General features: G+C 47.1%; 62 protein-coding genes and 1 pseudogene. 32 read left to right on the forward strand and 31 right to left on the reverse strand.

The window, feature by feature from the left end; genetic code table 11:
- Positions 1 to 143 precede the first annotated feature (143 nt).
- Positions 144 to 1,823 (reverse strand): M23 family metallopeptidase, encoded by a 1,680-nt coding sequence (locus NG833_RS01060; RefSeq protein ID WP_254563480.1) that lies wholly within the window; start codon positions 1,821 to 1,823, stop codon positions 144 to 146.
- A gap of 79 nt (positions 1,824 to 1,902) precedes the next feature.
- Positions 1,903 to 2,799 carry a biotin--[acetyl-CoA-carboxylase] ligase gene (locus NG833_RS01065; RefSeq protein WP_254563481.1) on the reverse strand — a complete coding sequence of 299 codons (897 nt, stop codon included), beginning with the start codon at positions 2,797 to 2,799 and terminating at the stop codon, positions 1,903 to 1,905.
- A gap of 157 nt (positions 2,800 to 2,956) precedes the next feature.
- Between NG833_RS01065 and pgeF the strand changes: the two genes are divergently transcribed.
- From pgeF to NG833_RS01080, 3 genes are all read left to right on the forward strand, one after another.
- Positions 2,957 to 3,745 carry a peptidoglycan editing factor PgeF gene (gene pgeF, locus NG833_RS01070; protein WP_254563482.1) on the forward strand — a complete coding sequence of 263 codons (789 nt, stop codon included), beginning with the start codon at positions 2,957 to 2,959 and terminating at the stop codon, positions 3,743 to 3,745.
- 440 nt (positions 3,746 to 4,185) lie between these two features.
- Positions 4,186 to 5,532: an AAA family ATPase gene (locus NG833_RS01075; protein WP_254563483.1), complete on the forward strand. Its 1,347-nt coding sequence runs from the start codon at positions 4,186 to 4,188 to the stop codon at positions 5,530 to 5,532.
- Entirely contained in the window at positions 5,519 to 6,199 is a 681-nt protein-coding gene (locus NG833_RS01080) for a retron system putative HNH endonuclease (RefSeq protein ID WP_254563484.1), read from the forward strand. The genes NG833_RS01075 and NG833_RS01080 overlap by 14 nt, the downstream gene beginning before the upstream one ends.
- A gap of 45 nt (positions 6,200 to 6,244) precedes the next feature.
- Here NG833_RS01080 and NG833_RS01085 read toward each other — a convergent pair whose 3' ends face one another.
- Positions 6,245 to 7,000, reverse strand: coding sequence for an SDR family NAD(P)-dependent oxidoreductase (locus NG833_RS01085; protein WP_254563485.1), 756 nt, complete (start codon positions 6,998 to 7,000; stop codon positions 6,245 to 6,247).
- Positions 7,001 to 7,172: 172 nt separating this feature from the next.
- On the opposite strand from NG833_RS01085, the gene NG833_RS01090 reads away from it, so the two are divergent.
- Positions 7,173 to 7,313, forward strand: coding sequence for a hypothetical protein (locus NG833_RS01090; protein WP_254563486.1), 141 nt, complete (start codon positions 7,173 to 7,175; stop codon positions 7,311 to 7,313).
- Between the two features lie 417 nt (positions 7,314 to 7,730).
- Complete coding sequence (locus tag NG833_RS01095) at positions 7,731 to 8,339, forward strand: CPP1-like family protein (protein ID WP_254563487.1); 609 nt, start codon at positions 7,731 to 7,733, stop codon at positions 8,337 to 8,339.
- Between the two features lie 261 nt (positions 8,340 to 8,600).
- Here the strand turns inward: NG833_RS01095 and NG833_RS01100 are convergent, their stop codons facing one another.
- Positions 8,601 to 11,069: an ATP-dependent Clp protease ATP-binding subunit gene (locus NG833_RS01100; protein ID WP_254563488.1), complete on the reverse strand. Its 2,469-nt coding sequence runs from the start codon at positions 11,067 to 11,069 to the stop codon at positions 8,601 to 8,603.
- Positions 11,070 to 12,066: 997 nt separating this feature from the next.
- Here NG833_RS01100 and NG833_RS01105 point away from each other — a divergent pair.
- The 4 genes from NG833_RS01105 to NG833_RS01120 all read left to right on the forward strand — a co-directional run bounded on the left by NG833_RS01105 (position 12,067) and on the right by NG833_RS01120 (position 16,542).
- Complete coding sequence (locus tag NG833_RS01105) at positions 12,067 to 13,275, forward strand: calcium-binding protein (protein WP_254563489.1); 1,209 nt, start codon at positions 12,067 to 12,069, stop codon at positions 13,273 to 13,275.
- A 129-nt stretch (positions 13,276 to 13,404) separates the two neighbouring features.
- The gene (locus NG833_RS01110; protein WP_254563490.1) at positions 13,405 to 14,082 is read left to right on the forward strand and encodes a response regulator transcription factor; all 678 of its coding nucleotides are present in this window, start codon (positions 13,405 to 13,407) and stop codon (positions 14,080 to 14,082) included.
- A 3-nt stretch (positions 14,083 to 14,085) separates the two neighbouring features.
- Positions 14,086 to 15,564, forward strand: a complete 1,479-nt coding sequence (locus NG833_RS01115; RefSeq protein ID WP_254563491.1) for a cell wall metabolism sensor histidine kinase WalK — start codon at positions 14,086 to 14,088, stop codon at positions 15,562 to 15,564.
- A 129-nt stretch (positions 15,565 to 15,693) separates the two neighbouring features.
- Positions 15,694 to 16,542, forward strand: a complete 849-nt coding sequence (locus tag NG833_RS01120; RefSeq protein WP_254563492.1) for a hypothetical protein — start codon at positions 15,694 to 15,696, stop codon at positions 16,540 to 16,542.
- Here the strand turns inward: NG833_RS01120 and NG833_RS01125 are convergent.
- Both NG833_RS01125 and NG833_RS01130 read right to left on the reverse strand, forming a co-directional pair.
- On the reverse strand, positions 16,500 to 17,690 hold the full coding sequence (locus NG833_RS01125; protein WP_254563493.1) for a cupin domain-containing protein: 1,191 nt from the start codon (positions 17,688 to 17,690) through the stop codon (positions 16,500 to 16,502). The two genes, NG833_RS01120 and NG833_RS01125, sit on opposite strands and share 43 nt — an antisense overlap.
- Positions 17,691 to 17,822: 132 nt before the next feature.
- Positions 17,823 to 18,128 (reverse strand): hypothetical protein, encoded by a 306-nt coding sequence (locus tag NG833_RS01130; RefSeq protein WP_254563494.1) that lies wholly within the window; start codon positions 18,126 to 18,128, stop codon positions 17,823 to 17,825.
- Between the two features lie 176 nt (positions 18,129 to 18,304).
- Here NG833_RS01130 and NG833_RS01135 point away from each other — a divergent pair, with 176 nt between their 5' ends.
- Positions 18,305 to 18,682: a DNA-binding protein gene (locus NG833_RS01135; RefSeq protein ID WP_254563495.1), complete on the forward strand. Its 378-nt coding sequence runs from the start codon at positions 18,305 to 18,307 to the stop codon at positions 18,680 to 18,682.
- Between the two features lie 78 nt (positions 18,683 to 18,760).
- On the opposite strand, the gene NG833_RS01140 is transcribed toward NG833_RS01135, so the two are convergent.
- The 6 genes from NG833_RS01140 to NG833_RS01165 all read right to left on the reverse strand — a co-directional run bounded on the left by NG833_RS01140 (position 18,761) and on the right by NG833_RS01165 (position 29,039).
- Positions 18,761 to 20,497, reverse strand: a complete 1,737-nt coding sequence (locus tag NG833_RS01140; protein WP_254563496.1) for a vanadium-dependent haloperoxidase — start codon at positions 20,495 to 20,497, stop codon at positions 18,761 to 18,763.
- A gap of 273 nt (positions 20,498 to 20,770) precedes the next feature.
- On the reverse strand, positions 20,771 to 23,566 hold the full coding sequence (locus NG833_RS01145) for an SBBP repeat-containing protein (protein WP_254563497.1): 2,796 nt from the start codon (positions 23,564 to 23,566) through the stop codon (positions 20,771 to 20,773).
- A gap of 149 nt (positions 23,567 to 23,715) precedes the next feature.
- A complete protein-coding gene (locus NG833_RS01150) occupies positions 23,716 to 25,629 on the reverse strand; it encodes an HlyD family efflux transporter periplasmic adaptor subunit (protein ID WP_254563498.1) in 1,914 nt (637 codons plus the stop codon).
- A 203-nt stretch (positions 25,630 to 25,832) separates the two neighbouring features.
- On the reverse strand, positions 25,833 to 26,039 hold the full coding sequence (locus NG833_RS01155) for a mersacidin/lichenicidin family type 2 lantibiotic (protein WP_254563499.1): 207 nt from the start codon (positions 26,037 to 26,039) through the stop codon (positions 25,833 to 25,835).
- A gap of 209 nt (positions 26,040 to 26,248) precedes the next feature.
- A complete protein-coding gene (locus tag NG833_RS01160) occupies positions 26,249 to 28,393 on the reverse strand; it encodes a peptidase domain-containing ABC transporter (protein ID WP_254563500.1) in 2,145 nt (714 codons plus the stop codon).
- Positions 28,394 to 28,892: 499 nt separating this feature from the next.
- Positions 28,893 to 29,039 (reverse strand): hypothetical protein, encoded by a 147-nt coding sequence (locus NG833_RS01165; RefSeq protein ID WP_254563501.1) that lies wholly within the window; start codon positions 29,037 to 29,039, stop codon positions 28,893 to 28,895.
- 310 nt (positions 29,040 to 29,349) lie between these two features.
- Between NG833_RS01165 and NG833_RS01170 the strand changes: the two genes are divergently transcribed.
- The 3 genes from NG833_RS01170 to NG833_RS01180 all read left to right on the forward strand — a co-directional run bounded on the left by NG833_RS01170 (position 29,350) and on the right by NG833_RS01180 (position 31,382).
- A complete protein-coding gene (locus NG833_RS01170; protein ID WP_254563502.1) occupies positions 29,350 to 30,300 on the forward strand; it encodes an endonuclease domain-containing protein in 951 nt (316 codons plus the stop codon).
- A 345-nt stretch (positions 30,301 to 30,645) separates the two neighbouring features.
- On the forward strand, positions 30,646 to 31,101 hold the full coding sequence (locus NG833_RS01175) for a hypothetical protein (protein WP_254563503.1): 456 nt from the start codon (positions 30,646 to 30,648) through the stop codon (positions 31,099 to 31,101).
- Between the two features lie 113 nt (positions 31,102 to 31,214).
- Positions 31,215 to 31,382 (forward strand): hypothetical protein, encoded by a 168-nt coding sequence (locus NG833_RS01180; RefSeq protein ID WP_254563504.1) that lies wholly within the window; start codon positions 31,215 to 31,217, stop codon positions 31,380 to 31,382.
- Positions 31,383 to 31,435: 53 nt separating this feature from the next.
- Here NG833_RS01180 and NG833_RS01185 read toward each other — a convergent pair whose 3' ends face one another.
- On the reverse strand, positions 31,436 to 33,382 hold the full coding sequence (locus tag NG833_RS01185) for a type 2 lanthipeptide synthetase LanM family protein (RefSeq protein ID WP_254563505.1): 1,947 nt from the start codon (positions 33,380 to 33,382) through the stop codon (positions 31,436 to 31,438).
- A gap of 323 nt (positions 33,383 to 33,705) precedes the next feature.
- Here NG833_RS01185 and NG833_RS01190 point away from each other — a divergent pair, with 323 nt between their 5' ends.
- Complete coding sequence (locus NG833_RS01190) at positions 33,706 to 34,302, forward strand: YggT family protein (protein WP_254563506.1); 597 nt, start codon at positions 33,706 to 33,708, stop codon at positions 34,300 to 34,302.
- A gap of 107 nt (positions 34,303 to 34,409) precedes the next feature.
- On the opposite strand, the gene NG833_RS01195 is transcribed toward NG833_RS01190, so the two are convergent.
- The 5 genes from NG833_RS01195 to NG833_RS01215 form a co-directional block, all read right to left on the reverse strand.
- The gene (locus tag NG833_RS01195) at positions 34,410 to 35,984 is read right to left on the reverse strand and encodes an NAD(P)H-quinone oxidoreductase subunit N (protein ID WP_254563507.1); all 1,575 of its coding nucleotides are present in this window, start codon (positions 35,982 to 35,984) and stop codon (positions 34,410 to 34,412) included.
- A gap of 313 nt (positions 35,985 to 36,297) precedes the next feature.
- A complete protein-coding gene (locus NG833_RS01200) occupies positions 36,298 to 37,182 on the reverse strand; it encodes a PPC domain-containing protein (RefSeq protein ID WP_254563508.1) in 885 nt (294 codons plus the stop codon).
- 250 nt (positions 37,183 to 37,432) lie between these two features.
- Entirely contained in the window at positions 37,433 to 38,842 is a 1,410-nt protein-coding gene (locus tag NG833_RS01205) for a nickel/cobalt transporter (protein WP_254563509.1), read from the reverse strand.
- 9 nt (positions 38,843 to 38,851) lie between these two features.
- Positions 38,852 to 40,267, reverse strand: a complete 1,416-nt coding sequence (locus tag NG833_RS01210) for a hypothetical protein (RefSeq protein ID WP_254563510.1) — start codon at positions 40,265 to 40,267, stop codon at positions 38,852 to 38,854.
- 240 nt (positions 40,268 to 40,507) lie between these two features.
- Positions 40,508 to 41,644, reverse strand: a complete 1,137-nt coding sequence (locus NG833_RS01215) for a DUF4331 domain-containing protein (protein WP_254563511.1) — start codon at positions 41,642 to 41,644, stop codon at positions 40,508 to 40,510.
- Positions 41,645 to 42,460: 816 nt separating this feature from the next.
- Between NG833_RS01215 and NG833_RS01220 the strand changes: the two genes are divergently transcribed.
- Entirely contained in the window at positions 42,461 to 42,946 is a 486-nt protein-coding gene (locus NG833_RS01220; RefSeq protein ID WP_254563512.1) for a hypothetical protein, read from the forward strand.
- 1,269 nt (positions 42,947 to 44,215) lie between these two features.
- Here NG833_RS01220 and NG833_RS01225 read toward each other — a convergent pair.
- Entirely contained in the window at positions 44,216 to 44,392 is a 177-nt protein-coding gene (locus tag NG833_RS01225) for a hypothetical protein (RefSeq protein ID WP_254563513.1), read from the reverse strand.
- A 141-nt stretch (positions 44,393 to 44,533) separates the two neighbouring features.
- Between NG833_RS01225 and topA the strand changes: the two genes are divergently transcribed.
- The 3 genes from topA to NG833_RS01240 all read left to right on the forward strand — a co-directional run bounded on the left by topA (position 44,534) and on the right by NG833_RS01240 (position 49,004).
- Positions 44,534 to 47,206, forward strand: a complete 2,673-nt coding sequence (gene topA / locus NG833_RS01230) for a type I DNA topoisomerase (protein WP_254563514.1) — start codon at positions 44,534 to 44,536, stop codon at positions 47,204 to 47,206.
- A 247-nt stretch (positions 47,207 to 47,453) separates the two neighbouring features.
- Positions 47,454 to 48,122: a Uma2 family endonuclease gene (locus NG833_RS01235; RefSeq protein WP_254563515.1), complete on the forward strand. Its 669-nt coding sequence runs from the start codon at positions 47,454 to 47,456 to the stop codon at positions 48,120 to 48,122.
- A 267-nt stretch (positions 48,123 to 48,389) separates the two neighbouring features.
- The gene (locus NG833_RS01240) at positions 48,390 to 49,004 is read left to right on the forward strand and encodes a Uma2 family endonuclease (RefSeq protein ID WP_254563516.1); all 615 of its coding nucleotides are present in this window, start codon (positions 48,390 to 48,392) and stop codon (positions 49,002 to 49,004) included.
- A 74-nt stretch (positions 49,005 to 49,078) separates the two neighbouring features.
- Here the strand turns inward: NG833_RS01240 and NG833_RS01245 are convergent, their stop codons facing one another.
- Positions 49,079 to 54,496 carry an ATP-binding sensor histidine kinase gene (locus NG833_RS01245; RefSeq protein ID WP_254563517.1) on the reverse strand — a complete coding sequence of 1,806 codons (5,418 nt, stop codon included), beginning with the start codon at positions 54,494 to 54,496 and terminating at the stop codon, positions 49,079 to 49,081.
- A gap of 833 nt (positions 54,497 to 55,329) precedes the next feature.
- Here NG833_RS01245 and NG833_RS01250 point away from each other — a divergent pair.
- Both NG833_RS01250 and NG833_RS01255 read left to right on the forward strand, forming a co-directional pair.
- Positions 55,330 to 55,929, forward strand: coding sequence for a Uma2 family endonuclease (locus NG833_RS01250; RefSeq protein WP_254563518.1), 600 nt, complete (start codon positions 55,330 to 55,332; stop codon positions 55,927 to 55,929).
- 104 nt (positions 55,930 to 56,033) lie between these two features.
- Positions 56,034 to 57,971 (forward strand): MASE1 domain-containing protein, encoded by a 1,938-nt coding sequence (locus NG833_RS01255; protein ID WP_254563519.1) that lies wholly within the window; start codon positions 56,034 to 56,036, stop codon positions 57,969 to 57,971.
- Between the two features lie 17 nt (positions 57,972 to 57,988).
- On the opposite strand, the gene NG833_RS01260 is transcribed toward NG833_RS01255, so the two are convergent.
- Both NG833_RS01260 and ald read right to left on the reverse strand, forming a co-directional pair.
- Complete coding sequence (locus NG833_RS01260) at positions 57,989 to 58,582, reverse strand: GNAT family N-acetyltransferase (protein WP_254563520.1); 594 nt, start codon at positions 58,580 to 58,582, stop codon at positions 57,989 to 57,991.
- Between the two features lie 184 nt (positions 58,583 to 58,766).
- Positions 58,767 to 59,855: an alanine dehydrogenase gene (ald, locus tag NG833_RS01265; protein WP_254563521.1), complete on the reverse strand. Its 1,089-nt coding sequence runs from the start codon at positions 59,853 to 59,855 to the stop codon at positions 58,767 to 58,769.
- Positions 59,856 to 59,988: 133 nt separating this feature from the next.
- Between ald and NG833_RS01270 the strand changes: the two genes are divergently transcribed.
- The 5 genes from NG833_RS01270 to NG833_RS01290 all read left to right on the forward strand — a co-directional run bounded on the left by NG833_RS01270 (position 59,989) and on the right by NG833_RS01290 (position 63,975).
- Positions 59,989 to 60,168 carry a hypothetical protein gene (locus tag NG833_RS01270; RefSeq protein WP_254563522.1) on the forward strand — a complete coding sequence of 60 codons (180 nt, stop codon included), beginning with the start codon at positions 59,989 to 59,991 and terminating at the stop codon, positions 60,166 to 60,168.
- Between the two features lie 345 nt (positions 60,169 to 60,513).
- Positions 60,514 to 60,807 (forward strand): hypothetical protein, encoded by a 294-nt coding sequence (locus NG833_RS01275; protein WP_254563541.1) that lies wholly within the window; start codon positions 60,514 to 60,516, stop codon positions 60,805 to 60,807.
- Positions 60,808 to 60,846: 39 nt separating this feature from the next.
- Positions 60,847 to 61,296, forward strand: a complete 450-nt coding sequence (locus tag NG833_RS01280; protein WP_254563523.1) for a heavy metal-responsive transcriptional regulator — start codon at positions 60,847 to 60,849, stop codon at positions 61,294 to 61,296.
- A 91-nt stretch (positions 61,297 to 61,387) separates the two neighbouring features.
- Positions 61,388 to 62,572, forward strand: coding sequence for a WD40 repeat domain-containing protein (locus tag NG833_RS01285; RefSeq protein WP_254563524.1), 1,185 nt, complete (start codon positions 61,388 to 61,390; stop codon positions 62,570 to 62,572).
- 464 nt (positions 62,573 to 63,036) lie between these two features.
- Complete coding sequence (locus NG833_RS01290) at positions 63,037 to 63,975, forward strand: exopolyphosphatase (protein WP_254563525.1); 939 nt, start codon at positions 63,037 to 63,039, stop codon at positions 63,973 to 63,975.
- Between the two features lie 84 nt (positions 63,976 to 64,059).
- Here NG833_RS01290 and NG833_RS01295 read toward each other — a convergent pair whose 3' ends face one another.
- Together NG833_RS01295 and NG833_RS01300 are read right to left on the reverse strand one after the other, a co-directional pair.
- Positions 64,060 to 64,389, reverse strand: a complete 330-nt coding sequence (locus tag NG833_RS01295) for a hypothetical protein (protein WP_254563526.1) — start codon at positions 64,387 to 64,389, stop codon at positions 64,060 to 64,062.
- A 596-nt stretch (positions 64,390 to 64,985) separates the two neighbouring features.
- Positions 64,986 to 65,834 carry an SDR family oxidoreductase gene (locus tag NG833_RS01300; protein ID WP_254563527.1) on the reverse strand — a complete coding sequence of 283 codons (849 nt, stop codon included), beginning with the start codon at positions 65,832 to 65,834 and terminating at the stop codon, positions 64,986 to 64,988.
- Between the two features lie 1,083 nt (positions 65,835 to 66,917).
- Between NG833_RS01300 and NG833_RS01305 the strand changes: the two genes are divergently transcribed.
- From NG833_RS01305 to NG833_RS01320, 4 genes and pseudogenes are all read left to right on the forward strand, one after another.
- Positions 66,918 to 67,181, forward strand: a complete 264-nt coding sequence (locus NG833_RS01305) for a DUF4212 domain-containing protein (RefSeq protein ID WP_254563528.1) — start codon at positions 66,918 to 66,920, stop codon at positions 67,179 to 67,181.
- A gap of 3 nt (positions 67,182 to 67,184) precedes the next feature.
- A complete protein-coding gene (locus NG833_RS01310) occupies positions 67,185 to 68,876 on the forward strand; it encodes a sodium:solute symporter family protein (RefSeq protein WP_254563529.1) in 1,692 nt (563 codons plus the stop codon).
- A gap of 428 nt (positions 68,877 to 69,304) precedes the next feature.
- On the forward strand, positions 69,305 to 70,816 hold the full coding sequence (locus NG833_RS01315; RefSeq protein ID WP_254563530.1) for a WD40 repeat domain-containing protein: 1,512 nt from the start codon (positions 69,305 to 69,307) through the stop codon (positions 70,814 to 70,816).
- Positions 70,817 to 71,104: 288 nt separating this feature from the next.
- A pseudogene (locus tag NG833_RS01320) lies at positions 71,105 to 72,268 on the forward strand (IS4 family transposase).
- A 215-nt stretch (positions 72,269 to 72,483) separates the two neighbouring features.
- Here the strand turns inward: NG833_RS01320 and NG833_RS01325 are convergent.
- From NG833_RS01325 to NG833_RS01345, 5 genes are all read right to left on the reverse strand, one after another.
- Positions 72,484 to 73,380 carry an FkbM family methyltransferase gene (locus tag NG833_RS01325; protein ID WP_254563531.1) on the reverse strand — a complete coding sequence of 299 codons (897 nt, stop codon included), beginning with the start codon at positions 73,378 to 73,380 and terminating at the stop codon, positions 72,484 to 72,486.
- Positions 73,381 to 74,464: 1,084 nt separating this feature from the next.
- Positions 74,465 to 75,271 (reverse strand): TPM domain-containing protein, encoded by an 807-nt coding sequence (locus tag NG833_RS01330; protein WP_254563532.1) that lies wholly within the window; start codon positions 75,269 to 75,271, stop codon positions 74,465 to 74,467.
- A 334-nt stretch (positions 75,272 to 75,605) separates the two neighbouring features.
- The gene (locus tag NG833_RS01335) at positions 75,606 to 75,971 is read right to left on the reverse strand and encodes a DUF1823 family protein (protein ID WP_254563533.1); all 366 of its coding nucleotides are present in this window, start codon (positions 75,969 to 75,971) and stop codon (positions 75,606 to 75,608) included.
- Positions 75,972 to 76,057: 86 nt separating this feature from the next.
- Positions 76,058 to 81,238 (reverse strand): WD40 repeat domain-containing protein, encoded by a 5,181-nt coding sequence (locus NG833_RS01340; RefSeq protein WP_254563534.1) that lies wholly within the window; start codon positions 81,236 to 81,238, stop codon positions 76,058 to 76,060.
- Between the two features lie 1,142 nt (positions 81,239 to 82,380).
- Entirely contained in the window at positions 82,381 to 83,763 is a 1,383-nt protein-coding gene (locus tag NG833_RS01345) for an ATP-binding protein (protein ID WP_254563535.1), read from the reverse strand.
- A 948-nt stretch (positions 83,764 to 84,711) separates the two neighbouring features.
- On the opposite strand from NG833_RS01345, the gene NG833_RS01350 reads away from it, so the two are divergent.
- The 3 genes from NG833_RS01350 to thiD all read left to right on the forward strand — a co-directional run bounded on the left by NG833_RS01350 (position 84,712) and on the right by thiD (position 88,015).
- A complete protein-coding gene (locus NG833_RS01350) occupies positions 84,712 to 85,596 on the forward strand; it encodes a cell division protein FtsQ/DivIB (protein WP_254563536.1) in 885 nt (294 codons plus the stop codon).
- A 199-nt stretch (positions 85,597 to 85,795) separates the two neighbouring features.
- On the forward strand, positions 85,796 to 87,073 hold the full coding sequence (gene ftsZ, locus NG833_RS01355) for a cell division protein FtsZ (RefSeq protein ID WP_254563537.1): 1,278 nt from the start codon (positions 85,796 to 85,798) through the stop codon (positions 87,071 to 87,073).
- Between the two features lie 108 nt (positions 87,074 to 87,181).
- Positions 87,182 to 88,015: a bifunctional hydroxymethylpyrimidine kinase/phosphomethylpyrimidine kinase gene (thiD, locus tag NG833_RS01360; protein WP_254563538.1), complete on the forward strand. Its 834-nt coding sequence runs from the start codon at positions 87,182 to 87,184 to the stop codon at positions 88,013 to 88,015.
- A gap of 36 nt (positions 88,016 to 88,051) precedes the next feature.
- Here the strand turns inward: thiD and NG833_RS01365 are convergent, their stop codons facing one another.
- Positions 88,052 to 89,755: a DUF262 domain-containing protein gene (locus NG833_RS01365; RefSeq protein WP_254563539.1), complete on the reverse strand. Its 1,704-nt coding sequence runs from the start codon at positions 89,753 to 89,755 to the stop codon at positions 88,052 to 88,054.
- A 132-nt stretch (positions 89,756 to 89,887) separates the two neighbouring features.
- Complete coding sequence (locus NG833_RS01370; protein ID WP_254563540.1) at positions 89,888 to 92,326, reverse strand: VIT domain-containing protein; 2,439 nt, start codon at positions 92,324 to 92,326, stop codon at positions 89,888 to 89,890.
- Between the last annotated feature and the right edge of the window lie 257 nt (positions 92,327 to 92,583).

The following is a 92,583-nucleotide window of genomic DNA, read 5'->3' on the forward strand; positions in this document are numbered from 1 at the left end:
AAGATAACGACTGAAGTCGTTACTACGAACTGGGAAAGATAACGACTGAAGTCGTTACTACGAACTGGGAAAGATAACGACTGAAGTCGTTACTACGAACTGGGAAAGATAACGACTGAAGTCGTTACTACGAACTGGGACGATTACTCCGTTGCTGGGATGGTGATTTCTAGGGTGACTGGAACCGGAGGTAACGGGACTGGGGGTGGCGTGGGAACATCTAGTAAGGTTGTTGAAGCCGTTTCTAGATTGACGGGAGGGTTCAAGAATGCCAGGGGGGGAGGGGGTGCGGGCATATCTAAAGAGGGTAGGGTCGTCAGGGGGGAGTTACCCGAGGTGGGAGTGGCAATTTGGGGGGCTGTCTCTAGGGACCGAATGAATTGGGCTAGAGCATATTCCATTTGAGTGCCTGGATCCATTGCCATCCAGCCTTCTGGAGTTAACTCACGCAGTTCAAAGTGGAGGTGAGGTCCCGTAGAGTTGCCGGTACTGCCGACTTCTCCAATAACTTGACCCTGTTCTACGACTTCTCCGGGTTGGACAAAGATATTGGAGAGGTGAGCATAGAGGGTTTCCAGGGTGGAATTCTGGTGTTGCAGGACTACGGTTTGACCATAGCCTCCCATCCAATCGGCGATCGAGACAGTACCGCTATAGGCAGCGACAACGGGAGTTCCAGTCGGTGCACCGAAGTCCATACCGGAGTGAAAGCGGCTGTCCCCAAAAATTGGATGGGTCCGCCAGCCAAATAAGGAGGTAATTTCAGCAGGAATTGCCAGGGGGAAAATCATGCTGGTGTTGCCGTTCCCGGGACGATTGGACCGTCTCAGACGATTCCAGTCGAAGTTGCGCGCAGCGGTTTTGGTGCGATAGTGGATGCCGTCAATGTCAGCTTTTGCTGACGCTTGCGGGTAGGTAGGAGCAGTCCTAACGGGGACTTGCGGCAGTGCGGCGTAAGAGGGTTCGGGTTCTGCATAGTAAACGGGTTCAGCGGGTGCGGAGGCAGCGCCTACAGGGGCGGCGATCGCCGGGGGTTCCAGGGGTTGCAAGGCGGGACTGTAGAGATTCGCCTGTTGTGCTTGCTGAATGGATGCCGGAACCGGCAGGCGGTCCTCTGCGTAACGATGCTGTTCTATCTCCTGAGATGCTTCCTGGATGGGTGGTTCAACCCACTCCGCCTGTTCCACGACTTCCGGTGGAGGAGGTGCAGTGCCAGTTAAGGAGTCCGACTCTGCCGGTGTAGCTACGGCACTCGCTTCGGCAACGGGGGAGTCTTCGGGGGTGGGGAGACTATAATCCGTGGGATCGACGTAAAGATTGCTTTGGTGGATATTTTGGAGGGTGGGTTCGGCGCTGGCGGTTTCCGGGGTCGAGTAATCTTCCGCAGGGGCGATCGCCTCGCGGTTGTAGTCTCCAATGGGGTCCGGTTGCGCCATCAGGGTCTCAGGGGCTGAGTCCGATTCAGGATACCACGGGGTCACTCCAGCAGTATCTAAGGGGTCCGGAGAGGCATCCTCACCAACCCAAGGGTCAACCGGGGTTTCCTCACCGAATCCCGACACTGAATAATCAGCACCTTCTAAGGGTTGCAAGAGTTCGGCGCTGGTGGAGACTTCCGGTTCTGAGGGAAGCGATTCAACCGGAGGGGGGGCCATTTCAGCTTGACCAAAAGGGTCTGCTGCATCCGATGGAGTCTGCGCGTTAGCATCTGCATCTCCACCAAGCAAGCTGAGGGAGGGAATCAACGCGAGTCCCTGCAACAGGAGAGAAACCTGACAAATAATACTTAAAGGAGTGCGGGAAAGTGGATTTCGCTGGCTCATTTTAATTCGCTCTTCGCTATAGATTCCTAGAAGGATTAACGGTTTCAAAGCAGGGTTCTACACAGCAAACACCGCGCAGTTAGGCCCTGAGAATGGGATACCCCTGGTTAATTGTACCGGGCATCAACTCAATTTCTTCGGTCGTAGAAGCACTTGTGAAAGGAGAGTTTGGATCCGATGGCGACGATTCGTGCAGACGAACACGCAGTTCTCCCGTATCGCTGACGCCTAGGATAACCCCTGCCGAACCTTCGACAGCAAGGGGTTGACCGATGCCAACCATCAGGTTTTGGTAGGATGGCAGCAAAGTCCCTACTCCTTTCTGATCAAACGTTTGATATCCGGAGGCGACTGCCCAGAGGGTGAGGGCCGCCAACATTTCCAGAGATGTTATCTCAGGATGAGGGCGATCGCCTAGGAAGGTTTGGAGGTTAATCCCGGTTTCGGGGACTGGGTTGGACCAATTAATGCCCACTCCGACGACAGCTTTGGTAATTTGTCCCTGATGGATTTTGGTTTCCGTGAGGATACCCCCCAATTTGTAGCCGTCGAGAATCAAGTCGTTGGGCCATTTTAGGCTGACTGGGATATTGTAGGCGCGGAAGGTGGTTGCTAGTCCCCAGGCGCTACAGAGGGTCAGCAGTAGTGCATCCCGAGCGTTGAGGTTGGGGGTTAGGGCCAGGGAGAGATAAAGACCCCCAGGAGATGAGTCCCACTGACGTCCCCGCTGTCCTTTTCCCGCCGTTTGACGGGTGGCGATGACCACCGTTCCAGGGGGCGCACCGTCGGCCAGGAGGGTCCAGAGGGTTTGATTGGTGGAGGCGACTTGCTCGAAGAGGTGAATAGAAAAGTTGAGGGATGACGGCGACAAGGACGGGTGTGAGGAGAAACCCTTGTCGGTCGTTCCCGGGTTGACGGTGTGCTGCGATCGCAGACACAGCAGAAAATTTTCTATGCAGTCTTGATTCAGGCCCACAGGAGCGGTTCGCGTAAAGAGTCCGTGGACTAAGGTAGCATAAAATGCGAATTCACACTGAAAAATTTTGGGATTTCTTCCAGTTGGGATTGTAGTCTGAGCCTGTCGCTCCTCCCCTGAATCATTCCTTGAGTAATTATTTATCTTCAAACCAAAGATGCATACTTGGCACTGGCGGAATTGGAACGGACTGCCCTATCTGACTTGTAGTTTACTGGAACCTTGGCCTCACGGCTTTTTTACTCAGCAATTTTGGCCGCGATCGCCACAGGAGTTGGTGGAGGTGTTGCAACCCACGGCATCGGTGTATCGCGTCAAACAGGTGCATGGGAATACGGTGTTGAGTACGCAGATGTTGACTCCCCAGGTTCGGGAAGAAGATTTAAAAGAGGATGCACCCCAGAAACCGGAGGCGGATGGGTTGCTCAGTGCAGGGTCCCAGGAAGCAATCTGGGTTTGTAGTGCAGATTGTTCGCCGGTATTGATTGGGGATATGCAAACGGGACAGGTGGCGGCGTTGCATTCGGGATGGCGAGGGACTGCGGAAAATATTGTGGCGGTGGCGATCGCTCAGATGCTGAACCAAGGGAGTCAGTTGGAGCAATTACGAGTGGCGATCGGGCCCGCCATCTCCGGCCCAGTGTATCAAGTCAACACCGAAGTTGCCATCCAAACCTGTGCCAGTCTAGTTGATTTAGACAATTCGGAGGACATTTTAAAAACCGTTCAAGACTTCGATAATTCCCCCATCTTACCCGATTCCGAACCCGGAAAAGCAAGGCTAGATGTCCGACGAACCATTGAGTTACAGTTAGAGCAATTGGGGATAACTTCTAAACAAGTTGCCATTTCCCCCCATTGCACCTATCAAGACCCCGAAAACTTCTTTTCCTACCGCCGAGACGGGCAAAAAAAAGTACAATGGTCAGGAATTGTTTCCCGGTAATTCAGTTGTTTTTGACTTGTGACCTAGGATTGTACTCTACCAAAGCCTCCAAAAAACTGTCCCTGAACTGACGCTTTCTTGGGAGAGGCAACCCGAAAGGAAGGGACATCCTGGGCGAATAATACGGAATCCGCTATTCAAAGGTCTATAAAAACCCGCACCCTAAAGGGTGGGGCTACACGGACAAAGCCCGCCTGCGCGGGCTATTCTACAAAAACGACTTTTGATACCTGGATTTGGTATAATCGCCCCTCCAGAGATACAGGTCCTGCTTCAACCCTGAACCTCAATCTATGGAATAATTCTTCCTAAGAGTGTCAGCCTCTCCCTCCCGACTCGACAGAATCCACAGAATCAACAGGCTTTTACTTTTGAATTTTTGAGAAAAAATATTGTGATGTATGCTATAATTTTTATTTTCATGCAAGAATTATAAGGCGATGAGAATTGATAAATTAATTATCCATAACTTTAAAAAATTCTCAGAGTATAGTTTAGAACTTCATCCCAAATTTACCCTGCTCATCGGTGACAATGGGACGGGGAAAACCAGCCTATTAGATGCTTTGGCGATTGCGGCTGGGGTATGGCTGGTCAATCCACCGGATAGCACTCTTTCTAATAGCAAACGAAATATATTGCCGAATGAGATTCGATTAAAACCTATTAAACACGCTGGAATTACCAGGTTTTTTGAATGTAAACCTGTGATTATTCAAGCAATAGGAATGATTCACGAGGATTATTCTTATTACAATCATTGGTGTAGACAAATCAAAATAAACGGTTCTCGGACCTCGAATACAGAGGCAAAACGAGTCATTGATTCGATTAGCAATCTGTTTAAAAACGACCAATGGGGAGCAATGATTTGGTTCCCGGTGATTGCTTATTATGGAGCGGGTCGAACTTGGCTGCCTTCTAACGCCAGTCGCAAAACCGCTAAATTGGAACAAGGGATGAACCGCAGATGGGATGCTTTTTATGATTGCTTTGAGGAACGGATTCGTTTGGCGGACTTGCAAACTTGGTTCCAGAAAGAGGCGATCGCAGCTTTACAACGCAGTGGAAAAATGCGCCCAAGCTATGATGTGGTTAAATGGGCTATTTTACGCTGTATTCCGGGAGCAGATGACCTCTGGTTTGATGGCGATCGGGCTGAAATTGTTGTCTCTTTGAAACATCAACCCATTCCCTTCAGCCACCTCAGTGCAGGGCAAAAAATGATGGTTGCGCTAATTGCTGATATTGCCATTAAAGTCGTCAACCAAAATACTAAATTCTTGACCGAAGTCGTGGACCCCAATCCCGAAATTATACCCCCTATTCTGCAACAAACACCCGGGTTAGTCCTGATTGATGAGATTGATGTGCATCTCCACCCTAAATGGCAGCGGCGTATCGTCAATGACCTCAGAACCACCTTTCCTTCCATTCAATTTGTTTGCACCACCCACTCCCCCCAAGTCATTGGTCAAATTGAACCCGAATGCCTGCGGATTCTCTATGAAGATGATGCAGGTAAAATCCGTACCATTACCCCTAAGCAAGGGTTAGGGATGGATAGCTCATGGATTTTACAAAATCTGATGGGAGCCTCAGCCAGAGATATTAAAATTGAAGAGGATTTAGAGCAAATATTTGATACCATTGATGCCGAAAACTATTCCCAAGCTAGAGAACTGATTCACACCCTCACCCAAAAAGTGGGTGACTTTCCTGAACTGCAAGAAGCTACTTCATTTTTCGATAGACTTGAACTCTTACAAAACTATGAAAACGATTAGAAAAACCCATCCCCCTAGAGAATTTTTAGAGTGGCTCAAGGAAAATGAAGGGCTAGACTGTAGTTATGCGGCACTCCAAGGAAAAGAAGCACATACAGTTTTAAAAAATTATCTGTTAAGAGAACAGGGATTTCTTTGTGCCTATACAGGAGTAAGCATATCCGAGGAAGATTCTCATATTGAACATATTAAGCCTCAATCAGTTTGTAGAACAGTCCCCAATCCGGGAAAGACCTATTTAGAGGATGTTGAATATCGCAATATGGTCGCTTGTTTTCCAAAAGATGGCGGAGATATCTCTCATGGTTATGGTGCGCCAATCAAAGGAGGATGGTGGAATGAGGAGCAATTTGTTTCACCCTGCCAAGAAGATTGTGAAAGAAGATTTATCTATGGATGGCGTGGGAAGGTGTCTCCCTATCAGGAGAATGATACCGCTGCTAATACAACGATTGATATCCTACAATTAAATGCAAAAAGTTTACAAGATAGGCGATACCGGGCAATTGTGGGTTTCTTTGGCTTTAGCAGTAAACGCAAAACCAAGGAACTAAGTCAGCGAGATGCTAAAGTGCTATTAACAATGATTAGCAAGCCCAATTCAACGGGAAAACTTCAGGAATTTTGCTTTGTTTTTGAACAACTGTTGCCTCGATATATCAAATAGGAAATTAGCACTTGTGCTGTACCGTAAAATCAACAGGTTATAACTTCACCAAGGTAAACGAGTGCCATCCCAGGAGAAAAATTCACCTGTATCGGTTTCTTCTAGGTTTTCTAAAACAGTCCAGAGTTGAGAGACGGTTTTTTCTATGGGGAATAATTTTTCTGGGGGAACGTTGCGCTGGAAGGGTTTGGATAAGCGGGTGTCGGTGGTGCCGGGATGGAGGGTGACTACGATCGCCTTTGAGCCTTTGCGCGGGTATTCGATTGCAACGGTTCGCATGAGCATATTTAAAGCAGCTTTTGAGGCACGATATCCATACCAACCGCCGAGTTGATTGTCGCCGATGCTGCCGACTTTCGCGGAAATGGTGGCGAAAATACTGCGCTGATTATGTTGGAATAGGGGGAGTAAGTGTTTGGCTAATAATACGGCACCGATGCTATTGACTTGAAAATAACGCATTAAGTTTTCTGAGTTGATTTGCCGCAAACTTTTTTCTGGTTGCAGGGTGGAATCATGTAATAGTCCGACGCAGTTGATGGCGAAATGGAGGGAGTTGGTGTGCTGTTGAATTTGAGCAATCGCTGCTTGAATTTGCGCTTCGTCGGTGATGTCCATTGGTAGGCAAATCAGTTCCTGGGAATGTTGGCGACTCAGGTTTAATAATTCGGCGGCAGAGTCGGGATGGCGATAGGTTGCAAAGACGGTAGAAATACTTGGGGTTTCTAAGCATTTTTTCACAAACCCGAGTCCGATTCCTTGACTTGCACCAATAATTAAAGCATTCTGGGATTGATTCATAGTTGAGTTGACTAGATGGGTATTATCAATATTGAACCGCAACTCGTAGGATAAATTTGTTCTAGCTTGGGGACCAAATGTAGGACCTACACTGGCCCGGGGAAGGCGGATGAGAGAATATATCCGTATGTCTTGACAAAGGGTGGGGACTTGGAACTCGCTTTGAGATGGCATGACCCCTGACCTATCTGGAATTGCCGATCGCCCTCTGGGCCAGGACTTACGCATTATTTCATATAAAACCCTAACTGTAGGGTTGATTCGCGAATCAACCCTACAGCATAAGGGGTTTATGGGTAAGTCCTCTGGGTGATCCCCGGTGCAACTGGCAAAAAGGAACGGATATCTCGGGGGCATAGGTGGGCAAGATACACTAAAGAGGAATGCCCAATATCTGGGGGTTTGAGTTACAGTTGAGACACCGTTGGGCAGATTGTCTAGGGAATGTCTGCGATCGCCTCGGGACGATGGGAAAGCAGTCACGTTATTCTAGGAATTACTCCAAGGGAACACCAATTTTTGTATGAGGACTCGATTTCAAAGTGGGACTCTTGACAACTCCCCTGTTCATCCCCGATTTTGCCACGCAATCTCGGAAAAAATATAATCATGATTGAGTCTACAAGTCGTTATTTTAAGTAGCTTGACCCCGATCCGGGTGATTCAAGCAAGGGACTTGTGGATAGGTGACCGTTAATGGTAGTTTAAATAAGAGGTAGAAAAAAATCAGATGAGCGAATTAAGTTGCTACGAACAGTTAGGAGTCTCAGAAAACGCTTCGTTTGAGGAAATCCAAGAAGCCCGCACTCGCATGAGCGCACTCCATAGTGGCGATCGCAAACAAGTTGATCTCATTGAAGCGGCTTATGATCAAATTCTGATGCAGCGTCTACGGCAGCGTCAAGAGGGCAAAATTAAAGTCCCAGAACGAATTCGCTTTGCTGAACGGGAAGTCCGCACCATGCCGAGTGCACCCCCCTCTCCGACAAAAGAGGCTCCAGCGTGGTTACAAGGACTGTTAGATACACCCTCTCGGTCTGATATTATCTGGCCAGCAGGCGGTTTTTTTGCCTTGAGTCTTTTGAGTTTATTGCAACCCGCTTCTGCACCTTTAGCATTAGCGTTGGGTGTTGGCGTCGGTCTTTATTTTCTCAATCGGAAAGAAAAGAAATTCGGTCGTGCGTTGGCGATCACCGTGGTTGCCTTGCTGGGAGGATTGCTGATTGGTGCGCCCCTAGGCACTTGGTTAACCAGTGTGGGTGTGCTATTTCCCGCTGATGGTTTAGCAGCTAGTTTTACCTTTTTTGTCTTGTGGTTGGTTAGTAGCTTTTTACGTTAATTTACTCAGCTTCAATACCGAAATAAAAAAGGGTAAAGAATTCAATTCTCTACCCTTTTTTTTAAGGCTTTGAAATCGGTATAATCCCAAATCCGGTTGGTAAAAGCAGGTTTTCGCTTTTAGCCCGCGCAGGCGGGCTTCGTCCGTATAGCCCCAGGCTTCAGCCTGCGGGTTTTCATAGACCTTTGACAACCGGATTCCGTATCAGGAGCAGTCTTCTAACCCACGATGGAGGCGACTGCCACCTGATCCAGTCTTGATCTATTCCGCAGCTTGCGGCAGAAGTTCACGCTGTTCACCGGGTCGGACAACCACTTGACCTTCCTCCCCGATGTCCACGATCGCCGTCTCGCCGTCTTTCACTCGACCCGAGAGGATTTCCTCAGCTAAAACGTCTTCTAACAGACGCATAATGGCACGGCGCAGAGGACGCGCACCATAAGCCGGATTGTAACCTTCTTCAATCAACCGTTCTTTAAAGCGATCGGTGACTTGTAAGGTAATACCTTTCTCGGTTAAGCGGCTGAAGACTTCTTTCAGCATGATTTCCGAGATGAGTTTCACTTCGTCCTTGACCAACTGACGGAAGACAATAATCTCATCCAATCGGTTGAGGAATTCCGGACGGAAGTAGTTTTTGAGTTCTTCGTTGACCAAGCTGCGGATGCGGTTGTACTGTGCATCGGCTTGGTTTTCCGAGAATTCAAATCCGAGTCCACCGCCACCTTTTTCAATCACCTTCGACCCAATATTAGAGGTCATAATCAGCAAGGTATTTTTGAAGTCTACCGTGCGACCTTTGGCATCGGTGAGGCGTCCGTCTTCAAGGATTTGCAAGAGCATATTGAAGACATCGGGGTGGGCTTTTTCGATTTCATCGAAGAGGACCACGGTGTAGGGACGACGACGAACGGCTTCGGTGAGTTGTCCGCCTTCGTTATACCCGACATAACCCGGAGGTGACCCGATGAGCTTGGACACCGTGTGGCGTTCCATGTACTCGGACATATCCAAGCGAATCATGGCTTCTTCGGAACCGAAGAAGTAGGACGCAAGGGCCTTAGTCAGTTCGGTTTTACCAACGCCGGTAGGACCGGAGAAGATAAAGCTGGCGATCGGGCGGTTGGGGTTTTTCAGGCCGACCCGGGCACGACGAATGGCGCGGGAGACGGCTTTAACGGCTTCTTCTTGACCGATTAAACGTTGATGCAGGGTGTCTTCCATGTGCATCAGTTTCTCGGATTCGGATTCGGTGAGTTTGTTCACCGGAACGCCGGTCCAACTGGCGACGATTTGGGCGATGTCTTCTTCGGTGACGACGGGGGAGAGTTCGCTATCGCTGACGCCGGTTTTTTTGTTACTGGCGATCGAGCGGATTTCGGCTTTAATCTCCATTTCGCGATCGCGCAGTTCTCCAGCGCGGTCAAAGTCCTGAGAACGCACGGCATCATCTTTGTCTTTGAGCACTTGCCGGAGTTCTTTGTCCAGTTCTTTGGCAGCAGGAGGCAGTTGGGAGTTAATCAACCGCACCCGAGAACCGGCTTCATCTACCAGGTCGATCGCCTTATCCGGTAGGAAGCGATCGCTGATGTAGCGATCGGACAGTTTGGCTGCCGCATCCAGGGCTTCATCGGAGATTTTCAGTTTGTGGTGTTGCTCGTAGCGATCGCGCAAACCAAACAGAATCTCAATGGTTTCATCCACCGTCGGTTCGCCCACCATCACCGGCTGGAATCGGCGTTCTAAGGCCGCATCCCGCTCGATATGCTTGCGATACTCATCTAAGGTGGTCGCCCCGATACATTGCAATTCACCCCGGGCTAAAGCCGGTTTAAGGATGTTTGCCGCATCGATCGCCCCTTCAGCAGCACCAGCCCCAATCAGGGTATGGACTTCATCAATCACCAGGATGACGTTCCGCGCCGAGCGGATTTCATCCATAATTTTCTTCAGGCGTTCTTCAAATTCACCCCGATATTTGGTCCCGGCAACCAGTAACCCGATATCTAAGGTGACGACCCGTTTATCTTCGAGGATATCCGGCACGTCATTGTTGGCAATCCGTTGGGCCAATCCTTCGGCGATCGCGGTTTTACCGACCCCAGGTTCCCCAATCAGCACCGGGTTATTTTTGGTCCGGCGACCCAGAATCTGGATCACCCGTTCAATTTCTTTCTGACGCCCCACCACCGGATCCAGCTTCCCTTCCGCCGCCATTTGGGTCAAATTCGCCCCAAACTCATCCAGGGTGGGAGTCTTGGTCCGGGCATTGCTCGCCCCAGAGGTCACCTCAGCGGTTTCTCCAAGCATCCTAATCACTTGAGTCCGGACTTTCGAGAGGTCCACCCCGAGGTTTTCTAGGACCCTAGCTGCGACGCCTTCGCCTTCGCGAATTAATCCCAGTAGCAGGTGTTCAGTGCCGATGTAGTTATGGCCGAGTTGACGCGCTTCTTCTAGTGAAAGCTCCAGAACCCGCTTGGCTCTAGGCGTAAACGGAATTTCCACTGCCACGAAACCGGAACCGCGACCAATAATTTTTTCGACTTCAATGCGGGCATCTTTGAGATTAACCCCCATTGACTTGAGCACTTTTGCTGCAACCCCGGTACCTTCTCCGATGAGACCCAGGAGGATCTGTTCGGTACCGACGAAGTTATGTCCCAGGCGGCGTGCTTCCTCCTGGGCCAGCATAATCACTTTAATAGCTTTTTCTGTGAAGCGTTCAAACATGGCTTAATCCCTTTACCGACACATTTGGCGCGTAAGAACCTGCTTTCTACCCTAACTGAGATCAAACGACAAGCACCTCGCCCTTCAAGAGTATTCTTTTCAGTGGCTTCAGTCCCTGGTCATTTCTCCACAATTATGGTTTGAATAGCACCTTCAGAAGCATTCCACCATCTCTGAACCCTTTAATCTCTCTATCCTAGAGGATTTGCCCTAGTTACGAGTTTTGAGTTATACTGTGCGTTTGGGTATCGCAATCGTTAACTCTCAACTCCTGAGAAAAGCAGGGGATTCGGAAGGGGATCGGAAGGAGGTTTTGAAGGCCGAAGCCAGTTGGCTGGGGCTCAATTCCCGCCATCCCTTTGGTACTTTGACCTTTAGCATAGCAAAAGTCTTCGTTTTCGTGCTACCGCTTTTGGACTGGGCCAACTTTTGGTGCTCTAGGATGGGTTGGTCATGGGTCCCTGGTCATTGGTCATTGGTCATTGGTCATTGGTCCTTGGTCCTTGGTCCTTGGTCATTGGTCCTTGGTCCTTGGTCCTTGGTCCTTGGTCCTTGGTCCTTGGTCATTGGTCCTTGGTCCTTGGTCCTTGGTCCTTGGTCATTGGTCCTTGGTCCTTGGTCCCTGGTCCTTCGTCGAGTGACAAATAACAAATAACCAATGACCAATGACCAATGACCAATGACCAATGACATTTGTCCCCTTTTTCCGCAAAATTACGCAATGACGAGCGCCGTTTCATAGAAGCGACTGGATAGAATCGCTGTTGTTTCGTTCGGCAATTCTGTAATTATACGGAAAAATTAGCGGATTTGAAAAGGGGTTTTATCCCGTTAGAAACGCTCTGCATTTCCACCGGAATACGGGATAGAGTCCGGTTCCAACATAGAACGACTTGGGAGGATCGCACCCGCAGATCATCTGGTCATTTTTGGGTCATAATCGTTTGATATTGTCAAGAGGAGTAGAAAACAATATCAATCCAGAAGAACTACAAACATGGTCGTTAATATTGGTCAATTGCCGGTTCAACCCGATGTAATAGTAACCATTTCGGGGACAGTCGTCGCCGTGAGGGAAGATGAATTTTTACTGCAAGATAGTACCGGCCAAATTTGGGTAGAACCGGCGAATGGAACCCGGGTGAATGTTAATATCGGCGATCAGTTAACGATTGTGGGCGATCGCGATGATGTAGAAGACTTCGATGCCATCAGCATTACCCGGACTAATTCCCCAGAACCCATCCAAATTTTTGCCTTACCCGGTGTGACTCCTCCGGTTCCTGAACCGACTCCTCCGGTGGTGTCTACTCCATTAAACACCAGTCCCCTGCAAACTATTGGTCAATTGCCGGTTCAACCGGATGTGATAGTAACCATTGCCGGGACAGTCGCCGCCGTGAGGGAGGATGAATTTTTACTCCAAGATAGTACCGGCCAAATTTGGGTAGAACCCCAGGGGGGGAGTTGGAATGGGTTCAATTTAAACATCGGCGATCGGTTAACAATTGTAGGCGATCGCGATGATGTAGAAGACTTCGATGCCATCAGCATTATTCGCGGCAATTCCCCCGTAGTTATTCCCTTGAATTGGCAAAATACCGGGGGACAGAATCCGCTTCAGGGAACCCTGATGGATGATGTAATCGCCGGAAATCCCATCATCCCAAATTCTATCAATGGCCAGTCAGGAAATGATACCTTATTCGGGGGAGAAGTTGATGATGTTCTCTCCGGTAATGCAGGTCAAGATATGTTGTTGGGTCTGAGTGGCAATGATATTATATTTGGGGGAAAAGGGGATGATACCCTTTGGGGAAATCAGGGCCAAGATATGCTCTTGGGGAATCTGGGAAATGACTTGCTGTTTGGGGGAAAAGATTCAGATTTTCTGGATGGAGGGGAAGGCAATGATACCCTCAGTGGCGATTTAGGACAAGATTTTTTGACCGGAGGACCGGGGAATGATGTGTTTGTTTTATCCTCAGAAACTGCCGCCACCGATTTGGCAACCGCCGATCGCGTTCTGGATTTTGAAATCGGGTTCGATCGCATTCAACTGAGTCCAGGATTAACATTTGCTGACTTGAGTTTAGAAGCGATCGACTTGGGGACCGCGATTCGAGTCCCGCAGTTCAATCAAGTTCTAGGAATTATTGATAATGTCACGCCATCGATGCTCAGTGCGAATGATTTATGGGTCTAAGCTCTACTATTATAGGGCTACAGATGGATGGGTGCAATCTGGAACGGGACGATTCTCGGGACTGGGAATGTCCCCGTTCAGGATTGCTCGAAATCAAACGGATAAATCAGTTTTCAACCGAGGTTTGTGATGCGAATTTTATTAGTTGAAGATGACCCAGAACAACTCGAACCCCTGCATAATGCCTTGACTCGTTCGGGACATATTGTAGATGGGGTGGCGGAGGGAACTGATGCGCGATGGTTAATTGGGGAAAAGGACTATGATTTACTGATTTTAGATTGGATGTTACCGGGAGAAGATGGGGTTTCTATTTGTGAATTCTATCGAGAAGGGGGGAAAACTTCGCCGATTTTAATGTTAACGGCAAAAGATACGACGGCGGATAAAGTGAGGGGATTAGATGCGGGGGCCGATGATTATTTGGTTAAACCTGTAGATGTGGAGGAATTGTTAGCAAGGGTCCGCGCCTTACGCAGGCGATCGCCGCTGTGGATTGGGGATATTCTCGAAGTGGGGGATTTATCTTTAAATCTGGATACCATGCGCTTAACCCGAGGAGAACGCAGTATTAAACTTGCCAGTCGGGATTTTCAACTGTTAGAATATTTGATGCGAAATCCGGGTAAAGTAATCAGTCGCGATCGCCTAGAACAAGCCCTCTGGGAATGGGGGGAAGAACCGGAAAGTAATGCCGTCGCTTCTCGGGTGAAACGCCTGCGAAAGCGACTGCAAGAATTGGAAATAGAAACTTGGATTGAAACCGCTTATGGGGTGGGTTATCGGTTTGAACCTCAGAATAATTAATCAATGAATGGGCTTAAAATCTCTCTAACCTTCTGGAATAAACTGCCGATTCGCATTCGTGGCACTCTGATTATTGCCATTCCCGTAACTTGTTTATTTACCACCTTATCTGCATTCGCTTGGTTGAAAGTTAGCTTAATTGAAGATGAAGAATGGGTTCAACATACGCAAATTGTCCGCCTAGAAACTAAACGCCTTTTAAATGCCCTAATTGATGCCGAAACCGGAGTGCGGGGGTATGGCTTGACATTTAGGGAAGAGTTTTTAACCCCTTATAACCAAGCTATTACGATAATTCCTGGCTCTTTAGAACGCTTACAATATTTAGTCACGGACAACCCAGAACAGACCCTGCTTCTCCAAGAAATTAAGAGTATTACCCAGGAAAACCTAGAAATATTCAATCAAAAAGTTACCCTTCAATCCGACATTAAACAACTGCGAGATTCTCCGGAAATTTGGGTTCCGGCTGATGCACTGTATGAATGGTTGGAAGAAGGTAAAGCGACAATGGATGAAGCCCGCTTATTAATTGACCGCTTTGCTGAAGCTGAGGAAAAATTACTAGAAAAGCGCCAAGTTCATCAAAAATTTTATCGCCAAGTCACTTGGAATATTTTATGTATTTCTGCCGGAGTGGGTGTCTTGGGGTTTTTCTTGTCTATTCATCTATTTTACAAACTTGAGCAAGAATTAGCTACCCGAGAAGTGAACTTACAATCTAGCAATCAACGCTTAGAAATGGTTTGCGAACAACTTCAGCGGTTTACCGCAAATGCTTCTCATGAATTACGAACCCCCTTAGCGGCAGTCTTGAGTAATGCTCAGGTAGGGTTAATGGATCTCGCGGATTTGGAAGAGTTACAAGACGATGGGGAAGATTGCATCCCCTTGAAGAATCGCTTACAAAAGATTGTTGAAACCACCAAGAAAATGAGCGATTTAGTCGGTCAATTGTTATTTTTGGCTCGCCATGAAGGAGGGCTAAATTCTGAGTCTTTAAATCCCGTGGATTTAGCTCCTATTTTGAAGCAATTAGTCGCTGATTTTTTCCCAGAAGCTCAAGCCAAATCCCTGGACTTAACCTATCATTGCACCCCGACTGTTATTCCCATCAAAGCGGATATGAGTTTGCTCCCACAAGCGGTTATCAATCTCTTGAGTAACGCTTGTCGCTATACTCCAGCCGGCGGAAACATTGAGGTTTTTGTATCGACAGCAGAAAATTGGGCTATCATTGAGGTCAAAGATACGGGAGTTGGGATTCCGCCTGATGCGCTCTCTCATATTTTTGAACGGTTTTACCGGGTGGATAAAAAACGCTATGAAACCGCAAAAGGCTTTGGACTGGGATTGGCGATCGCCCAGCAAATTGTGCAAATTCATGGCGGTAACATGGAGGTATCTAGCATCCTGAATCAAGGTTCAATTTTTACCATTCGTTTACCGTTAATACGGAATTCAATTCCCAAAATTCTATAACAACCCGCACCCTAAAGGGTGGGGCTATACGGACAAAGCCCGCCTGTGCGGGCTGAAGAGAAAATCGACTTTTAACAAACGGATTTGGTATAATTCATTAACCCTTGATTCATAATCTAGTTAATATCCATGACTAAAATTCTCCCATTGGGTCACCTGTTTCCAACGGATAAAGAGGGTTTTATTCTCAATGATTGTCACCCGGATAAAATACTCCCACCCTGGACCTCTTTAGTGCAGGAACTACGCCAAAGTTGTCTACAAATTTGGCCCTCGCGCTTACAAGCACTTTATCTGCGCGGTTCGGTCCCGCGCGGTTTGGCAATTTTGAACGGCTCTGATTTAGATAGTTTTGCCCTATTATCCGGGGAAATTACCCCAGAAGATATTGAACAGTCCCGGCAACTTTGCCAAACTCTGAACAGACGGTATTTGTTTTGCAAAAAAGTAGAGTTAATCCTCTTTGAAGATAAATCAATCCAAAAAACTGATTCCATTTGGCCGGTGATTATTCAAACCCAAAGCTTGCAAATTGCTGGTGATTTTCTCCCAGAAACCCTGAACGTTAAGCCCGGTCCTGACTTGATTAGCTATAGTTATACTTGGCAAGTCGATTTAGCCACCACTTTAAAGAATTTGGAATGTTTATCTCCCCATGCTTTAGATTATTCACATCAAGTCAAAAAACAATGTGCTTGGATTGCTCGACGTCTGATTAGAGTGGGATTTGAATTGGTGATGGAACAAGACCAATGTTATACTCCGGATTTATATCAGTGTTATGAACGATTCTCCGCTTCCTTCCCTGAGCAACGGAACTCAATGAAAAAAGCGCTAGAATTGGCAATCAAACCTTCTGCAAATCGAGCCGGTTTAATCATATTTTTACGCCGGTTTGGCCGGTGGTTAGAAGGGGAAGTTCACCGAAAATTTTATTATTCAATTGAGGAGGAACTGTCTACAAATAAAATTCCCTGAGTGACTAACCGAGTCAAGAGGGGAATCACGCCGGTTTCTACATCCAAGGAGGGACACCAGTCGGCTAAATCTAAGAGAGTAAATCCTCCGGGACGAAATAGTTTTTCGACGATATCGGTAGGAATTCCTTTAATTGTCGCTTGTTTAGCACCGATAATCACTTGAGTTTGATGGTCCTCAAGGGAAATGATTTGCACGGGATGTAAGACAGAGGGAATAAATCGAGTTTCTAGTCCGAAGTCGAAAATTTGGCTACCGAGTTGATGGGGGAAGGCAAAGGGAAGTGGGGTGCGATCGCGATAGTTTAAATCATCTAAATACCGCGTTATGGTTTCGGGATTTTCCAGGAATTCAACCAGGCGATCGCGCAACTGTTCCATATAGGGTTGCACTGCGGTTCTATCTCCTGACGGAATCACCGGCAAACTCGCTCTCCATTGAGTATTTTCCTGCAATTCTTTCCCCAACCACTTCATCCAATCTAACCCGGTTTGACAATCAATTCCTAAGGTCAAATGCAGGGATGGGGAATAGTCATCGCGGGAGGGATTAGAACTGGCGATCGCATAATGCCAATGTCCCCGAGGAATATACAACAAATCTCCCGGTTGCAACCGACATTCCAAATAAGGCGGCACATCTGGCGGAATCTGGTCCTTAGAACGCATCCCGGTGACGGGAAAAGGAACAGTTTCCGGAAAAACAAACCAGTCTTTCTCCCCCTCAATTTGCAAAATTAGCACATCATGGGTATCATAATGACAATTAAATCCTTGTTGGTCACTCGGCGAACAATACAGGTTAATTTGGCTGCGATATCCGGTTTGTTGACGAACATCAGCCACCAATTTTTCCAGTTCCGGAACCCGTTCATGAACGCTATCGATAATTAAAGTGGCTCCTTGATGCAGTCGTTCCAGCCATTGATGGGATGGGGTCGCCGGTAACGATTCTCCATCCAAGGAAAACCGCAAATTCGGATACGGAATGAAGTGATAATTCAATAAATGATTCAATTGATTCCACCCAAATAAACCCGCAAATTTATCACGACTTTTACCTGGAATAAATAGAGCTATTTCAGTCCAGTTTTCCGCAAAAAACTGTGAAGTTGTATAGGGAGATAATAGAAAGTCAAAAATATCCATAAATCAGTCGGTCTGACGAATTATCAATAATTTACCTGGGTTGAAAATCAAGCTGGGAGTGTAAACCGGGAAAAACTTAATTGGATGACACTCCCAGTCCTCGGTCAATCGGCTGTTAAAGCAACCTAGAGATTATACCTGACGAATAAAGGAAGTCTGACCGGCTTGATTGCGATCGCGATTCTGATCGACATCCTGAGTTTGATCGACATCTTGATTTTGATCGACATCGGCATCGCCAAATAACCAGGCTGAGTCGGAATTGGTGGGGGAATTGTTAGTCAGGTTAACCACTTCAACTTCTACGGAAGAATTGCCTGCGAGATCGACCGGAGAACTGCTGAGTGCAGCTTGAGATGGGGCAACTAATAGTAAGCTGGCTTTGGCACTCAAAAGACAGGCCATGATTAGATTGGAAGACTTTAAATTAAATATCATACAAGATTCCTCCGTTAATGAATCGGGTTTTTCTGAACTTGAATTAACCTTACCTTAAGATTATGACCAAAATATGACCGAGAGAACCCCCCCCTCGGTTTCTGAACCCTAGATTTTGGTCATTTTCTGGTCATCTTTGTTGTTTAAAGTAGAGACAGAGTTGAGGTAAAACGAAGATGAAATCAACATTTACAGCCGTTCTGAGTGCCTTGATGTTTGTCATAGGGATTAATCCAGTCAGCGCCCAAATTCCGATTCGAGAATTACAGCGCACTTCGGGACTAACTGTTTCCGGGGAGATTAGAAGTGTAGTCGGTAACGAGTTTATACTGGATGACGGGACGGGTCAAGTCATCGTGGATGCCGGACCCTCTTGGTATCATCAACTGGATTTCCGAGAAGGGGAACGAGTGACAGTTGTGGGAGAATATGAAGGTTATGATTTGGATGCCTTCACGATTACTCGGGAGAATGGGGAAGTTTTGCAGATTCGAGACTCGGAAGGTCCCGCGCCTTGGTCCGGAGGTCGTCGGAACCGCAACCGAAATCGATGAGATCCATTTTCCAACGGATTTAAGACTGCTATATCAACCAGATTTCTAACCCCCAAAAACAGGCTAAAATAGAACAATTTATGGGATACCTTGAATCCAAAATTGGGCGCGATTCCAGACGATTTCTCCCACTTTTCGGCCCAATTCGCGCCCGTTGATATCTCCTTCGTTAAAGTGAATACCGCCATAAATTCGGGACAGACCCGACTCGTCAGCGGCGGCGGAAAAAGTGGGCCAAGATAGAGTAATTTCTGTTGTTGGGGTGACTCCGGGTTCGATAAAAGAATCCCCGACGGCAATGGTGACAGCGGCCCCAAATTCATCAGATCCGGTAAACCGTTGGAGAATTTCGGCGGCGGCGGCACTAAAGGTACTGTGTCCGGAAACATATTCGGAAAAGGGCGGAGTGGGATTGTTTAAGCGTTGATAGGGTTGCCATTGAGCACCATCAAGGGTCTGAGTTCCTTGTCCAGGACCGCCCCATCCCTGAATCATTTCTCCGGCAAATGCGTTCCGAATGGCGGTCACTGGACGGACCGAATCATAAAATGTTTTGGTCTCCCAACAGGCAATTCCTGCATCAAATAGGGCGTTACTCAAGGTGAAAAATAGTTGGATATCCCGATCTAAGCTATGAGTTTGCCGATCGCTAATCCATTGAGCAAATGTCATCCAGGTTCCCGGGGGAAAAGATGTTCCTGCTCCATCTTCCCAAAATTCAGCAATGATTTTTTGGCGATCGTTCAAATTGGCATTAATCTCTATTAATTCGGCCATTTGTTGAGCAAACTCAGGACTGTCAACTTTCAGCGGTTCTGGGGGTCGAAATTGAGCGCCAGAGTTCAAGGCAAAGGGAATTACATTTCCCCAGTGAGGGGTGAGAAAGGTTTGAATTCGACCGTTCGGGTCGTCTAGGGGTTCTCGCAAGGGTTGCCAGCGACTGCGATCGCTGAGGATATCGGGATGATTGACGGGTTGATATCCGGTGATATCCTGATAGTTATTTAAGGCATTAGACCCATCTTGTTGTCGAAATTCCAGTAAATTTTCAGCCACAAAATACCCCAAACCTGATGCCGTATTCGAGTCGGGATTCCTCGGAGAAGGATTATACCCGAGTTGCTGCATTTGGGTATTAAAAAACTCAATTTGTGAGGGAAATAACTGGCTTAATATATAATAGGCGGCATAACTCATTGCCTCACTTTTGTTCAGTTCTGTATTCTCTTCCCGAGGCCGTTGCAGGCGGTTCTCCGGTTGAGTGGCGATCGCCGTTGAGTCGTAGGCCGCCCAAGTATCAAACATCGCTGTATGCACCAGACCATAAGCACGGGAGGCGATCGTGGGACCCGGACTCGTATTGCGAACCGCCTGCTGTGCCGCTTCATCCCAAAACGGCACGATCCGCGAATAGGCGATGCGTCCTTCGCCTTCCCCATAAGTGAGATAATGATGCAGTTCGCTGCTAAATCCGGTTACCGGGTCGATCGCCTCGGCAACATCCGGATTCTGTTGTTGATAGAATTGTTCATCAAATAAAACACTCGGATTCCGTCCTTCCTGTTGTCCAAACCTCAAATAATGAGTCAGTCCTGACTCTAATAATTGCCCAGCAACCGCAGCAGCAACATCGGGATATTGTTCTAAATAATAGGCTTCATTATACCAGGCACTCGGAGTTCGGCCTTCTCCCTGACCCCATTGGAGAAAATGCTCTAATCCGGAATTAAATCCTCCCTGGGTTACGGCTAAATTTACATCGGGATTTTGTTGCAAGTAATAGCTTTCTTCAAACAAATCATCAAGCAATAACATGGTTTTCTCTCTGATTCTTTTAGTGAATCGGGTCTTTCTTGATGGCGGTGAGGATTTACGCATTCCCTTGATATCTGTAGGGGCGATTCGCGAATCGCCCCTACAAAGAACAAATCATCAAGCAATAACATGGTTTTCTCTCTGATTCTTTTAGTGAATCGGGTCTTTCTTGATGGCGGTGAGAATTTACGCATTCCCTTGATATTTGTAGGGGCGATTCGCGAATCGCCCCTACAAATAATGGTCAAAAAGTGTGGGCCTGATCAACCGGACTTAGATGCGGCGGCCTTCACGATGCCCAAAAATTAGGTAATGAGCTAATGGATTCGGGAAAATGCCTTGATTCACCGCAGCGGCAACATCGGGGTTAGTTTGTAAATAGAATCCGGGGTTAAAGGTTAAAGAAATTGGAGACCGTCCTTCTAAGAAACCAACCTGGATGAAATGAGCAAAACCACTGTCAATTCCCCCACTGGTTTTAGCTGCCGATACATCAGAATTTTGAGCTAAATAGCCCTGTTCGTCAAATAATTGACTAGGATTTCGACCTTCAAATTTTCCAAATTTGGTATAATGGACAAAGGCACTGGCTACGCTACCATTGTTAACCGCTGTTGCCACATCAGGGTTAGTTGCTAAATAGAAACCTTCATCAAAGAACAACGACTGGATATCGAGTTGGAGGTTACGGATAAACTCAATTGAGGTTTGATAGGCGGGGGAAACCGTGAGGTTTGAGTTGCTAATTTTAGCAATAAATCCATCCAGAACCTCTTCTATTTTTGCACTTTGAATCGCCCCGGTTGTGATGGGAAAATCAGGCGATCGCGTCCCACCAGTAACATAGAGATTTCCGGCATCATCGGGAACTATTCCGAGGATAAAATCTCGTTGACTGCCTCCGAAAAAGGTGGAATAAATGGCCTCAGACCCTTGGGGATTGAGTTGGGTAATGAATGCATCGGCAACCCCAGAAAATGAGGGTTGCAGAGCATTAACCGTGGGAAAGTCGGGGGAGTCAGTATTCCCGGCAATATAAGCATTTCCCAGACTATCGAGGGCGATCGGTCCACTGAAGTCCATTTCGCTTCCCCCCAAAAATGTCGAGTAAACTAACCCCGTTCCCGTGGGATTGAGTTTCGTCACAAAGGAGTCATATAATCCCCCACCAAAGCTGGGCTGAAATGCCCCGGGAATGGTGGGAAAATCTTCAGAATCCGTATATCCGGCCAGATAAGCATTTCCAGAACTATCAACAGCAATTCCCGTGATATAATCTCCATCGACTTCACCGGAACCGCCGAGGTAGGTAGAATATTCTATCGTCGATCCGCTGGGGTCGAGTTTGGTGACAAAGGCATCCAGAAAAGCACCATTAAATTGAGTCTGGAAAGCACCGGGACTGATAGGAAAATCCTCGGAAGCGGTATATCCGGCAACATAAGCACTGCCACTTTCATCAACGGCGATCGCCAAAGCGCCATCATCTTCGCTCCCACCTAAATAAGTGGAGTAAACTAACTCGGTTCCCGTGGGACTAATTTTACTGACAAATACATCTCCAAAGGAGAATGCGCCGATTCCCCCAAAGGTATTTTGAGCCGCATTCACTAAGGGAAAATCCATGGAACTGGTGACACCAGTCAGGTAAACCTGACCCTGATTATCTAGGGTCATATCCCAGTTCGTTTCTATCCCAGTACCGCCTAAATAGGTAGAGTAAATCAGTTCGGTTCCCGTATTGTTGAATTTGGCAACAAAGGTGTCTTGCTCTCCAGATAAAGAGGTTTGAATGCTTCCCGCTGTAGTAGGTAAATCCGTGGAATTGGTATTACCAGAAAGATAAATATTTCCAGCATTATCAACTTGGAGAGAAACATTAGCACCTTCGTCCGATGCTTCTGTGCCACTGCCTCCAAAGTAAGTAGAGAAGAGAGTTGTAGTTCCCGTAGGGTCGAGTTTGGTGACAAAGACATCGCTTTCCCCGGCATTATCCGATTGGATTCCTCCAACGGTGGGAAAATTAGCCGATTGGGTAATTCCAGCAATATAAATATTTCCCGCTTGATCTAACGCAACATCAAATCCCCGATCGCTCTGGCTACCCCCGAGATAACTAGAGTATTCTAGCACCGGGTCAATCACTAGGGTATAGTTGGGGTCATAATCCCCAATTTCAAACCCCACTAATCCATCCCCTAGCAAACGATATCCCCCAGATATGGCAATCCGATTGCCGTCAATCTCTTGATAAATGACAGGTGCAGTTTCGATTAATTCCCCTAATGCCGTTTGCAAAATCAAGGCCCCATCTTCCCGGATATCTAAGCCCGTAATCCCACTATAATTGAGCAGGATTTGGTCGGAATTGACCCCCGGTTCCACGATAAAGTCACGCTTTAATTGCCCTTCTATGCCATTATAAACTAGGTGAATGCCCGGATATAATTCGTTATAGCTAACTCCGCTATAAGTAGGAACATTACTCACCCATTCGCTCGAATTATTTCCCATGAAAAAGTTAGCAACACCGGGTAAGGGGTTTAATCCCGATATTTCTGGGTGAGAATTGGCCCCGATAAATTGCAATTGGACTGTGGCATTGACAGGCCCTTCGGGGGTTTGTTGGGATGAGGTTAATGACAATCCATCCTGGGCGAATTGAATTGTATGTCCAGCACCGGATACCTGGAATTGCGGGGTTCCGGGTCCGTTTTCTAGGGGGATAAAACTTAATGGCAGGTTGCCAAAGGAGGGATTAATTTCGCCTATGGGAGTGGTGAACCCGACGAGTGGATCGCCTTGAGACTGGGTGAATGCCAAGTCGGGAGTTGCCATTGCTTCGTCCACCAGGAGGCGATCGCTTCCCAAAATTCCTAAGTCTGATTCCCCGGGAATGAGAGGAGCATTTAAAGGGGTGACTGCCGGATTAAACCCAGAAATAAGCACCGACTCATCCCAACCGGAATGCTGGGAATTTTCCACCCCGGAAATTAAGCCTAAATCAAACTCCCGTCCCATGTCAATTAACCCGAGTGCGTCGGTGCTATTTGTGTCATCAATCATCATGATTTGGTTTCCTCTCTAAGTTTTTAACAAATCGGCATCCAATTTCGATAAGCCGATGATTTTATAGACCATTAATTTTAGCGATGGGGTAAAAATTGCCAGGAATTTTAAACCTTGCTAATAAATGCATTAACATTCCCAAATCTCTTCTAATTTGCCAGTTTAATTCTCGATGTACGGAGAATGAAGTTTAAAAATGTTGCAGTTTTAGAAACAATGTCTGCCCGGGCTTGCATTCCCGGTTGCAGTGAACAGTGTTGGTCGTCCCGTTCTCCAGAATTCACCGGGGAAGAGTCTGAAAAGTTAGCGCCTATCCTCGATTTTCGAGTTAAATAAAATTGCTGCAATTCTATCATTACTTCATAGGAAGAAGTGGCGACAGATGAATTCAAATCCGGTTGATTTAAACTCGAATTAACAGTCCGATTGTCTAGGGAAATCGTATCCGGTGAAATTGCCGAAACTTTCCCGGTCAGCATTCCATATTCTGGATGAGGACAAGCCGCAATTCTAAGGTAAACCTTCTGTCCTGTTTCGACCTGACTAATCTCGGAAGAGGGAACCCAAGCCTTGACGACTAGGGGGGCTTGAATCGGCGAAATTTGGGCAATTTCTTCCCCAATTCGGACGACTTGTCCTGGATTTCTCAAGTTAATCTGAAGAATTTTGCCGGATTCTGGAGCTTCAATCACTTTTTGCTGAATTTGTCGCTGGATTTGTTCGAGTTCTTGTTCCAAAAATTTCCCTTGATTCTCCTGGTCAATTTTTTGTTGAATTAAAGCGGCTCGTTGTTGAGTCAGTTCGGCAATTCTCAACAGTCCAGTCGCCTGGTCTCCTTCTATCTGTTCTCGGGCGATCGCCACTTGAGAATCATTGGGATTGAGTGCAGTTCTAGCCCGTTGTACTTTAGCTTGGGCGGCAGCAACTGCTTGCTCTTCCCGGGCGATCGCTTGTTTTTGAGTCTCTACCCTAGCCTTTTGGGCGGCTACGGCTTGTTTTTGCTGTTCAACAATCAATTGCACTTCAGCTAATTCATTTTGCAGTCTGGCTTCGGCTCCAGCAATCACCTGTTCTTGCTGTTTCATTCCCGTTTGATAAGACTCGATTCGGGCAATTTGGGCAGCTAATGCCTGAGTTTGTTGGTCAAATAAAAGCTGGAATTCTTCAAACACTTGACGAGAAATTGCTCCTGTTTCCAGTAAGGTTTGATGGCGATCGCGCTTTAACTCGGCGGCAGCTAAGGCCCTTTCAATCCCCGTTAAATCAGCCTGGGCAGACCTGAGTTCAGACTGCATTTGGGATAAATTTTCCCGTTCTTTCCTGACATTAGCTGCCGACTCTACAGGAGACTCTTGAGCAATTTGTTCAAATTGCTGTTTAGAGAGAGTTCTGAGGTCTATATTTTCATTGAATTCCATTCGATATTGAGATGCTTGAAACAATCCCGTATCCACAGAGGAAATTAACTGATATAAAGTGGCCAATTCTGCTTTCATTTCAGACTGAGCCTGAGCTAATTCTTGTTCAATAACCCGCAGATTGGCTAAGGCTTCTTCCACTTCTAAAACGGTATTGACTTGGCGGTCTTGATAGTCCCTTTGCTGACGGCTGAGTTCAGATTTACCGGAAGCCACAGTCCGGTTACTGCGCTCCGTTTCAGCCATCATCTGGCCATCGATCGCCTGAATTTGGGCATTAATTTGAGCAATTTGTTGTTGAATGTTCTGTAAGTTATTCTGAGTCTGAACTTTTTGGATTTGCAGTTGAGAATCATCCAGAATGGCGATCGCTGACCCTTGACTAATTTCCTGATTTTCCCGGACTTCAATCCGTTGGATGGTTCCTTCTACAGCAGCTTGAACGATTTTGACTTCTCCGGTGAGACGAATGGTGGCCGGGACTTTAACGGTAATCGGATATTCCGCGATCGCCGCCATCGTGACCGCTGCCGCCACTGTCCCCACCAGAAATAAGCCGCCTAGGGTATTCCAACCACTTAAGGGCGGTAAAAATTCATCGCTTTTAGCGATGGGAAGTAGATTTTGGTTCGGATCACTCAACATGATTTTTTTCAATCTCTCAACAAGGGTCAGCCTCCTGAATAGGGAGTCTAAATCACAGTTTTCTTTCGGTTCAAAAGACGGATAAACACAGGAAGAAATGCTGTGGCGCATTAGCGCCACAACAATGGGGTTCCATTTAAGTCTGGGGTGTTGAAATCCAATTTCAAGAATTGGATGTGAGGATATTTGCGGAGGATTCGCCCTTAGGCGGTCAACACAGCACTTCCACAGCAGGAGCAGGTTGTAGGTCTGACAGTGGGATGTCCACCGGCGATGGAAGACATATCTTCGTCAGAGAGTTCAATTAACCCAGCCGGGTTCTCCGGTAAGCGATCGCGCTGGTCCGGAGTTAGACTATCGCGATAGTCTGAGTCTTTCCAAGCCCTTACTACATCAATGTTTTCAAACATATCGGCTCTCCTGGAACATCTCCAGTATTGCTTGTACGGTTCCCAGATTACCATGAGAATTAGAATCATTCTCATAAAGTTTTTTAACGATTGCTGCCGAATATTGTTAAGAATTGTCAAGTTTTCTCAAGTGAGGGGGATTACCCCCTGGGTTTCGGTCACCCTGTATATTCAAGAGCTAACAGCCTACCCTAGCGGAAACTCAGCCCCTAGGGAATCAAGAAATCGCAGCGATCGCCGGATTGAGCGAGGATATCCCCAGGAGTGCCCTGGAGTTTGACTCGACCCTCCTCCAGCCAGATAATCCAGTCAGCGCGCTCAATCACCCGAGGACGATGACTAATTAAAATCGTGGTTTTTTGGTGGCGAGAGGACAACAGGCGATCAAGAACATCCGCCTCACTTACCGGGTCGAGTCCGGCGGTGGATTCATCTAAAATCAGCAGGGGAGGGTTGGTGACAATTCCCCTGGCGATCGCTAATCTTTGTCGCTGTCCCCCGGACAAATTCATGGCAAATTCCCCTAAAATCGTATGATATTTATTCGGGAGTTTACTAATAAATTCATCCGCCTGGGCAATTTGACAGGCTTTGACAATTTGCTCAAAGGATACCGGCAGCGAACCCAAGTGAAAATTATCTAAAATAGACCGACTCCAAAAGTGAGCATCTTGCGGCACTAAAACCACCTGTTGCCGCACGCAATCCCAGGATAAATCAGTCAAATTATAAGGTTCAATCCGAATAGTTCCCGATGAGGGCTGATATAAACCCGCAATCAATTTAGCTAAGGTACTTTTTCCACAACCGGACTTGCCAACAATGGCGATCGCCTTGCCTCCCGGTATGGTCAGCGAAAAGTCTTTGAGCAACTCCACCCGTCCTGGATGATGAAAGGTTAAATTCTGACAAATCACTGGCGCATCCGCCGCCAATTTTGCCGTCGGTTTGATTTCTTCATGCGGTTCTGATTGCGCTTCTATCACATCCATCAACCGTTCCGTTGCTGCCTGAGTGCGGGTGACTTGGGGAACGAAACTCACCAGACTGGTCATTAACAGAATCAGATTCAGATTCAAAGCATTAAACCCCAACAATTGACCAATACTTAATTGCTGATTAATCACCAAATGACTCCCCAGCCACAGCAAGATAGTTTCCCCGGATAGGGCCAAAAATCCTGAAAAAACCTGGATAACAATTACCGCATTCATCACCCGAAATGTTAAATGAGCTTGGCGACCATAGCGCCCTTGAAATTCGGCCCATAATTGGGGCGCGGCCTGAATGGTTTTTAGAGCCAAAGCGCCTTTAAATGTTTCAACTAAAATCCCTTGAGTTTCTGCGGCAAAAGCTAATAAAGTTAGGGTTCTTTGCTGAAGATAAGATAAAAAAACGACCATCCCTAGGGCAATAACTGCGGCGATTCCCAGGGCGATTAAAGTCAGAAACCGACTATAAATTAGCATAAATGTGGCTGAAGCCACCGCAATTAATAACTGGCTGGGTAAAATTAAACCCACCCGAGCAATCAATTGATTAACTTCCCGAATATCCAGTAACCGACTAGAGACTTCCCCACTGCGATGGGTTTCATAGTAAGTCAGGGGTAAGCTGAGAATCGCCCGCCCAAATTCTAACATTAAATCGAGTTCTAAGCGTTGGGCTAAATAAGTGACTAAATGGGATTGGGCTAAATTCAATCCGCTACTGATGATATGCATGACTAAAACGGCTTTAATAATCACACTGAGCAGTTGGGTATCCCCGCGAACTAAGACATCATCGGTGAGGACTTGCAACAAAAAGGGAGTGGTCAGGGACAGACAACCAATGGTCAGATTAAATAACAAACTCCGCCCGATCAGACTGCGGTGATGCCATAACCGCTGAAGTAAGCGTCTATAGCCGCTAACTTGGCCGCGATCATCGAGCAATTGATAAAAATCGGGACGGGTTTCCAGCAACAGCATCACATTATTCATCCGGCCTGCTGTGATTTCTTGGGAGGATAAATAGCGCAGGCCAAAAGCCGGGTCTGCGACCACATATTTTTGACCCTGCCGCCCATAGAGAACCACCCAATGATTGCCTTTCCAATGAATAATTCCCGGTAAAGGAATCTGGTTTTTATTGACCAGTTCCAGGGGGACTCGCACTCCCCGGGCATTAAATCCCAGGGTTTTGGCTCCTTGTTTCAAGTTTAATAAAGTGGTGCCGAGTTGTCCGGTTCCGGCGGCTTCTCGGGTGCGTTTAATGGAAAAATTTTTGCCATAAGCATGGGCAACCGTTGACAAACAAGCCGCTCCACAATCTTCTTCATTGTGTTGCAATACTACGGGGTATTTTTTCATTTTCCGGGGAGATAAAAGAACAATGACTGGAGAGGACTATATCATGTCAAGTTGAAGACCCCTAGTTAGGACTGAGAGGGCCGCCGTCGGGAGAGGTAGGGGGGGCTGGGGAAATCAAGTTAAAGTCCCCCAGATTCCGCCATCGATTTAGGGGGCCAGTGCGTAAGTCTTGTTTAAGTTGATTTAACTTCTAAGATTAAACCCCTAGTCTGTTTATCAGACTGGGGTTTTTTTGAGCCGATCGCTCATCCTTGGTCTCTAGTGACGGATCCACGGACTCCACGGACATTAAGGGAATCTAAAAAGAAAATAAAACTCTTGCAATCTTTAGATTGGATAGTGTACTATTAGAAATAAATCTCAATGCGGTGTCTTGGGCCAAAAGGAGTTCAAAAGCAAATTTTCTTGGGCGTCCGCCAAAGGGACCTCGAAATCGCCTATCTCAATGCCTTTATGGAGTTGGCTCGCAATTACCGCGAACATCCCCGAAAAGATGAGGTTAGTGATATAATGTAAAGAACTCCGCCGCGATGGTGCTACGCACCGCCCGGAGGGCGATCGACGAAGTATCAGCAAAGGTGGTTGAGGCTGTTGGAGGTGGATCGACGTTAGATAGTGTAGAATTGAGTTGTAGAATTTGAGCCATTCGGAAAAGTTTCTGTTTTTTGTCCCATAGGGGTTGACTATCCAGAAAATGTCAGTATAATCAGTAGTTATGCCGAACCCAGTAAGCCCGTTGAGATTGTCTATTTTCATCAGAGATTAGGCAGTCAAAAATGGTTAACTTCGTTGATGAGTCCCGAAGAGTTATTGGCGATCGCGAAGTTAAGAAATTGATAGGCGATCGGGGCATAGCACATCGTTGCACCTGACTTGAAAAGCGATCGGTGATAAGCTAAAATTATTGCAAGCAGGTGAACTAAGCCGTTAGGCTCCGCTCATCAATCGAGGTAAACATGAAGTATCCAGGTCAGCCAAAGTCTCCGCCAAGTTGGTATAGTGACAGAGGTCAATCATATATTGAGAAGGAATTTAGTAAGGAGCTGGACGACTTAGCGAATGCCATTGAAAGTGAGCATTGGTTCGGAGACAAAGAAAAACATGGACGATATCGTGTTGATTTTATTTTGAAAGATGCTCGACTAATAATTGAATTAGATGGGCATGAATATCACTCAACGAAAGAACAGCTAGAAAAAGATGCAATAAGGCAGCGATACCTTTCACGAGCTGGCTACACAGTTATTAGGTTTACAGGGTGTGAAATAAATCGAAATCCTAGATCATGTGTTGCGGAAGTTCGAGAAATGTATAAAGAGCGAATGCAAAGAGCTCCCGCTAAATACCGTGTAATGTACATCGATTATCCATTCCTCTATCGAGAAACAGCTAAGGCTCTGTCATTTTTTAAAGGGTTACACCCTGACAGAACATTAAAGCCTGTAGATATTGATGAACTCCTTCCTCATGCCATTGAATGGTTACATGAAAAATCTTTTATTACAGCATTTATCTTTCACCCACCTGAAGATGAACATGAAATAAAGCACTTAGATGGTTCTATTAAAGAATATGAAAAAGGAGAGATTAGAATTAATACTGTTTCAGAAGAATGGTATACGCTCGAATTGGGTGAGCATATGGAAAGCTTCTCACACTTGTTTGACGAATTTATTTTAATCGCCGACGATCCTGTTTATATAAAACCACTTCGTGCAGTTCTTCCTGAAGAACTAAGTGATAGAGATCATGGTTTTTATAGCTTTAAATATTTAGCTAACGGTAAATTACTTCGCCATGGTAATGAGTCTACTTCATTTGTTGGAAGTGAGCTTGTTCATGTTCTATGGCAGAGAGTTTGGTACATTATTGGCGCTTCTATGGGCTTAAGTCTGTATGAAATGTAGAGCCTAACAAGTCATTGCAGCAGGACAAATAACAGTTGGCTATTTGCTCGTGCCTCGCTTATTTTAGCCAACAGTTATTTGCCTCTGAATGAGGCGTTATACCAAACCCGAAAAGTCCGTTTAGCTTATCTGTATCAGTTCAAGAATAGGCAAGCAAAAATGGTTCTCTTCGTTGTTCAGTCCCGAAAAGTTATTGGCGATCGCAAAGGTTAAGAATAATTAAGAGATCGTGGCATAACACATCATTGGAGCGGACTTTGTGGTAGTCTTGGGACAAGTTGGGTAGTTTCGGTCTGCCGCTCAAATAGACCGTTAGCCCTTAGTTTATTAAGTGAGGATAATTCGATGAACCAGGGTTTTACCTATACGGATCATAAAGACATTGACTTACAGGTAACTCTTAAAACAGGAGCAATCTTTCAAGGATTAAGATGTTCTCTACTTCGCACATATTCTGAACAATATGACACCTGTGATGCCCATGCACTGATCTGCTACTCCTGTATTAACAAATTGGGAGTTAATCATATGAAAAGAGTTGAACCTAATAGCTTTGAGCTTTTCAAAACTCCTGATGGTCGATTATGGAAAGTAGAGAGTTATAAAGAGAATTTTCCCCCAGATGCTCCCGGACTCATTTTTCGGCTTAAAGATTTGGAGACGGATGATGATGATGATAATGATATAGAGCCAAATTTTAATTATTCAAGCTACGGGAATGATCCTTACGAAGGTGTAGATTGGGGCGATCCATCAACATTTAATCAAGCAGCTTGGGACAATGTTCCAGATAGAGATTAGGTAATTCCGGTTGATCGAGTTTTCTGTTCTCTGCACAATCAAGCTTTGCCAGGTCTAACAATCCCAATGCACCGGAACAAAGTCAAGTGATCGGTGAGTTGCAGAGGGTGTCTATGTCCGGTGATTGGGGGCGTTATGCCGAACCCAGTAAATCCGTTGAGATTGTCTATTTTCATCAGAAATTAGGCAGTCAAAAATGGTTGACTTCGTTGATGAGTCCCGAAAAGTTATTGGCGATTTGCTCCGCAACGCAAGCTAACGCAAAGGTTAATAATAATTAAGCGATCGGGGCATAACACATCATTGGAGCGGACAATATCAGAGTAACTTGTGCTTAGTTGGAGGCGATCTCCGCCCGAATTAATCCAACTTGTCGTTCTAAGTTCGTTTCATCCAGCCGTTGCAGGTGAAGGCGGACTGAATCTAAGGAAGATTCCGGTAAAAAATCTGCTATGATTTCCCCAATTTCCGACTTTAAATGACGGGAATTGGGCTGAGTGGTAAATCGAGGAATATCCCCTTGCCATAAGTCTTGAATTTCCGCCGGTATCGCCCGGGCTAAACTGGGAAAATTCGGCACTTCCACCCAGAGTTTATCAAACAGGCGATCGCGGTCTAACGCATCCCGCAACAAATCCGGATGAAATCCCTCCTGCAATAATAATCCATAAGTCCGAGTTGCCCGCAAAACCACCCGGATTTCATCCTCAGCAAACTCATTTAATAGCCCATTTTTCCCCACTAACTTATCCCGATTTTTGACCAAAACTCGATAAATTTCTGTAAATCCCGTAATAATTGCTGCCGTATAATCTTCCAAATTTACCGAGGCCCCGTTCAGGGTGGGACGATTCAAATCTGGGGGTAATTGAACCGCTTGCCGAGAGATTTTCATTTCATCGGTTCCCACTCCCTGCCAGGTGGGAATAGCATCAGGAGTCATGCGATTGCCTGAGTTCCCTAACCCACTAATATCAATCCCTCCATACCCTTGATTCCCCCACAAATTCATCGGTAAAATCCCCACACTTAACACAGACCGATCCAGTTCTCTTTCCGCTAAAGAATCAGAATTGAACCCCTCCAATTGGCTATACCGGGGGTGGAATAAAGATTCCAAATCTACTAAAATCGGCTGTTCTCCGAGGGCGATAATATTATTGCTATAAAAATCCGTAGCTTGCAGGGCATACAATAAAGCTAGATATCCTCCCTGTCTTTGATAAAATCGCTCGATTTGCGGAGCCAAGCTACAGGGTTGAGCAGTCACATATTCCACCCAACAATACTCCCCGGAATTGAGAACATTCAAGAGTTGAAAAGGGGGATGATTGCCTCGTTCATTGAGCCAATTCAGTAAATTTTGAAAATGAATATCAAGGCTGAGAGAGCGGGGTTTATAAACTAATTTAAACCCGGAACTAAATTCGGCAATCGCCACCGAACGTCCCCCATTATGTGGGTCCCCCGCATTGGAATTCAGATGGACTAATCCGCCAGGTTCAGAGTCGGGAATAAACTGCTGGATAATTCTCGGCCAATCCTGACAGAGGCGTTCCACAAATTCATAACTGACGGTAATCCATCCCTGGATTGAGTTGAGGATTTGCCGGGTCAAAACCGGGAATTCTGTCCACAACGCTAGAGCCATTTCCGGTTGTTGCAATTGCTGAATAAACTGAGAAAATCTCTCCGCACTACTGTTACCAGACAATTTCCCTTGGATGCGCGCTACATTTAATTCCAAGACTAAAGTGCGGGTACTCATCCAGAGCAATTCTTTCGGTAAGGGTTCATACAAAATTGCGGCAATGGTTTGGGAATTGATGCAGTCAGGGGAGTGGATGGACAGCAAGGTTTGAAGTTTTTGATGGAGGGAACTGCGCCCCCAGGCAATTAAGGGAGAAAATAGGGTTAAAAACCCAGAGACTCCGGATTGAGTATCACTCAGGTTCCCGGTTTCCGACAGCGCAGAGAACGGATAAGTTGACAGGATATCGGACAAGGTTTTGATCCAGTCTGGGGGGTCTGAAAATCGACTGGCTAGAGTTTCGCTTGATTCTCCTAATAATTGCTGAAACTCCGGTTCCGTGAGTCCATCGCTGGCCAACCGTTGTGCAAAATAAATGTCGTTATTAAACGGAGTCTGCGATCGCCACCGTTGCAATCGCCGATCGCCTAACGGGGTACTCCCGACTCTAGGGCGATCGCCCGAGGCAATCCGTTCCCGCAAAGGGATCCCGCGATACCACTGAACTCGTTGGCTGTTTTCTTCCTTCATCGTCGATCCCCTCTACTGGATTGCTTCCCTCACGCCGCCTCTGGGTTTCCTGAACCCCGACTCAACTGCGATCGGGTCCTACTTTTTGCCACCCCATTCTCCCATGAAATTAGAATGATTTTCATTCTGTTTTTATGCTTATGGGTTCCAGGGGTCTGGAGGGGAGGGAAGAACACAAGGTGAGACATAATAGCGGTATCACTACCGGATTGCCTGTGATTTTCCCAAACTGAAATCGGCGGTTATTTTACGGGCGATCGCCCTCACTGGGTAAACCGATTGATAGCATAAGCAATAAGACTATCTTGTAGGAAGGGATAAACATGAACCCAAATAATAACCGACCCGATCGCGACAACCCCATTCCAGGAGAACCATTAACACCGCCAAATCCGGGCATTCCCAGAGGAGATCGCCCGTATAGTGCCTCTGAACCCTTCCCAAACTCTGCCCCTGATGAACTGCGACGGGAACAAGAACGTCACATTCAAAACCTCGGGGAACTGCGACAAGAAGAGGCTCGATTAAGCCGACAGCTTCAGGAATTACGACAACAAGAAGAACATCTCCACCGGCGAATTGAAGGAATCCAATTAGAAGAAGAGGAACGAAGAATTGCTGAAGTTAGACGCAGACTGGCCTTAAACAAGACTAATCAAGTGATTTACTATCTGATGGGAGCATTAGGCGTTTTATTAATTTTGCGGGTCCTGTTGCGGCTATTAGGCGCAAACCCAGACAACCAGTTTGCCGGATTTATTTATGCCTTATCCTCTCCCTTTGTCACGCCGTTTGAAACCCTGTTTATCACACCCACCTTTGGGAATTCTGCTTTTGAATTCAACGCTTTAATTGCCATAGCCGTCTATGGATTACTAACTTGGTTGGTGATTCGGTTACTGGAATTAATTTGGAATTAACCTGAATTGATACCCCACTTGCTCGCACCCCCTAAAAAAAGGAGAGAGGCAACCCCATCGGGATTGCCTCTAAAAAATATTACCGTTAACAATTTACACGGCTTTTCTTAAGGAGTTTGAGACCCTTCCAAGTCCGCCGGACTGGTTAACGTCGCAACGGGGACAGTTTTCCCCATCGAGGCTTGCAACATAGAGGTCCGAGAAACAGAATTATTCGCCAAAGTAAACAGGGGATTAGACAGAATCCCAGCGAGGGAAGTGGCAATCACCGTCAGGATTAAACCCACTTGGAGCGATCGCATTCCGCGCAAATTCCAGCGAATTTCGGGATAATTTTTCACCGCCTCGGACATTTCTTGCGGTTCCTTGACCACCATCATCTTGACCACGCGGATGTAGTAGTAAATGGAAACCACACTGGTTAATAAGCCCAGCAAGACTAAGCCATAAAGACCCGCTTGCCAACCGGCCCAGAACAGATAAATCTTTCCGAAGAATCCGGCCAGGGGAGGAATACCACCGAGGGAAAGCAAACAAATACTTAATCCCAAGGTTAACAAGGGGTCTTTTTGATAGAGACCCGCATATTCGCTAATTTGATCCGTTCCCGTGCGGAGGGTGAAGAGAATCAAACAGGTGAATGCACCCAAGTTCATGAACAGATAAACCAGCAGATAAAAAATCATGCTCGCATATCCAGCATCGGTATTGGCAATTAAACCAATCATCACAAACCCCGCTTGTCCGATGGAGGAATAGGCAAGCATTCGTTTGAGACTGGTTTGAGCCAGGGCCACCACATTACCCAGAACCATACTGAGGATGGCGAGGGCGGTAAACACAAAATGCCACTGTTCCTGAACCAGGGGGAACGCTGTCGTCAGCAGACGGATTGCCAGGGCAAATCCTGCTGCTTTAGAACCTACAGAAAGGAACGCCACAACTGGGGTGGGAGAGCCTTCGTAAACGTCCGGAGTCCATTGGTGGAAGGGAACTGCGGAGATTTTGAACGAAATCCCGGCAATGACAAACACTAGAGAAATCACCAGTCCAATGGAGGGACCTGTGCCAGAAGCAGTGATGCCAGCAGCGATCGCACTTAAGCGAGTTTCTCCCCCGGAAAGTCCATACAGCAGAGACATCCCATAGAGAAACACCGCCGAAGAAGCAGCGCCAATCAGCAGATATTTTAAAGCCGCCTCATTGGAACGAGGATCCAGCTTCATGTAACCCGTGAGTAGATACGATGAAATACTCAGGGTTTCCAAAGACACAAAAATCATCACCAACTCATCTGCCCCAGAGAGGAACATTCCCCCCAGAGTGGCGGTGAGCAAAATCATCAGAAACTCGCCCATTGCGGTGCCGGAGTTTTCCACATAGCGGATCGACATCAAAACAGTCACCACCGCAGACAGGGCGATAATGCCGCGAAAGATCACACTCATGGAGTCCCCATTGAACCCACCGAGGAACGAAATCGGGTCACTGGCATCCCATTGATAAACCAGGGCCACCAGGGCCGCTAGTAGACCGGCGATCGCCATGTAGGGGGTCACCTTCAGGGACTCCCGTCCTACGATCAGGTCATAAACCAGGACCACCAGCAGGGTGACGATCACAATTCCCTCTGGCAAAATTATTCCAGCATTTAGCTGGGCGGCAAGATTAGCAAAGTTCATAGCAAGTTATCGGCAGGTACAATACAACCAATTAGCATCAATCCGGTGCAGTTCGTGCATTAGCAATTCTTTACATCTTGCATCTTACCTTGATATCTGCCCGATGCCCCCCATCTACCGCCAATTCTGCGGGGCTCGGGTGCTAGTTGCGCCAGTTCATCAGGAGAGGGACTTAGGCAAATTTTTTGCTCGCACCCTCAATAGTAGGAGGGAGTCACCGAATCGTCCCTACCCGGGATAGAGGGAAGTCCTGAGTCTGTAGGGTCGGCTAAAACCCACCCTACGATCGGGCGATCGCAGCCCATCATCCTAACTATGCCAGGGACAAGTTGAGGTTGTAGTTTGTCTCGCTTTCCATATTTTCCGCTTGAAAGACTCGGACAAAATAAGTACCTGCCGCCAAATTATCGGTCGCGATCGCTTCAGGTGTCGCCCCGCCATTCAGGGACGCTTCAATAATATCTCCAAAATCGATCGCCCCATTCGCATTGAAATCCCGGATTAAATCCACATCCGCATCTGCACTCAGTCCAGTCAGGTTTACTCGCAAATTGCTTGGGGTCCCCAGGACGAACCGATAGATATCAGAGGGGTCGGCATTCCCCACAAAATCACTCACCCCTTGAGTGCCTGTCAGGTTGCCCAAATCTACGGCGGTATTCAAATTGTTGGAGGGGACGCCAAAAGCGCTGCCTCTGCGTCCTTCTGCCAAACCCGAGGTCACGAAGTGGAACAGTGCCTGCTCATTGTTAAATCCAGCCGCTTGCAAATCAAAGTTACTCGTCAGATAGAAATTCACATCAAAATTAGCAGAGGCGGCTCGTCCTTCAGAAATGCCAAACGTTCTAAAATGTTCAAGTAATTGCTCGTTATTCAGTCCGGCTGCCTGCAAGTCTGCATTGTTTTCTCGATAAAAATTGGCATCGAAAACAGCGGAAAAATCTCGTCCCTCCGCAACGCCAAAAGTTTGTAAGTGATTGAGCAATTCCCGATTATTAGTTAAGCCTGCGGCTGCTAAATCAGAATTTTGCTGCCGGTAAATTGAGTTGAGATTAACGAGGGGTGAAAATTGCCGCCCTTCCTCTATGCCTACGCTTTGGAAATGAGCTAATAGTTGCTCGTTGCTCGTTAACCCAGCTGCTGCCAAATCTGGATTACTGAAGCTATAGAAACTCGGATTGAATAGGTTAACGGTCATGTTTATTCTCCAACACAAATAATTTGCTTTTAGTCGGTTAATTAGACTGGTTGCAAAATTCTCTAAAGCCCCCCTTTTTAAGGGGGGTTGGGGGGATCGATCCGTTATTTTGCAAGAGGTCTATTCTAAGAGAGTCATGGCTATATCTAGCCTCAATCATTCCGGGATCAGCAATTCATGAATTGCACCTACAGTCTGGGACTTGCGGAACCCAATGAAGATATATCGCCTTGGACAGTGGGGTGAGGGTTTAATTGAACCCGCTCGGCCAGATTTGCATCGCCGATCGCCCGGCAATAACGACTCCGAGCACCACGACGATCGCCGCACTCACGGCAGGCAAGCATTTCACCACTCCTATCTGTTGTGGTAGGCGATCAAAAAACCCTCTGGCGTACACCAGGGAAAACCCGATCGCCGTCAGCACCAGGGCCAATCCTAAACTGAATGACAGCACCAGGGTCAGCCCAAAGCCGATACTGCCCAGGGCCGTAGCACTCAGCAGCAGCACCAAGGCAGAAGGACAAGGTAAAAGACCGCTGGAGAGGCCCAGTGCCAGTAGACTCTTCCAAGTCACCGGCGAACCGTCCGCCCCGGGCGGTAAGTGCGAGTGAGCGCCCGCGCCGTGATGGTGATGGTGATGGTGCTCGTGATGGTGATGGTGAACAGAATGAGCGTTTACCCCAGAAGGCTCCACCGCGAAAGTCCGTTGCCAGGAGCCCCGACTCAACAGATCCACCGTTGTGGAAGCTCTGGGACTGGCAGTTTTTCTGAATTTCGGCCATGCCTCGCGAATGCGGTGGCGACATAAGTTCACGCCGATCACCACCACAATTACACCGGACAACAAGTTCAGCCAGGGGTACAGCTCATCGGTGACTATCCCGCGAGAGGCGAACAGCGTCACCAACCCCAAAGCAAAGACTCCAGCCGTGTGGGCGATCGTTGTCGTCATTGCCAAGAACAAAGCGTGTTTGAACGTAGCACGGGACCCCACCAAATAGGCCCCGACAATGGTTTTTCCATGTCCGGGAGACATCGAATGCATGGCACCCCAGACGAAAGAACCTGCGATCGCCCACAACAAATTCCGCGCCCCCAGCCATGCCGACCCCCCATCCCCCAGGGAAAAGACTTTGTTTTTTGGCGTGAATACAAACGTCTGCATTCTCCCCTGATATAAAATCGTCGCCTGACAACTGGCTGTTGCCACATCGGGTACAAATAAATCGTATTTTATCTGCAAACCCTCCACGGGTTGTGACCAACTGTAACTCAGCAGTAAGGTGCTGTGAGTAGAGGCCGGGATTTGCAGGGAAGGGATAGCAGCGGTTTCTAAAGGTCTGACGGTTAAAATACCTTGTCGATCTTCGCTGTCCGCGATCTGAATTCGCTCACTTAAAAACTTCTCAAGTGAGGCTGACTCGCTACGGACTTCTTCGGCTGAAAGCTGACCATCTTGATTGCGATCGGCGAAAGCCACCAACCCCGTGGGAAAGGTGAGATTCACTTGAGTTTCCATCTCACTGACCGCAATCTCCGCCACTGCCAAGTCCGCCCAATGAGAGTGGCTGGGGGTAGCGAAAATTAAAGATAGCAAAAGTGAGGCGACGAAGGTCCCGATCGCCAATAGGATGGATTTGAGTCGCTGTTTGTTCATCAACGCCCCTCAGTAAGAAAATTCCATATCCAGACCCAACATTCGTCGAGCCTGTGCGTCGAACGTTGGATCAGTCTGGCTTGCCTGTTGAAAGTACGCCCTCGCTGTCGTCTCGTTCCCCAAAGCCTTCTCGACTTCCCCGGCGCGGTAAAAAATCCCCGCATCCCGAATTCCCGATTGCATTGCAAGTGCGATCGCCTCTTGAGCTTCTGCCGGTTTGCCCGAGCGCAGGAGTGCCGACGCCAGAATCGTCATAGTTGGCGCATCACGGCGGATCTTCACCTCAGCTTGCATCAGCGCCAGAGCTTCCGCCACATCTTCCTCACCGCCGCGATCGAGCAGTAACGCTGCCAGTTCCCCGCGATGTCCGAAGCTGCCACTTCCATCTTTCGGCATAGTAGCTCGCAACAGGGTTTCAGCTTTTTCGAGCCAGGATTTGGCCGCAGCCTTGTCCCCTTGCAAACTTTTCAGACGAGCCATCCCGTGAGCGATCCGATGATCGAACAGGGTCACCGTATTTTCCGAGTCCGTGAGTGCCAGCTCATAATACTCTTGCCCCTGCCGATACTGTCCCTGCCTGGTCTTTAATTCAGCCAGGAGTACCAAAGCCAGCGGGTATCGCGGGACTAGCCGTAACGCTTCCAGATACAGTGCCTCTGCCTGTTGCAGTTGCCCCCGTTGCGAGTAAAAACGCCCCAGAAGCGTCCGGGTTTTAGCAGAACCGCTCAATTGTCCCGGCTCTTCCGCAGCCAGAGCGCCCTCAAAATCGGCGATCGCTTCGGCATCCAAACCCTGGGCCACCCGCACCAGCCCTCGCAGGTTCAAGGTTCCCGGGCTGCGAACGAGAGCTACTAGCTCCTGCGCCGCGCGATCGGCTGCCGCTACATTACCCATCGCCAAATTGGTCGTCACGGCCACTGCTAGGGCATCCCTATTGGTAAAACCGACTTGTTCAGCAAGGCGCAGCGCTGTTGGAAAATCATGCTGCGCTTCCGCTATTCGGGCGAGTACGAGTTGGGCCGTGGTGTTGTCAAACGGCAAAGAAGCCAGCGATCGCCGCGCTGCCCCTTCAGCCAACAGATACCAACTCCCCTCACTTGTGGCTTGAGCCATTTTTAAATAGGCTTCTGCCAGAAAAGCCCGGTTCAGACCGCTTTCGGGGTCCTGCCCTAGCCGTTCCTGATAGAAAGCAATCTCTTGCTCTGCCATCAGCTTGGGAGTGAGATTGTTCCCCAACAATTGGTCAAAGCGATAGCGGTAGTCTGGATCGAGTCCGGCGGGGGAATGCGATGAGGAAAAACTGCTGGGAAACCTCCTGAGTTCCTGGGGCAGGCTCGCCACAGCGATCGCCACTGTTGGCAATGCGATCAGCAGCACCCACCAGAACCTTTCCGTTTTTATTCTTTGTGCTTTCTCAGTTGTCATGGGTTAATGGCTCACAATCTCCCAAGGGAACTCCAAAAAATAAAATAGAGCAATTGTAGGGTGGGCATTGCCCACCATCAGTTACGGTGGGCAATGCCCACCCTACTTCTTTGTGCTTTCTCAGACCCGGACATACGCCATTTGGGGGATGTGACCCGAGATGATCCGTGCATTGGATGAATTGCCCCTACAACGGATCAAAGTGATGGGTAAGTAAGTCCTGTTGCCAATAGCCCATGACTAATTCGGTAAAGCCAAGTATGGAAAGGACGGTTGTAACGGCTTGTGTCCTTGAGCGGGGTTGCCTGGAACGCCTTCGTAGGTAACGTTATCGCTGACCGGGGATCCGACCAACACGCCGAGTGTAATGTCTACCACATCGTCCTTGATCATACGACCGGCGATCGGGCTGCCCATAGCGTTAAAAGCGTTCGCATAGCCACTGGGTACTGTTGTGTCGATTCGCATCACATCGGGGAGAAACGCCCCCGCGATCGCATTGGGGTCCACATTATCCTGACCATCGGCCTGATCCAATGCATTGAGCGTGGTCACTGCCTCAGCCCGCACTGGTGCTGCTGCCTCGCTCAAGTCTAAAAACGGCGGAATCGAGTTAAAAGCATTTAAGAAAGCAGGCGTAACGATCAAACCTTCGTTGATTAAGGGTCTTGCCAACCGTTCGATCTGTTGGAAATTCCCCGTCGCATCGCGCACCGAAACCGTCATCCACACATCAAAAACATTCACCGGAGTTGATAGCTGCAAGAAAGCTTTCGGAACCCGAACCACGATCGCATTCACGTTGTAGCCTTTCGTAAAATCCGTCGCTTGTTGAGGGGGAAGGAAACTCGCCGGGGGGCCAATCCCCAAGGCTCCCGCTCGTACCCGAAAGAATTGCTCCACATCCAAGAAAAACGGGTCTTCGCGCAGTCCCGCAAACACCGTCAGGTTAGAACCGCCCACAGAGACTGGATTCAGCACTGGCGGACTATTCAACGTGGTTGTTGTAATCGGCGCACCGTTTGTGGTTGCAGTTGTCCCCACCTCAGCGCCATTTTGAATGGCGGTTACGGTCATGGTTTGCACCCCCTGGGCATTCGGTTCGCTAAAGGTCATCCGTAGGATCAAATTCGCTTTCCCTGTGGGAACTTCATCCTTATTTGCCACCCGAGTTATATTGAAATCGTAAACCGCGTTGGAGCTGAAGTAATAAGGTTGCCGAGGCAGCGATCGCGGGTTGGTATTCATCACAAAGATCAAGTCATCTGCTGAAGCCGCAGGGTTTTGATCCACTTCGCGGAAGACATATAAGTCCGTTAAACCCAAAGGACCGCTTGTCGGTTCCAATTCACCGTCATCATGATCTGAAGCTCCCATAGTGCCCGGATTCAGTAGGGAAATCATCAGCAACTCTACGGCAAGTATGCTCATTCGAGCTATTTTTTTGAAATTCATTGCAGTTACCAATTGAGCTTTTGGTTATGAAAAAAGTTAGAATTGTAATCCCCGACTGGGTTTTACTTTCCCCAGACTTTCAGTGAAAGTCGAGTGAGTTGTAGTATTTGTTGTATTAAGGGTCTATGGCTTTTTTTGGACCCTAGACTCGGTAAAGTGTCAAGCTGGTTAATCTTGCCACTTCTGCCTTGGAGTCCTGGAAGATGTAGGTAGGGCATTGATCCCAGCTTACTATCCGAGTCCCCCCTATAGGCATCTTTAAACTTTACCAGCTTTGAGTGCATTTGAGTGCAACTGATGAATTTTTATTTTGACAATTCACAGAAAAATGAGATGACCGTCCCGTGGAAGCACTCGATACGGTACAATCCTCTCGATTCAAATTATCCTGAGCTGGCAAGCTTGGGACGCACTTATTTGCTGGCTATAATCGTTACTACAGAATGAAGCGGTATTCTTTTGAGTAAAATTGCTGATGGCGCGAACCGAGTTTTTAAAGCAATTGTAGGGTGGGCATTGCCCACCTAAACTCAAAGTAAGCAATTGTCGGGTGGGTTCAAACCCACATTCACTCAAAGGTGGGCATTGCCCACCCTACTCCTACTCCTACTCCTTTAACAACCGAATAGGAATGATTTATTTTGGGGAATACCCTTAATGATTACGAAATATTAAGAAATTTTGATTGATGCTGGATATTAGTGTAAAATTTTACCTTTAAATTATCAATCAAAGGTTATGCAAAGCCAATTTTATGGGATTGCAGCTTTATCTGCTGTTGTTCTGCAATTTTTACCCATCTCTCTCCCACTGGCGATCGCTCAAGAACATGAGGGATGCTTTATGGTTAATGCTTCAGGGGAATTAGTCAACCTTAGCAGTCTGTGTGACACTGAAGACAGAAGGCCAGTTCTAACCCCAGAACAACTGAAAGCACAGGCATTCATTGAAGCATATATTCAGGCGGCAAATGAATATGAGCCACCGCTTAAGGATTTTTTGTTACAAGAAATCCGCCGAGTTCCACAACAGAAGATTCAAACTGCCCAAAAAATTTGCCAAGAAGCAAAAGAAGGAATTTCAATACCTGAATGGAGATTGAGAACCCGTGTGGAAGCGATAGAAATTGCCGACCCTCGGAAACAGGAGGAATTTATCGCCGATCGCGATTTAACCATTTCCCTAGCAACTAATCATTACTGCCCGGAATTTGCCAATCGGTAAAGAGTTAGGCAACAGAGGCGATAACAAATAGCGATCGTCATCCTTCAGTCACCACCTTATCAATTTTTTCTCACATTGGGTAACATCGTCTTGAGGTGAGAGTTACGAAAATTTTACTCTATTATACCTTGCCGCTATCTTCCCAAACCGGGGATATGTGAGAAGACGTAATTGTATAAAACTTTTGGCGGTGCTCGGTGAGATTGGATGTGCAAATTTATCGGGTTCTATTTTTTTCTTCACCCGGAGAATTACCTCCCTCGTTAATTGCATTTTCAATTGTACCCGCAGGAATTGAAGCGATTGGTTAATCGCCTCTATCCGGGTTGATAGACAAATCGGTGCGAGTTGTTTATCAAAAATATTTATTGTTTTTTTCCCAAGCTCTATATAGAATATCAAAAAAGTAGATTTGGGGTTGAGCTTGTCCAATTTCAGGGCAAACACCTTTGAAAATGGCAGCGGCTTGATGTTAGTCGAGTGGCTCAGTGGAATAGACAATTTTGCACCACTTTTTACGAGCAAGCCGACTCAATAGACTTTTGCATAAATCTGTTAAGCACCCCTGTAATTACATATTTATTCCTCTGGCTTCCCCCGTGAGATAAACATTTAGGGATCTCCAAAAAAGAAAATAGCCCAAATCCTGACCCTGAAGAAATTGTAGGGTGGGCACTGCCCACCGAACAGCTATGTGGGCTCAAACCCACCCTACAATTACATAAATCTCTGAAGCCCCCCTTAATAAGGGGGGTTGGGGGGATCACTCCGGAATGAAACCAAGAGTTCTAATGCTTCTGCTTCCGGCTTCAGTTCGGTGGGCACTGCCCACCGAACTGAAGCAATTGTAGGGTGGGCACTGCCCACCGAACAGCTATGTGGGCAATGCCCACCCTACAATTACTACAATTACTACAATTACATAAATCTCTTAAGCCCCCCTTATTAAGGGGGGTTGGGGGGATCACTCCGGAATGAAACCAAGAGTTCTAATGCTTCTGCTTCCGGCTTCAGAGTGGCAATTTGATTCTCAGACCCAGATTTATCCCTACTGTCAAGGTTAATTGCATCCCCTACCATCATTGTAAAATAGCAAATGCTCAGATTCCCAGACCCTTTCCCAGACCCCCAGCCCCCATCCAGCGGGTCCCTGGGTCTGCCTGTGCATCCCTAAAGACGCCAGAGTAGAGTCCCTCTTGACCCACTCACCCCTGTTTTTCATCCCCAGTTCCCTCCACTTATGCTAGGGTCAGTTTAAGGAGCTTGTTCTTAATGGTGCATACGGGTAGCAAGCATGGAGGCGATCGCATTTTTATCAAACCCACCGAGAAAAGCGCTTTTCCACAAGCGTCCCCACCCCAAGCGGTGCTGATACTGCCCATAAATCTGCCACTCTTGCGAAATCGGATATAAATAAAGATCGGCACAGCATTCAAACCACACCATAAGTTGAAACTCGCTGCGCCATACTGTTTTAGGAGAGGCACTCGCCTGTGACCCCCACCGATGCCCGCTTGTCCCCTTGACATTTCCCCCAAAAAGCTCTAAAGCTGACGTTCTACAAAGCTGCTATCCCCAAAAGGTGCCATGTCAACCCTCGTCATCGTCGAATCTCCAACCAAAGCCCGCACGATTCGGAACTTCCTGCCGAATGACTATCGCGTAGAGGCATCGATGGGTCACGTGCGCGATCTGCCCTCCTCTGCCGATGAAATTCCCGAACAAGTCAAAGGGGAAAAGTGGGCGCAGCTTGGGGTCAATGTAGAAGCCGATTTTGAGCCCCTCTACGTCATCCCCAAAACCAAGCAAAAAGTCGTCAAAACCCTCAAAGATGCCCTCAAACAGGCCGATGAGCTGATTCTGGCAACGGACGAAGACCGGGAAGGAGAAAGTATTAGTTGGCATCTGCAAGAAGTGCTCAAACCCAAGGTGCCCATTAAGCGCATGGTGTTTCACGAAATCACCCGGGAGGCGATTCGTGATGCCCTCAACAATTGCCGCACGATTGATTACCAACTGGTCCACGCCCAAGAAACCAGGCGGATTTTAGACCGCTTGGTCGGTTATACCCTCTCGCCCCTGTTATGGAAAAAAATCGCCTCGGGACTCTCTGCCGGTCGGGTGCAGTCCGTGGCGGTGCGTCTGTTGGTGCAACGTGAACGGCAGCGTCGCGCCTTCCGTCAAGGGTCTTATTGGGATTTAAAAGCCCGCTTAGTTCAGGCCAAAACTCCGTTTGAGACCAAACTTGTTACCTTGGGCGATCGCAAAGTGGCCACCGGCAGCGACTTTGATGAATCCACCGGCCAAATCACTGCCGGTCGCAATGTCGTCCTCCTCAACGAAGAACAAGCCAGGGCCTTGGTTACCCAACTCACGGGCAAACCTTGGCAAGTCGCCAAAGTTGAGGAACGTCCCACCACTCGCAAACCTTCCCCTCCTTTTACCACCTCCACCCTCCAACAGGAGGCCAACCGCAAACTGCGGTTATCGGCCAGGGATACGATGAAAATTGCCCAAAGTCTCTACGAAAATGGGTACATCACTTACATGAGAACCGACTCGGTGCATCTGTCAGAACAGGCCCTCACCGCAGCCCGGACCTGTGTGGCAGAAATGTATGGGAAAGAGTATCTCAGCCCCAAACCTAGGCAATATGCCACCAAGAGCAAAGGGGCCCAGGAAGCTCATGAAGCGATTCGTCCGGCGGGAAGTAGTTTCCGCACTCCCCAACAAACCCCCCTCTCGGGACGGGAATTACAACTGTATGATTTGATTTGGAAACGCACCGTCGCCAGCCAAATGGCCGATGCCCGTCAAACCATCGTCGCGGTGGATTTACAGGTGGAGAATGCCGGATTTCGGTCCAGTGGTAAGCGGATTGATTTCCCGGGATTTTTGCGCGCTTATGTGGAAGGGTCGGATGATCCCGATGCGGCGTTAGAGGACCAAGAGGTGATTTTACCGGCTTTGAAAGTCGGCGATCGCCCCAACTGCCAAAACATCGAGGCAGTCGGTCATGAAACCCAACCCCCCGCCCGCTATACGGAAGCCTCCCTGGTCAAAACCTTAGAAAGCGAAGGCATTGGCCGTCCGAGTACCTACGCCAGTATTATCAGTACCATCATCGATCGCGGCTATTCCATTCTCAAAGGCAATGCCTTGGTCCCCACCTTTACCGCCTTTGCCGTCACCGATTTGTTGGAAAAATACTTCCCCGAATTGGTAGACCCCGGCTTTACTGCGAAAATGGAACGGACTCTGGATGAGATTTCCACCGGAGAAGCTGCCTGGTTGCCCTATCTCCAGAAATTTTATCTTGGGGAAACGGGACTGGAAACCCAAGTCAAACAACAAGAAAGTGCGATCGACCCCAACCAAGCCCGTAGCGTGGAATTGGAGAACCTTGATGCCAAAGTTCGCATCGGGCGCTACGGACCCTATATCGAAGCCGACAATGGCGATGGCGTCGTCACCGCCTCCATTCCCAAGGACCTCACCCCCTCGGACCTAGACCCGGAACAAGTCCAACAGATTCTCAAGCAAAAAACCGAGGGACCGGAACAACTCGGTACCGACCCCAATACCGGGTTGCCAATTTATATCATGATTGGCAAATACGGCCCTTATGTCCAACTCGGAGAAGCCACCGAAGAGAATAAAAAACCAAAACGGGCTTCTTTCCCGAAAGGGGTGACCGCAGAAAACTTGACCTTAGATCAAGCAGTGGGACTCCTAGCCTTACCCAGGACCTTGGGAGTGCATCCCGAAAACGGCGGCAAAATCCAAGCCAGTTTAGGCCGATTTGGACCTTATGTGGTCTGCGATCGCGGGAAAGAAGAGGGCAAAGAATATCGGTCCTTAAAAGCCGGAGATGATGTCCTCAGCATCACCCTCCCTCGCGCCTTAGAGTTACTCGCTGAACCGAAAAAGGGACGCAGTAGCAAAACCAGCAAAGCCAAAGAACCCCTGCGCGAACTCGGCAAACATCCCGCAGATGACGAACCCGTAAACGTTTACGACGGACCCTACGGACCCTACGTCAAACATGGGAAAACTAATGCCTCCGTGCCCGAAGGCACCACCGTAGAAGATGTCACCCTAGCACAAGCGGTCGAACTGCTGGCGGCTAAAGCATCTACCTCTAAGAGTAAGAGTAAGAGTAAGAGTAGTAGCAGCAAATCCAAAACCAGTAGTACCAAGTCCAAAACGGGGACAACGAAGAAAAAATCCACGACTTCCACAGCAAAGAAAAAGAGTTAAACCATGAGTGAGGGGTGCGTTGCCGATGAGATAACGCGCCCTTTTGTTTAATTTGGGGTTAATTACTCTAGCCCTGAATTGGTGGTAAATTTAATGACAAAAAATTGTTGTTTCTTGTAGGGGCGCAATGCTTGCGCCCTTTGTAGGGGCGCTTCCCGAAGCGCCCCTACAAATACACATTGACAGGGCTAGGTTAATTCCCTATAAAATATAGAAACACCAAAAATCAATCTGACGCTTAATTAAAATGATTGCCACAGCACCTCAAAATTATAGTAATCTGCTCGTCGGGGAAAAGCGCGTTTCCCTGCGAGGCTTAACCTGGCAAGCTTATCAGCAGATTCTTCATGCTTTACCCCAAAGTCGTTCCGCCCGTCTGACTTATGACAGCGGTATTTTAGAAATTACGATGCCTTTAGAAAGTCATGAATTTGGCCTCCACATGATTGAAGTTTTTATCCGCATTCTCGTGTTTGAGATGGGGATGAAGATTAAAACAATGGGGTCTACCACGATGGATCGAGAAGAGTTAGATCGCGGTGCAGAACCCGATTGCGCTTATTATATTCAAAATCAACCTCAAGTCGCAGGGCGGACCGTTGATTTTGCCACCGATCCCCCTCCAGATTTGGTGGTAGAAGTCGATATAACCCACACCGATATTGATAAAAATCGTCTCTATGCGGCGATGGGAGTGCCGGAATTTTGGCGCTACAATGGGCGGGAATGGCGGATTTATCAATTGACGGAAGGCATTTATCAGGAATGCGATCGCTCTCCTACTTTTCCCTGGGTTGAAAAAGAGTATTTATATGAGTTTTTAGAACAAGCCCAGCAGGATGAAATGGAGGCAGAACGAGCATTTAGAGAACGAGTTCGAGCGAATCTTTCCTCCCAGAAAAAGACCGAAGGATAATCCACCGCTCAGGTATGAGTAACATACAAAACCTTGTTACAGCCAACGCTCAATTATACCAAATCCGGTTGTTAAAAGTCGGTTTTCGCTTTTAGCCCGCGCAGGCACCGCTTTGTCCGCAAGTGCCCCAGGCTTTCTAAGCGGAACGCTACGCGAACAGCCTGCGGGTTTTTGCAGACCTTTGACAACCGGATTCCGTATTACTCCCAAACTCTGACCTTGAATAATTTGGGTTAGAATAAAACCAAACCTAACCTGCGAGTTGCTATGACTTCTACTCTCAGCCAACGAACCTATACGGTTGATGAATATTTAGCCCAAGAAATTGGCTCCCAGGACCGCCATGAATATCGTCAAGGAGAAATTGTTCTGATGCCCGGTGGTACTCCCAATCATAACCGGATAGCCGGTAATTTGTTCGCGTTTCTTAATTTTGGACTCAAACGCCAACCCTTAGAGGTGTTTATTGCCGATCAACGCCTTTGGATTCCGGACCGGCGAATTTATACTTATCCTGATGTAATGGTGGTCGGTCAGCCGATAGAATTGCAAGAAGGACGCAAAGATACCATTACCAATCCGATTGTGATTGCGGAAGTGTTATCCCAATCTACTCGCAGTTACGATAAAGATGAAAAATTTGCCGCCTATCGGACTATTCCCAGTTTTCGGGAATATTTATTGATTGACCAATACAATTCCCATATTGAACATTACACCAAAACTGAGGACCAGGCTTGGTTGTTTCGCGAGTATGATGGTTTAGAAGCAACGGTTTCGTTTCAATCCTTTGATTTCTCCCTGTCCTTGGCGGATTTGTATGATAAAGTCGATTTTCCCGGGGAAGAGGTGCAGGTTGAGTCGGATTTAGAACCGAGTTAATTTCAGGTTTGATTGGGAATAGGATCGCTTTTTTTTAAGACTTTAGACTTAGGGAGTTTTGGGATTCAGTTGGGTTATGATTTGGATTTCGGACAGTAGGGAATGGAAATTGTAAATTCTGTGCCTTTGCCTAATGTGGAATTGACGGCTAGGGTTCCTGAGTGTTTTTCGACGATAATCTGACGGGCGATCGCCAATCCCAGTCCGGTCCCTTTCCCCACTTCTTTGGTGGTAAATAAATGCTCAAAAATTTTGGTTTGCAAGGTTTCACTCATGCCCACGCCATTGTCTTGAATCCGAATAATTACCTGTTGCTGGTCATTGGAGAGTTCGGTTTTGACAAGAATTTGATTATTAATATCCCCATACTCACAGCCTTGATTGGAGTCTTCCAGGGCATCGATCGCATTACTCAAGAGATTCATGAAAACTTGATTTAATTGCCCCGCATAGCATTCAAGGAGAGGCAAGTCACTATAGTTTTTGATGACTTTAATCTCCGGACGATGTTCATTGGATTTAAGCCGGTGTTTGAGCAGCATAATGGTGCTATCGAGTCCGTGGTGAATGTTGCAGGCGACGGGGCGATCGGTGTCCGCACGCGAGAAGGTTCTCAGGCTATTACTAATGTCGTTAATCCGCTTGACGCCTTCCTGCATTGAATCGATTAATTTGGGCAAGTCTTCTTGAATATAGTCCAGTTCAATTTCTGCTATTTTATCTTGAACTTCTGGGTCTAAATTGGGATATTTATCTTGGATTAACGTGATTAAGTCGAACAAATCATTAATATAATCCAAGGCGGGATTAATATTTCCCCTTAAGAAGTTAACGGGATTGTTGATTTCGTGGGCGATGCCGGAAACTAGGTTTCCTAGGGCTGACATCTTTTCACTTTGCACGATTTGCAGTTGTGCTGCTTTGAGTTCAGTGAAGGCTTGTTGGGCGGTTTGATAGAGACGGGCATTTTCTAAAGAAATAGCAGCTTGAGCGCATATTAGGCTGAGGACTTCCACGCGATCGCTCGTAAATGCACCGACTGTCAGATGATTTTCCAGATATAAAACACCGAACAACTGCCCTTGATTGATTAGGGGACTACAAAGCACACTTTTCGGGTGGTGTTTTTGAATATAACTATCCGTCATAAACCGAGGATTAATTCGGGCATCAGCCAGGACCAGAGGTTTTAAAGTCCGCTTGACCGTATTCACTACAGTAATGGGAACATCTAAGCTAGATTCCAGAGGAATTGAAGAGATGATTTCCGGAGATTTCCCCACTTCTATCAAAGCTCTTACCTGTAAATTCAGGTCTTTTTTAAGAAGCAAAACCCCCTTATTTGCCCCCGCATTGGCAATGATAATTTCTAAGATAACGGTTAAAAGTTTGTCCAGTTCCATTTCACTAGAAATGGCTTGAGAGGCTTTGAGCAAGGTTGCCAAATCTAGGGCCTCCGATATCCGGCTAGAAGTATTTTGAGCTAGAATGATTTCTCCCGTGGTGGGTTCTGGCACAAAGCCCGTCTGATGCGGTTGTTCTAAGATAGGCGAAAGCAGTTCCGGATAACGTTGTACTAAATCAGCCACCTTGGCTGTCGCTCTCCATTGAGCATAACAATAGTAAGCTTCTTGGATATAACTTGCGGCCACTTTTTCTTTACCCCACTCTAGGTAAAATTCAGCAGCTAGTTCATTAGCTAAAGCTTCTTCTTGGAGATATTCATGTTGTTTAGCGCCAGCAATTGCCCGATCGTAGAGGTCGATCGCTTCTGATTTTCTTCCTAATATTCGACATTTTTCCGCCTCGACCAAATCAAGCTTATGGCGGTAGTTCATCGGTGCATACTGCGCCCATTGCTCAAGAATAGTTTTATGAGTTTCTACGTTTTTCAGCAGATTATCTTGTTCCAGTCCTGAGTGATTAGAGCCTACCGCTAAATAGGTAAGCGCCGCATAAAAATGGAAAAATGGGGTATGAATGGAACCAAAAACCGCTTGCAAAGCTTGGTTGGCTTCGCTCATATAGGTGAGGGCATTTTCCGGTTGATGAAATAGATAGTCCAGAATTAGTTTGTAGGTATAGAGATAAGCCAATCCTGATATTTCATTATCTTTCTGATATTGCTGAATCATCACCCTTTCATCGTAGGAGCTTCCAATTAATAGCTCTTTTTGAGGGGCGATTCCCATCAAATTTTGCAGCATCTGTTGGGTCATCTTGAGGTAAAGCACGGGAGAATTCTGCTTGACTTTAGTTAAGACAACACAATAATTTTCTATTTCGGCCTCTAAATCTTCCAGTCCGACCCCGGCGAAGAAATTATTATAAAAATAAACCGCAATATTATAACCCGCATTTAAAAACTCTCCGATTTCCATTCCTGCCAAATACCCTTCCTTCACATTGGGGAGAGTGGCTCTTAAATTTTCGTAACGATGTTGGATAAAAAACCCAAACCATAGTAAAGTCATCGGCTTGAATTCTCGCACATTTAATCGATCTATTAAACTGAGTGCGAGACGCCCAAACCGATAGCCTGTTTCTACCTCGCCCAAAAAAGCGCAGAGCACCATGCCATAACTGGCATAGCCAATGGTTGATGCCGGTGCATTTCCAAATTTTAGGGATAGACTGACGATGGTGGCACATAACAGGGGTTGTAACCCGGGACTGGCTTGATAAACCGGGGGAAATAATAAGGCTAACAGTTCCATGGCGGCAATGGTCTGAGGGTCCTTCATCACCGGCAGATTAACCAACTGCTCAATTTGGGTATCCTGAAGTTGAACCGCTAAGGTTTTGAGCGCTTCGTCCGTCAAGGCTTGATCCGGTTCAGCGGAGAACTCTACCCCCAATTGTTGTAGGGCCTTTTGACCGATCGCGATCGCCTCTAACATCCGATTCTGGGTAGTCCTGGCACTGATTTTAATTTGATAAACCTTCACCCGATCGAGTAAAGTTCGGGCGCATTGTAAAACCTGTTCCCCAAACCAATCCATCTGGTCAAAATCCGCATTCAAATAGGCTATCTCTGCCGCATTGACATAACAGATTAAAGTTAACTCATACTGACTGTGCCAACAGTCATCATCCAGCAAGTCTAATCCAATTTGCACAAAAGTTTTGGCGGCAGAATAGGCTGTAGAATTTCTAGCTTTTTGGGCAGCAGCCAAGTTTAGGCGGACTAACCCTTCCCGTTCCTGGGGTTGAGTGATTAACTCTTGGCCTAAATTAAAATGCCCGACAATATCAAACAGTTTTTCCTCTTTTTCTACCTCCGATAAATTTTGTTTTAGGAGTTTGCCTATCTGATAATGGGTCTGCTTTTTCTGGGGTTCAGGAATCAGGGAATAGCTGGCTTGTTGAACCCGATCGTGTAAAAATCGGTAAGTGGGATTCGCGGAAGCCTGGACCACTTCCTCAGTCTCAGATTCAGTAAAGAACTTATAAATTTTTGTGGTGGGAATCACTAACCCTTTCTGCAAGGCTTGCCATAAAGCAGTTGCCGTCATCCCCGGGGAGGTTTCGCTGACAATGGCTAAGGTATTCAAATCAAACTCTGCTCCAATACAAGCCGCTAGTTTGAGAATATCCTGGGTTTCTCTCGGCAATTTTTGTAATTGCAATGCCATAAATTCTACCACGTCATCTGTCATCGCTAGGGCTTTGACTTGGGCCATATCGCATTGCCACCCCCCTTGAATTTGTCCTGAATTCAGGGGAGACTGATGGCGCTTAAAGGTAATCAGATTATCTTCATGCAAGGCATTGAGGAACCGCGTGGCAAAGAAAGGATTACCCTGGGTTTTTTGATAAATTAATTCGGTTAATGATTCGGTTAGAGATAACGGAGAATTTAAGGTTTCTGATACTAACTGATTGAGGTGGCTTTTGCTTAAGGCTGACAAGGCAATTGTATTGACCTGGCCTCCATGTTTCACCATTTCATCCACCGCTAAGATAAAAGGATGGATGGGAGAGACTTCATTATCGCGGTAAGCTCCCAAAACTAATAAATATTCACCCTCTTCCATCAAGATTTTGAGCAAATTAATCGAAGCAGAATCCGCCCATTGCAAGTCATCTAAAAATATCACGAGGGGATGGTTTTCATGGGTGAAAACTTGCACAAATTTTTGAAAGAGCAGATTAAACCGATTTTGGGCGGCAGTTCCTGATAATTCCGGAGCAAGTGGCTGTTTCCCGATGATGTTTTCTAACTCAGGAATTACCTCAATTAAAACTTGGCCATTTTCCCCCAATGCTTCCAGCAGTTTTGTTTTCCAAGTTTGCAGTTGAGTATCGGATTCGGATAGCAACTGCTCGATTAAGTCTTGAAAGGCTTGCACAAAAGCCCCAAACGGAATGTTGCGGTTAAATTGGTCATATTTACCCTTGATAAAATAACCCCGTTTCCGGACAATGGGTTTATGAACTTCATTAATCACTGCGGTTTTGCCAATCCCCGAAAATCCAGCGACGAGCATCATTTCGCTGGCCCCCTGGCTGACTCTCTCAAAGGCATTTAAGAGTTGAGTGACTTCGGCTTCTCTGCCGTAGAGTTTTTCCGGAATCAGGAAGCGATCGCTGATGTCTTGCTGGCCAATTTCAAAATCCTGAATCTGACCCGTTTGTTCTAATTGCGCCAAACAAATTTTTAAATCATGCTTAATTCCTAATGCACTCTGATATCGGTCTTCGGCATTTTTCTCCATCATCTTCATGACAATTTTAGATAAAGCCAAAGGAATGCTGGGATTGATTTTATGGATGGGAATTGGCGGTTTCGCTAAATGAGAATGGACCAACTCGATCGCATCTTCTGAAATAAAGGGTAATTGTCCGGTGAAGAGTTCATAACAGGTGACTCCCCAGGAATAAAAGTCACTCCGATAGTCTATCCCGCGATTCATTCGGCCTGTTTGTTCTGGGGATAGATAGGCCAGGGTTCCTTCTAATGCATTGGTATTTTCGATTTCCTGGATTTCTCTAGGCAACAGAGAAGAAATGCTAAAATCAATTAGTTTAACTTCTTGAGTTTGGCGATTAATTAAAATATTAGCGGGTTTAATATCTTTATGAATAACTTGATTTTGATGTAAATTGTGAATCATTTCTGTGACTTTAATAGCAATTCTGAGAATTTCTATTAAAGTCAAAGGTTCAGAACGAGAATTATTGTCGGGGGTCCGGTGGAAATAATGAGCTAAAGACACTCCGCCAAAGTCTTCCATGACTAAAGCATAGCTATTTCGATAAACCTCTAGGGAAAGCGGTTTAATAATCCCAGAATAGTTAAGATTTTTGGCGATAATATATTGATTCCGAAACTGCACCAGTTCATGGAAATTCGGGTGTTCGTTTCGTAACACTTTGATGACAACGGGTTTTTGATCGCTGTTCCTGATCCCTCGATAGACTAGAGTCTTAGCTCCTTTATACAAGGTTTCAATGATTTGATAACCGGGTAAAGTGGCGCGTCTCTTCATAATCTTACAGTGTTATTTATTTGTGAGATGTTCTCGGGATAGATTCACGACCTAAAACATCAATGATAATCGGGAGGAAAATAGCCAGAAGCCTATCGGATATCACACAGATTTCGCGATAGAAGCATCCTAAATGATTTGTAACACAGTCAGGGAGCAAGGCGCAGGGACAAAGCCAAACTGAACTGGCCTATCTCTAATCATACAATCCAATCCAGGCTAATTCACCTAGCTGGTCCTAAAATTACCAAAACTTAACATTTTCCGATTCAGGAAATGTAGGCGATCGCACCGAATCGGTTAGCTGAGAATTTTCGCGAGGAAACTGTTCCTCGTTTTGACTTTAATTCCGTAGGCTGTTCTCAGGAAGTTTTAACCGGGGATAACAGAAAAATCTGGGCTGACAACAAGTCCCTCAATCCAGTCCGTTATCAAACCCCTAGAGTTTCTAATCACCAGGGTAGGCAGCAAAAAGCCCAGGGTCAATCCTGAATACCTTGGGGTAATTGCACCGATAGAACCAAACCTGGGATTTACCATAACTGATCACCTTAGAAACAGGACGGATCAGTTATGGTAAATCCCCAGTTTAGTTGCTGCCAATCCCCTGTTATGATCCAGATAGCCAGTTAGCTGGGGAGCATCTCAATTTGGTCTCAAAGGGGAATTTATACGTCTTGCTCCCCCTTCCCTCAGAGGGAAGGGGGCTGGGGGGTTAGGTCTCTTTGCCTTCTTGAGATGCTCCCGTTAGCTGCGGATTGGACTATGGCCAGTTTTAGTGTGACTCGTTCCGAATCCGCTTCGAGAATAACGTGATTTGAGGAACCCTAAACATGATCGCTTTTTCTGAACCGGCTGATTTTCTCACCCCAGAACAATACCTAGAAAGCGAAATTAAAAGCCCCATCAAACATCAATATATAAACGGGGAAGTCCTGGCAATGGCAGGGACGACAGACAGCCACAACACGATCGCGGGAAATTTGTTTGCGCTCATCCGTAGCCACCTCCGAGGGACAGACTGCCGTTTGTATTTTGCTGATGTTAAAGCTTACCTCGAACAACGTAACTGCTTTTATTATCCCGATTTAATGGTCACTTGTGACTCCAATGACCGAAAAAATTCCACCTATAAACGCTTTCCTAAATTGATTGTTGAAGTGCTGTCTCCCAGCACCGAAGCGTTTGACCGAGGGGATAAATTCAACGATTACCAAACTTTGAACAGCCTGGAAGAGTATGTTTTGGTCAATACCAAACATCAACGAGTGGAAGTTTTCCGGAAGACTGAGGGAGGGGGATGGCTTTTTCAAACTTATACTCCCACAGAAGAACTATTTACGCTGCACAGTTTAAATTTAACCGTATCTTTGGATGAAGTTTATGAAGATGTCATTCTTGAACTAGACTCAAAAACTAGGCCAGAAAACTAGGGGCAATTCAGGCTAATTCAGAATTGGCGATTTTAGAAATGGGGGATAAGATAGGCGTTAAGTAATCAGTCTTTGATGATGAGAGTTCCCCGACGGAGTGTCAAATGAAGAGAAGACTAGGCGAGGTTCAGTTCCGGAAAAACGTCCTATTAATCGGTGCGATCGCCCTTTTTTACTGTGCTTTAGGCATCCTTGGGCTCAAGTTAGCGGTTCTCCCCGGTGGCGTTACAGCGGTCTGGATTCCCGCAGGGGTGGGGTTGGGGGCAGTTCTGATCTGGGGAAACCAAATTTGGCCCGGGATTACTTTGGGTTCTTTTGGCATTTCAGTGTTGCTGAGTCCCACCCCGGTGAGTCTGGCAATCGCGGCAGTCACTGCAGTCGGAAATACCCTGACGCCTCTATGGGGCGCTGCTTTGATTCGACGCTTGACTCACACCCGCTATCCGTTTCATCGGGCGAATCAAGTATTTGTTTTTGTCGGTTGTGGGGCGATCGCCTCTCAAATTATCAGTGCCACGGTGGGCATTCTCGCCCTTTGTGTGGCGCAATGGGTAGAGTGGTCGAATTTTGCACAGTCTTGGGTGACTTGGTGGGTGTCTAATGTGGCCGGTGTGCTGATTTTTACTCCAGTTTTGTTGACTTGGCATCACTTTTTAAGCGAGAGTTGGCAACAGAAAAAGGGGACTCTAATTTTCTCTCACTTGGGAAAAATTCTCTGGACAGAATTGCGGTCCCTACGTCTGGAAAGTTGGAGTTGGTTTTTGCTGTTTTATGGCGTGGTTAGTTTGGCCTTTTGGTATGGATATCCCGTGGAATATTTAATAATTCCGTTGTTGGGGTGGGCGGCATTTCGGTTTTCGGAACGCTGGACCACTTTAGCGATCGCCTTGACGGGATTAATGGCGATCGGCGGAACCATTCTCAATCGCAGTTCCTTCGTCCAAGATAATCTCAACGCCTCTCTCCTCTTCTTAGAATCCTTTATTGGCGTCATTTCCGTCACCACCCTGGTTCTAATTGCCGTACTCCAAGAACGTCGCCACGCTTTAGAGAGCTTAAAACAAGCCAAAGCCGAACTAGAATATAGGGTCATCGAACGCACCCAGCAACTCTCCCAAGCAAACGAACAACTCATGCGCCAAGAGATTCATTTAACAGAAAAAGCTGAGTCTCTCGCCAATGCCTTACGTCAAGTCAAGCAAACCCAAGGTCAATTAATTCACAATGAAAAAATGATTAGTTTGGGGCAGTTAGTTGCAGGCATTGCTCATGAAATCAATAATCCGGTGAGTTTTATTTATAGCAATCTCTCTCCCGCTACGGACTACTTCCGAGACATCCTGGATCTGTTGTCCCTGTATCAGGAAAAATATCAAGAACCCGACCCTGAAATTGTAGAACTGGAAACTCAGATTGATTTACCCTTTGTTAAAAAAGATTTGTTTAAACTCCTGAATTCTATGAAATCCGGGGCCGATCGCATCCAGCGCATTGTCTTGAGTCTCCGGAACTTTTCCCGGCTAGATCAAGCTCAGTTGAAATCCGTCGATATTCACGAAGGATTAGAAAGTACCCTGCTGATTCTACAACATCGCATCCAGGCGTCCGAGTCTCTCCCTCCCCAAATTGAGGTAATCAAAGACTACAGTCCACTCCCTCCAGTTGAATGTTTGGCGGGAGAACTCAATCAAGTGTTTATGAACCTTCTCAGCAATGCGATTGATGCGATCGAAGCTAATACACCGGCTAATTCCGGCAGGATTCACATCCAGACGCGGCAACTAGAAGGCGAGCAAATTCAGATTACCATTACCGATAATGGCGGGGGTATTCCTCCGGCAGTTAAAAATCAAATTTTTGACCCATTTTTTACAACAAAACCCGTAGGACAAGGAACCGGATTAGGGCTTTATATCAGTTATGAGATGATTGTCCAAAAGCATCACGGCACTCTCACTTGTCATTCCGAACCAGGAGTTAGCACGACTTTTGAAATTACCCTTCCCCTGCGCCATACCGCATTGGGTATAATAATGCCTTAAACTTAGCTAAGTTTTGGTTATTTTCTCAGTAAAACTTGAAGGTTATCACACCCATACTTGAGAATCAGCCGTTCCTCGGGGTGTTTTAATGCCGGTAACTGCTCAGGCTTTAAGTGATAATCACATTCAAATTGTAACCCAATTTTTTCCATGACTCGAATCGAGGCTTGATTGGCTTGTAATGCCCAAGCGATGATTCTCTTGACCCCCCATTCATTAAACCCTTTATCCCGGAGCGATCGCCCTCCTTCCGTGCCATATCCTTTCCCCCAACTGGACTGCCGCAATCGATATCCTAAAGCCATCTCCCCCTCTCGGACGAGATTCGCCGCTACCCCAAAGCTACTGGTGATGGCGGGGTAAAAGTGAAACCAGCCGATAAACTCTCCGGAGACTTTTTCATGAGTGGCCCAAAACCCAAAATTTTCATACTTTTGATAATAGTCTAAAATTCGGTCTAGCCATGCTTCAATGTCGGCTAGACTACTGGTAAGCCCGCCATTAATGTAGCGCATCACCGTCGGGTCACTGTCTAATTCTAAAAGGTGATGAACATCGGTTTCGTTAAAATACCGCAGGATTAAACGGTCAGTTTTGAGAAAAATTTTCATTCTTTTTACCCTTTATTTGTCTCATTTTTCCAAACCTTCGGCTAGAGGAATCGCTCAAAATCCTCCAGCTTTTTCTGAGGAAGGCTTCCGCAGATTTTAAAATTTACCTAAATAATGTAGAGGCGATTCGCGAATCGCCTCTACATTATGGGTCTAATATTGGCGTCAGTCCTATTGATGATTTCTAAGGAACTAAATCAGGGAAACCATGCTGAACATCTGGATGCAACAGTTGATGGTTTTTCACATTCAGACCCTTGGCTAAAGCGGCATCAAAGTCTAAGGCTTTAATTCCATACTTAGCTAATTTAACCACATAAGGTAAGGTACTATTATTAAGGGCTTGAGTTGCGGTCCAAGGGACGGCACCGGGCATATTAGGTACGCCATAATGCACAACTCCGGCTTCAATATAAGTAGGATTTGTATGGGAAGTGGGGTGCAATGTTTCCACACAACCGCCTTGATCCACGGCAACATCAATAATCACTGAACCGGGACGCATGGTTTCCACTAACTGACGCGGGACTAAAATCGGAGCACGACGTCCGGGAACGAGGACTGCACCAATGAGTAAGTCGGCATCGGGAACAGTTGCCTCGATTTGTAAGGACTCACTATACAGGAGTTCGACCCGGGACCCAAATAATGTTTCCAGATAGGCGAGGCGATCGACGTTGATATCCAAAATTTGCACTCGCGCCCCCATGCCGACTGCCATCCGGGCCGCTTCTGTCCCGACGATCCCTCCGCCTAAGATGACCACATGGCCCGGTTTGACCCCAGGAACGCCTCCCAACAGAACTCCCCGTCCCCCTTGTTGCCGTTCCAGGTATCGCGCGCCAAACTGCACGGAGAGACGACCGGCGATAATGCTCATGGGGGTGAGGAGGGGGAGTCGTTTATCCGGGAGTTCGACGGTTTCATAGGCGATCGCACAGACGCCGGATTCCATCAGGGTCTCGGTTAATTGGCGATCGGCGGCTAAATGGAGATAGGTAAACAGCAGTTGCTCTTTGTGCAAATACCCATATTCCCCCGGTAAGGGTTCTTTTACCTTCACCACAAATTCCCGACTCCAGGCATCTTTTGCCGTGGGGACAATTTTCCCGCCACTATGCACATACTCTTGATCGCTGAATCCCGAACCGACCCCCGCATGGGTTTCGATAAATACAGAATGTCCATGTTCCGTAAGGACTCTAACGCTACTCGGACTCAACCCCACCCGATATTCCCGATCTTTTGTTTCTTTTGGGACGCCGATTTCCATGAATAACCTCTTGTAGTTCCGTTGTGATTCCTTAATTTAGGAAATTTTAGGAGGATTGTTGTTGACGAATGAGTCCGCCTCCCTACAATAGAAGATGATAAATCGTTAAGAATTGTAAATTAACCGACTCACCATGACAGAACCCCAACCTACCGGACCTACCGTTACCCCGAAGCTGGAAGAACCCAAATTTGGCTTCAATAAGTATGCTGAACGCTTGAATGGTCGGGCGGCGATGATTGGTTTTGCCCTGACTCTGCTGATCGAATACCTCACGGGACAAGGACTGCTGTCCTGGTTGGGCCTCAATTAGGTCATTTTCGGGGCGGGTGGGTAATCCCCATCCGCCCCTGGACTTACACCCGGGATATCTACTAGGGTTTAAAACCTCACGGGGGAATTGAAAGAACTCCGGAATCTAAGCAAAAGGGGCAGAAACCATCTGTAGGGTGACCCGATTGCACTCCGAGTTCAACAGGTTGCCTTAAGAGGCGATCGCCCTTTTGAGCTAAACCCCCAAACGGTACATTACAATCAACCCTTGAAACGTTACAATGAAAAGGGGAAAGGCCCTTGCCCTGGTCCAAAACTTGGGGGGTCAACTTTAAATCTTAACCATAGAGAAAAATTACCCGAAGAGAAAAAACCCTAACTTATGATGAATCCTGGATTGATTAGATTTCTAAAGTCGGCCTACCGTCAAGAACCTATTACTAGCTTTATCGTGATTGTCGGCGCTGTCGATGCAGCCCTCGGCGGAATTGACCAAAGCGTTTCTCTGTTTAGTTTTGGCATCGTCCTGGTCACCGTGGCCTTGGCTTTACGATGGTGGCAACTCCAACGCAGTCAGCCGTTAGATCTCGAACGAGTGCCGGAACATTATCTCCCTCCGGCTTCTTCTCGTCAACCCCTCCCCTTATTGATGACTTCTAAAAAATATCCCCCGCAATAATCCTTCGGGGGTCGTAATACCGTTCACCTCAACCGCAAGATGATGGAAACTCTGTTGGGTGAAAAATCCCTAAAAATTGGCGAAGTGTCTGCAACTTCGGGATTGCCGGTGAAGACGATTCGCTACTATGAAGAAATTGGTCTGTTGGAACCCACCGTAGAACGGGCAGATTCGGGTTATAGAATCTTTGACCCTACGGTGTTGAATCGGCTGGCTTTTATTAAGCGATCGCAATCTTTGGGATTAAGTTTGACGGAAATCAAAGATATTTTGCAGGTTCACGATCGCGGCGAATTGCCTTGTGGAGAAGTTCGACATCATTTAGAAGCCAAAGTGGCTGCAATTGATGAACAAATCCGGTCCTTAGAAACCCTGCGTTCGGAGTTGCAAGGTATTCTCCAAGGCTGGCAAGAACAACCCCCCGAGGACCAAATTGCTCATACAATTTGCCCGAATATTCAACAAAACTGTCATCATCATCAGGACTAATTTCTAGTCTGAATTTTGTTCCGATGACTGGGGAGTAGTTTTAATTAATACGGTTAAGTTATAAGTTCTGAATCGATTATTGGTGAACTGAATGGAGAGATTCAGATTAAAAAACCTGGTCCTAACCCAGGGTTTAATTGCTGGATTACTGGCCTATCTTCCTGCCCTCCCCTTGCTGCTGGGAACTGCCCTGTTTTCCCGGGGAGAACTCACTCTGGCGACGCCTCAACCCCAGATACCTGACCCTACGGTAGAATCCCGATTATCCTGGGATACAGGGTCTAATTCAGGGTTTCAAGGGCAAGGCGATCGCCCCATCGCCCCGACTTGGAACAATCCCGAATTATATCTGGCGATCGAAGGAGAATCGGCCACCATTCAATCCCTGGCCTTTAGTCCCGATGGCCGATTTATTGCCTTGGGCGGAGGCAGAAATGATCCGAGAATTGAAATCTGGGATTTACAACGAGAAAAACGGATTCGCCACTGGAAAACCTATCAAAATCGAGTCCTTGCCCTAGCTTTTTCTCCCGATGGAAATACCCTCGTGAGTTCGGGAGATGGCGGGGCGATCGAAGTCTGGGATGTCCAAGAAGGTCAATTATTACATCAATTTTTAGAACATAGAAGTAACGTCCTTTCCTTGGCAATTTCCCCGGATGGCCGAAATTTGGTCAGTGGCGGTTTAGATGGAATTCGCTTCTGGGATTTGCGCGATCGCCAACTGATCCGAGTCTTATTAAATTTACAACCGATTTATTCCGTAGCCTTTCGAGGAGATGGAAAACTGATCGCCGCCGGAACTCATCAGGGTAATATTATTTTATGGCCGGTGATTCCTGGGGAAGGAGCCACCATTGTCGGCAATCCTCTCCCGACTTCATTTCAACACGATCGCGGAATTACCACCTTAGATTTTACCCCCGATGGCAATCGTTTAATTTCCGGTAGTTTTGATACCACGATTAAATGTTGGGATTTAGTTAACCGAGAACTGGTTTACACCTTGGTGGATCATCCCAGTTGGATTAAGTCGCTGAAAATTAACCCGAATGGTCAACTGTTTGCCAGTGCATCTCGGGATGGAATTCGCTTCTGGAATCTGGAGACAGCAGAGGCAGTCGGGTTTATTTCAGCAGAGTCAGATTGGGCACAGGCGATCGCCTGGTATCCCAATGGACTGACCCTCGCCACCGGGGGATTAGATCGGACTGTCAACTTGTGGCGGGGTGGCATGGGTGCAAATGAAGATGCGATCGCCTCAGACAATCCCTGACTCACTCCAGGTGACAAGAAACCGGGTTTCTCACCCAGATTTGTGATGAATTGGCAAAAATTGGGATAAGAAACCCGGTTTCTAACCTTTGCAGGGAACCAGAAACCGGGTTTCTGACCCAGATTTGTGACAATTAGGGATTTCCATAAATAAAGTGGGGCATTAAAAGTTTTGCAGAATTGGAAAAGCCCCCCTTCTTAAGGGGGGTTGGGGGGATCTCTGATAGAAGATTTTATTTTTTGGAGTTCCCTTAGCAAAAATTGGGATAAGAAACCCGGTTTCTAACCTTTGCAGGGAACCAGAAACCGGGTTTCTGACCCAGATTTGTGACAATTAGCAAAAATTGGGATAAGAAACCCGGTTTCTAACCTTTGGGGTCCCCCATCCTAGACAGGAGAGAACAGATCGGTTTCAATAGAGACACATAGCAAAAATAAACCGATACTGATCTAACCAGGGGAAATATGTCAAGTGACGACCACAAGTACCGATTAGTCACCCGTAGTGATTTTGATGGGTTAGTCTGTGCTGTTCTGTTAAAAGAGCTCAATCTCATCGATGAAATTAAATTCGTGCATCCGAAAGATATGCAGGATGGCAAAATTGAAATCAGCGATCGCGATATTACCACCAATTTACCCTACGTCAAAACCGCGCATTTAGTCTTCGATCACCACGAAAGCGAAACCCTCCGCAATCCAGACGCTCACGATAACTATATTATCGATCCAAAAGCTCCCTCTGCGGCCCGGGTGGTCTACAACTACTTTGGCGGACCGGAAAAATTTACCAACATTTCCACCGAAATGATGGAAGCGGTGGATAAGTCAGATTCGGCTCAATTTGAGCGGTCTGAAATTTTAGAACCCCAAGGATGGGTGCTCTTGAGCTTTCTGATGGATGCTCGTACCGGCTTAGGGAGATTTAAGGAGTTCCGAATTTCTAACTATCAATTAATGATGGAATTAATTGATTACTGTAGAAATCATAGCATTGAGGAAATTTTGCAGCTTCCTGATGTCAAAGAACGGTCTGATCTGTACTTTGAACACCAAGATAAATTTAATCAGCAACTTAAAGACTGTGCGAAGGTTTATAACAGTCTAGTGGTCCTGGATTTGCGGAATGAAGAGACCATTTATGCGGGGAATCGGTTTACCATTTATGCCCTTTATCCCAATTGCAATATCTCCATGCATATTCTCTGGGGACTCAAGCAACAAAATACGGTATTTGCCGTGGGTAAGTCGATTTTAAACCGCAGCTCAAATCTGAATATTGGAGCATTGATGTTGGAATATGGCGGTGGGGGTCATGCCAATGCAGGCACTTGCCAAGTTGAGAATGAAAATGCGGAACAGGTGAAGGAAGCTTTAATTGATCGCATTACAACCCAGGGTTAAAAGCTGGGATAAAATGAGAAGGAGCGATCGCGCTTAGAGGCGATCGCTCCTTTTAGGGAAAGATTCTGAATTCATGAATTTGGGTTAAGCCAGTACCATTGGAGTGGTTAGAAAGCGATCGCTCTGTGGCTTCACTTTCCCAATCTGAGTTGCCGAACTCTCTTGCGCCGGAACTAACATGAAATCCGTGGAACGGACCACCAAATCCCCTTCATCCAAAGACTGCCGCAACTGCCGTCCCATTTTCCAGGCCCGATATTTGATCACATTCCATCGGGGGTTTGCCGGATATCCAGCAAATCCCGATCGCAGTGCGGGGAGGTTATCTTTGGGCATGAGAGAACCCACTAAAACTCCCTCAGCCAGATCAACAACCATGAAGTTTCCCTTGGAATTGTGTTGTGCATTTAACATGGGATCAACCTCCTCGCCGCTAGACGAATAATGTTTATTGGGTTTGTATTTTACAGATGATGTGCAGTCATTACAATCATTCCAAAAAAATTAAATTCTTCTGGAATGAAGATATGGGAAACGTTAAAAAAGTAATTGCCCAAGCTCAGAGCATTTGGATCCAGAGTCAGCCGAAACAGTTGGCTGATGCTTTTGACTCGGTTAACCGTGGAATTTATTCTCCAATTGGTATGAGTCTAGCATGAGTCGTCGGATTATTGTATCAATGAATTCATTTTTTATAAATTTACGGACATAAAATTCCCCTGTGTCCCAGGTCAACAAGCCACAAAATCCAGACCTGGAGCAATTTGGGGAGGGGATAGGCTGCAACTTGCGGGCAAAATTCTCTCTTTTATGCCTTTGGCAAGAGGCGTGGGATTCAAGCGGTTATGGTAAAATGAGTCAGCCCCTTTTCACCGCAAGCGTTTCAAGTCAAATCACGGTGAGTCCATATCTGCGGGGGGCCATCCAAACCTTAAAATCCTACGTTGATGTAGGGGCAATTCATGAATTGCCCCTACTCAATAATGCGAACCTAATGTTTTAGGAACCCCTTAACGGGATGCGGCAGCAGCCTCCGCGAGTAGGCGATCGCTGGCTTGATTTCGGCGATAATTGCGCTTGACCAGACTCCCAGATAAAGGGGAAGCCATCAAGAGCATTTTATCCAATAGCCACGGTGCAATTCGTTGGCACAACACGGCTAAATGACTTTGCCATCCCACTAAGATCTCCGAGGAGTCTCTATTGAGTCCCGATATCAGTGCCTTTGCCACCTGCTGCGGTGTCATGGGCACAACCCAGCGAAACAATTCTAAGTTTTTCGCCATGTCGGTATCAGTCAAAGTGGGCAGAAGTGCGACCACTTTGATATTATGTTCCGCGAGTTCCCCCCGCAAGGCTTGGGTGAAGCCGAGGATGGCGAACTTGGTTGCTGAATAGGTGGACATCGTGGGTGCCGCCACTTTGCCCATTAAGCTGGAAACGTTGACGATGGTGCCTTCCTGCCTTGCGGCCATGCGTTTGGCAACCATGCGCGTGATCTCGTACATTCCCATAATATTCAGAGAAAGTTCTTCCTGAATTTTCGGGAATTTCGATTGCAAAAATGGGGTCTGATGTGCGACACCGGCACAATTGACCAAGAGGTGAATTGGACCATGATGCTTCCACGCTTTGGCGATCGCAATGTCCACTTCCACAGGTTGCGTGAGATCTAAAGGGAGACTCACGACCTCTACCCCCAGGATGGCAATCTCGGCTTCCACTTCCGCTAATTTATCGCGATCGCGGGCCACGATAATGATCCGTTTCATGCCTTGATGTGCCAACTCCAGGGCGATCGCCCGCCCAATTCCACGGGACGCGCCAGTAATCAATGCAGTCTTGTCTTGAATGTTCATAAATGAAGCCTCCATAGTTGAGGTCTTATCCCTCTACTCATTCCATGCCAAGTTTGTTGATCTTTTTGGCACTTCACAGAGTCACCCGTTTTGGCGATTACGAAGGATAAGTTAAATGTAATCAGTAGCAGCAGCGATTTTGATGAAGGGGGGTCAGAATTGTGATGTTATACAATTGCTGATCCCTTCAACAAAATGTCAGTTGAAAATACTTCAAAGCCTAATCAGGGTGATGGGGTCAACGCCTCAGATGTCAATTCTTCTTGGGAAACCCAATCCACAAGTGTTATTGAAATTGACAATCCGCACTCGCGCATTTTGATGTTGAATGTTACGCGGTAGCACGTTTCCATTTTCCCCTCGGTCCTATTCTTAGTCCCGAACTGTATCCGTTGGGTTCTTGTACATGGTGGGCTGGCCTCCTAGATACGAGTATGGACTTCAGTCGCCCTTGAGCATACTTTAACAGTTAAATCAAGCAACTGCAATATTTCTTCATAAACTTTTGGACGGCTTCCGTAATAAAATTTTAAATGACTGTCCTCTAAGGGTTATAGCGTTTGAGTTCTAACCATAGGTGTGATACAAATCACAAGAAGACAATCTCCCCTTATAGGAATAGCGGATTAACCCACGAGTCCTCCTTCTCTACCTCACGCGGCACAGATGCAGGGGACTCACCCACAAAAATCCGATAAAAATTCTCTCTTGGGGGGAATTGCACCGGACGAGTACAGGACAGGGAAAGTTGCCAAACCCCGCCCTGATGTAGAACTCCAAAACCGAAATTGCCATCGTTATTTAAACCTTGGAAAAGAATCAGTTAGGGTATCGCCCCAGCCGGAAATGATTGAGACGAAGGCGATCGCCAGGATTTCCCCTGACTCGGGATCGGCGATCCCCATAAAAAAAGTGTATCAGTATCTGTAGCCATAATATCTCACACTTTGACTCACCGGGCGATCGCTGAACCCCCGCTATTTTTTCCCCAGGGAAAAAACATCTCTCCCTCTAGCGTAGCCAAAGCATCCCACTGTATGCTGATTAAACTTCACATCACAAAACTCTCATAGATAAAAAATCATGAACAACGAACACCGTCACGCTTATTGGCGGGCCAACAAAGCTTTAATTCGCAACCTGCTGATCGTCTGGGGAATCGTCTCCATTGGGTGCAGCATTTTATTCGTGCAACCCCTCAACCTGATTCGGATTGGAAGCCTACCCTTTGGCTTTTGGATGGCGCAGCAAGGATCCATTTATATCTTCGTGGTCCTTATTTTTATTTATGCCATTCAAATGGATAAACTCGATCGCAAATACAACGACCACAATCGGAGAGACTAACTGATGTCAGTAGAAGCATGGACAACAATCCTGGTCATTCTCTCCTTTATCATGTACACCTATATCGGCTGGCGATCGCGGGTGCGAGATAGTAAAGGATTCTTCGTTGCCGGACAGGGCATTCCGGCAATCGCCAATGGGGCCGCCACCGCTGCCGACTGGATGTCTGCCGCCTCCTTTATCTCAATGGCGGGACTGATCTCCGTCCTCGGGTATGACGGATCCATTTATTTAATGGGATGGACCGGGGGCTATGTTCTCCTCGCCCTCCTGTTGGCCCCCTATCTGCGGAAATTCGGAAAATACACCGTCCCGGATTTTGTCGGCGATCGCTACTACTCCACCACCGCCCGCCTAGTCGCCGTCGTCGCCGCCATCTTCATTTCCCTCACTTATGTTGCCGGACAAATGCGCGGCGTCGGCATCGTCTTCAGCCGATTCCTGCAAGTCGATATCAACCAAGGCGTGATCATCGGCATGATTATTGTCGGCTTTTTCGCCGTCTTGGGGGGCATGAAAGGGATTACCTGGACCCAAGTCGCCCAATATACCGTATTAATTCTCGCCTACTTGATCCCAGCAGTCGCCCTGTCCTTTAAACTCACCGGCAACCCCTTCCCCCAACTCGCCTTTACCTTCAGCGACATCGTTCCCCAACTCAACCAGCTTCAGCTAGACCTCGGATTTGCCGAATATACCCAACCCTTTACCGAAAAGTCCATGCTGGATGTCCTGTTCATCACCATCGCCCTGATGGTGGGAACTGCCGGGTTGCCTCATGTCATCGTCCGATTTTATACCGTCACCAATATTCGCGCTGCCCGTTACTCCGCAGGTTGGGCCCTCCTGTTTATCGCCATTCTCTATACCACCGCCCCCGCCTTGTCCACCTTTGCCCGCTATAACTTAATTACCAACTTAAACGGGCAAACCCTCGAACAGGTCCGCCAACTCGATTGGGCAACCAAATGGGAAAACACCGGACTCTTAACCTTTGAGGACAAAAACGCTGATGGACTCTTGGAACTGACACCGGACCCGAACACCAATGAAATTAACATTGACCGGGATATCATCGTTTTGTCCACTCCAGAAGTGGCGAATCTGGCCCCCTGGGTTGTGGCCCTGGTGGCTGCGGGAGGATTAGCTGCTGCCTTGTCTACCGCATCCGGTTTATTGCTGGTCATTTCTAGTTCCGTGGCCCATGATATTTATTACCGCCTGATCAATCCCCAGGCGTCAGAAGCCAAGCGGGTGATGGTGGGCCGGATCATGGTGGGATTTGCCATTGCCATTGCCGGATACTTCGGGATCAACCCCCCGGGATTTGTCGCCCAGGTGGTGGCGTTTGCCTTTGGGTTAGCCGCAGCCAGCTTTTTCCCGGTGATTATTTTAGGCATCTTTGATGGCCGCACCAATCGAGAAGGCGCTATTGCCGGGATGATTGCGGGGTTAGCATTCACGGCCTACTATATTATTGCTGTGAATTTCTACGGGATGGAACCCTGGTTATTTGGCATTTCCGCTGAAGGGATTGGGACCATTGGCATGATGATTAATTTTGCGGTGACTTTGATTGTCTCTCGCCTAACGCCGCCCCCGCCCCTAGAAATCCAAATGATGTTGGAGAATCTTCGCACTCCGGGGAATGAACCCCTAGCCCTAGAGGAGATGGATGAGGAGCATTTAGATTAGGGGTTTCCCCTAAAATTTGCGGTGTTTGATTCTAGGACAGACCCAGGACTTACGGATTATTTAATATCCAACCCTAAATCTAGGGTTGATTCGCGAATCAACCCTAGAGCATATGAAGTTTATGCGTAAGTCCCGAGACCATTTCTCGAAATCGGGTTTCTTGACACTCATCTCGGTTAAGATCCAAGATTGAAGTCAGAAACCCGGTTTTTTGGTATAGATTTTATAGTTTAGATTGGATTTAAGCGAGAAAGTTATCCGTTAAAGATCTACGGTGGGTGATTGTGGGTTCATATTTTTAGGGTGCTTTGTTTCCGAGGCGATCGCCACTCTGAACAGGGGGACCCATCGCAGCGCCCCTGGGCCGTCGCCAAAGGTCTACTGAGACAATCTATGTAAAATCTTGGGAAGAACGATAAAAGCAACCAATGGACTGGACGACACCCCTCAAATTTCAACAGGCGGATTTTATTAAACGGCTCAATTACAAAAGGGCCGCAGTGCTGCATTGCCAGTCGCCCGGTTTGCATGGCGAACAGGTGACGATCGCCGGTGAACGCTTCAGGGCCATTCACTCAGCCTGTGAACAGAGACTTTCTTCGGCTCAATCCGAGACCCATACAGAGGAACTCTTTCGCGATCGCCTACGCCATCAGCTTGGAGTCGAAGCCGTCGCCACCTATTTAGATCGCCGGGTCACTCGAATTAACCCCAGTCATCCGCCCCAATCCTCAAACTCGGGCGATTTTACCCTCAAAGCCAATCCCGCGATCGCCCTTTCCGTTGAAGCCCTTTGTAGCTCCACTTCTCCCTTAGTCTGGGATCTGGAACTCTCCCAAATTAAGCACAAAGCTGCCATCATTTTTGTCTTGATTCCAGAAGCAATTCACCCCTCCCGGTCAGACTATCACCCAATTTTAGCTGGATTTTTACCCACCCATTTAATCGCCCTGAGCGAGGGTCGCGCCCGCCTCTGCCTTGATGACCTCTTTTATATGGGCGGACTAAATCTCTATCTGGAATCCCTCACCTCTATCCCGATTTCTACCGAATGGTTACGGATCCTAACTGGCTCTTCAAACTATGTCTATCCCGTTGCTATCAGTGCCGATGGAGGGCTAGTTGCCAGCAGCAGTTACGATGGCACGATTAAACTTTGGAAACTGCGCGATCGCGAAATTACTAAAGCCCTCTGTGGACATTCCTGGTCCTTTTATCCCATCGCTGGGGGTCAGGGGGGACAATCTCTCGCCAGTGGCAGTACGGAAAAAAAATTGAACATTTGGCAACGGGGTCGCGGGGATTTTATTCGCACCCTAGCTGGACATACCAGCGGAGTCAGTGCCATTGCCATTAGTGAAGATAGCAAAATTTTGGTGAGTGGCGGCTACGATGGCACCATCGATATTTGGGATCTCGTCCAAGGGCAACGCTTGCGGACCCTGAGTGGTCATTCTGGAACCGTTCGCCCGATGTCCCTGAGTCCCGATGGGACCATCCTCGCCACCGGAGGCATTGATAAAAAGCTCAATCTCTGGAATCTTCAAACCGGGGCCTTAATTCGCTCGTTTAATATTGATACCGATGTGGCGATTTCTCTGGCAATTAGTCCCAACGGTCAATTGTTAGTCAGTGGTTCTCAGGATGGGACGATTAAAATTTGGAATTTAGAATCTGGGCGGTTGATTCGGGCGATCGCCGCTCATTCCGGGATCGTTCGCGGCGTTACCCTGAGTCACGATGGCAAAACCCTCGCCAGTGGCAGTCTGGAAAAAACGATTAAACTCTGGAATGTCGAAACCGGCGATCTGTTGCGAACCTTGACAGGTCATCCAGACCCCACCATTACCTTCGCGATCGACTCCGAAGGACCCACTCTGGATACCAGCTTATGGCGTCACTACCAGCCCGGTTGGGAAGAACCCAGGCAATGGCAATAGATTAACCCACAACTCAGCCCACTGCCACTCTGTCCCCGAAATACAGGATGGGTTAAAACCCACTTTCCCCATCCTCACTCTCACCCCCAGTAACCCAAATCTTTAAACCTACATTCTGCCGGTTAGATCCCACATTCCGCCGGTCTATTTCTCTGAGAGGGTGACAACGGAGGTCAAACCCAGACGGGGCAATTGTTTGAAATAATGGAGAAGTCGTCAAAAAGCGGGTGGCCCTTGGAGCCACCCTAACAAAAAATGCTAAGGACATTATACCAAAAACTATGAAGAATCCATTTGAGCGAGAGTCAAGCACGGACCTTAGAACTCTTAGTCCTGATGCTTCAAAGTTATCGGCAAGTCAGATTATCAACCCTCGCGAACGGTTTTCCACAACCCATTCAATACAACAGTCGCCTCCGAAATATCCAACGATTTCTGAAACTCCCCCAACTGTCGGCTAAGTTGCTATTGTTTCCAATAATCAAGGCCGCTTTAAAATCTGAATTTAGAGAAAAATATTTAAATAGAGCGCAACGGAGAAAGCGCTCAAAATTAAGTTTTAAAACTAAAAACTATGTAGCGGTTGCTCTCGACCGCACTCAATGGAGAGACCGAAATCTACTGATGGCCACAATAATTTTGGGAAATCATGCTTGACCAATATATTGGGAGCTACTCTCCAAGTTAGGCAGTAGTTCTTTCCGAGAACAGAAACGGGTATTAGGGCCGGTACTGGCTCTTTTAAAACCTTATCCAGTTGTGGTAATAAAAGATAGAGAATTTCATAGTGCAAAACTCGCAGATTGGCTCAGTATAAAGGGTGTAGAGGTTGTATTTCGTCAAAAAAAAGTGCTTTTGTAGCCACATCATGCCAGCCGGTTAGGTCTTTAAAAACCCAGGGGTTTAAATCGGGTGAATCCCACTTTTTCCTCAATGTAACCTTTCAAAAATCTGAGCCTATTCAGGGATTTAATCTGGGAGTTTATTGGGAAAAAAGTCATCGTGGAAAAAAGGTAAAAGAACCCTGGTATTTACTAACTACACTTAAGAAGCCCAAGCTGGTCAAGGAAATTTATCAAGCGCGGTGGGGTATCGAAATGATGTTGAGAGATTGTAAAAGTGGGGGCTATAATATGGAATCTACTCGGGTGGATGCCACCCGATTTTTAGCCCTGGTTTTGCTGATTACTTTCGCTTATTGGTTGGCGACTAATTGTGGTCATGAGTTTGACTCTACCCACTTATTACCTTACCTCGGTCGAAGCGAAAAAACTCCTAATAATTATCCCCATCACAGTATCTTTTGGCTCGGATTATCGGGTTATGCTTGGAGCCAGTCCCTAGTTTTCACAGCGAGATGAGATGTTAGCCTTGATGGCCCTCAAGCCTCATAAAGCTCGAAATTTTCGGCAAGGACTAAATGCTCTATCCCTTGTACAGCAATTGGTCTAGCTGTCTTGTCACCCTCTCAGTATTTTTACGCCTTTAAAGCCTGAAGTGTTGACTCCATCCTATTAAATTGGCAAAAATAACTTATAGCGGTTCCCAGACTCATGAGGTACGCCAGTAGAGCCCCTATCCTCGGGACCGCCGACGGTTTGGGACCGCCATCGCTGTACCTTATGGAGATGAGAAACGCTATATCTTATCTTGTTAGGGAAATTTAATTAAGCATTTTTATTTTCATAAAGCAAATAAGCCCGTTTACCAGAACTCAGATCTTGTACAGTTCCATAAACGCCTTGTTCTTGGGGGTCCGTTAAGCTTGATTTAATAACCATTCCCGCCTCAATTAAAGACTGATGTATTGTCATCGGATCTAGATTCTGAGCTTGCAGAATTTCCGTATGGTAATCTAAAATTAATTTATTAACAGTGCCATTATGAATGAATGGTAAAAGGGTTTCAACTACTTTGTGTTCAAATCCTTCTACATCTACCTTCACAAAATCAAATTTATTGACTTTTGTCTCTTTTAAAATAGTTTCTATTGATACAAATTTTGCAGTTTCCGAAACCTTTACTGGACTATATTTATATTTTTTAACTAAACTTGACTGCCCAGAATACATAGAAGGGTAAAGGCTAATTTCAGTTTCTACTTGCTCATTTTCTCCCAAAGCATTTTGAAAAATGAAAAAGTTTTCAACCTGATTAATCCTCATATTAATTTCTATCAAACTTGTTAGTCGGGATTGGGGCTCTACCGAAATGACAGTACCTTGTGGACCTACTATAGTACCTGCTAAAGCAGAGAAAAATCCCTCATTTGCCCCTATATCTAAAACTACTTGTCCAGCTTTTATTTCTGAGCTAAAAATATTAATTGTCTTTTCTTCATATTCGTTTTCCAAAATCATGATACGCCCAATATGTGTCATGGGATCTGCATAAAAGCGAATCCCGGAACCTGTGTTAATAATGCGACGACGCTCATCAGGTGCTAGCAGACGAGCCAGCATAGTAGCTAGGAACTTGGGTTTAGTATTGTATAGCCAATTAAGTTTTTGCAGAACTTGGATATGAAATTGTCGATTGACTTGATCGTTTTTAGAAAAAATCATATTAATGCAGGGTTACTAGATTAGTAGGGTTTCAGTGTAGCCACAACTTTTAGTTAAGTATTAAAGGCACAGGTAGTGTAGCCAGCCTATTTTTATTCGGCGTCAGTAGGGATAACTTTGAAAAATCACCTAGATATTGATCTATAGCTCTCCTAAATGGGTTGTTTCAGGTATTCAATGTTGAAACCTGGGTAGTGCGAGTCAGAAAGCTCGTTGGCTTTATTACAAATTATTGAGGATTGCTATAGTGCTTGAGCGATAAGTAATGGATGGTTGAACAAAAGATGCACAAAAAATTAAGATATCCTGATTTTATCATTAAACTATTGGAGTGTCAATAGACTTCTTGCAAAATTCTAAAAACTACCCCTTTTTAAGGGGTAGGGCTGTTTCATTCTAGTCACCAAAATGCAGGGAAGGGGCCCAGAAAGCCCCCTCTAAGGGAAGTCCAAAAAATAAAATATCCAAAACCCGCACCCTCAAGGGTGGAGGCTCACAGGACGTTAGCGAAGCCCGGGCCGTTAGGGCTATAGCCCGCCTGCGCGGGCTAAATACAGTCTTGTTAGGTGCGATCGCATCAAAGCAAGGAGGATTTATTTGTTGGAATACCCTAAGCAGTCATGCAAAATAAATTGTACATCCTGATTGGCTGAAACCATTGCCCAGAGAGGCTATCCGAAGGTTGGCTTCCTGGGATAGTCTTCCGGCTTGGAAATAATAGGGAACTTCTCATCTCTCTGTCGAGTTGATTCAATGATCTCGTAGTTGATTATTGAAGTGTTCGGATACCTGTTCTGCATTGGGTTGACAAGCAAATTTTGGTTAAATTAAGCTTTTAAGTTACTTCCAAGCTTTAGCTTCAATAGTTTTAACTTGTTTGTTCAATTGTTGTCAGTCTAACTCTTTACTCTTTTCACTGAAGTGTAAGCTCGATGAAACCCGGTTTCTTGTCTTACAGAGCTAAAACTGTACTGGCTTCTGTGTTCTGGCGCTAGAGCAGCCATCAGAAACCGGGTTTCTTGAAAAATCTGTAGCAATTCGCAGCAAAAAGTGCCAGAAACCCGGTTTCTTGTCCTACGAATTCCTAGGTTTCAGAAGTTGAGGACCCATTTAAAATCGGCGTTAAATAAGCAACCAGGGCACCCAGGAGAAACCCCAGGATATTCCGCAGTAAGGGTAAAAAATCACTGGTCCGCGAAATCACAGGGCCCAAACCAAAGGCAATAAATAAAATTCCCCAGAGGGGTGAAAACATTAAGGCCCATTGCCAGGAAAATGCTTGTCGATCTTTTCTGGGATGTGCGGCAAATCCAAAGATGATGCCCCCCACCGTTGAAGTAATCAGGGTAAGGATCCATTGCTCCCTCGGCAACCCGGGGACCACCAGGCATCCCCCTTGGCGCAAACAATTTTCCACGGTATTTAATGAGTTAAGAATTGCCTGGTCCTCTCCGTTGTCTCGAACAAAAAATTGATTGCCGTAGCGGGTTTGTAATTCGATCCAGAAGGTTCTCGGCAGTAAGGGGTAGAGTTCATCCCCCACATTGAATCCCAAGAGGTTGCCCCCCCGAGGGTCGGCAATCAGTAGGACGCTCTTATCGTTGAGGTCCCAATAATCCTTAACGGCCCGACCTGGGGTGCGATCGTATTGGGTCAGGACCCTCAGTTTCCAGCCGGTTTCTGCTTCAAAATTCTCTAACTCTTGGATTAAGTTCTCTTCCTGGATGCTCGTTAGGGAGTTGGCAAGGTCAATAATTGGGGTTTGGATTTCCGGCAGTAACTCGGGATTGTCATAAGCTTGAGCCGAAATCGGGGCGATCGCCCAAGCTGATACCGCCAGGAAAAAGGCCGCCACGGATATGAGAAGTCTTTGGGGAAATGTTGATTGCATTGCAGTCTCTATAGGAGTTTTCATTCTTTCATCCAACCAGGGTGGCATCACAGAAGGCTCCACCCCCGAGCCATTCATAAACTTAATATTTGTTTACAGTTTTTACCTTCCCTTAATATTAAGCATCTCTCCCCAATGCCGTCAATCAGAATTCTGGCAGATTTAGCCCCGGTGTAATTTTATCTTTTAACAGGTTGACAACTTGCAATTTTTAGAATAAAATTATCAAACCTCAATCCGGCTGACTTGAGGGAGGAATTGCCCCTGACTAATCATTCATGATGAATCAACGGGTTAACCGAAATAGCCCGAGAAAGACTGGACGCCTCCCCAATCAGGGTTGAGATTCCAAATAACTTAATAACCAATTCGCCATCGTAGCGCGACGGGTTAAGCGGGGAACCAACTCCCCCACCTTATAACCCGAAAACCCCAACTTTTCCTTCAGCAATTGTTTATTTTCTTTAGGAATAGAACGAGTCAATTTAACCGTTGCCGGTCGGCTGGCGATAAAATCGGGAGGTTCGGGATACTCTTCTCGCCACAGCGTATCGACCGCATCCGTATTCCAAGCTTGAGTCATTTCCTCATAGCGATACCCTAAAAAATGCCAAACCAAGCGATTAACCGTCAAATCATCAATCTGGTCATTGAGAATATCCCAAATCGTATCAGAGTTAAGGGGGGGTAATTCAGACATAAACCTGGAGAGAACGACAATAAATAACCAGATTACTTCAAATCCGTGACAATCAGTGTAATCAGTGGTTCACCCCTCCCCCATTCTTATCGCTGCTGGCTCACCCGTTGTAAATAAGGAACGCCAGACTTAGGAAATCGTTGTTCCTTAATCGCTTCCTCGCAAAGCGCCCGATCGCCCTCGTTGATATTTTTAGAATACTTAAAATAATCATGGAGCCAAGTACAAGCGCGGCGAGTCAAATCATCTAAATCCAAATTCCACAAAATCACCGTATTATCATCTCCAGCCGAGGCAATAATTTCACCATCGGGACTAAACTCCACATCTAAAACCCCGGAAGTATGACCTTGGAGGGTTTTTAATAACGTCCCATCCTTAAGACTCCACAGCTTAACCGTGCCATCCCAACTGGCCGAAACCAACAGGCGACCATCAGGAGAGAAGCGAACACTTTCCACACTATCGCTATAGCCTTGCAGCAGAGTTTTTTCTAGAGTGCCATCCAGATGCCAAATTTTCACCGTATTATCCCAACTGGCGGAAGCAATGCGCTGACCATCGGGAGAGAACGTCACACTGGTGACGTAGGACTGATGAGGATAGCGACCGGAGAGAGTTTGGAGCAGTTCACCGTCCTTGGTCCAAAGTTTGACCATTCTATCATCCGAACCGGAGGCAATCAGACGACCATCGGGGGAAAAAGCCACACTATTCACCCGTTCAGTGTGACCCTCTAAAACCCCCAATAACGTGCCATCGATCCGCCAAATTTTGACGGTTTTATCGCGAGAACCGGAGGCAATTAATTGACCATCGGGGGAAAAACTGACCGAATAAGCCCGATCGCTGTGACTACTTTCTGCTGGACAATCGGAATTTTTCGACGGGTCCCCGGTCAAATTCGGGTCCACTAAAGTTTTGAGGAGGGTGCCATTGGACGCATTCCAAATTTTGACTGTACAATCTTGAGAGACCGAGGCGATCGCCCGACCATCGGGAGAAAAACTGACGCCAAATACGCGATCGCTATGTCCCTCGGGAGCCTGTAACGTGGTCACCGCTGAGGGGGTGCGACCCGGTTCCAGACTCCAAATTTTCACGGTTTTATCCCAACTGGCTGATGCCAACTGTTTTCCCGTGGGAGACAAACTGATGCTGGATATTCGTCCTTTGTGACCCACTTCCCCAGCTAATACTTGCAAAAATGTATCTTTCAATGTCCACAGGCGAATGGTTTTGTCCCAACTGGCGGATGCCAAGGTCATGCCATCGGGACTAAAATTGACACTGGTGACTCGACCACTATGACCTTTGAGGGTTTTAATCGGCGTCCCATCTAATTTCCAAATTTTAATGGCATTATCATCGCCTGCGGATGCAAACCAGCGACCATCGGGACTAAAACTCAGGCTAAACACAATATCATCATGAGCTTTCCAGGTTTGGGTGTTGTTTTCTTCCAGATTAGTCACGGAAATAGTATGGTCCACCCCAGCAGAAACCAGATGACGACCATCGGGACTAAAGGCCAATGCGGTGACCCAATCGGTATGAACTTTTAAAGTCTGTTGCAGGGTACCCTCCAGACTCCAAAGTTTAACGGTTTTGTCATCGGAAGCGGAGGCGAGGGTTTGACCATCGGGACTAAAGGTGACCCAATTCACGGAATCGGTATGACCTTGAAAGGTGCGGACCAAACTGCCATCGGAGACCCGCCATAATTTGACGGTTTGATCGTGACTGGCGGTGGCAACAAGTTGACTATCTGGGGAAAAAGTAGCGCTATAAATGCTATTGGTATGGCCGGTGAGGGTTTTATAAAGACTGCCATCGCGCTTCCAGAGTTTAACGGTGCTATCTCGTGAGGCGGAGGCAATTAAGTTGCCATCATTCGAGAAGCCTACGCTAGTGACGGCATCGGTATGACTGACCCCGGTCACATCTAGGCTATAATCTACCAATTTTTTATGGAGACTGCCGTTGCGGTTCCAAAGCAATACTTGAGTGTCATTGCTTCCGGAGGCTAATAACTGACCATCAGGAGAGAAGGCGACACTCCAGACTTCTGCACCATGTTCTTCTAAGCGGTTACGTTCTCGCACTCCATAGACGGCTTGTTGTAAGGCGGCTGCTACTCGCAGTTTGGTTTCTGAGTCGGGGTTTTTAGCGATGGAGAGTTTTCGCCTGGATCTTAAACTTTCGACTAAGGCATCAAATTCGCGATCGGAGACATAGAGGGCTTCACTGGAGGCACTAATTGCGGTAATTTGAGCATTTTCCACTCCGATGGAGGCTTGTTCTTTTTGAGCGAGGGCGAACACACTGGCAAAAGCTAATAAACTGACTAAAAAGCCCAAAAAACCCATCTGACGTTTGAGCATTTTATTGCTTTTTTCCAGTTGAGCTTGGGTCTTTTTTTTGGCTTCTTCGGCTTTGACTAATTGGGCCTCGGGACCAAAGTCGGTTTCATATTTTTGGCGGACGGGGTGAACGAGATAGTCATGGACGAGTTGATAGCGATCGCCGGATTCTTCCCGGTGAATAAAGACTAAACCGGCTCCTTCGAGAATGGTTAAAATTAAGTCCAGCTGTGCCGGGGTGAGTTTTCTGTCTGCTTTTAATTCTTCTTGGGTGCGAAGGGGTCGGGTGTTGTTGGGATTGGTCAGACGGTACAGGACTTCCCAAGCGGGTTTTTCGTTGTCGGGACCACAGTCGCGAATCACTTGGACGAGGGAGCGGGCAATCAGGATTTCTTTGGGGCGATCGCCAAGCTTTTGGTACTGTTCTAATGTGGTGATTTTTTCTTCATCATCTTGCAGTTGAGCGCCGACGAGTTGCAATTCAATCGGGCGCACCTGACCTGTTTCATTGGCCAAATCCCGAACTAATGCCTCAATCAGTTCAGTTTCCAGGTAAAATTGCGATCGTTCGGTTAAGCGCTGAATTACCTCTACGGCCTGAGCGGCGGAAAAATCACTGAGTTGATAACGAATTTCTTTACTGAGAATATCGTTATTAATGGCATCGAGATAGCATAACCGTTCGCAGTCTAATAAATAATGTAAGAAATCCGTTCTCAGGGAGAGGATTACTTTCACAAAGGGAATATCGAGGCAGATTTGTAAAAAGCGATAGAATTCTTGCCGACTTTCTTGGGTTTTATGGACAAAGAAAAATTCTTCAAATTGGTCAAAAACAATCACTGTGAGGAGATTGCGATTGACGTTGGACCGCAGCATGGATAAGGCGGCTTGAACTGGGGAAGGGTCAGCGGATTTCTGTCCGGTCAGGCTTTGCCCCTTTTGTAGGTCCCCATTGAGTTCGGCCCACTCGGAATTGGGTTCTGGGGGAATTCCCAGGGTTTGGCTGATGGTTTCATTGAGGCGTTTGGAGAGGGTGGCTATCCAATCGGTATAGGACCGCAGCACTACTGGCAATGCAAGGCGATCGCCAACTGCCCGTCCGGCTAATGCTGGAACGAATCCGGCATTCACCAAGGAGGATTTGCCAACCCCAGAGTCGCCATAGAGAATGGTGAGTTTTTTATCGGCGCGAGTCATACGTTCTAGCAAACATTCAATATGGCTTTGGCGGCCTGCGGCGGCGATTTCTTGGGGAAGGCCCACCGTGTCGGAATGCTTGGGGGCCAGTCCACTTAAGGCGGTTTGGTTTAAGGGTTGGGAATGCGCCTTGGTTTGGGGTTGCAGCAATCCGGCCCCGACAAAAGCCCGGAATCCATAGAGGGTTTCAATGGAGCGTTGTTCTTGTTTGAGGCGAAAGGCTTCGACATACTCTTGATGCTCAAAATAGAGCGATCGCAGCAGTTTTAAAATTGAAATATAAAGTTGGGGGTCCCGTTCGGGTTTGGTGACTTGTTGGGCTAAATTGAGTATGTAGATCGCCGCTTGGGACTGTTGATACCAGGAGGGGGCCGAATCTTTGAATGGCACGGGGGCCGGGGTTGCTTCAGGACTCAACCACCGGACTGTGGCCCGGGCGTGGAAGTACAAGTACAATCCCTGTTCTTGGCGCTCGGTGACAGGGGCCAAGGCTAAAGCGGCGATCGCTTTTTGGGCGTACTCCAATCCCTGTTCCCACTCTTCGCGCGCCAGGGCGATTTCTGCCATAAATCCATAATCCCGGGCCAATTGCACTGGGTGTTTTTCATGGAGATCCACTGTTTTTTCCACTTGAATTTGCAAGCGGTCCCAGCGCTGTAGTCTGGCTAGGACTTTTCCGTATAGGGGGCTGAGTTGCGCGACAAAATCTAATCGACTTCTGGATTCAAACAGGGTTAAGGCGCGATCGAGATAGGATTCAGCTTCCGTGAGGTGTTGCTGATTTTGAGCCGGGTTCAGTTCGGCTTTGCGGCAATACAACAATCCCAAGTGAAACCACAGCAGACCGAGGCGTTCGAGGTCTGGGGAAGAAGTCGCAAGGGGGGTGATTTCTGGGGCCGGTTGTTCGGGGTCCGTGAGGGGTGAACCGGGACCGATATGCTGCCATAACGTCAAACTTTCGTGATAATGGGCTTCTGCTGTGTCCAGGCGATCGCGGCAAAATTCATCGCGACCTAGGACAAACTGGACGCTGGCAGAGAGTTCGGCATCCAAAGTCACTCCGCGAAACACGCAATCCTTCACTGCTGATTCCAGTTCTTTGCGCCGGTTCGACTCCAGGGGACTCGGGATGCACCATTCATATCCGCTTTTCTTTGCACCCTTCTCTAATAGCTGAGGAATCAGACTCCCCGCTTCTTGGTGCAGCAGGTCCAATAAGCTATCCGTTTCCATCTCAAATTTAATCGAAGTGGCGGCCCAACTTTTCAAATCCGGTGCAAACCGGATCAGATAAGTGAGCACTTCTTCCGTCACCCACCAAATCAGGGGAAAAGGAAAACTGTTGCGAAACTCATCGCGCACCTGATTTGCCGATACTAGCAACTGTTCCAAACCTTTGGTGCTATCCAACCCAAAAATCATCACCGCTAGGGGTTGTTTCTGATCCAGAGCGTCCCTCACGGCGCTGTAAAGGGTGTTGACGGTTTTGGGGAGAACCAGAGAATGTACAGAACGTCCTTCCTCGAACATTTCTGGACAGAGGGATTCGAGACGTTGGAGCATACTCTGCTGCAATGTCACATAATTGCACCGGACTAAAATTAAAGAAAAATTTCCTTCGGACAGGGCGATCGCTCTGACCAACGTCTGTAAGGATCGCTCGTTATAGAGGGAACATTCAATGGGTTGGTCGAGGTCAGTCATAACTTTCGTCGTTGTGCTCTATTCAAAAGCCAAATCAATACCATAGTGACTACCCCCAACTATTATTTGCCTATTTTGCTATTCCCTGATTCATCGGTTTGGGTTGGGTTCCTAGTCTCCTTTTTCCCTACTTTTTGCCCTGAAGCCGTAAAGCTCACTCCCGATCCCGTTATTTGATCCGGCGCAACTTTGCTTCACCGATATTGTTCTTATTGTACAGATAAAAGACTCTCTCTTTTTCTGAATTTAGGAGTGTTCTAGATTACCTCCAGACCTAGATTCTCCGACAGGCGATCGGGGATGGATAGAGGGGAATTTTTCTCGGGTTGGATAATAATCTTCCCATTATGGCCAGGAGGAATGCCAGGGCGAAATAACTTAATCCTAATTTTAGTTTTTAAGGGTCATTCCGTTCCGATTGGTCTGCTCTTTCTATGATATAGTCCCTCTAAATCATTGACAGCAAGGGGGGAGGGAGTAACCCCTTGGGGGGATAGACCCTATAGCAATGAGCCAACAGGGTGAGATTTGCTCTATCAGTTTTGTTCCCGATAAAAATCACGACAGCTTCTATTATCGGAACGAACCTTTACCTCTGATTCCGTCCGAGGATGGGTGAAAGGAGTTGGCGCTTTCCAGGGGATGAGTCACCGTTTTTACAGGAATCGGGTCTTGATCATAAACGTTTCTGGGCTTCCGTCAAATTTAAAAAATTGACTAAAACCCCAAGCAGAAAAAATCCCAGAAAAATATCAGAAATCGATTCCCTCTCGGTGGGATACCTGTCAATTCGATAAAATAGAGCGCTCAACAAATGGGAATAAACTGGCCTGGTCTTCATCCCGCTTTTTTAATTCAGTCTCCAGATCGTAGAGAGAGTGAAAGATTCACTCCTCTCTTGACAAATATTGTTCCCTCTGTATTGAAGGGGGGATAAATGACTGGCTTATGCTCCAACCTTTTGTAGCGACAATCTTGAGCTAAAACTTGGGTAAAATTCGCACCCGTTTATCGGACTCAACCCATCTACCCCAGCGGGGTGGGATAGTAGCAGGGCGATCGCCCGGAGAGACTTCCACCTAAGCCCTCAGAGTGTTCAGGTCAAGACAAAAAAGATCGGGACAAAGGCAGACAACCCGGATTTAGGCTGGATATTCTGACATCCATTCCTTAAATTTAGGGGCTTCGGCCAAAGCAGGATTAATCCAATACCAGCGTCCATCGCGATCGCGATACTCAAACAGAAACATACTTCTCAACAACAGTTGATAATCCTCATCCCCTTGGACGTGCTTCTGTTCCAACGCTTGAAATAACAACTCCCACTCCTCATCGGTAATTGCCGCAATCAAATCATCCCGATATTCTTTAATCACATTTTCCAGACATTGACGGGAAAACGGCGGGTCTTGCAATTGCAGACAGCTATAAAGCAGTCCCAGTAAATTCCGCACATGACCCCCACTCACGCTGCACAAGCGATTTAAGGTTTCCGAACAATCAAACACCGAGGCAATCATCTCTTCTCGTTGGGAAGCCGGAATGTGGGGAAATGCCCGGGCGAGGACCATATTTCTGAGTAACTTCATCCCCTCTTCATAGACACTCCCATCCCGTTCCCGTACCGGAACCATTGGTAAAACCTTCGGTTTCACCCCAAACCGAGAACTCAATCGGCCCAAGTCATTGGAAAAAATTAAAGACAAGGGAATGGTATAAACTACATGACAATTCAGCTTCCGCAATTGCTCACCGCGATCGACAAATAAATATTCCGGTTGTGTGCGTCCCGAAGGTTTTCTGACACTATCCACCCGGTCTAAATTATCGACGATCGCCACCAATCCTTTTTTACCCCGCTGATTGAGAATCTCCGTTGCAGGATGAAGCAATTCACTATTAATTGCTTCCAAAATATTATTGGTCCGGGGTTCTAAATATTGTCGCAACTGTTGCCGTAATCGGGGGCTATGTCGAGCTTTTGCCGTAATTGAACCAATCCCCCCAGGCAAGGAAAAGCCCACTTCTCCCTCACTGCTGGCACTAAACGTTCCAATCCCGGGAAGGGAGGCCTCCCCACTCAGTTCTATGGGAGTTTGCAACAGATCCGCTGCCCCCTTGAGTAAATCCCGGAACCCCCGTTTAGGTTCAACGCAAAGGTTAATCGTCTCTAAACTTTCTGAAACTTGACGGGCAATGCTCAAGAGAATTTCCGTGATATCTACGTCAGCCATATCCAAATCATGAGAAGACTCGAAATAGACCACATGATATCCTTCCGCTTCTAAGTCTTTTTTCAACCGGAATAATTCAGTTGATTTTCCACAGCCAATATGTCCAGTAAAGAGCTGGCAGGTGGGTTCATCTCCGGAGAGCAAACTAATCGTTCTCCCCAGTTCTCGGATAATATTACCTCCGCGAACTGAAGAAAAATCAATATAGTATTCTCGATCCTCATCATTCGCCATATCCAAGACTTTACTGGGATTACAAGCTTTATAAAATCTCGGTAAATCTAATTTCATGTTAATTAACTCTCCCCAATAGCTGAGTCCTTCTCCAGATATTTCTCTGGTATAGGTTGTCCTTCCGTAACAATTTGCATGACTTAAGGTTACTTATGATGATTAACCGAGGATTGCCAGAGTGATCTTTACTTACCATCCACCGACTCAGGATCAAAAGGATGGGTGATTGCCGATGAATAATTGAGCGATCAAGACACCCACCTGTAGAATGTTTGCCGGATTGCAACCTGTTGGTTTAGAGGCGATCGATCTTAGATAACAGGGCGATCGCCTGCAAAGGTTGAGAAGTTAGGAGTCTATCACACCCCGATAAGGGTCCCAATTTGAGGACGCCGCAAGTGGCATTCCAGAAAATCTCCCTTATAACAAAGAACTTACGCTGTCGAGCCCGATGTAACCTGATAGGTGGGGGCAGTCTATGAATTGTCCCGACTCTGTACCCCACTCTGTAATGACTGACCCATGAACCCTAACTCTGTAGAGGCGACTCGCTTTCGCGCCTCTACATTTAGGGTCGCCTTGGAAAATATGCGGAAGTCCTGTCTGTCATAGAAGTGATGGGTTACTCCGGCGACTCCTATAGCCTAGAAAGAAGCGCGGGACTCAAGTTTCCGATTTGGAATCCGAATAGAATCCCAGCAGAGGAGGGAAGCGGAGGATGTTACAGAGGCAAGCCTTGCATAGCCTCGATTCAAAAGCCGAACCGGGAGGTTAAAATAAGTGAATAAACACAGGGTCAAGCGTCGTTATCCAGACCGAAACCTGCTAATTTTAGAGTCTTAGGGAGAACTAGGAAGTCTGGATTTGATCACCAACTTAATTTTCCAGTGGGTTCACTGCATGGGAATCAAGAAGGTTTTCAGTGCAAGAAATACAGGTTATTTCTTGACAAGAGGTAAAGTTTGGGTGTATCTAGTTGTGTCCCAGTTAGCTTAAACGGTTAGGATGGATACCATCGGAACGGTCTCGCAGTCCGAGTTAGCGCGTCGCCGTCGTCAACTTAGGCGATCGCGGCGTCAGAAAGTGTTCCAAGCCTCTTGGCAACTGTTAGCGGTCAGTTCCCTGGCCGGATTTTTATTATGGACAACCACCTCACCGGCTTTAGTGATTGACAACCCGGAACAAGTCGAAATCGACGGAAATGAATTTCTCTCCGATCGGGCGATTCGCTCCCTGTTGCCGCTTTCGTATCCCCAATCCATGCTGCAAGTTCGACCGCAAGAACTCGCCCGAGAATTGGAATCCCAAGGTCCGATCGCCAAAGCAACCGTTTCCCGAGAACTTTTTCCCCGGGGACTCAAGGTGACGGTCCAGGAACGCTATCCGGTGGCAATTGCCAGTACGGTTGATATCGCGCCAGGGGTCCCCACCGAGACTCCCCCCGGACTCAGCCCCAATCCGGCAGCAGAGTCCCCCGGGATGCCATCAGTGGGGTTGCTTGATGAACGGGGAATGTGGATGCCCTTGGAAAGCTACACCGCCCTAGACCCCACCGCTCAACTGCCCCAACTCCGGGTAATCGGCCCCCTGGAGCAATACCGTTTTGCTTGGGAGTCTGTCTATCAATCCATTCGTCGCAGTCCCATCAAAATTTATGAAATCAACTGGCAGGACCCGGCGAATTTGATTTTAAAAACCGAACTGGGAGTCGTTCATTGTGGCCCTTACAGCCCTCGGTTTGAGGAACAAATGTCCCGGTTGGGACAGATGGGGGATTTACCCAACCAAATTGATTTAGCCCAAATTGCTTATATAGACCTGACCAATCCCGATCGCCCCTCCCTTCAACGCATAGGTGTAACTGCCCCGCCAACGGTCCCAACCCCTTAACTTCATTAGAAAAACCCCAACTCAAAACCATGACAAATCAGGGCAAAAGTTTGGGTTGGAGAGGGGGTCAGTATGATTACCCTTGACAGATTGGCAAAACTAATCAGTGTTAAAGTTGGTAATCTTGGGCAACATAGCCTATAGTTGACTTTGATCTGCCCTTATTTCAGAAGTTGTATCTCTACCGTTCCCAATACTAATGACACTTAATAGTAAACTAGGGGTTGGAAATGAAAGCCCTCATTCTGAAGAACCGACAGGTTTTCCCGTGGCAGTGGACAACTCCAATCCTTTTAACAACACAGGGTTAATATTGGGTCAAAATCGCGATAACCGGCTCCCCGGGGAAGAAACCAGGAGTAACGATATTGTGCCGAGTAGCATAGCCAAAATTAAAGTCATTGGCGTAGGCGGCGGTGGATGCAATGCTGTCAACCGCATGATTGCAAGTGAAGTCTCGGGAGTAGAATTTTGGGCGGTGAATACCGATGCCCAAGCTCTAGTCCAATCCACCGCAACCAAACGCCTACAAGTCGGACAAAAACTAACCAGAGGTCTCGGCGCAGGTGGCAATCCCGCCATCGGGCAAAAAGCGGCGGAGGAGTCTCGCGATGAGATTGCTCATGCCTTAGAACATTCTGACCTTGTTTTCATTACCGCAGGCATGGGAGGTGGGACCGGCACCGGGGCCGCCCCAATCGTTGCCGAAGCAGCCAAAGAAGTCGGGGCGCTGACTGTGGGGGTCGTCACCCGTCCGTTTATGTTCGAGGGCCGTCGGCGCACGAACCAAGCGGAAGAAGGGATTGCCGCCCTCCAAAGTCGGGTCGATACCCTAATTGTCATCCCCAACGATAAATTGCTCTCGGTTATTTCCGAACAAACCCCAGTCCAAGAAGCCTTTCGAGTCGCTGATGATATCCTGCGCCAAGGGGTTCAGGGGATTTCAGATATTATTACGATTCCCGGACTGGTGAATGTGGACTTTGCCGACGTGCGCGCAGTAATGGCTGATGCGGGGTCGGCGTTAATGGGAATTGGTGTCGGTTCGGGCAAATCCCGGGCCCGAGAAGCGGCCCTCAGTGCCATTTCTTCTCCTTTACTCGAATCCTCGATTGAAGGGGCCAAGGGCGTTGTCTTGAATATTACCGGCGGCACCGATTTGACCTTGCATGAGGTGAATGCCGCAGCAGAAACGGTGTACGAAGTGGTTGATCCCAATGCCAATATTATTTTTGGTGCGGTGATTGACGAACGCCTCCAAGGGGAAATTCGGATTACCGTGATTGCAACGGGCTTTTCCTCAGAACCCCCCCAACCGGGAACTCAGGTTGCCAGGGTCGCACCGCAACCGCAACGGTTCATTCCCAAACCCCAGGCAGCGCCACCGCCACCGCCACCGCCTTCAGACCCTTCCCGAGGTAAACCCCCAGGACTGGATATTCCCGATTTCCTGCAAAAGCGTCGCCCTCCGCGATAAACAGTTAGGACAAATCAGTTGGGATTAATCACTGCTGACCCTGCTTCCTGGGTGAGCAGTTGATTCTTTTTGGCAATGTTAATGGTAAAAGGCTGAAAGATTTCTGATATGCAAGCAATTTCCCCGTTGCCGGTGGTACCCGTCGCCTTGACGATCGCCGGTTCTGATAGTGGTGGAGGCGCCGGGATTCAAGCGGATTTGAAAACCTTTGCGTTTCATGGGGTTCATGGCACCAGCGCCCTCACCTGCGTCACGGCTCAAAGTACGATGGGGGTAACTCGGGTGGATGGGTTGCCGGTGGAGGCGATCGCTGCTCAAATTGATGCGGTGGTTCAGGATATGAGGGTACAGGCGGTCAAAACTGGAATGCTGCTCAATCGAGAGATTATTGCAGCAGTGGTGGAACGGGTGAAATCGCTAGAGTTCAAGAATTTAGTCGTGGATCCGGTGATGGTGTCTCGGACTGGCGCCCAACTGATTGATGATGAAGCGGTGACATTGCTGCGGGATGTGTTGGTGCCGTTAGGGGCGATCGTCACCCCCAATCGCTACGAGGCCCAAATTCTCAGCGGATTACAAATTAATACCTTGGATGATATGCGCGCTGCTGCTCAGAGAATCCATAAATGTGGAGTTTCTGGCGTCTTGGTCAAAGGAGGCGGCATGGCGGGAGAATTGCGCGGGGTAGATGTCTGGTTTGATGGGGACTGCCTAGAAACCTTGAGAACGGTAACGGTAGAAACTCGCAATACGCATGGCACCGGATGTACGTTGTCAGCGGCGATCGCTGCCAATTTAGCATTAGGTCAAGATTCTCTGACATCGGTCAAAAATGCCAAAAACTATGTCACCGAAGCCTTACAATTTGCCTTAGAGATTGGCCAAGGTCCTGGTCCCGTCGGTCACTTTTTCCCCTTATTTAAAGCAGGTGGATTAAGTTAGGGGGAGATAAGTTAGGCGGGGAAAAGATAGATTAGGTTAGGCAAAATCCGCACGCCAAACCTGAACCGCCAGACGCCCTAGATGCTGTTGGCGATTGGCGATCGCATCCGGCGTCCATTCTTCCGCCTGAATTTCCTGAGTTAAGCGATACTGACTATCCTGATATTTTTCTTGCTTTTTGACATAAAGTTGATTGCCAATTTCCCGATTCAACCCCGATTCCAGAAGCGTCATATTTCCCAGGCGATACACCATCTCATCCCCTTGCTTTTCTGTAAAATTCCGTTGCCATGAATCATCGGGATTTTCGGGGAGAATATGTTCTATAGAAAAACTATCTTCCATGATTTCTACTCCCGATGCCTCAGTTTCCAACTTCCACAGAATATAACGAACTAATCGGCGTTTCTGTCCTTTGGTAGACATTTCTAGTAAAGAAAAATCCTGACGAAATTTTTCGTCCGATACATAAATCGACCCTAATCGTTCAAATACACCCCGGGGATGTTTGATAGCTTTGTTTTGAATATCTATAGCAATTTGATTATAAATGGTCTCCAATTCATTGGGATTCAAAGAACTGACAATGCTATAACGAAATGAGACAACGGCAATCAATTTTAACAAGCGGGTAAAGTCATCAGGAGAGAACTTGTCATAAGCGGCAAATAGAGTCGGATAAACTTGCTTGACTCGAAACAAGCTCAATTCTCGAATATATCTCTGATTTTGGGGACTCTCTCGCCAAAACTCATCATGGGGATTCCCCAATGCCACAAACAGACTACTATAATTTTCGAGTTCATCCAGTAAATCAAACGCTTGTTGCGATGTTTTGACCGAATTCCTGACTTGTTTAAAAAGGCGATCGCGACGGATTCTCGTATAGGTGAGACTGAGATAATACCGCAGAAATTCAGGAAACCTTTCGAGTTGAACCGTGGTAATAATTCTTTTCCATTGCCGTTGAGCTTCCCGTAAATCATCCGGTCCTTGAAACAGAGAAAATAGATAATTTTTTAATAAATCCGTGGCACTTAGTTCCAGTCCCCGCGCATTCAAAGTCTCAAATACCGTATAAGCATTCAGTTCATCTTCCACATTAATTTGAATGAACAATAAGCGTTGCGCCACCGTATCCGTCAGAAAAGTTGCTACCTGTTCTCCACTGCTCACCACTTCGGGGATATCTTCACTAATTTGTTTAGAAAAATAAGCAAAGGCATTCCATAAGAGTTGGTTAGAGTGAGGTAAAGAACGCAGATTCCGGGGTTGTCTTAAATTAATCAGATTGCTCTGATAAAATTCATCGTTGTTTTCATTTAAGATTAACTTACTGGAATAGCGAAGAGAGCGCGGGTCTTTATCCGCTAAATAGGTCCGCTTTAAAAGCTCCTGGCGCTCTTTATTCTGTTCTGCTTCTTGTCCCAAATCCACGAGTTGAGTGAGTTTATCAATGAGTGCAATTGCCAAAATGCTCAGGGTAGCAAACCGCTGTTGACCATCAATAATCGTCCACTCTTTGTCAGAATTGGCCGAATTGTGCAGAACAATCGCCCCCATATAATGACTAGATTCCGGGTCCTGGTGAAGCATCAAAATGTCCTGCCAGAGGTCTTCCCAATTTTCCTCTCGCCAGGAATAATCACGTTGAAACAGGGGGACTCGATAAATTTTACCATTGCCAATTAAATCCCGAAAATTGGTGGTTTTTGTATCGAGTAAATTAATTCTCGCCATAAAATTTAGAGAAATTATAAACGGGTCGAGGTTCCGTCGGGTGCGTCAGATACTCAAGGGAAAGATACCTATCTCAAGTTAACATTCTGACGCACCTGACGTCATTTTAGGATAACCAATCCTGATTCAGAATTAAGGTTGAACTTGCAATTTAATCCGGAGGGTTCCGGAGAGAGATTGGGGGGGTTGCCAACGTTGTAAGGTTTGACGAATCAGGTCGATCGCCCCTTGATCCGTTAACGTAGAAGCGCGATCGTCTAACATCACGCGCACCACTCGACCCTGACGAACTACAATTTCCCACACCACTTCCCCACTCACTCCTGGGGAGAGGGACACAAATTGGAATAATTCTTCTAAATCTGCTGTCGCCTCCGCATCTAAATCCTCCGCATCCATGACTTGAATGCGATCGCTCCCTTGGGGGGATGGATTGATTTCGTCCATTGTTGAAGATTCATACAGGGGTTGGGGACTACCGGGACCGGGACGAGCACCCCCAGACAACCGAACAGGTGCCGCAGCAGGTGACGGAGGTGGATATGCGCCGCTAGTGCGACCCCGAGGTGCCATTACCGCATCTGCTTCGCTTTCTTCCCCAAAAATCCCTTCGTAACTGACTCCCTCGGGTAATTCGACGGGCACTTGCACTCGGCGGGTGGTGCCATCGGGATCGACTCGGACTTCTTCGCTGACGGCGACAAAGGCAGTGTAAGCAGACAGCAATCGATAGGCGAGGGCGGTATTGGTAACTTCTGTTACCCCGGATGTGGTTTCTCCGCCATACATTTGACTCATTAAATCTTTAATCCGATGGCGACCCCATAGTTGCGCGATCGCCGGGTTACCTTCTTCCTCAAATGCCATGCGAAAGAGTTCTTCATAGCGATCGCCATTGGCAGTCATTCCCTTCACTCGTAACTGTCCCCGGGCGCGATCGCCTTTTCGTCCAAACAAAACTAAGGGTTGTTCCGCAAACAAATCTGGCGGTAAACCGGGATAAACTTCTGCCGGTTCCCCTCCCCCTTCCCAACTCACCTCAATATTCGTTAAAACGGGATTATTAATCTGTCGGAAAAACCGTTCTGCCACCTCTTCTGTGGGTTCATCCTGACGAATTACTTGGGAGGTTCCGCGTCCCACTTCTGCAAGGCGATCGAGGACAAATCGATTCACCGAACTCCCCACTCCAAAACTATATAAACGGTTGCCCGCTTGTAACTTTTGTTGAACCTCGGCAATGATTTCCATGTCATTGCCAATATATCCATCGGTTAACAACACAATACTTCGCAACCGCCCATTTTCTGCCGGTGGATAATTTAAGACGGTTTGAATGCCATTTAATAACTCAGTTCCCCCATTGGCGTCCAATTGATTGATATAATCGATCGCCATGTTGCGATTAGCAGGCGTATTGGCTAAGGGGCGAGGAGAGAGTGCCGTTGCGGTATTGGCAAAGTCAATAATCGTAAAGGTATCATTGGGATTTAGGCCATTGATAAAGCGGCGCATCAATTCCTGGGATTTCACGATGGGGTCACCGGATTGAGACCCGCTGGTATCCATTAAAAAGATGACATCTTTGGGGACGATTTCATTGCGGTTGTAATCTAAGGCGGGAATGAGGTAAATGGCAAAATGTCCCCCGCGATCGTCGGATTGGGTGAGGACTGTTGCTTTGGTGCGATCGCCTGAAACCTGATAGCGCAGAATTAAATCTTTGTTCGGGATAGAATCGGCTTTTGCTAAGTCAATCCGGACCATCTCTTCCGATTGAGAGGTGACAATTTGATGGGACGGGGATTGGATATTGGAAATGGGAACTCCGGCATTAATCTCCACCGCCACACTAATATCATGACCGGACCTTGTGCCAGGACGAAGGACCGGAGGGGTAATCCGTGAGGCATCAGGAACTTGGTTAGTATTCGGGGTTTCTGGGGTAGTTGGGGTTCCTGGAATATAACGCGGACCGACTACCATTGGGAAGACAAATTCATAGTTTCCCCCTTCAAAGGGGAGACTGTCACTGTAGCGAATGGTGACTTCAATTTGTTCACCGGGTTTGATATTCGCCAGGGATTGAGTGAAGATATTAGGACGTTCTTGTTCTAATAATGCTGCGGTGCGTCCTTGTTCTCTTGCTTCGTCATAAATGCGTTGGGCTTCTTCCCGTTGTTTGATATCGCCTTTAATGATGCGATCGCCGATTTTGATTTCCATATCATAAACCGCCGCCTCATCAGGAAGGGGGAAGACATAAATGGCTTCTAATGGTTCATTAAATGGGTTTTGAAACCGTTGAGTTACGGCAACTTGGGAGACATTGCCATCAATTCGGGCTTTGACATCGGTATGGGTGAGGGTAAAGGCTTGTTTTTCTCCGTCCGGGGATAAAACATATAAGCCCCCCGCATCTTGGGATTCCGAGGGAGTTGGGGTTTGATTGCCTTGAGAGAGGATGGGATGGGCGGGCGATCGCGAATGTTGGGCTAAGGTTAAATTTGCGACTGTTCCCACTGCTGTAACCAGGACTAAACAGGCTGGAACAATATAGAGTAATTTCATAGGAACCTCATTTTGATGATGAATTCTAGGATGGCACAGACTTGGGGAAATGAGCAGGGGGTTTCACTTTTTGTAACACATCTCGTTGGGTTGGGGGATAACGACTGAAGTCGTTACTACAAACGGGGAAAATTTAGTCATTTCTTCTTAGTTTGTAGTAACGACTTCAGTCGTTTCTTTTCTTCGCAACTCTGGGGGATAACGACTGAAGTCGTTAATACAAACGGGGAAAATTTAGTCATTTCTTCTTAGTTTGT

Origin of the sequence: Oscillatoria sp. HE19RPO (genome assembly GCF_024220515.1) — a bacterium.
In the GTDB taxonomy this organism is placed as follows: Bacteria; Cyanobacteriota; Cyanobacteriia; order Cyanobacteriales; family Laspinemataceae; genus Laspinema.

Excerpts from the sequence above, each read along its gene's own strand:
- NG833_RS01180 (WP_254563504.1), top strand. The coding sequence starts at position 31,215 with ATGTCCGGTGATTGGGGGCGTTATGCCGAACCCAGTAAATCCGTTGAG.
- NG833_RS01130 (WP_254563494.1), bottom strand. The coding sequence starts at position 18,128 with ATGATATTTAATTTAAAGTCTTCCAATCTAATCATGGCCTGTCTTTTG.
- NG833_RS01340 (WP_254563534.1), bottom strand. The coding sequence starts at position 81,238 with ATGACTGACCTCGACCAACCCATTGAATGTTCCCTCTATAACGAGCGA.
- NG833_RS01215 (WP_254563511.1), bottom strand. The coding sequence starts at position 41,644 with ATGGGAGCTTCAGATCATGATGACGGTGAATTGGAACCGACAAGCGGT.
- NG833_RS01275 (WP_254563541.1), top strand. The coding sequence starts at position 60,514 with ATGAATCCTGGATTGATTAGATTTCTAAAGTCGGCCTACCGTCAAGAA.
- NG833_RS01085 (WP_254563485.1), bottom strand. The coding sequence starts at position 7,000 with ATGAATCAATCCCAGAATGCTTTAATTATTGGTGCAAGTCAAGGAATC.
- NG833_RS01060 (WP_254563480.1), bottom strand. The coding sequence starts at position 1,823 with ATGAGCCAGCGAAATCCACTTTCCCGCACTCCTTTAAGTATTATTTGT.
- NG833_RS01260 (WP_254563520.1), bottom strand. The coding sequence starts at position 58,582 with ATGAAAATTTTTCTCAAAACTGACCGTTTAATCCTGCGGTATTTTAAC.
- NG833_RS01160 (WP_254563500.1), bottom strand. The coding sequence starts at position 28,393 with ATGAAAAAATACCCCGTAGTATTGCAACACAATGAAGAAGATTGTGGA.
- NG833_RS01205 (WP_254563509.1), bottom strand. The coding sequence starts at position 38,842 with ATGAACAAACAGCGACTCAAATCCATCCTATTGGCGATCGGGACCTTC.
- NG833_RS01110 (WP_254563490.1), top strand. The coding sequence starts at position 13,405 with ATGCGAATTTTATTAGTTGAAGATGACCCAGAACAACTCGAACCCCTG.
- NG833_RS01125 (WP_254563493.1), bottom strand. The coding sequence starts at position 17,690 with ATGGATATTTTTGACTTTCTATTATCTCCCTATACAACTTCACAGTTT.
- NG833_RS01290 (WP_254563525.1), top strand. The coding sequence starts at position 63,037 with ATGTCAAGTGACGACCACAAGTACCGATTAGTCACCCGTAGTGATTTT.
- NG833_RS01195 (WP_254563507.1), bottom strand. The coding sequence starts at position 35,984 with ATGAACTTTGCTAATCTTGCCGCCCAGCTAAATGCTGGAATAATTTTG.
- NG833_RS01300 (WP_254563527.1), bottom strand. The coding sequence starts at position 65,834 with ATGAACATTCAAGACAAGACTGCATTGATTACTGGCGCGTCCCGTGGA.
- NG833_RS01235 (WP_254563515.1), top strand. The coding sequence starts at position 47,454 with ATGATTGCCACAGCACCTCAAAATTATAGTAATCTGCTCGTCGGGGAA.
- NG833_RS01330 (WP_254563532.1), bottom strand. The coding sequence starts at position 75,271 with ATGCAATCAACATTTCCCCAAAGACTTCTCATATCCGTGGCGGCCTTT.
- NG833_RS01370 (WP_254563540.1), bottom strand. The coding sequence starts at position 92,326 with ATGAAATTACTCTATATTGTTCCAGCCTGTTTAGTCCTGGTTACAGCA.
- NG833_RS01255 (WP_254563519.1), top strand. The coding sequence starts at position 56,034 with ATGAAGAGAAGACTAGGCGAGGTTCAGTTCCGGAAAAACGTCCTATTA.
- NG833_RS01225 (WP_254563513.1), bottom strand. The coding sequence starts at position 44,392 with ATGGTGTGGTTTGAATGCTGTGCCGATCTTTATTTATATCCGATTTCG.
- NG833_RS01210 (WP_254563510.1), bottom strand. The coding sequence starts at position 40,267 with ATGACAACTGAGAAAGCACAAAGAATAAAAACGGAAAGGTTCTGGTGG.
- NG833_RS01315 (WP_254563530.1), top strand. The coding sequence starts at position 69,305 with ATGGACTGGACGACACCCCTCAAATTTCAACAGGCGGATTTTATTAAA.
- NG833_RS01250 (WP_254563518.1), top strand. The coding sequence starts at position 55,330 with ATGATCGCTTTTTCTGAACCGGCTGATTTTCTCACCCCAGAACAATAC.
- NG833_RS01280 (WP_254563523.1), top strand. The coding sequence starts at position 60,847 with ATGATGGAAACTCTGTTGGGTGAAAAATCCCTAAAAATTGGCGAAGTG.
- NG833_RS01345 (WP_254563535.1), bottom strand. The coding sequence starts at position 83,763 with ATGAAATTAGATTTACCGAGATTTTATAAAGCTTGTAATCCCAGTAAA.
- NG833_RS01140 (WP_254563496.1), bottom strand. The coding sequence starts at position 20,497 with ATGTTATTGCTTGATGATTTGTTTGAAGAAAGCTATTACTTGCAACAA.
- NG833_RS01335 (WP_254563533.1), bottom strand. The coding sequence starts at position 75,971 with ATGTCTGAATTACCCCCCCTTAACTCTGATACGATTTGGGATATTCTC.
- ald (WP_254563521.1), bottom strand. The coding sequence starts at position 59,855 with ATGGAAATCGGCGTCCCAAAAGAAACAAAAGATCGGGAATATCGGGTG.
- NG833_RS01170 (WP_254563502.1), top strand. The coding sequence starts at position 29,350 with ATGAAGTATCCAGGTCAGCCAAAGTCTCCGCCAAGTTGGTATAGTGAC.
- NG833_RS01245 (WP_254563517.1), bottom strand. The coding sequence starts at position 54,496 with ATGAAGAGACGCGCCACTTTACCCGGTTATCAAATCATTGAAACCTTG.
- NG833_RS01095 (WP_254563487.1), top strand. The coding sequence starts at position 7,731 with ATGAGCGAATTAAGTTGCTACGAACAGTTAGGAGTCTCAGAAAACGCT.
- NG833_RS01105 (WP_254563489.1), top strand. The coding sequence starts at position 12,067 with ATGGTCGTTAATATTGGTCAATTGCCGGTTCAACCCGATGTAATAGTA.
- NG833_RS01350 (WP_254563536.1), top strand. The coding sequence starts at position 84,712 with ATGGATACCATCGGAACGGTCTCGCAGTCCGAGTTAGCGCGTCGCCGT.
- NG833_RS01155 (WP_254563499.1), bottom strand. The coding sequence starts at position 26,039 with ATGTTTGAAAACATTGATGTAGTAAGGGCTTGGAAAGACTCAGACTAT.
- NG833_RS01325 (WP_254563531.1), bottom strand. The coding sequence starts at position 73,380 with ATGATTTTTTCTAAAAACGATCAAGTCAATCGACAATTTCATATCCAA.
- NG833_RS01120 (WP_254563492.1), top strand. The coding sequence starts at position 15,694 with ATGACTAAAATTCTCCCATTGGGTCACCTGTTTCCAACGGATAAAGAG.
- ftsZ (WP_254563537.1), top strand. The coding sequence starts at position 85,796 with ATGACACTTAATAGTAAACTAGGGGTTGGAAATGAAAGCCCTCATTCT.
- NG833_RS01165 (WP_254563501.1), bottom strand. The coding sequence starts at position 29,039 with ATGGCTCAAATTCTACAACTCAATTCTACACTATCTAACGTCGATCCA.
- NG833_RS01220 (WP_254563512.1), top strand. The coding sequence starts at position 42,461 with ATGCAAAGCCAATTTTATGGGATTGCAGCTTTATCTGCTGTTGTTCTG.
- NG833_RS01285 (WP_254563524.1), top strand. The coding sequence starts at position 61,388 with ATGGAGAGATTCAGATTAAAAAACCTGGTCCTAACCCAGGGTTTAATT.
- NG833_RS01200 (WP_254563508.1), bottom strand. The coding sequence starts at position 37,182 with ATGACCGTTAACCTATTCAATCCGAGTTTCTATAGCTTCAGTAATCCA.
- NG833_RS01075 (WP_254563483.1), top strand. The coding sequence starts at position 4,186 with ATGAGAATTGATAAATTAATTATCCATAACTTTAAAAAATTCTCAGAG.
- NG833_RS01100 (WP_254563488.1), bottom strand. The coding sequence starts at position 11,069 with ATGTTTGAACGCTTCACAGAAAAAGCTATTAAAGTGATTATGCTGGCC.
- topA (WP_254563514.1), top strand. The coding sequence starts at position 44,534 with ATGTCAACCCTCGTCATCGTCGAATCTCCAACCAAAGCCCGCACGATT.
- NG833_RS01150 (WP_254563498.1), bottom strand. The coding sequence starts at position 25,629 with ATGTTGAGTGATCCGAACCAAAATCTACTTCCCATCGCTAAAAGCGAT.
- NG833_RS01115 (WP_254563491.1), top strand. The coding sequence starts at position 14,086 with ATGAATGGGCTTAAAATCTCTCTAACCTTCTGGAATAAACTGCCGATT.
- NG833_RS01295 (WP_254563526.1), bottom strand. The coding sequence starts at position 64,389 with ATGTTAAATGCACAACACAATTCCAAGGGAAACTTCATGGTTGTTGAT.
- NG833_RS01305 (WP_254563528.1), top strand. The coding sequence starts at position 66,918 with ATGAACAACGAACACCGTCACGCTTATTGGCGGGCCAACAAAGCTTTA.
- NG833_RS01365 (WP_254563539.1), bottom strand. The coding sequence starts at position 89,755 with ATGGCGAGAATTAATTTACTCGATACAAAAACCACCAATTTTCGGGAT.
- NG833_RS01090 (WP_254563486.1), top strand. The coding sequence starts at position 7,173 with ATGACCCCTGACCTATCTGGAATTGCCGATCGCCCTCTGGGCCAGGAC.
- NG833_RS01240 (WP_254563516.1), top strand. The coding sequence starts at position 48,390 with ATGACTTCTACTCTCAGCCAACGAACCTATACGGTTGATGAATATTTA.
- NG833_RS01145 (WP_254563497.1), bottom strand. The coding sequence starts at position 23,566 with ATGATGATTGATGACACAAATAGCACCGACGCACTCGGGTTAATTGAC.
- NG833_RS01175 (WP_254563503.1), top strand. The coding sequence starts at position 30,646 with ATGAACCAGGGTTTTACCTATACGGATCATAAAGACATTGACTTACAG.
- NG833_RS01270 (WP_254563522.1), top strand. The coding sequence starts at position 59,989 with ATGACAGAACCCCAACCTACCGGACCTACCGTTACCCCGAAGCTGGAA.
- NG833_RS01310 (WP_254563529.1), top strand. The coding sequence starts at position 67,185 with ATGTCAGTAGAAGCATGGACAACAATCCTGGTCATTCTCTCCTTTATC.
- NG833_RS01080 (WP_254563484.1), top strand. The coding sequence starts at position 5,519 with ATGAAAACGATTAGAAAAACCCATCCCCCTAGAGAATTTTTAGAGTGG.
- pgeF (WP_254563482.1), top strand. The coding sequence starts at position 2,957 with ATGCATACTTGGCACTGGCGGAATTGGAACGGACTGCCCTATCTGACT.
- NG833_RS01190 (WP_254563506.1), top strand. The coding sequence starts at position 33,706 with ATGAACCCAAATAATAACCGACCCGATCGCGACAACCCCATTCCAGGA.
- NG833_RS01135 (WP_254563495.1), top strand. The coding sequence starts at position 18,305 with ATGAAATCAACATTTACAGCCGTTCTGAGTGCCTTGATGTTTGTCATA.
- thiD (WP_254563538.1), top strand. The coding sequence starts at position 87,182 with ATGCAAGCAATTTCCCCGTTGCCGGTGGTACCCGTCGCCTTGACGATC.
- NG833_RS01185 (WP_254563505.1), bottom strand. The coding sequence starts at position 33,382 with ATGAAGGAAGAAAACAGCCAACGAGTTCAGTGGTATCGCGGGATCCCT.